Raw genomic sequence first — 113,973 nt, 5'->3', positions numbered from 1 at the left:
ATCTCGGCCTCGAACGTCTTGCCGTCGGCCAGCGTCACGCGGACACCGTCCGGGGTGTACTCGGCCTTCTCGAAGAACGTACCGAGGTTGAACTTGATGCCGCGCTTGCGGAAGGCGCGCTCCAGCAGCTTGGAGCTGTTCTCGTCCTCGACCGGGACGAGGTGCTTGAGGCCCTCGATGACCGTGACGTCCGTGCCGAACGACTTCCACGCGGAGGCGAACTCGACGCCGATGACACCGCCGCCCAGGATGATCGCGGACTGCGGCACCCGGTCCAGCGTCAGCGCGTGGTCCGAGGAGATGACGCGGTCGCCGTCGATCACCAGACCCGGCAGCGACTTCGGTACGGAACCGGTCGCGAGGAGGACGTGACGGCCCTGGACGCGCTGCCCGTTCACATCGACGGAGGTGGGGGAGGAGAGCCGGCCCGCGCCCTCGATGTAGGTCACCTTGCGGGAGGCGACCAGACCCTGCAGGCCCTTGTACAGGCCCGAGATGACCTCGTCCTTGTACTTGTGCACACCCGCGATGTCGACGCCGTCGAAGGTGGTCTTGATACCGAACTGCGCGCTCTCGCGAGCCTGGTCGGCGATCTCACCGGCGTGCAGCAGGGCCTTCGTGGGGATGCAGCCGTTGTGCAGGCAGGTGCCGCCCAGCTTGTTCTTCTCGATCAGTGCGACGTCCAGGCCCAGCTGCGCTCCGCGCAGCGCCGCGGCGTAACCGCCGCTACCGCCGCCGAGGATCACTAGGTCGAAAACGGTGCTGGCGTCGTTCGCCACGTCACGTCCTCCATGCATGTGCGCCGGGCGCGGTCCGGTGACCGGGCGGCGGCTGGTCTTCGGCCGCTATGTCTTCGGCCCTGTGGTGGGGGCCCTGTCCTGCCGAGAACCCATCTTCGCACTTGTCGAAGCAAGACGGGACGCGGGGCCCCGGAGGTGAGACGGGCCACATCGTTCTGCCCTCCTCGCCCACCTCCGGAGTCCCGGTCCCGCGGCCGGCCGGAGCCCGTCCGCCGGCCGCCGCGCGGATCCGCGGTCAGCCCAGGTCGCCCGCGGCGGTGCGCTCCGCCAGCTTCACGAGCGTACGGATCGAGGCGCCCGTGCCGCCCTTCGGCGTGTAGCCGTACGGCGCTCCCTCGTGGAAGGCCGGGCCCGCGATGTCCAGGTGTGCCCAGGTGATGCCCTCGCCGACGAACTCCTTCAGGAAGAGCCCGGCGACCAGGCCGCCGCCCATCCGCTCGCCCATGTTCGCGATGTCGGCGGTGGGGGAGTCCATGCCCTTGCGCAGGTCGGCGGGGAGCGGCATCGGCCAGGACGCCTCGCCGGCCTCCTCCGCGATCTCGTGGATCGAGGTACGGAACGCCTCGTCGTTCGCCATGATGCCGAACGTCCGGTTGCCCAGCGCCAGCACCATCGCGCCGGTCAGGGTCGCCACGTCGACGATCGCGTCCGGGTTCTCCTCGGAGGCCCGGGTCAGCGCGTCCGCCAGTACGAGCCGGCCCTCGGCGTCGGTGTTGAGCACCTCGACGGTCTTGCCGCTGTACATGCGCAGCACGTCACCCGGGCGGGTGGCCGTGCCGGACGGCATGTTCTCCGCGAGGGCGAGCCAGCCGGTGACGTTGACGGCGAGACCGAGCCGGGCGGCCGCGACGACGGTGGCGAACACCGCGGCGGCGCCGCTCATGTCGCACTTCATGGTCTCGTTGTGACCGGCCGGCTTCAGCGAGATGCCGCCCGAGTCGTACGTGATGCCCTTGCCGACGAGGGCGAGGGTCTTCTCCGCGTCGGGGTGCGTGTAGGCGAGCTTCACCAGCCGCGGCGGGTTGGCCGAGCCCTGGCCGACCCCGAGGATGCCGCCGTAGCCGCCCTTGGCGAGCGCCTTCTCGTCGAGGACCTGCACCTTGACGCCGTTCTCCTTGCCGGCGGCGGTGGCCACGGCGGCGAAGGACTCGGGGGTCAGGTCGTTCGGCGGGGTGTTCACCAGGTCGCGGGCGCGGTTGACCTCTTCGGTCAGCGCGATCGCGCGCTCGGCGGCGGCCTTGTGCGCCTTGTCGCGGGGCTTGGCGCCCAGCAGCGCGACCTCGCCGAGCGGCTGCTTCGGGCCGTCGCCCTTCTTGGCGTTCTTCTCGCCGCCCTGGTAGGCGGTGAAGGCGTACGCGCCGAGCAGCGCGCCCTCGGCGATGGCCTCGATGTCCTCGGGTGCCTCGACGGGCAGCGCGAACGCGGCCTTCTTCACGCCGGACAGAGCGCGCGCGGCGACCCCGGCGGCGCGGCGCAGCGGCTCGGCGCCGTACGTCGCGTCCTTCTTCGGGACCGGGCCGAGCCCGACGGCGAGCAGGACCGGTGCCTTCAGGCCCGACAGTACGGGCAGCTTGGTCACCTCACCCTCGGCACCCGAGGCACCGAGGGTCTCCAGGACGGAGGCGAGCTTTCCGTCGAACGCCTTGTCCACGGCCTCGGCGCCCGGCGCCACGACCGGCCCCTTGGCGCCCTTCGCGACGCCGACGACGATCGCGTCGGCGCGCAGCGACGCCGCGCCGGAAGTGCTGAGAGTGAGAGCAGTCACGGTGGTGAAATCTCGCTTTCGTTAGGTTCGTTGGCGGTCGAGGGGTGGGCCGACCGAGCCCGCCGCATCGTAAGCGGGCGCTCTGCGCGGCGGCAACGAGCCTACGCTCAGTGATATGCGACGCCGACGGGGGCGGCGGTTCCTTCGGCTGTGGGCGGCTTTCCCACCTTTGCGGCCCGCCGGAGCGTGCCCCGGACGGCGGGTCTCACCAGCCCAGCGTCAGCACGACCAGCGCCACGGTCGCGGCCGTCTCCGCCAGGGCGCCGAAGACGTCGCCGGTGACCCCGCCGAAGCGCCGTACGCAGTGCCGCAGCAGCAGCTGCGCGGCGATCAGCCCGGCCACGGCCGCCAGCGCGTGCCGCACGGCGTCGGCGGGGCCGAGCAGCGCGCCCGCCGCCGCGCAGACCGCCGTGACCAGCGGCGCGGCGACCGCGGCGGACCGTACGGACACCGTCCCCGCGACCGCCGCGCCCAGACCGTCGGGCCGGGCCGGCGGCACCCCCGTACGGCAGGCCAGGGTGAGCGCGAGCCGCGCCGTCACCGCGGCGACGACCACCGCCACCGCGCCGCGCGCCGCGCTCTCCGCGTACAGACCGGCCACCGCCGCGATCTGCCCGAGCAGCACCAGCACCAGCGTGACCACCCCGAACGGACCGATGTCCGACCGCTTCATGATCCGCAGCGCGTCCTCGGCGGGCCTGCCGCTGCCGAGCCCGTCCGCGGTGTCGGCGAGACCGTCGAGATGGAGCGCGCGGGTGAGGACGGCGGGTACGGCCACCGCCGCCACCGCCGCGAGCAGCGGCGGCGCGCCCGCGAGGAGCGGCAGCGCGCCGGCGCCCGCCGCGCCCGCGCCCACGACCAGCCCGGCGGCGGGCGCGGCCAGCATGCCGCTCCGGGCGGCGCCGCGGTCCCAGCGCGTCAGCCGGACCGGGAGCACGGTGAGGGTGCCGAAGGCGAACCGTATGCCGTCGGCCACCGGGGCGCGCGCGGCGTCCGCGCGTTCGCCGTCCATGGAGGTCATCGCGCGAGACTAGACGAGTACGCGGGAAGGGGCGTCGTCCGCCCCGAGGGCAGACGGACGGGGCGCGGCCACCGGCTTCCCGGCGCGGCGGCGGGAGCGACGTCCGGCGGGGCCGTGCCGGGACCGGCGCGGCCGCTGGCGGCCTTCGCGGCCCGCGCGGCCCGCGCGGTCAGCGACGCGTCGCGAGCCTTCTGCGGTGCAGCCATCCCGGCAGGCCGGGCGCCTCCAGGAAGCCCTCGGCGCGGCCCGCCGCGATCCCGATGCGCAGCAGATCCGCGCTCTTCTCGAAGAGCATGAAGCGCGGCTCCCAGATCGGCCGGTACTTGGCGTTGGCGCGGTACAGCGACTCGATCTGCCACCAGCGCGAGAAGAAGCTGAGCAGCGAGCGCCACACCCGGAGCACAGGACCCGCGCCCAGCTTCGCGCCCCGCTCGAAGACCGACCGGAACATCGCGAAGTTCAGCGAGACCTGCGAGATGCCGATCTCCCCCGCGCGCCGGAGGAGTTCGATGACCATGAACTCCATCAGTCCGTTCTCGCTGTCCCGGTCACGGCGCATCAGATCGAGCGAGAGCCCCTTGGGCCCCCAGGGCACGAAGCTCAGCACCGCTCTCAGTTCGCCGTTCCCGTCATGGCATTCGAGCATCACGCACCGGCCGTCGCCCGGGTCGCCCAGCCGTCCGAGCGCCATCGAGAAGCCGCGTTCGGTCGCGCCGTCGCGCCAGTCGTCGGCGCGGCGCAGCAGTTCGGCCATCTCGTCGGCGGGGATGTCCTCGTGGCGTCTGACGGTGACGCGGTAGCCGGCCCGCGCGACCCGGTTGTACGCCTGGCGCACCGTCCGCATGGCCCGCCCCTCCAGGGTGAAGTCGGCGGTCTCGACCAGCGCCTCGTCGCCCAGTTCCAGCGCGTCCAGACCGTGCCGGGCGTAGATCGTCCCGGCCTCCTCGCTCGCGCCCATCACGGCGGGCAGCCAGCCGTGCTCCCGCGCCTCGGCCAGCCACGGTTCGATCGCGCCCGGCCATGCCTCCGGATCGCCGATCGGGTCGCCGGAGGCCAGCGACACCCCGCCCACCACGCGATACGTGATGGCGGCCTTGCGGGTCGGGGACCACATCACGCTCTTCTCGCGGCGCAGCGCGAAGTAGCCGAGCGAGTCGCGCTCCCCGTACCTGTCCAGGAGCACCCGCAGCCCCGCCTCGTCGTCCTCGGTGATCGGATCGACGGCACGGCGCGAGCGGAAGGCCGCGTACAGCACGGCGAGCAGCAGCAGCGTGGACAGGACGTTGATGGTCACATTGACCCAGCCCGGCGTCATGATCCCCGGGAACCGGGAGTCGTCGGCCATCAGTGAGACGAGCCGTGCCGTGCCGTACCGCCACCGCTCGGTGAAGGACGAGGGCCCCGCGGCGGTGTTGGTGACGGTGACGAGCAGCGCGGCCAGCAGCGAGGCGGCCAGCAGCCCGCCGGCCGCCACGGCCGCCGCCAGCCGCGGGTTGGAGCGGTCGCCCTTCGCGTAGAACTCCCGCCGCCCCAGCAGCAGAGCGCAGACGAAGACGCCGGTCAGCGCCAGCGAGATCCAGTTCTGCGGATAGCGCCGGATCTCCGGAAAGACCATCACGAACGAGAACAGCAGCAGGAAGGAACCGGCGAGAACGACATTGAGGATCCAGGCGGCACGCTTGCGGCGGCGCATGGTGATCGCGAGGAAGAGCGTGAAGGCCCCGGACGCGAAGCCCGCGGTGAGCAGATACGGGGTGAAGTAATTGTCGACATTGTGCCGTCGCAGATCCTGCCCGAGCGAGACCCATACGGCGCTCAGGAAGTTGACGAAGGTGACGGCGCGCAGATACCAGACCGCGAACGCCGCGCCACGCCGCGAACGTTCGGCGGCCCGGCTCGCCCCGGTCGCCCGGCCCAATGGATGGACGGCCATGCGGACTTCTCCCATAAAACACGATCATATGGGGCATCGTGCTTCACGCAGACTGATACGCCCGCCCGTGGTAGCGAGCGCACCGGCGCCTCACTCGGTGACGTACTCCGCGGAGTCCTCCGCCGACTCCGTCGCGGCCCGCTCGGGCAGCTCCGCCGCGAGGGCGGCCGCGGCCCGCACGAGCGGGAGCGCCAGCAGCGCCCCGGTGCCCTCCCCCACGGTCACGCCCTGGTCCAGCAGCGGGTTGAGCGCCATCCTGTCCAGCGCCTTCGCCTGCGCGGGCTCCCCGCTCAACTGCCCCGCGAGCCACCAGTCGGGAGCGCGGAACGCCGCCCGCTGGCCCACCAGCGCACAGGCCGCCGAGACCACACCGTCCAGGATCACCGGCATCCGCCGTACCGCGCTCTGCAGCAGGAACCCGGTCATCGCCGCCAGATCCGCGCCCCCCACCGTCGCCAGCAGCTCCAGCTGGTCCCCCAGCACCGGCCGCGCCCGGCGCAGCGCGTCCCGCACCGCCGCGCACTTGCGCATCCACGCCAGATCATCGATCCCGGCGCCGCCGCGCCCGGTCACCACGGACGCGTCCGTACCGCACAGCGCGGCGATCAGGGTGGCCGCGGGCGTCGTGCCGCCGACGCTCAGATCGCCCAGGACCACCAGATCGGTGCCCGAGTCCGCCTCCTCGTCCGCGATCGCCATCCCGAGCCGCACGGCACGCTCGGCCTCCTCGACGGTCAGCGCGTCCTCGATGTCGATCCGCCCGCTGCCACGCCGCACCCGGTGCCGTACGACCTCGTCGGGCAGCAGGGCCGGATCGCAGTCGAGCCCGGCGTCCACGATCCGCACCGGCACCTCCGCCAGCCGGGCCAGCACGGCGACGGGGCTCTCGCCCTCCAGCACCGCGCGCACCAGCGACCCCGCGCCGCCTGCGGGCCGTCCCGAGACGTCGAGCGCGGCGACGCCGTGATCACCCGCGAACAGCACGACGCGGGGCTGCCGGACGGCCTTGACCGGTACGGACCCCTGCGCGGCGGAGAGCCACTCACCCAGCTCGTCCAGGCGCCCCAGCGCCCCGCTCGGCACGGCCAGCCGCTCACGCCGTTCCTCGGCGTCCCGCCGCGTACCGCTGTCGGGACGCTCGATCAGATCGGAGAAGTCATCGAGATTAAGCGAGCTCATTCGCCGACAGTATCGTCAGGCGGGGAGAGGTCTTTCCCTGGCCGGGACCACCGGGCGGCACCCGCCGCCCCCACCCGCCCCGTGCAAGGCCCCACCCGCCCCGCACAGGCTCAGCGCAGCGTCACCGCCTGGCCCGCCACCACCAGCAGCACATGCTCACACTCCGCCGCCACCCCCGCGTTCAGCCTCCCCAGCTCGTCCCGGAACCGCCTCCCCGACACCGTCCCCGGCACCACCCCGGCGCCCACCTCGTTCGTCACCGCCACCACCGTGCGCCGCGCCCCCCGTACCGCCGCCACCAGCGCCCCCGTCCGCTCCCGCAGCGCCTTCTCGCCCCCCGCCGCCCACGCCGCGTCGTCCCACGCGTTCACCCGGTCCATCGCGTCCGTCAGCCACAGCGACAGGCAGTCGATCAGCAGCGGCGGCCCCTCCGCCGCGAGCAGCGGTACGAGGTCGCAGGTCTCCTCCGTGCGCCAGGACCCCGGCCGTCGCTCACGGTGCGCGCGGACGCGGGCGTCCCACTCCGGGTCGCCCGCGCGGCCGCCGCCGGTCGCCACGTACAGCACCCCGGGGAACGCCGCGAGCCGCCGCTCCGCCTCCCAGGACTTGCCCGAGCGCGCCCCGCCCGTCACCAGCGTGCGCCGTGGCACCCGGGGCACGGGGTGGTACGCGCCGACCGTCAGCGTCGTCCCGTCGGGCACGGCCCGCGCGCCCGCGGCCGCCAGCCGCCGGTCCAGTTCCGCGCCGGGCGGCACGTCGTGGTCGAGGTGGACGGCGACGACATCGGTGTCGGGCCCGATGGCGCCGGCCGCCCGCAGCCGGGCCACCGCGTCGGGCCGCCCCACCACATCGGCGGCGACCATGTCGTACGGGGCCACGGCCCGGCCGTTCTCGGGCGACAGACCCGCGGGCGCACCGCCGGGCGGCAGATACAGCAGCCGCTCGCCGCCGGACGCCGTCACCTCGTACCCCGTACCCGGCGCGTCCATCGGCACCGCCCGCACCCGGTGTCCGCCGAGCAGCGTCAGCACCCGGCCGTCCGCCACCCGGCCCGCCGCCGGCAGTCCCGCGGGCAGCTCCACCGCGGGGCCGTCGTGCGGATGGCTGAGCAGGACCTGCCGTACGCCCGCGAGGGAGTGCCCGGCGCGGGCCGCGGCGAGCGCGGCCCCCGGGGTGAGATCGAGCAGCAGGACGCCGTCCACCAGCAGGGCGGTCGCGGCGCGTGCGCGCTCGCCGCGGGCGGTCGCGCAGGCGGCGCAGGCGCAGTGGGGGCGGGGGAGTCCCGCGGGGGCTCCGGTGCCGAGCAGAGTCAGTTCCACGGGGCTGATCCTCCCGTGTCACCGCTCAGGGTGCGCGCCCGGCTACGCTGCGGGCAGGAAATCGATCAGTTCCGCGGGACCCGGGAGGCGCACATGGCGTGGACGTGGCGGTTCGAGAAGGCCGACGGGACGGAGGTCCCGCCGGCTGTGGAGCCGGAGGAGTTCACGACGCAGGGGGATGCCGAGTCGTGGGTCGGCGAGGCGTGGAAGGAACTCCTCGACGGCGGCGCGGACCAGGTCACGCTCTTCGAGGACGGTGCCAAGATCTACGGTCCGATGAGCCTGCGGGCCGACGAGAGCTGACCGTACGCGCCGGGCGCCCGCGGACCGCTCCGCGGGCGGCCTGCGCCGCGTCCCGCCGCCCGTGGGTCACTGCTCGCCGGGCGTCTACATCTCGCCGAGCGTCACCTCCACGGTCTTCGTCGCGCCGTCGCGCGTGAAGGTCACCTTGATCTTCTGTCCCGGCTTGTCCGAGGCGAGTTCCTCGGTCAGCGAGGTGATCGTCGTGACCGGAGCGCCGTCGATCCTGGTGATGATGTCCCCCGGCCGGATCCCCGCCTTGGCCGCGGCGCCGCCCCTCGGGGCCGTGACGACCGCGACGCCGGACGGCTGGAAGTCGGCGCCGAGCACGGTACGGCCGCTGATGCCCAGGGCCGCCCGGCCCGAGTCGATGACCCGGCCGTTCTTGATGATCTGGTCGGCGACCGTCTTCACCATCGACGCCGGGATCGCGAAGCCGATACCGGGCGCGGCGCTGTTGCCCAGCTGCTGATCGGTGGCGGCCAGCGTCGGGATGCCGATCACCTCGCTGTTCAGATTGACCAGCGCGCCCCCGCTGTTGCCCGGGTTGATCGCCGCCGACGTCTGCACCATGTTGGCGATGGTGGCGCCCGTACCGCCGCCCGACGAGGCCTCGCTGACGGTCCGTCCGACGGCCGAGACGATGCCCTGCGTGACGCTGCCCGACAGCCCCAGCGGCGACCCCATGGCCAGCACGATCTGCCCGACCGCGACCGCGGAGGTGTCACCGAACCTGGCGGCCTTCAGCCCGGCCGGGACCTTGTCGAGCTTGATGACGGCCAGATCCTGCTGGGGGAAGCTGGAGACGAGTCTGGCCCGCAGGAGCCGCTCGCTGTTGGCCACGGTGACCGAGAAGGCCCGCTGTTTGCCGACGACATGGGCGTTGGTGACGATGTGGCCCTGCCCGTCGTAGGCGACGCCCGACCCCAGGTTGTCCCCGGCCTGGATCTGGACGACCGAGGGCAGCACATTCCTGATCGCCGTCTCGTAGGCGGTCTGCAGATCGTTGCCGGCGCGCCGCATGGCCGCCGCCTGGGTCGTGGTGTCGGGGTTCGACATGCGGGAGCCCGGGGTGGCGGCGCCGGCACAGCCACCGGCCAGCGCCGCCGCACAGATCGCGGCGGTCAGAGGCAGCAGCGGCCGGCGGGCGCGACGACGGCGAAGGGAAGCATCCATGCCCGGAGTATCCCGTTTGTCATATCGGTGTGGCCTGCGGTACACCGCCGATCAGGGGCCCCGGCCGACCGGACCCTGCTGATCAGGGCCCAGGCCGGGCAGGGGCGACCGCCGCCGGAGACTCCGGTGGCTCACGGCGACACGGGTTCACGCCGGTACGGACTCAGCGCGCCGCCGCCAGGAACTGGGTGGCGGCCAGCTCCCCGTACAGCGGATCGTTCGCCACCAGCTCCTCGTGCGTACCCACCGCCCGCACCTTGCCCGCGTCCATCACCACGATCCGGTCCGCGAGCGTCACCGTCGACAGCCGGTGCGCCACCACCAGCACCGTCACCTCCCGGGCGGCCTCCGCCACCGCGTCCCGCAGCGCCAGCTCGTTGACCGCGTCCAGCTGGGACGTCGCCTCGTCCAGGAGCAGCAGCCGGGGTCCGCGCAGCAGCGCCCGCGCGATCGCCACGCGCTGGCGCTCGCCGCCCGACAGCTTGGAGCCGCGATGACCGACCAGTGTCTCCAGACCGTCCGGCAGCCGCTCCACGAGCCCGTCCAGCCTGGCCCGTACGAGCACCTCCCGGATCCGCTCGTCGGTGGCGCCGGGGGCGGCGAAGACCAGGTTCTCGCGCAGCGTCCCGGCCAGCACCGGCGCGTCCTGCTCGACATAGCCGATCGTGGCGCGCAGTTCGGGGAGCGGCCAGTCGCGTACGTCCCTGCCGTCGACCAGGACCCGGCCGCCGGTTGCCTCGTAGAACCGTTCGATCAGTCCGAAGACGGTCGTCTTGCCGGCGCCCGAGGGGCCGACGAAGGCCGTCATCCCGGGGCCGGGGATCTCGAAGGAGACGCCGTGATGGACATACGGAAGCTCCTCGCGGTACCGGAAGGTGACGTCCTCGAAGGTCACGGTGGCCGGACGTCCGCCGGACCCCCGGGCTGTCCCCGGCCGCGCGGCCCCGGGCTCCAGGACCGCCGGGTCCAGATCCTCCGTCTCCAGCCGCTCCGCCTCCGCGATCCTGGCGACGGCCGCCGATCCCACCTGATACTGCGTCACCGCCTGCACCAGCTTCGACACCGGATCCATCAGATAGAAGAGGAACAGCAGAAACGCGATCAGCGTCGAGACGGAGATGGCCCCCGAGGCCACCCGCGCCCCGCCGATCCCCAGCACCGCCAGGAACGACACCTGGACGGCCAGTCCGACCGAGGACCCGGCCAGCGACTGCCACTTCGCGGCCCGCACGCCGTGCCGCCACGCCTCCTGGGCCGCCGCCTCCACCACGGCGGCCTCGCGCTCCTCCGCGCCGGACGCCTTGACCGTACGGAACGCGCCGAAGGCCCGCTCCAGCACGGTGGATATATGGCCGACCGCCTCCTGCGACCGTCGCGTCGCCCGCGAGATCCTGGGCATGACCAGCGCCACGGCGGCGCCGATCACCACGATCACCCCCAGCGTCACGCCGAGCAGCACCATGTCCATCACGCCCATCAGCACGATGGTCGCCAGGAACGCGAGCCCGCCGGTGCCCGCCGAGACGATCGACTGGGTCGTCACCGCGCGCAGCAGCGTGGTGTCGGAGGTGACCCGCGACATCAGATCGCCCGGCTGGGTCCGCTCCACCTCGGGCAGCCGCAGCCGCAGCAGCCGCCCGATCAGGGTGCGCCGGGCCGCGAGGACGACGGACTCCGCGGTCCGCTCCAGAAGGTACGAGGCGAGCGCCTCGATCGCCGTGCCGAACACCACCAGGCCCGTGAGCACCAGCAGAATGCCGGTGATCGAACCGTCCTCACCGAGCCGCTCGACCAGGGCCTTCGTGGCGAGCGGCTGGGCCAGCCCGCTCGCCGCGCCGATCAGCGCCAGGAACGCGCCGAGGGCGACGATCCGGCGATGCGGCCGGAAATGCCGGTACAGGGCCCGCCAGGTCTCCCCGGCGGAGAGCCGGGCCGTCTCGGGTGCGCCGGCTCCGCCGCCGCTCTCTATGCTGCTCACGACCGTGAGGACGCGCCCGGGGGCCCGTCACCTGACCGACTCCACGCCCCGGTCATATTCCGTTTCCGTCTCCGCCGGCTCTCTCAGCCGCGTACGCCGCACAGGTGCAGCAGCCCGGCGACCCCGCGGTACGGCTCGGTGCGCCCCGCCCGGTCCTCCAGGGCCAGCAGCCGTTCGAGTTCCTCCCCGGCGGACGGCGGCTCCGCGTCCCCGGCCGCGCCGTCCGTGAAGACGCGTACGCCGTACCAGGCGTGCAGCGGCGCGGCGATCCCCGCCAGCGTGGCGGTGAGCGCCCCCAGCCGGTCCGCGCGGACGAGCAGCCCCAGCCGGTTGACATAGGTGTCCGTGTCGAAGGCGTCCAGCGCTCCCGCCCAGTCCCCGGCCAGGCCGGGCCGCAGGGCCAGGGTGTCCCCGTTGCGTACGAGCAGCGACAGCAGCCCGCCCGGCGCCAGCATCCGGGCCAGCCCCGCGAGCAGCGCGTCCCGCTCGTCGGTGTACATCAGTACGCCGTGGCAGAGGACCACGTCGAAGCTGCCGGGCAGGAAGTGCACCCCGGTCTCCAGGCCGTCGCCCTCGATCAGCCTGACCCGCTCACGTATCCCCGCGGGCTCCTCGGCCAGCGCGGCACGCGCCGTGGTGAGATGCGCGGCGTCCGACTCCAGCCCGGTGACCGTGTGTCCGGCGCGCGCCAGGCGCAGGGCCTGGGTGCCCTGCCCCATGCCGACGTCCAGCACGCGCAGCCGCTGTCCCACCGGGAAGCGGCCGGCGATCTGCTCGTCGAGCTGGCGCGCGACGAGTTCCCGCCGGATGACATGGCGCAGCGCGCCGTGGCCGGCCGACCGCTCGGCCGAGCCTTCCGCGCAGCCGGAGACGTCCGTGCTCAGGGCCGCTCTCCGCGCTTGACCTGCGGCTTCGGCAGTCGCAGTCGGCGCATCTGGAGCGTACGCATCAGGCCGTAGGCCACCGCGCCACGCTTCGGGGTGTCCGGGAAGCGCTCGGCGAGCTGCTTCTTGAGCCGGAACCAGAGCCCGATCGAGTCGATGACGATCAGCACGATCACACCGAGCCAGAGCAGCAGCGCGATGTTCTGGAGGGCGCCGACCCTGACCATGCTCAGTACGAGGATCACCACCGCGAGCGGCAGGAAGAACTCGGCCATGCAGAAGCGTGAGTCGACGAAGTCGCGGACGAAGCGGCGTACCGGCCCCTTGTCACGGGCGGGCAGATAGCGCTCGTCACCACTCGCCAGCGCCTCGCGCTGCTTCGCCAGATCCGCGCGGCGTGCCTCGCGCTGGCGCTTCATGGCCGTCTTGCGGTCGGTCGGCGTCGTGGAGGCGCGACGTCGCTGCGTCTGCGCCTCACTGCGCTTGGGAGTCGGGCGGCCCTTGGGGGCCTGCGGGTCGCGGGGCTGCGTGGAGAGGCCCGGTGTCACCTGGGTGGCGGGGGCCTTCTCTTCCTTGGAACGGCTTCGGAACACAAAACCCAAGGGTACGGGGTGTCGTGGTTGGACCCCACCCCCGTGGGGAACGATCCCGCAACAGCGAGCGTCTGTATGTGGACAGAGGGGGACTTTGTCTCCCCTGTCCCTGACTTCCGTCTACTCCCTGCGCCTGACCGGGGCGCGGAGCAGTCGTCCTTGGGGAGGAGCGCATCCGCGCTCGAACAGTGCGGTAATAGAGGCAGGGCCCGTACTGTGGGTTCTGTTGGAGTGCTGGAGCTGTAGTCCGTCAGAAGGGGGCGCGCGAAGCCCATGAGCGGTGTCATGAAGCGTATGGGGATGATCTTCCGCGCGAAAGCCAACAAGGCCCTTGACCGGGCCGAGGATCCGCGCGAGACCCTCGACTACTCGTACCAGAAGCAGCTGGAGCTGCTGCAGAAGGTACGCCGCGGGGTCGCCGATGTGGCGACGTCGCGCAAGCGGCTGGAGTTGCAGCTGAACCAGCTGCAGGGCCAGTCGTCGAAGCTGGAGGACCAGGGCCGCAAGGCGCTGGCGCTCGGCCGGGAGGACCTGGCGCGCGAGGCGCTCTCGCGCCGTGCCTCGCTCCAGCAGCAGGTCACCGACCTGGAGACGCAGCACCAGACGCTGCAGGGCGAGGAGGAGAAGCTCACGCTCGCCGCGCAGCGCCTCCAGGCCAAGGTCGACGCCTTCCGTACGAAGAAGGAGACCATCAAGGCCACCTACACCGCGGCACAGGCGCAGACCCGGATCGGGGAGGCCTTCTCGGGCATCTCCGAGGAGATGGGTGACGTCGGCATGGCGATCCAGCGCGCGGAGGACAAGACCGCGCAGCTGCAGGCGCGCGCCGGCGCGATCGACGAGCTGCTGGCCTCCGGCGCCCTGGACGACCAGTCCGGGATGGCGAAGGACGACATCGCCGCCGAGCTGGACCGTATCTCCGGTGGTACGGACGTCGAGCTGGAGCTCCAGCGCATGAAGGCGGAGCTCGCGGGTGGCTCGGCCCCGAAGCAGGCGATCGAGGGCGGCACCCAGGACGCCCCGCCGACCTCGAACAAATTCGACAAGCAGTAGGGATTCGTCATGATCGTACGGATCATGGGGGAGGGTCAGGTGAAGCTGGCGGACAGCCACTTCACCGAACTCGACAAGCTGGACGACGAACTGCTGGCCGAGATCAGGAACGGCGACGAGGACGGCTTCCGCCGTACGTTCCACGCCCTCCTGGACAAGGTGCGTGAGCTCGGCGAGCCGCTGCCCGCCGACTCCCTGGAGCCGTCCGAACTGATCCTGCCCGCTCCCGGCGCGACCCTGGAAGAGGTCCGCGAGATGCTGAACGACGACGGCCTGATCCCCTCGGCCTGACCGGCTTCTCCCGCACTCCAGCACTCCCGTGTGCCCCGTGTCCCCGGCTCCGGCCGGCGGCGCGGGGCACACGTGTGTACGGCGGCGCGCGGCACGTCCGTGCGGCGGCGCGGGGCACACGTGTGTACGGCCCGCCGTGCGGCCCGCGTCCGGGGGTGCCGTCCGGGGCGCGGTCCTGGGCGCGGTGGTCACGCGCGTGAGTGCCGCCGCCCGTACCCCGTACCGTTGCAGCGTGACCCCTTCCGGATGCCCGACGTGACCTCCCTCGGAACCCCGCTCGTCCGTGCGCGGAGCTGGGTGCGCGCGCATCCGCTCGCGTCCGACGGCGTGCTGGCCGCAGCCGTCCTCGCCGGCATGGTGCTCGGATCGTTCGCCGAGAAGCACACCGGCCCCGCCGGCCCCACCTTCGGCACCCGCACCCCCGAGCCGGTCAGCGTCCTGCTCATGGTGCTCGGCGCGGGAGCGCTCGTCTTCCGGCGCCGCGCGCCCATGCCCGTGCTGCTGTGCACCGGCGGGCTGACCCTCGTCGACCTCCTCGCGGGCCACCCGCCCGCCCCCGTGGTGTTCAGCGCCGTCATCGCGCTCTACACCGTCGGCGCCCACACCGACCGGCCCACCACCTGGCGGGTCGGCCTCGTGACCATGGCCGTCCTCACCGCCGTCGCGATGCTGCTGAGCCCCGACCCCTGGTACGCCCAGCAGAATCTGTCGATATTCGCCTGGACCGGCATGGCGAGCGCCGCGGGGGACGCCGTCCGCAGCCGCCGCGGCTTCATCGACGCCATGCGCGAACGCGCGGAACGCGCCGAACGCACCCGTGAGGAGGAGGCGCGCCGCCGGGTCGCCGAGGAGCGGCTGCGCATCGCCCGCGATCTGCACGATGTGGTCGCCCACCACATCGCCCTGGTCAATGTGCAGGCCGGTGTCGCCTCGCATGTCATGGACAAGCGCCCCGACCAGGCCAAGGAGGCCCTCGCCCACGTACGGGAGGCCAGCCGCTCCGCGCTCGACGAACTGCGCGCCACCGTCGGGCTGCTGCGCCAGTCCGGCGACCCGGCGGCCCCCACGGAACCGGCCCCCGGCCTCGCCCAGATCGACAGGCTCCTCGACACCTTCCGCAACGCGGGCCTGCCCGTCGAGTTCGCGGCGAACGGAGCGGGCGCCCCGGAGAGCCCCCTCCCCGCCGCCGTCGACCTCGCCGCGTACCGGATCATCCAGGAGGCCCTGACCAACGTACGCAAACACGCGGGGCAGGCGGCGAAGGCCGAGGTCAGCGTCGTACGCGTGGGCGCCACCATCGAGATCACCGTGCTGGACGACGGCCGGGGCACGGGCGAGCCCGCGGACGGCGGAGGCCACGGCCTCATCGGCATGCGCGAGCGCGTCAACGCCCTCGGCGGCGCCCTCACCGCGGGGCCCCGCTACGGCGGCGGCTTCCGCACCCAGGCGATACTGCCGGTCATGAACCGCACGGGGGAGAACGTATGACGATCCGGGTCCTGCTGGCCGACGACCAGACGCTGCTGCGCAGCGCGTTCCGGGTACTGGTGGACTCCGAGCCGGACATGGAGGTCGTCGCGGAGGCCGCCGACGGCGCGCAGGCCGTGGCCCTCGCCCGCTCCACCCGGCCCGATGTCGTCCTGATGGACATCAGGATGCCCGGCACGGACGGTCTCGCCGCCACCCGCATGATCAGCGCGGAGCCGGATCTCGCCGCGGTGCATGTCGTCATGCTGACCACCTTCGAGGTCGACGAATACGTGGTGCAGTCGCTGCGCGCCGGCGCCTCCGGCTTCCTCGGCAAGGGCGCGGAGCCGGAGGAACTGCTCAACGCCATCCGGATCGCGGCGGCGGGCGAGGCGCTGCTGTCGCCCGCCGCGACGAAGGGCCTGATCGCCACCTTCCTCGCGCAGGGCGCGGGTTCGGGCGAGGGCGCGGACCCGGTGGTCAGTCCCGAGCGGCTGGACGCGCTCACCGTGCGCGAGCGCGAGGTGCTGGTGCTGGTCGCGGGGGGCCACTCCAATGACGAGATCGCGGAGCGCCTTCAGGTCAGTCCGCTGACGGTCAAGACCCATGTGAACCGCGCGATGGCCAAGCTAGGGGCTCGTGACAGGGCCCAATTGGTAGTAATCGCCTACGAATCGGGCCTGGTACGCCCAAGGGTGGAGTAGCACACCTCTCGCGTGTACTCCAAGCGCGGTACAAGCCGGATAAGGAACTCGACCTGCGGTCTACACATCGGCCCCCGCCGATGGCCGATCGTATAGAGGGGCCGTCGTGCCCATCCGTGGAGGCGCCGCAGGCCCTCCGTGGCAGAGCCGCCGTGTCCACCTGCCGCGCACACCACAGAAGAGAGACACCCAATGTCCTGGCTGTCAAGATTCAGCCTCGCGCAACGGGCCCTGATAGGGCTGATGTCGATCATCGCGATCGTCTTCGGAGCCATCGCGATACCGCAGCTCAAGCAGCAGCTCCTGCCCTCCATCGAACTCCCCATGGTGTCGGTGATCGCCCCCTACCAGGGTGCCTCCCCCGATGTGGTCGAGAAGCAGGTCGTCGAACCGCTCGAAAACTCCATCAAGACGGTCGACGGCATCAGCGGCGTCACCTCCACGGCCAGCGAGGGCAGCGCCGTCGTCCTGGCCAGCTTCGACTTCGGGGACGCGGGCACCAAGCAGCTCGTCGCGGACGTCCAGCAGGCCGTCAACCGCGTGCGCTCCCAGCTCCCCGCCGACGTCGACCCGCAGGTCGTGGCCGGCTCGACGGACGACCTCCCGACCGTCGTCCTCGCCGTCACCTCCGACAAGGACCAGCAGGCGCTGGCCGATCAGCTGGACCGTACGGTCGTCCCCGCCCTGGAGGACATCTCCGGCGTCGCGCAGGTCACCGTCGACGGTGTCCGCGACCTCCAGGTCGCCGTCACCCCCGACGACAAGAAGCTCGCCGCCGCGGGCCTCAACACCCTGGCGCTCTCCGAGGCGCTGAAGGCCGGCGGTGCCACCTTCCCCGCCGGTTCGTTCTCCGAGGACGGCAAGAGCCGTACGGTCCAGGTCGGCGGCGGGTTCACCTCGCTGAAGCAGATCGAGGACCTGCGGGTGCTGCCCCAGGCGGCCGCGGGCGGCGTTCCGGGCGGTTCCGCGGGAGCTCCCTCCCCGGTACGCCTCGGTGACATCGCCACCGTCGAGCAGAAGCCGGCCGCCGCGACCTCGCTGACCCGTACGGACGGCAAGCCCAGCCTCGCCGTCTCGGCCACCATGGACAAGGACGGCAGCGCCGTCGCCGTCTCGGACGCGGTCAAGGACAAGCTGCCCGACCTCCGCAAGGACCTCGGCTCCGGCTCCACCCTCACCGTCGTCAGCGACCAGGGCCCGGCCGTCTCCAAGTCGATCTCCGGACTGACCACCGAGGGCGCGCTCGGTCTCGTCTTCGCAGTGATCGTGATCCTGGTCTTCCTGGCCTCGCTCCGCTCCACCATCGTCACCGCCGTCTCCATCCCGCTCTCCATCGTCCTGGCGCTGATCGTGCTGTGGACGCGCGACCTGTCGCTCAACGTGCTCACCCTCGGCGCGCTGACCATCGCCATCGGCCGCGTCGTCGACGACTCGATCGTCGTCCTGGAGAACATCAAGCGGCACCTGGCCTACGGCGAGGAGCGCGAGGGCGCCATCCTCACCGCGGTCAAGGAGGTCGCGGGAGCGGTCACCGCCTCCACGCTCACCACCGTCGCGGTGTTCCTGCCGATCGGTCTGACCGGCGGCATGGTCGGCGAGCTGTTCGGCTCGTTCTCGCTGACGGTCACGGCGGCGCTGCTCGCGTCCCTGCTCGTCTCGCTGACCGTCGTACCGGTGCTCTCGTACTGGTTCCTGCGCGCGCCGAAGGCCGCCGCCGGGGTCAGCCCCGAGGAGGCCCGCCGCCTGGCCGAGGAGAAGGAGGACCGCAGCAGGCTCCAGCGGCTGTACGTACCGGTGCTGCGCTTCGCGACCCGCCGCCGCATCACCAGCGTGGTCATCGCGATCGTCGTCCTGCTCGGTACGTTCGGCATGGCGCCGCTGCTCAAGACCAACTTCTTCGACCAGGGCGAGCAGGAGGTCCTCTCCATCAAGCAGGAGCTGGCCCCGGGCACCAGCCTGGAGTCGGCCGACGCCTCCGCGAAGAAGGTCGAGAAGGTCCTCTCCGGCATCGAGGAGATCAAGGACTACCAGGTCACCGTCGGCTCCTCCGGCTTCATGGCGGCCTTCGGCGGCGGTACGGGCGCCAACCAGGCGACGTACCAGGTGACCCTGAAGGACTCCGCGACCTACGAGAAGACGCAGGACCGCATCGAGAAGGAGCTGGCCGGGGTCGACGGCATCGGCGAGACGACGATCGGCGCGGGGGGCGGCTTCGGCAGCCAGGACCTGAGCGTCGTGGTCAAGGCGTCCGAGGCGGACACCCTCCGCAAGGCCGCGGACCAGGTCCAGGCCGCCGTCGCGAAGCTCGACGACGTCACCGACGTACAGAGCGACCTGTCGCAGTCCGTCCCGCGCATTTCCGTCAAGGCCAACTCCAAGGCCGCCGCGGCCGGGTTCAACGACACCACACTCGGTCTCGCGGTCGGCCAGGCGGTACGCGGCACCACCTCGGGCAAGGCGGTCCTGGACGACACCGAGCGGGATGTCGTCGTCACATCGGCCAAGCCGGCCAAGACGATCTCCGAGCTGAAGAACCTGCCCCTGGGCCCGGTGAAGCTCGGTCAGATCGCGGACGTGAAGCTCGTCCCCGGCCCGGTCTCGATGACCCGCATCGACGGCTCGCGGGCCGCGACGATCACGGCCCGGCCGACCGGTGACAACACCGGCGCGGTCAGCGTCTCGCTCCAGTCGGAGATCGACGCCCTGGATCTGCCGGCGGGCGCGACCGCGACCATCGGCGGTGTCTCGCAGGACCAGGACGACGCCTTCGGACAGCTGGCTCTCGCCATGCTGGCGGCCATCGCGATCGTCTTCATGGTCCTGGTCGCGACCTTCCGCTCGCTGATCCAGCCGCTGATCCTGCTGGTCTCCGTCCCCTTCGCGGCCACCGGCGCGATCGGCCTGCTGCTCCTGACCGGTACGGCGATGGGCGTCCCGGCGATGATCGGCATGCTGATGCTGATCGGCATCGTGGTGACCAACGCGATCGTGCTGATCGACCTGATCAACCAGTACCGGTCGCAGGGTCTCGGCGTGGTGGAAGCCATCATCGAGGGTGGCCGTCACCGGCTCCGCCCGATCCTGATGACGGCGCTGGCGACGATCTTCGCGCTGCTCCCGATGGCGCTGGGTGTCACCGGCGAGGGCGGGTTCATCGGGCAGCCGCTGGCGGTCGTGGTGATCGGCGGCCTGCTGTCGTCGACCCTGCTGACGCTGCTGCTCGTGCCGACGCTGTACGCGATGGTGGAGCTGCGGAAGGAACGCCGCGCGAAGAAGAAGGCGGCGAAGCGGCACGCCAAGCGCAACGACACCCCGGCCCCGGAGTCGCAGCGCGAACCGGAACCGGCGAATGTCTGAGGTTCCGACGTACTGGCGTACTGAGGCACTGAGGTACTGACCGGGGATGCCCCGGGGTGGCCGCGAGGATCGGGCCGCCCCGGGGCATCGCTGTGTGAGCCGATGGCTCGTAGGGGAACCAGCGGACTAGGGGACTAGGGGGACTGTCGCGCGGCCGGGACCCGCGCCGCCGCCCGCCCCGCCCATCCCGCCGCCGTCACCGCCCCCGCGCCGCACACCGTCATCACCGTGAACAGCGGCACGGCCGTGTCCGCTCCGCCGAGCCCCGCCAGCGGCGCCACCACCGCCCCCAGCGCGCTCTGCGCCGTACCGAGCAGCGCCGAGCCCGTACCCGCCGCGCCCGGGACCCGGGCGAGCGCCAGGGACGTCGCGTTCGTGAGGACCAGGCCCAGGCCGCCGCACACCACCGCCATGGAGACCAGACAGCCGGCCACCGTCAGTCCCCCTGCCACGGCGGCGGCGAGGAGCGACACGGTGCCGGCGAGCACGGTGCGCACCCCCGTACGCAACAGCCGCTCCGGGGCGACCCGGCCCGCCGGCCGCGCGCTCACCGCCCCGGCCAGCGCGGTGCACACGGCGCCGCCCGCGAACGTCACGGACGAGACGCCGACGCCCAGCCCCAGCACGTTCTGCAGCAGGAACGGCGACCCGGCGATGTAGCAGAACAGCGTGCCGAAGGCGAAGGTGTACGCGAGGGTGTAGCCGGCGTACGCGCCGTCGCCCGCGACCGCCCGTACCGTACGGAGCAGCTCCCCGCCGCCGCCCGTCCGCCGCCGCGACGGCGGCAGGCTTTCCGGTACGGCCACCACCACGGCCGCCGTGACCAGCAGCGCGACCCCGGCGAGCAGCCAGAACACACCCCGCCAACCGGCCGCCCCGAGCACGGCACCGCCCGCGAGCGGCGCGAGCACGGGCGCCGTGCCGGACAGGGTCATCAGGATCCCGAACAGCCGGGCCGCCGCGGCCCCCCGGGCGACGTCCGTGACGACCGCCCGTCCGATCACGACCCCGGCGGCCCCGCTGAACCCGGCCACGAATCGCAGCACGACAAGCCACCCGAGCCCCGGCGCGACCGCGCACAACGCACTGGCCCCGGCACACACGACAGCCCCGCCGAGCAGCGGCCCCCGCCGCCCGTACCGGTCCGAGAGCGGCCCGAAGACAAGATGGCCGGCCGTCATCCCGGCCAGGAACGAGGTCAGCGTCAGCTGCACCCCGGACGCGTCGGTCCCCAGCTCGGCGGTCATCCGGGGAAAGGCGGGCAGATACATGTCGGTCGACAACGGACCGACGAAACAGAGCAGTACGAGCGCGACGGTGAGCGGGGTGCGGGGCATGGGGCGGCAACCTCTTCGTCCGGTACGGAGGAGACGGTGAATCGACCGGGAACACAAGGGGATTGCTGGAGCGGGACGAGCGGGACGGCATCCGAAGAAACGCGACGGCTCCATGAACCGCCCCTCGGGCGGAGCACGGCGCGACGGCCGTGCTCGAAACGCCTGGGCGGCTGACGAACGTAAGAGACGGTAGACGACACCAGGGACGCCCCGCAATCAAGCGGAACGCCCCTGAGCCTGGCCGGCGGGGACTGCGTCGGCCAGGCATTACGGCAGCGTCGGCAACCAGCCGGCGCGTCGCCGCGTCGCAAGACGGATCGCCTTCAAGCGCATCCTCAAGGAGATGGCGGAGGCGGCCGTCGCGGAGATTGTCGCGACGCTCACCCAGCCCGCGGTGGCCGCCATCGAGAACGTCGTCGCAGACCTGGCGATCCAGACGGCACTGAATGTCACGGGTGTACAGGACGGCTATCGCACCGATCAGACCGTCAAAGCCGGCGTGGAGGGACTGAGGCTCAACTCAGCAGACGGCCCGACCGGCCCGGTCCCTGGCGGCGACCTGGAAATCGACCATGACGCGCACGGCAGTACTGGCATGCACCTGGCCAATGTCCAGGTCTCCATGCGGGGCAAGACGAAAGCCAAGATCGGTAAAGCCAAAGGGGCCCACGGCCGGGCGAGGGGAAAGGACTCTCTCACGGCTGACGGAGGGGTACGCTCCGCACCGGATCGCGCCTCGGCGATGGGCGTGGGCGGCGCCGCATGCGTCCGAGGAGCCCCTGGGCAACGCGGTCCGCACCGCTCTGGTGGCGGTGTACGTCCTGCATCACAGGAAGGTATTCAGCGCCCGTGAGCTACGCCTGACGATCACGACGCTGCGTGGCATCGGCCAGGAGACCTTGGACCGTCTCGTTGCCCTGCCTCGTGGCTCCCTTCAGGACAGCGCCGTGCCGCTCGTGGCGCGGATGCGTGCGCTGATGGCCGCGGAGGGGGTCATCCCGCAGGGAGCCGAGCTCAAGATCACTGTGGCCGCGCCGGAGGGAACGCGATCCCCGGGGGCTTCCGTGAGCTGTGCGGTGCGCGTGGGGCACTCGGCCACCGAGCCTGCTGAAGCGGAGCTTTCGCTCTCGGCGGGCGCCGGTGCGGTGGTCGGCCGTCCATGGGCCGCCGTCCGCGGGTGCGCGGAGGACCTGGCCCGTTACGGCCGTGCCCGGGGGCGGAGCGACCAGGTGCCCGTTTTCCCTGCCTCGACGGGTCCGCCGTTCTGACTCGGAACCCTGATCATGCGACGCCCGAGTCCCCGACCGGTCGGCACCGGTCGGGGACTCACCCGAGCTGACGTCGGCCTCGCGCCGGGCCGGGCAGCGGCCCCGGCGGGGCTACGGCAGTGCCAGCATCCGTTCCAGCGCCAGCTGTGCGAAGTCCGCCGTCTCCTTGTCGACCTGGATGCGGTTGACCTCGTTGCCCTCGGCCAGTGACTCCAGCGTCCACACCAGGTGCGGCAGATCGATGCGGTTCATCGTCGAGCAGAAGCAGACCGTGCGATCGAGGAACACGATCTCCTTGTCCTCGGAGGCGAAACGGTTCGCCAGTCGCTGTACGAGATTCAGCTCCGTGCCGATCGCCCACTTCGAGCCGGGCGGGGCCGCCTCCAGCGCCTTGATGATGTACTCCGTCGAGCCGACGTAGTCCGCCGCCGCCACGACCTCGTGCTTGCACTCCGGGTGCACCAGCACGTTCACGCCCGGGATCCGCTCCCGTACGTCGCGGACGGAGTCCAGTGAGAAGCGTCCGTGCACCGAGCAGTGGCCGCGCCACAGGATCATCTTCGCGTCGCGCAGTTCCTGTTCCGTGAGGCCGCCGTTCGGCTTGTGCGGGTTGTACAGGACGCAGTCCTCCAGCGACATCCCCAGATCCCGCACCGCGGTGTTGCGTCCCAGGTGCTGGTCGGGCAGGAAGAGCACCTTGTCGCCCTGCTCGAAGGCCCAGTTCAGGGCCCGTTCGGCGTTGGAGGACGTACAGATCGTGCCGCCGTGCTTGCCGGTGAAGGCCTTGATGTCGGCCGAGGAGTTCATGTACGAGACGGGGACGACCCGCTCGGCTATGCCGGCCTCGGTCAGTACGTCCCAGCACTCCGCGACCTGTTCGGCGGTGGCCATGTCGGCCATGGAGCAGCCCGCGGCCAGGTCGGGCAGGACGACCTTCTGGTCGTCGCCGGTCAGAATGTCCGCGGACTCCGCCATGAAGTGCACGCCGCAGAAGACGATGTACTCGGCGTCGGGCCGCGCCGCCGCGTCCCTGGCCAGCTTGAAGGAGTCGCCGGTGACATCCGCGAACTGGATGACCTCGTCACGCTGGTAGTGGTGGCCGAGGACGAAGACCTTGTCCCCGAGCTTCTCCTTCGCCGCGCGGGCGCGCTCCACCAGGTCCGGGTCGGACGGGGAGGGCAGGTCGCCCGGACACTCCACGCCACGCTCGCTGCGCGGGTCGGCCTCGCGGCCGAGCAGCAGCAGGGCGAGGGGCGTCGGCTGGACGGCGAGATCCTGACGGGGTTGGGCGGTGGTCACGTCACGCACCCTTTCTTCTCTGCAGACGAGCCTTTTCGTCTAATTGACGCTATCTATCATAACCGGTTCACGTCACTTTGACGATGGCGATAGTGTCGATGTGACGCATTCCCCGGGCGGAGCCCTGCCGAGGCCCCCGAGGAACGCCCGCTGCCGCATCGCGAGCCGGTGTGCGAGCATGAAGACGGGAAACGACACGCGCCAGGGCCCGGAATGAATCCGCGGCCGAGCCGGTTGCACTGTCGGCAAGCAGTCCGTACAACCCGGGAGAGAAGCAGATGTCCGTATCGGACGAGACCACCACCGTGAGCGACGGCATCCTCCTGTCCGACGCCGCCGCGGGCAAGGTCAAGGCCCTGCTGGACCAGGAAGGCCGGGACGACCTCGCACTGCGCGTCGCCGTACAGCCCGGTGGCTGCTCCGGCCTCCGTTACCAGCTGTTCTTCGACGAGCGCTCGCTCGACGGCGATGTCGTCAAGGACTTCGACGGCGTCAAGGTCGTCACCGACCGGATGAGCGCCCCGTACCTGGGCGGCGCCTCCATCGACTTCGTCGACACCATCGAGAAGCAGGGCTTCACGATCGACAACCCGAACGCGACGGGCTCTTGCGCCTGCGGGGACTCCTTCAGCTAGACCGCGGTACAGCCCGTACGGCACGTGCGGCACGTACAGCACGCGAACGAGAGGCGGCGCCCCCGGAACCCGCCGGGGCCGCCGCCTCTCGTTCGCGCGTGTCAGCTGTCAGGGCCCGTCTCAGGACTTCAGTGGCAGCGGGCCGCCCGTCGTCGCCTCCACCACCCGCCGGTCGCCCAGCGGCCTGTCCAGCGTCACCTTCGCCGTCTGGGCCTTGGCCATCGCCACACAGACCGTCCCCGGCTCCGGGCTCGACTCGGTCAGCCTCACCTTCACCGCCGTGCCGCTCTCGTCCGCCGTCGCCGTGTACGTACCGCACACACCGCCCATGAAGTGCAGCGTCAGCGTCCGTCCCGCGGTGCTGTACGAGGTGACCCGCTCACCCGGCGTCCCCTCGTCCGGCCGCGGCCGGACGGGCGCCGGCTTCGTGCTCGGCTTCGCCAGGAACTCCGGCGCGATCGCGGGCTGCGTGACCGTGTACGGCATGGCGGCCCCGCCCGGTACCACCTCGAACAGCCAGGACGGTACGAGAGCCCCGCGCCCCTCCACGGACAGCATCGCCAGCCCGAAGACCGCCTTCTCGACCACCATCGGCTCCGGCGCGGGCGCGTTCCCCGGCGTGCACGGAGCCGACGGCTTCCCGCCCTCGGACGGCTTCCCGCCCTCCGATGTCTTCCCGCCCTCCGGCGACGTCCCGCCCTCCAGCGGCGCCGGGGTCGCGCAGCCGCCGATGCGGCCACGGCCGGTGGTGTCGCCCGACGCGTTCAGCTCCTTCAGCGCCTCGGCCGCGCTGATCACCGGATACGAGTCGCTCTGCTCGGGCGCCTTCAACTGGCCGGTGCCGCCCGTCACTTGCCCGTCGGCGCCCACCTGGATCCCGGTGGACCAGCCATAGGTGGGCAGCCCGCCGACCACCGGGTCCGCGTTCACCACCCGGATCGCGCCCATCCGCTGGCGGGCGTCCAGCGCGGCCTTGTCCTGGCCCAGCGCCTTCAGCACCGGAGCCGCCGCCCGCTTCGCCGCCGCCTCGCTCACGGCGTCACCCCCGGCCGCGTCACTCCAGGCCGTGCTCCCGGAGCCGCCGCCTCCGCTCGGGCAGCTCTTCCCTTTGAGGCAGTTGTCACCGCCCGCGGGACCGTACCGGTCGAAGGTCCAGGTGCCCGGCGCCTGCTTGGCGACACGGAGCAGCGGACCCGAACCGTCCTTCTCCGTGCCGACCTTCCAGGCCGTCCCGTCCGAGCGCGGCGCGCCCGGCACGCCCAGCGCCTCCGCCAGCCGGGCCACGTCCGCCGACGCGACCTCGCCGTTCGTACGGTAGACACGGGCCGTCGCGGGGCCGTCGGGCAGCGAGCCCTTCGCGCGGTAGGTGACCCCGCCGGGATCCGGCTCGCCCGGCGCGATGCCGGGCGGCTCGGAGGAGCCGGAGCCGGATCCCGGACCGGACGCGTTCGCCGCGTTGTCGAGGGCCAGCGGCGGCGGGCCGCCGCTCCCCGCCGTGCCGTCGCCGGAGGCGCTCGTGGCGAAGTACGCGCCACCGCCCCCGGCGATCAGTACCGCCGCCGCCACCGTGGTGACGGCGAGCGGGGAACGCCGCCGGCGCGGGCGTCCGGCGTCGCCGTCGCCCGCTGTGTTCTCCTGAGGCCGCTTCGTGCTGGTCACCGCTGCGCTCCTTCGACTGTGGGCCGTTCCCGGTTCTCCCCTGACGCCGGTGGGACGGAGCGGGGGAGCGTGCGGTTCCACGGAGTACGCCGACCGGGTGCTCAGGGCGGGCCACCCGGTTCGGCTCAACCGCACCGTATGCCCGCCCGGTTCGCGAAGAAAGCTCCGCTATGGGGTATTTCATGAGCTTAGGAACGCTGCCGCCGACCCGATAGCGTGAACTGTCAACCGTTCTCCTCATCAGGAGCGTTCACGCCGTGCGAATCGCAGTCACCGGCTCCATCGCCACCGACCATCTGATGACCTTCCCGGGCCGCTTCGCCGACCAGCTGGTCGCCGAGCAGCTCCACACGGTCTCCCTCTCCTTCCTGGTCGACAACCTCGATGTGCGCAGGGGTGGTGTCGGAGCGAACATCTGCTTCGGCATGGGCCAGCTGGGCACCGCTCCCATCCTGGTCGGCGCGGCCGGATCGGACTTCGACGAGTACCGCGCCTGGCTGGACCGCCACGGGGTCGACACCGCGTCGGTCCGTATCTCCGAGGTCCTGCACACGGCCCGCTTCGTCTGCACGACGGACGCCGACCACAACCAGATCGGCTCCTTCTACACGGGCGCGATGAGCGAGGCCCGGCTGATCGAGCTGAAGAAGGTCGCGGACCGCGTCGGCGGCCTGGACCTGGTGCTGATCGGCGCGGACGACCCCGAGGGCATGCTCCGCCACACCGAGGAGTGCCGTACGCGCGGAATCCCGTTCGCCGCGGACTTCTCGCAGCAGATCGCGCGCATGGGCTCGGACGAGATCCGCACCCTGCTCGACGGCGCCACGTACCTCTTCTCGAACGAGTACGAGAAGGGGCTCATCGAGTCCAAGACCGGCTGGTCCGACACCGAGATCCTCTCCCGGGTCGGCCACCGTGTCACGACGCTGGGCAAGAACGGCGTCCGTATCGACCGCGTGGGCGAGGAGCCGATCATCGTCGGCTGTCCCGAGGAGGAGACCAAGGCCGACCCGACGGGCGTCGGCGACGCCTTCCGCGCCGGATTCCTCTCGGGACTCTCCTGGGGCGTCGGCCTGGAGCGCGCGGCCCAGGTCGGCTGCATGCTCGCCACCCTCGTCATCGAGACCGTCGGCACCCAGGAGTACACCCTGCGCCGGACCCACTTCATGGAGCGCTTCACCAAGGCGTACGGCCATGACGCCGCCGCCGAGGTCCAGGCGCACCTGGCCGCCTGACGTACGGCCGAGAGCTACGACAGCCGGCGGACCACATACGCGACACCGTGGTCCGCCGGCCGCTCGCCCACGTACTCCTGGCCGCGCATCTCGCACCACGCCGGGATGTCCAGCCGCGCCGCCTCGTCGTCCGAGAGCACCGTCACCGTCCCGCCCACCGGCACGTCGCCGAAGACCTTCGCCAGCTCGATCACCGGGACCGGACACCGCTTGCCGAGCGCGTCCACCACGAGTGACGGCGCCGAGCCCGCGGAGCCGGCGGCCGCGTCCGGCGCGCCGAGCCGCTCGCGCACGCCGGACACCACCGAGGGCAGCACGGCAAGGAACCGGTCCACGTCCGCCTCCGGAGTGCCGAGAGGCAGCGAGATCCGGACATTCCCCTCCGACAGCACGCCCATCGCCCGCAGCACATGGCTCGGCGTGAGCGTGCTGCTCGTACAGGACGATCCGGACGAGACGGAGAATTCCGCCCGGTCCAGCTCGTGCAGCAGCGCCTCTCCGTCGACATAGAGACAGGAGAAGGTGACGAGATGGGGGAGCCGGCGATCCGGATCGCCCACCACCTCCACATCGGGCACCAGCTCAGGCACCCGCGCCCTGATCCGGTCCACCAGCGCCCGCAGCCGCACCGCCTCGTCCGCCGCCTCCGCGCGCACCGCCCGCAGGGAGGCCGCCGCGGCCACGATCGCCGGAATGTTCTGGAACCCGGGAGCGCGCCCCGACTCCCGCTCGTCGGCCGGGCCTTGCGGGGCGAACCGGACGCCCTTGCGTACGGCGAGCAGCCCGACGCCCGGCGGGCCGCCCCACTTGTGCGCGCTCCCCGTCAGCAGCGACCACGCGCCCTCCACCGGGCCCCAGCCCAGCGACTGCGCCGCGTCCACCAGCAGCGGTACGCCCCGGCTGCGGCACGCCTCGGCGACGGCCGCCACCGGCTGCTCCGTACCCACCTCGTGGTTGGCCGACTGGAGGCAGGCCAGCGCCGTGTCCTCGCGCAGCGCCCCGGCGTACGCGTCAGGCGACACCGCGCCGAGCCGGTCCACCGGCACCTCGGTCACCACGCCGCCGGTCGCCGCCTCATGGGCCGCGGCCGCGTGGAGCACCGAGGAGTGCTCCACCGCGGACACCACCGCGTGCCGCCCGATACGCCGGCGTCCCGCGAGCGCTCCCGACATTCCGGAATGCACCGCATACGTCCCCGAAGGAGTGAAAACGAGTTCGTCGGGGCGGCAGCCGACGGCCTCGGCGGCGGCCTCGCGCGCCGCGTCCAGCAGCAGTACGGCCCGCCGGCCCTCGCGGTAGAGCCGGGCGGGGTCGGCCCAGCCCTCGTCCAGGGAAGCCTGGAGAGCCTGGCGGGCGACAGGGTGCAGCGGGGCGGAGGAAGCGACGTCGAAGTAGGCCACGCCCCACGCTAACGCGCGTACCCGGACGTGCCGGTTCCGCGTACCCGGACGTCCTGGTTCCGTGCTCCGGGCGTGCCTGTTCCATGGGTCCGGAGGGGGCGTCAGAAGCGCCCCGGAAGCGGTGCTTCCAGGGTCTCGTGGCCGGTGATCCCACCCCTTCGGGGAGTCGGGCGGCGCGTTGGGCACCCTCCCCGCACGGCCCTAAATCGCGTCCAGTAGGGTTTGGTCCGCATAAACATCCAAACCCCTGCCCGCGTCAGGGTCGGCGACCGACCAGGAGACGGCCGCAGCCGGCCGCGCGGGCGAGACTCTCGGGAAGGCGCTACGTGAGTCCCAACGGCTCCGACCGCTCGTCGCGGCGCCCGATGCGGCGGAAGCTGCCGCAGGTGCTGACTGCGGGCCTGATCCTCGCGACCGCCACCGGTTGCACATACAAGGACTTCCCCCGCCTTGGAATGCCCACCCCAGTGACGGAGGAGGCTCCCCGGATCCTCTCCCTCTGGCAGGGCTCGTGGGCGGCAGCGCTCATCACGGGCATCCTGGTATGGGGTCTGATCCTGTGGAGCATCATCTTCCACCGGCGCAGCCGCACCAAGGTGGAAGTCCCTCCGCAGACCCGGTACAACATGCCCATCGAGGCGCTGTACACCGTGGTCCCGCTCATCATCGTCTCGGTGCTGTTCTACTTCACCGCCCGGGACGAGTCGAAGCTTCTCTCGCTCTCCGAGAAGCCGACCCACACGGTGAACGTGGTCGGCTACCAGTGGAGCTGGGGCTTCAACTACATCGAGAACGTGGACGGCAACGACTCCACGGGCAATGAGCTCCCCCCGGAGCTCGACGCCATCCCGAGCCGGTTCACGGAGCAGTTCCCCAAGGGTGCCGAGGGCGTCTACGACGCCGGTGTCCCAGGCCAGCGCAACCCCCAGAACGGCAACCCGGGGCCGACCCTGTGGCTGCCCAAGGGGGAGAAGGTCCGGTTCATCCTGACATCGCGTGATGTCATTCACGACTTCTGGGTGGTGCCGTTCCTGATGAAGCAGGACGTCATCCCGGGGCACACCAACGCCTTCGAGGTGACCCCGAACCAGGAGGGCACCTTCATGGGCAAGTGCGCCGAACTCTGCGGCGTCGACCACTCGCGGATGCTCTTCAACGTCAAGGTGGTCTCCCCGGAGCGCTACCAGCAGCACCTGGAAGAGCTGGCCAAGAAGGGTCAGAACGGCTACATCCCGTCGGGCATCGCGCAGACGGATCCGGCCAGGAATGCGGAGACGAACCAACTGTGAGCATCCTCAACGAACCCCAGGGTGCCGCCGCAGCAGCGGACGACTCGTATGAGAACGAGCTGCCGGTACGGCGCAAACAGCCGGGCAATGTCGTCGTGAAGTGGCTGACCACCACAGATCACAAGACGATCGGCACGATGTACCTGGTCACGTCGTTCGCGTTCTTCTGCATCGGCGGTCTGATGGCGCTCTTCATGCGCGCCGAACTGGCCCGTCCCGGTACGCAGATCATGTCGAACGAGCAGTTCAACCAGGCGTTCACGATGCACGGCACGATCATGCTGCTGATGTTCGCGACGCCGCTGTTCGCCGGATTCGCGAACTGGATCATGCCGTTGCAGATCGGCGCGCCCGATGTGGCGTTCCCGCGGCTGAACATGTTCGCGTACTGGCTCTACCTCTTCGGCTCGATCATCGCCGTGAGCGGTTTCATCACCCCCCAGGGTGCGGCCGACTTCGGCTGGTTCGCGTACTCGCCGCTGTCGGACGCGGTGCGTTCGCCGGGTATCGGCGCGGACCTGTGGATCATGGGTCTGGCCTTCTCCGGCTTCGGCACGATCCTCGGCTCGGTCAACTTCATCACCACGATCATCTGCATGCGCGCTCCCGGCATGACGATGTTCCGGATGCCGATCTTCACCTGGAACGTGCTGCTGACCGGTGTGCTGGTCCTGCTGGCCTTCCCGGTGCTGGCCGCCGCGCTCTTCGCGCTGGAGGCGGACCGCAAGTTCGGTGCGCACATCTTCGACTCCGCCAACGGTGGAGCGTTGCTGTGGCAGCACTTGTTCTGGTTCTTCGGGCATCCAGAGGTGTACATCATCGCCTTGCCGTTCTTCGGCATCGTCTCCGAAGTGATCCCGGTCTTCTCGCGCAAGCCGATGTTCGGTTACATCGGTCTGGTGGCGGCGACGATCGCGATCGCGGGCCTGTCGGTGACGGTGTGGGCGCACCATATGTACGTGACCGGCGGTGTGCTGCTGCCGTTCTTCTCGTTCATGACCTTCCTGATCGCGGTGCCCACCGGGGTGAAGTTCTTCAACTGGATCGGCACGATGTGGAAGGGCTCACTGTCCTTCGAGACGCCGATGCTGTGGACGATCGGATTCCTGATCACCTTCGTGTTCGGTGGTCTGACCGGTGTGATCCTGGCGTCCCCGCCGATGGACTTCCATGTGTCCGACTCCTACTTCGTGGTGGCGCACTTCCACTACGTGGTGTTCGGCACGGTGGTGTTCGCGATGTTCGCCGGATTCCACTTCTGGTGGCCGAAGTTCACCGGCAAGATGCTGGACGAGCGGCTCGGCAAGATCACCTTCTGGACGCTGTTCATCGGCTTCCACGGCACCTTCCTCGTGCAGCACTGGCTGGGCGCCGAGGGCATGCCGCGCCGTTACGCGGACTATCTCGCCGCCGACGGTTTCACCGCGCTGAACACCATCTCCACGATCAGCTCGTTCGTTCTCGGTCTCTCCGTCCTGCCGTTCTTCTACAACGTCTGGAAGACGGCCAAGTACGGCAAGAAGATCGAGGTCGACGACCCGTGGGGCTATGGCCGTTCACTCGAATGGGCGACTTCCTGCCCGCCGCCGCGGCACAACTTCGTCACGCTGCCGCGGATCCGTTCCGAATCGCCGGCGTTCGATCTGCACCACCCCGAGATCGCCGCGCTGGAACACCTTGAGCTCGACGGCCCGCAGGACACCGCCCTCGTGGGTGGCAAGGAGGTCGGCAAGTGAAGATCCAAGGCAGGCTGTTCATCTGGCTGAGCGTCTTCATCCTGGCCACCGCCGTCGTCTACGGCGTCTGGTCGAAGGAGCCGGTCGGTACGACGGCGCTGTTCCTCGCCTTCGGCCTGAGCGTCATGATCGGCTTCTATCTGGCCTTCACGGCTCGCCGGATGGACGCCCTGGCCCAGGACAACAAGGAAGCCGACGTCGCGGACGAGGCCGGCGAGGTGGGGTTCTTCGCCCCGCACAGCTGGCAGCCCTTCTCGCTCGCCGTCGGTGGCGCGCTGGCCTTCCTGGGTGTGGCGATCGGCTGGTGGCTGCTGTACTTCTCGCTGCCCCTGATCCTGGTCGGCCTCTGGGGCTGGGTCTTCGAGTTCTACCGGGGCGAGAGCCAGAACCAGTAGCACACTGAGTGAAACCGGGGCCCGAGCATTCCCATTCGGAGTGCTCGGGCCCCCCGTTTGCCTCTCTCGCCGTGCGGAAAAGCCGCGGGCGTTCCTATCTTGTGATCATGAACCACAAGCCACGCTTGCGCACCGTGCTGAGCTGCACCCTGCTGGTCGTGTCCCTCTGGGCGAGCGCGACCGCGTGCGGCAGCGGTGACGAGAAGCACCCGCTCTCCGCGAAGCCGGCCGACGCCACGGGCAAGGTCTCCTTCAGCATGTCCGCGGGCAAGACCAAGGCCGACCCGGACAAGCCCCTCGAAGTCACCTCGACGGGGGCCGACGGCAAGATCACCGACGTCACCGCCGTCGACAAGACGGGCCACTACCTGGCCGGCGAGCTCGCCGCCGACGGCACACGCTGGCACTCCACGGCGCCCCTGGCCGCCGGCAGCCGCTACACCGTCAAGGTGTCCACGGAGAGCAAGAAGGGCGCCCCCGGTCTGCGGACCCTCACCTTCGACACCCGCCCCGCCAAGAAGAAGCTCACCGTCGAGTTCGGACCGGACTCGGGCGAGTACGGGGTCGGCCAGCCCATCACCGCCACGCTCAGCGAGCCGGTCACCTCCAAGAAGGCCAGGGACGTCATCGAGCGCTCCCTGAAGGTCCGCTCCCAGCCCGCCGCGGAGGGCGGCGCCTGGCACTGGGTGGACGAGACCGAACTGCACTACCGCCCCAAGGACTACTGGCCCGCCAACGGGACCGTCACCGCGTCGAGCACGCTCGAAGGAGTGAAGATCAGCAACAAGCTGTACGGCGGCGCGGTCAAGCCGATCAAGATGAAGACCGGCGACCGGGTCGAGGCCATCGTCGACGCCAGCGCGCACTACATGACGGTCTACGTCAACGGGGAAGAGATCAACAGCATCCCGGTGACCACCGGAAAGCCGGGCTTCTCGACGCGCAACGGCATCAAGGTCGTCCTGGGCCAGGAGTACTTCGTCCGGATGCGCGGCACCAGCGTCGGCATCGGCGGCGGCGAGGGCTACGACCTGCCCGTCTACTGGGCCACCCGTGTCACCTGGAGCGGGGAGTACGTACACGCCGCGCCGTGGTCCGTGGGCTCGCAGGGTGTGGCGAACGTCAGCCACGGCTGCGTGGGCATGTCCACCGGCAACGCCGCCTGGTTCTTCGAGACCGTCCAGGAGGGCGACATCGTCCAGGTCATCAACAGCGCCGGGGACTACATGGAGGACTTCGGCAACGGCTACGGAGACTGGAACGTGGACTGGGAGGACTGGCGCGAGGGCAGCGTCCTCCAGGCCGGGACGAGGGAGGGCAGCAGCCCCGCCGACAAGGCGAGGCTCCGTCCCGTCGTCTGAGTCCCGGGAACGGGACGCGAACCGTGTGGGCCGAGAAGGGCCGTGGACGTCCGAGTGCGGGCGTCCACGGCCCTCAGACGTTGTCCGCGAGCGTTCCGGGCCCGGTCCGGTCGGTCCGGTCGTCCGGTCCTCCGGGGCGGCGCTCAGGCGTCCACGGAGAGCCTGGCGCGCAGCAGAGAGGCCAGGGACTCGGCGAAGCCGACCGGTTCGACCGGAAGGGTCACCGCGGCGTCCGCACGGCTCCAGGTGGCCAGCCAGGCGTCCTGCGGGCGGCCGATCAGCAGCAGCACGGGCGGGCAGTCGAAGATCTCGTCCTTGATCTGCCGGCAGACGCCCATGCCGCCCGCGGGGACCGTCTCGCCGTCCAGCACACAGACATCGATGCCGCCCCGGTCCAGATGCTTGAGCACCGCGGGGAGGGTGGCGCACTCCAGGAACTCGACCGGCGGTACGTCGGCGGCCGGCCGGCGCCCCGCTGCCAGCCGGACCTGCTCGCGGGTGTTCGCGTCGTCGCTGTAGACCAGCACCGTGGCGGTCGGCTGCATTGTTCCTCCGTGACATCAGTGTCTGCGAGGGCTTCAGGGCGTCATTGCCATGAACCGATGCCGCGGATGCTACTCCGTCGGACACCATGTCAGCACGGGTAATGACGCCCCTTCGCCGGGCCGTTCGAGCTGGGCACATCGCATGGACACACCGAACGGCACCCCCCGGGGTCAGCGCGGGATAAGCGACCGACATAATGTCGGTCGTGGCGACAGCAACGACAGTAGAAACCGGGCACGCGCACCCGTCGGTCAATCGGCCGAACCTCACCAGCGTCGGAACCATCATTTGGCTGAGTTCCGAGCTGATGTTCTTCGCGGCCCTCTTCGCGATGTACTTCACCCTGCGATCGGTGATGGGAGCGGAGTACTGGAGCGAAATGGCCCATGCCTTGAACGTCCCGTTCTCGGCTGCCAACACCACGATCCTGGTGCTCTCCTCGCTCACCTGCCAGCTCGGCGTCTTCGCCGCCGAGCGGGGCGACGTGAAGAAGCTCCGCACCTGGTTCGTGGTGACCTTCGTGATGGGTGCGATCTTCATCGGCGGTCAGGTCTTCGAGTACACCGAGCTGGTCAAGAAGGACGGCATCTCGCTGTCCTCGGACCCGTACGGCTCGGTGTTCTATCTGACCACCGGCTTCCACGGTCTGCACGTGACGGGGGGTCTGATCGCGTTCCTGTTCGTCCTGGGCAGGACGTACGCGGCCAAGAGATTCACCCACGAGCAGGCAACCGCCGCCATCGTCGTGTCCTATTACTGGCACTTCGTCGATGTCGTCTGGATCGGCCTTTTCGCCACGATCTACTTGATCAAGTAGCCGGGCACCGCGCCCGAGCGCACACAGTCCAGAAGCACCGACGCAGAAGATCCTGACACCGGGGTAATCCGTGAAAAAGCTCTCCGCACGACGACGCCATCCGCTGGCGGCGGTCGTCGTCCTACTCCTCGCGCTGGCGGCCACCGGGGGGCTGTACACCGCGTTCGCCCCCGCGGGCAAGGCGCAGGCTGACGAAACCGCCCAGTCCCTCGCCATCGAGGAGGGCAAGAAGCTCTACTCCGTCGGCTGCGCCAGCTGCCACGGAACCGGCGGTCAGGGAACCTCTGACGGCCCGAGCCTGGTCGGCGTCGGCTCCGCCGCCGTGGACTTCCAGGTCGGCACCGGCCGTATGCCGGCCATGGCGCCCGGCGCGCAGGTGCCGAAGAAGAAGGTCATCTACTCGCAGAAGGAGATCGACCAGCTCGCCGCGTATGTCGCGTCCCTCGGCGCCGGCCCGATCATCCCGAGCGCGAAGCAGTACAGCCCCTCCGGTGCGGACATCGCCAACGGTGGCGAGCTGTTCCGTACCAACTGCACCCAGTGCCACAACTTCACCGGTGAGGGTGGGGCGCTGACACACGGCAAGACCGCGCCGTCGCTTGAAGGCGTGGATCCGAAGCACATCTACGAGGCCATGCAGACCGGCCCGCAGAACATGCCGTCCTTCCCCGACTCCACGATGCCGGAGCAGGAGAAGAGGGACATCATCGCCTACGTCAAGGCGGTGAACGGGGAGGAGTCCTCAAGTCCCGGCGGTCTGAGTCTGGGCGGCCTCGGCCCCGTCAGCGAAGGGCTTTTCGCCTGGATCTTCGGTCTGGGCGCTTTGATCGCAGTTGCCGTCTGGGTCGCGGCCCACACCGCTAAGGCCAAGAAGTCATGAGTAGCCAAGAAGAGATTCCAGAGAACCTGCCGAGCGAGCAGGGGGCCGCGGGCACCGCGGTGGAGCGTACGGACGACCCGTTCGCCGACCCGGGACTGCCGGACCACCGGCCGCGGGTGCAGGACATCGACGAGCGGGCGGCCAAGCGGTCCGAGCGCGCGATCGCCTTCCTGTTCCTGCTGTCGATGATCGCGACGGTGGCCTTCATCGCCTCGTACGTGGCGTTCCCGGTCAACAAGATCGTCTACATCTTCCCGTTCGGCCACATCAGCATCCTGAACTTCTCGCTGGGCCTGACCCTGGGCATCGCGCTCTTCTGCATCGGCGCCGGCGCGGTCCACTGGGCCCGCACGCTGATGTCGGACGTGGAGATGGCCGACGAGCGCCATCCGATCGAGGCGACGCCCGAGGTCAAGGCGAAGGTCCTGGAGGACTTCGCGGTCGGCGCGGCGGAGTCCGGCTTCGGCAGGCGCAAGCTGATCCGCAACACCATGTTCGGCGCGATGGCGCTGGTGCCGCTCTCCGGCGTGGTGCTCCTGCGCGACCTGGGCCCGCTGCCCGAGAAGAAGCTCCGCTCCACGCTGTGGCGCAAGGGCAAAGAGCTCATCAACATGAACACCAATGAGCCGCTGCGCCCCGAGGACATCGTCGTGGGCTCGCTGACCTTCGCCATGCCCGAGGGTCTCGACGAGCACAGCGAGGACTTCCAGAAGCAGATCGCCAAGGCGGCTCTGATGATCGTCCGGATCCAGCCGGACGAGATCAAGGACAAGCGCGAGCTCGAATGGTCCCACCAGGGGATCGTGGCGTACTCGAAGATCTGTACCCATGTCGGCTGCCCGATCAGCCTGTACGAGCAGCAGACGCACCACGTGCTCTGCCCGTGCCACCAGTCCACCTTCGACCTCTCCGACGGCGCCCGCGTCATCTTCGGCCCGGCCGGTCACGCCCTTCCGCAGCTGCGTATCGGTGTGAACGCTGAGGGCAACCTCGAAGCGCTCGGCGACTTCGACGAGCCCGTCGGCCCTGCCTTCTGGGAGCGCGGATGAGTACCGCTGACGACAAGAACCGCAAGGCGCCCGCCGGTGAGCGGGTCGCCGACTGGGCGGACGGCAGGCTGGGCATCTACGGCCTGGCCAAGGCCAACATGCGGAAGATCTTCCCGGACCACTGGTCCTTCATGCTCGGCGAGATCTGCCTCTACAGCTTCATCATCATCATCCTCACGGGTGTGTATCTGACGCTGTTCTTCCACCCGTCGATGAACGAGGTGGAGTACCACGGCAGCTACGTCCCGCTCCAGGGCGTGATGATGTCGGAGGCGTTCGCCTCCACGATGGACATCAGCTTCGACGTCCGCGGCGGACTGCTGATCCGGCAGATCCACCACTGGGCCGCGCTGATCTTCCTCGCGGCCATGCTGGTCCACATGATGCGTGTCTTCTTCACGGGCGCGTTCCGCAAGCCGCGCGAGGTCAACTGGCTGTTCGGCTTCCTGCTGTTCGTCCTGGGCATGTTCACCGGGTTCACCGGTTACTCGCTCCCGGACGACCTGCTGTCCGGCACCGGTGTCCGGTTCATGCAGGGCGCGGTCCTGTCGGTGCCGGTCGTCGGAACGTATCTGTCGATGTTCCTGTTCGGCGGGGAGTTCCCCGGCGGCGACTTCGTGGCCCGGTTCTACTCGGTCCACATCCTGTTGCTGCCAGGCATCATGCTCGGCCTGGTGGTGGCCCACCTGATCCTGGTCTTCTACCACAAGCACACGCAGTTCGCGGGCCCCGGCCGTACGAACAAGAACGTCGTGGGCATGCCGCTGCTGCCGGTCTACATGGCGAAGGCCGGAGGCTTCTTCTTCCTGGTCTTCGGTGTGATCGCGATCGTCTCCGCGATCGCCACGATCAACCCGATCTGGGCTCTCGGTCCGTACCGTCCCGACCAGGTGTCCACCGGCGCCCAGCCCGACTGGTACATGGGCTTCTCCGAGGGACTCATCCGTGTGATGCCCGGCTGGGAGATCAACTTCGCCGGACACACCCTCGCCCTGGGTGTCTTCATCCCGCTGGTGATCTTCCCGCTGGTGCTGGTCGCGATCGCGGTCTACCCGTTCATCGAGTCCTGGGTCACCCGTGACAACCGCGAGCACCACATCCTGGACCGCCCGCGCAACGCACCGACCCGTACGGCCTTCGGTGTGGCCTGGCTGACCTGGTACTTCATCCTGCTGGTGGGTGGCGGTAACGACCTGTGGGCGACGCACTTCCATCTGTCGATCAACGCGATCACCTGGTTCGTCCGGATCGCCTTCTTCGCCGGACCGGTCATCGCCTTCATCGTCACCAAGCGGATCTGCCTGGGTCTCCAGCGGCGCGACGCCGAGAAGGTGCTGCACGGACGCGAGTCCGGTGTCATCAAGCGGCTGCCGCACGGTGAGTTCATCGAGGTCCACACCCCGCTGGAGCAGGGAGACCTGCACAAGCTCACCGCGCACGAGCAGTACAAGCCGGCCGAGATCGGCCCCACGGTCGACGAGAACGGCGTGGAGCGCAAGGTGAGCCCCGGCGAGAAGCTCCGCACGAAGCTGAGCAAGGGCTACTACGGCGAGGGCAACCAGATTCCCAAGCCCACCGCCGAGGAGTACAAGGAGATCACCAGCGGCCACGGCCACCACTGATCCCGCCCGGCCTCACCAGGTCGCCACCACCGAGGGCCCCGGCCCGGTCTTCCGCGAGGGAACCGGCCGGGGCCCTCGGCGTACGCCCTGTTCCGGAGTACGGGCATCCGCCCTGCGCGCCGGTACGCGCCGATAGGCTGGCCACAGGCCGCACACACGGCCCACGCATTGGACCCGGACACCCAGGAGCGAGCATGAGCGCTGTGACCCCCGTCGGAGGCGACACCACGGCGGCCCGCACCTGGCCCCGCGTACTGGACGCGCTGCTGAGCGGCGCCGACCAGAGCGCGGACGCCACCGCCTGGGCGATGGACCGGATCATGCGCGGCGAGGCCACCGATGCCCAGATCGCCGGCTTCGTCGTCGCGCTGCGGGCCAAGGGCGAGACGGTCGCGGAGATCAGCGGCCTCGTCCGCGCGATGTACGCGCACGCCAACCTCATCGAGGTGCCCGGCAGGACCGTCGACATCGTCGGCACCGGCGGCGACGGCGCCAAGACCGTCAATATCTCGACCATGTCCTCGATCGTGGTCGCCGGCACCGGCGCGAAGGTCGTCAAGCACGGCAACCGCGCCGCGTCCTCGGCGAGCGGAGCCTCCGACGTACTGGAGAAGCTCGGCGTCAACCTGGAACTGACCCCGCAGCGGGTCGCCGAGGTCGCCGAGGAAGCGGGCATCACCTTCTGCTTCGCCGTGAAGTTCCACCCCGCCCTGCGTCATGTGGCCGCCGCGCGAGGCGAGTTGGGCATCCGCACCACCTTCAACTTCCTGGGCCCGCTGACCAACCCGGCGAGGGTCCGCGCGCAGGCGACGGGTGTCGCCGACGCCCGGATGGCGCCGATCATCGCGGGCGTACTGGCCGAGCGCGGCTCCTCCGCGCTGGTCTTCCGCGGCGACGACGGCCTCGACGAGCTGACCACCACCGCGACATCACGGGTATGGGTCGTCCGGGACGGCAAGGTCTCCGAGGAGGCCTTCGACCCGCGGGACGTGGGCCTCGAACTGGTGCCCGTGGAGGCGCTGCGCGGCGCGGACGCCTCCTACAACGCGGACGTCGCGCGGCGGCTGCTGGCGGGGGAGACGGGGCCGGTGCGGGACGCGGTGCTGCTGAACTCGGCGGCGGCGCTGGTGGCGCTGGATCCGACGGGGGAGTCGCTGGAGGCGCAGCTGTCGGCGGGAATGGAGAAGGCGGCGGAGTCGATCGACTCGGGCGAAGCGGGCCGGGCTCTCGCCCGCTGGATCGCCGCGTCGCAGTCGTAGGACCGGTAGGTGGGGGCCGTGCGCCGGCCGCCTTCGGCGCCCCGGCAGGAAGCCCGGCCCCCATCTACCGTCCGGCACCCGTATGGCATAATCTTCGGCAAGGTCATGAGTGACAGCGATTAAGGCCCCGGCTCGCTGTCCGGCAACCCTCCGTCCGTGGCGGGGTGCCCCGGGTGAAGACCAGGCCGTGGGCAGCGAGGTCCGCGGCAAGCGCGGACCCCTGCCACCTTTGGGGTCCTGGTCCTCAAGGGAGCAGTCTCGTGAGCAAGCGAATGCGTTAGGGCGATCACGCCCCCTCTTCAACACCTCCGTACGGCGACCCGTGCGTTGAGGCACACCCCCGCGACCACCGCGGCACAGCCGCGCACCGCTGGCGCACGCCGCGCCTCGCGGGGACTTGAAGCCGTTCCGACTTGTCCCGCCGGGAGATATCGCCATGTCCGCACGCCCGAACGCCGCCGCCACGACCCTCTCCGACGACCCCGCCTGCGCCGCCCCGCTGCCCGTGCTCGGGCGTGAGGTGAGCGTCCCGCTCGTCACCGGTGGCGAGGTCACCTACGCCGCGCTCGACTACGCCGCCAGCGCCCCCGCCCTCCAGCGGGTGTGGGACGACGTCGCCGCGTACGCCCCGTACTACGGCAGTGTCCACCGGGGCGCCGGTTATCTCTCGCAGCTCTCCACGGATCTGTTCGAGAACAGCCGCCGGACGGTCGCGGAGTTCCTCGGCTGCCGCGCCGATGACCAGGTCGTCTTCACCCGCTCGACCACCGACTCGCTCAATCTGCTGGCGGCCGTGCTCCCCGCGGAGTGCGAGGTGTTCGTGTTCGAGACCGAGCACCACGCGGCCCTGCTGCCGTGGCGGGACGCGCGGGTGACGTATCTGAACGCGCCCAGGACGCCCGACGAGGCCGTCGCCACGCTGGAGCGGGCGCTCGCCGGGCGGGCCGCCGCGGGGCCCGCGCTGGTCTGTGTGACCGGTGCGTCCAATGTGACCGGCGAGCTGTGGCCCGTACGGGAGTTGGCCGCCGCCGCGCACGCGGGGGGCGCCCGGATCGTGCTGGACGCCGCTCAGCTCGCGCCGCACCACCCCGTGGACATCGCCGAGCTGGACGTCGACTGGGTGGCCTTCTCCGGGCACAAGCTGTACGCGCCGTTCGGATCCGGGGTGCTCGCGGGGCGGGCCGACTGGCTCCGGGACGCGGAGCCGTATCTCGCCGGGGGCGGCGCCAGCCGAAAGGTGGCGCGCCGGGCCGACGGCGGGGTGGATGTCGACTGGCACACCACGGCGGCCCGTCATGAGGCCGGTTCGCCCAATGTCATCGGGGTGTACGCGATCGCGTCGGCCTGCAAGGCGCTCACCGACGCCGGGTTCGACGCGCTGGTGGCGCGCGAGCAGCGGCTCGTGGCCCGGGTGCGGGAGGGGCTGGCCGGGGTGCCCGAGGTGAGGGTGCTCTCGCTGTTCGGTGACGACGCGCCGCGGGTCGGGGTGCTCTCGTTCGTGGTCGAGGGGTGGAACAGCTCGCACTTCGCCGCCGCGCTCTCCGCGGAGTACGGCATCGGCGTACGGGACGGGCTCTTCTGCGCCCACCCGCTGGTACGGACGCTGCTGGACAGCGACCCGCAGGACCCGGGGGAGTGCGGCGCCCCGGAGGCCGAGCCGGGCGAGCGGTCGCTCAACGCGATCCGGGTCAGCTTCGGCGCCGGGACACCGGACGAGCATGTGGACCGGTTCGTCCGGGCCGTGCGGGAGCTGGTGACCGACGGCGCGCGGTGGAACTACCGTACGGAGGACGGCCGCTGCGTTCCCGACCGCGGCTGACTCAGGCCGCGACGGGCGCGAGGCGGGTGCCCAGCAGGACCATCCGCAGGGCGCGTTCGGCCGCGTCGGCGAGGAACTCACCGCCGCGGTCGAGGGCTTCTGGCAGTGCCACCGGCGCGGGAATGATCGAGCTGTACGCGTCGACCCCCAGGGCCCGCACCTCGTGGGCGCCCTGGCCGATGGTGCCGGCCAGCACCAGGACCGGCACTCCGGACGCGTGGGCGCGACGGGCCACTTCGGCCGGGATCTTGCCGCGTACGGTCTGGTGGTCGAGCGCGCCCTCGGCGGTGATCACCAGATCGGCGCGGGCCAGCCGGGCGTCGAGGTCGAGCCGGTCGAGCAGGACGTCGAAGCGGGGCAGCAGGCGCGCGCCGAGCGCGGCGAGACCGGCTCCGAGACCGCCGGAGGCGCCCGTGCCGGGTGCGGCGCGCAGGTCGGTTCCGGGGGACAGGTCCCGGGTGAGGACGGCCGCCCAGTGATCGAGCGCCAGGGACAGTTCCTCCACCCGGGCCGGGGTGGCGCCCTTCTGCGGGCCGAACACCCGCGCCACCCCGCGCGGGCCGCACAGGACATTGAACGGGTTGCAGGCGACCAGCAGTTCGGTGCCGGGCAGCCGCGGGTCGAGTCCGCTCGTATCGATACGGTCGAGCGCGCGCAGCGCCGCGCCGCCCGGGGGCAGCTCCCGGCCCCGGTGGTCCAGGAGCCGGGCGCCCAGTGCGCGCAGCGCCCCCGCGCCGCCGTCGGACGTGCCGGAGTCGCCGCAGCCGACGAGGACGCGCCGCACGCCCAGGTCGAGTGCGGCGCCGATGAGCTGGCCGACGCCGTATGTCGTGGTGGTACCCGGGTCGCGCCGGCCGGCCGGGACGAGCGAGAGGCCCGCGACGGCGGCCATTTCGACGACGGCGGTCGCCGCACCGGGCGCGGTGTCCCCGAGGAGCGCGAAGTGGCTGCCGACGGGGTCACCGACCGGGCCGGTCGCGGTGTACGGGACCAGCCGGCCGCCGGTCGCGGCGGCCAGCGCCTCGGCGGTGCCCTCGCCGCCGTCCACCAGCGGAATCAGATCGACCTCCGCGTCGGGCACCACCCTGAGCAGGCCCTCGGCGATGGACTCGGCGACCTGGCGGGCGGACAGGGATTCCTTGAAGCCGCTGGGGGCGATGGCGATGCGGTAGCTCATGGCTGGGTCTCCAGACGAACGGGCACGCCGAGCAGTGGCCAGACGGCGAGGGCGAAGAGCAGGACGAGGGCTGCTGTGAGCGGTGCGAGTACGGCGGAGAGCCGGAGCAGATCACGCGGGGTGTAGGTGGGGGTGCCGGGCAGGTCGGCGAAGAGCGCGACGGGTTTCGCGGAGGCGGGCAGGGTGTGGCAGAACCCGGCCGAACTCGCGCTGCGCGGCGAACGCCCGCTCCAGCCGGTCGAGCATCCCGTTGAAGGTCTCGGCGAGCGCCGCGATGTCGTCCCGGCCCTTCACGGGGATGCGGCGGGTGAGGTCCTGCTCGGTGAGTTGCGCCGCGGTCATCCGGACGACCCGTACCGGCGCGAGTATGCGGCCCGCGACGGCCCAGCCGATGCCGGTCGTCATCAGCAGCGCCACCCCCGAGATGGCCAGCAGCGTGCGGAACGTCTCGTCCGCGATGGCCCGTTCCTGGTCGGCGTGGAAAGCGACGACGAAGGCGCCGGGCGCCGTGTCGCCGGCGGGGTCTATCCGCACTTTCGCCCAGCGCAGCTCGCCCTGCGGGCGGTGCAGGGTGCCGGAGGCCGCCTCGGAGGCGAAGATCCGGGTCAGCGCGTCGTCGTCGCGCCACAGCGCGGTCCGGTCGGGGAGGTCACGGCGCTGGCGGATCACATGCGGCTTGGGTCCGGCGGCCCGGGTCAGGCCGAGCAGTTCCTCGTCCGGGTCGGAGTACTGGCGCTGCAGAAAGACCCGGAGCAGTCCGCGCGGGTCGCCGAACCGCTCGCCGGTCTGCGGATCGACACCGTGGTCGACGAAGTTCGCGAACTCGCCGGTCTCCTGGGTGAGCAGCTGGCTGATCCGCTGGTCGGCGTCCCGCAGCAGGATCGAGCGGGTGGTGGTGGCCACGGCGGCCAGCGCGGCCGTCATCACGACCAGCAGCCAGAGGAGGATCCGTACCCGGGCGGAGATACGGCGCGAGTCAGCCGTCTTCACCGGTGTCGTCACCGCGGTCGTCATCGTCATCACCGTCGGTGGCCGAGGGGCCCGGTACGACGGCGTCGCCCGGGGTGGCACCGGGACCGCCGCTCTTCGAGGGGGCCGGCGTGGTGCCGGGCAGCACGCCGGGCGAGCGCGACGGCGTGGAGTCCAGCTCCACCTTGGGCGGCACCCTGGGCGCGTCGGGACTGTCCGTCATGGCGTAGCTGGTGGCGGCGATACCGAGCGGGATGGCGACGACCGCCGCCAGGGCCGCCAGACGAGGAGAGAAAGCCATGTCCGTCACGGTGCCGGGCGCGGGAGAGACGGGGATGAGGGCCGGATGAGGATTCCTTCATCCTCCGCCGCCGGCATCCCGAGCGGCGCGGCCCGCGCGGACGGGCTCTACGCGTCGAGTCCGATGGCGAAGGCGGCTTCGAGGTCGTGCTGGGAGTACGTACGGAACGCCACATGCGTGTCCGTGGCCTCGACGCCCTCGATCTTGCTGATCCGGCCGGGGATCACATCCGCCAGATCGTCATGCTTGGGGACCCGGACCATGGCGATCAGGTCGTACGTACCGGTGACCGAGAAGACCTCGCTGACACTGTCGAGGGCGGCGATCGACTCCGCGATCTCGGGGATCCGGTCGACGCTGGTCTTGATGAGCACGATCGCGGTGATCACGGTTGGCGTTCTCCCTCGGTGGCCGCGGACAGGTCCTTCACTCTATCGGTACGCCAGTACCGCACCCAGGCGTAGAGGAAGCCCGTGCCGAACCCCACCACATGCGCGAGATAGGCGACGCCGGGGCCGGCGTCCGCGCCGTGCGCCGCCACCCACTGGAGCACGAACCAGAAGATCAGCACGATCCAGGCGGGGAAGCGCAGCGGCAGGAAGAGCAGAAACGGGAAGAGGCTGGTGACCCGGGCCCTGGGGAAGAGGTAGAGGAACGCGCCGAGTACCCCGGAGATCGCGCCCGAGGCCCCCACCAGCGTCTGGTCCGAGTCGGCGTTGGCCGCCGCGTACACGAACAGCGCGAAGTAGCCGACGGCGAGATAGAAGAGCACGAACTGCGCCCGGCCCATCCGCTCCTCGGCCATCGCCCCGAAGACATACAGGAAGAGCATGTTCCCCAGCAGATGCAGCCAGCTGCCGTGGACGAAGAGCGCGGTCAGCGGGGTGAGCAGGGCGTGCGGGGTGCCGCGCAGCAGATTCACGGGGACGACGCCCCACCGTTCGAAATACGCGCTCTGGGTCGCGAGGAGTGTGTCCCCCTTCCCGTATCCCGGATTGAACCCCGACAGCGGACTGATCAGGAAGACCAGACAGCAGAGGCCGATCAGTCCATAGGTCACCACTGGGCCGTCGGCCGCCGTCCGCCACTTGATCATGGACAGAGCATTGCGTACCGGGACCCACCGGTACAGAGCGCCTCGCCGCCCCCTGGAGTGGCCGCCAGGCCGTAGGGTTGCTGGCATCACATGCGTGTTTCGGGATATCAGCGTTTCGACGCGTACCCCGTGGCACCGCACGAGGGACGACGAAAAGAGGACGGCGACGATGACGACGGTTCCGCAGCCGACGGCCGCGACCCGGTGGCGCTGCACGCTGTGCGGCAATCTCACGCGCTTCGATGTGACCCGCTCCGCGAAGACCGTCGAGTACGTCCATCTGGACCTGGCCGGGGAGCCGAAGGTCGAGGAGCGCGAGGTGGTCAGTGAGACCATCGAGTCGGTGCGGTGCCGCTGGTGCAACGCCGTGGACCAGATCGAGCTGGTGGACAGGCCGGGGACCGGTTCCTGAGGGAGCCGCCCGAAAGGGGTAGATGGGGTGACGGATCGTGGAGCAGCCCGCGAGCGGTGCTGAGCCGGCCGGTGCGGCCGGCGGTGACGCCGCGGAGGCGCTCGACCGCCCGCTCCCGGACGGGGTACGGCGCCGGGTCGTCGCCCTGGTCTCCGACGCCTTCGGCGGGCTGACCGTCACCGAACTCCCCACGCAATTGCGGCAGTACGCCCGGTTCGCCCCCAACAGACGGGCGAAGTTCGCGGGCAACGCGATGGCCGCCGCCCTGGAGAGCGACCCGGTGTTCCGGCAGCGGATCGGGGAGCGGATCGGCCAGTCCCAGCCCGAGCTGGCCGCGGCCCTGGAGGCGGGCTCGCCGCCCGCCGCCGCCGATCCCGTGGATGTCGCCGCCGCCGCGTATGTCCTCAGGCCCCCCGGCTGGGTGAAGCTGGTGGCCGCCGCGGGCGAGGAGGCCCAGCGGGCGGACGCCGAGCGGGCCGGTGCGGAGACCCGGCGCGAGCTGGAACGGCTCCGTGAGGAACTGGCCGTCGCCAGGGCCCAGACGAAGAGCGAGACCGAACGGCTCCGTACGGAGCTGGAGGCGGCCCGCAAGGAGGCCGAATCGCTCCATCGCAAGCTGCGCAGCGCCCACAGCGATGTGAAGCGGGGCGAGGCGGCGCTGCGCCGGGCGAACGCGGAGTCCGAGGCGTTCCGCGCCGAGTCGGCGGCGCAGCTCTCCGCGGCGGAGAGCGAGACGCGCCGGATCAGGGCGCGTCTCGGTGAGGCGGAGGCGGCCGTCGAGGCGAGCCGCAGGGCCGCCCGTGAGGGCCGCTCGGTGGAGGACATGCGGCTGCGGCTGCTGCTGGACACGGTGCTGGAGTCGGCGCAGGGGCTGCGGCGCGAGCTGGCGCTGCCGCCCGCCGCCGCCCGCCCCGCGGACACGGTCGACGCGGTCGAGCCCGGCCGTATGTCGCCCAAGGACGTGGCGGCCCGCGCGCTCTCCGAGACCGATCCCGCGCTGCTCGACCAGTTGCTCGCGCTGCCGCAGGCGCATCTGATCGTGGACGGCTACAACGTCACCAAGACCGGCTATCCGACGATGCCGCTGGAGAAGCAGCGGCTGCGGCTGCTGGGCGGGCTCGCCATGCTCGCGGCGCAGACCGGCGCGGAGATGACGTGTGTCTTCGACGGCGCCGAACTGGCGGCGCCGGTACTGCTCGCGCCGCCGCGCGGGGTGCGGGTGCTGTTCTCCAAACCGGGCGTGACGGCGGACGAGTTGATCCGTCAGCTCGTCAGGGCCGAGCCGCCCGGCCGGCCCGTGGTGGTGGTCTCCACCGACCGTGAGGTCGCGGACGGGGTCGCCAGGGCCGGTGCCAGGCCGGTCGCGTCCGCCTTGCTGCTGAAGCGGCTTTCGCGCGTCTGATCCCTCTTGCGACGCTGGTCAACTCGTGCGAACAATGACCGAATTGATCGCTCCTTGTCGCAGCGCAGTGTCAAATGTCCATGACTGCCTGTGCGATGTCTGTAAATTATGTGCGTCCTGACTGAGTTTTTCCTTGGAAGGATTTGAACTGATCACGAGGAGGTCACTAAGGTCAGGCCTCGAACCTTCGCACGGTTGATCATCCATCCGGGGTGGCAGCGAAGGAACCGCCGATTTCGTGCAGTTCGGCCCCGTTCGTTCCAGTTCGCTGGCGGGGTGGACGCAGGAAGCCGGGGCCTTACGTCCCCCATGGCCCGGTAGGCGGCTGAGGAAGAAGGAGCTCGCCTCCGTGGCGTCCCACCGTCGACCCAAGCAGCCGAGCCGTGCCCGTGTGACCGTGCTCACCGCGACCGCCGCCGCTGCCGTCGCTCTCAGCGCCCAGGCCGCGCACGCGGAGCCGAAGCCGAGCAAGGAAGACGTCAAGGAGAAGGTCGACAAGCTCTACGAGGACGCGGAGAAGGCCACCGAGAAGTACAACGGGGCCAAGGAGGCGCAGGGCAAGCTCGAAAAGCAGGTCGACGCCCTCCAGGACAAGGTCGCCCGCGGCCAGGACGAGCTCAACGACCTGCGCGACGGCCTCGGCGCGATGGCCAGCGCCCAGTACCGCACCGGCGGCATCGACCCCGCCGTCCAGCTCTTCCTCTCCTCGGACCCGGACAGCTACCTGGAGAAGGCGTCCACGCTCGACCAGGTCAGCGCCAAGCAGGCCGACACGCTCCAGCAGATCCAGTCCAAGCAGCGGACCCTCGCGCAGCAGCGCCAGGAGGCCCAGGGCAAGGTCAAGGACCTCGCGGACACCCGCAAGCAGCTCGGCGCGAAGAAGGACGAGGTCCGGGCCAAGCTCGCCGAGGCGCAGAAGCTGCTCAACACGCTCACCGCGCAGGAGCGCGCCGCGCTCGCCCAGGAGGACGAGTCCCGCGCCAGCCGCGACGGCGGCGGCACCTCCTCGCGCGCCGACCTCGGCAACTCCGTGCCCTCCTCGCAGCTGGCCGCCGCCGCGTTCGCCGCCGCCCAGGGCAAGATCGGCACCCCGTACGTCTACGGCGCCAGCGGCCCCAGCTCGTTCGACTGCTCCGGACTGACCTCCTGGGCGTACGCGCAGGCCGGCGCCGCGATACCCCGCACCTCCGAGGCCCAGGCCAACGCCGGTACGCGCCTCGGGATGAGCCAGCTCAAGCAGGGCGACCTGGTCATCTTCTACGGCGACCTGCACCACGTCGGCTTCTACGCGGGCAACGGACAGGTGCTGCACGCCCCCAAGCCCGGTGCCAGCGTGCGCTACGAGTCCATCAACAACATGCCGTTCCAGTTCGGCGTCCGGATCGGCTGACGGCCCGCTGACACCCGCCCATTCGGGCGAATTCCCGCTCCGCACGCTGACGCCGCGCCCCGCCGATGACCTTGTGGTCTCCGGTGGGGCGCCACTTTGTGTGCCCGGGGCGGTCGTTGGCCGCTCCGTGGTCGCACGGCTACTGTCTGCTGCGCGCAGCTCCGGCCAGCGGTCCGCCCGTCGGGCGGCAGGGGCTGCGTCAGTGCGTACAGCGGAAGGAAGTGCGGCTTCCTGTGGTGTCCCATCGCCGCCCCTCACAACCCGGACTGGGCCTCGGCGCCCGTGGCAGCGTCCTCGCGGTGTCCGCCGCGGCCGCCACGGCCGCGGCGGCGCTCGGAGCCGCCCCCGCGGGTGCCGACCCGCAGCAGACGCCGGAGGCCACCCGTGCCAAGGTCGACCGGCTGTACGAACAGGCCGAGAAGGCAACCGAGTTGTACAACAAGGCCACGGAACAGGCGGGACGGCTGCGCGGCCTGGTCGACCAGGCGCAGGACAGCGCGGCCCGCGGCCAGGAGCGCGTCAACAAGATGCGCGGAGCGCTCGGTTCACTCGCCGGCGCCCAGTACCGCTCGGGCGGCGTCGATCCGGCCCTCGCCCTGCTGCTCTCCTCCGACCCCGACAGCTATCTCGACAAGGCCTCCGTCCTGGACCGGGTCGGCGCCCGCCAGTCCGGCACCCTGAGAGAACTCCAGCAGGCCCAGCGGAGGCTGGGACAGGTGCGTATGGAAGCCGCCCACGACCTCACCGAGCTGGAGCGCAGCAGAGCCGCCGTGGCCCGGCACAAGCGCACCGTCGAACGCAAACTCGCCGAGGCGCGGCGGCTGCTCGACTCGCTGCCCACCGCCGACCTCGACTCCTACGACCGGGCCTCACGCTCCGACCGCGGCGAGGGCGCCACGCTCTCCGGTGGCGCGCCCGCCTCGGCGCGCGCCGCCGCGGCCGTACGCGCCGCCCAGAACGCGGTGGGCCGGCCCTACGTCTGGGGCGCCAACGGGCCCTCCGGCTTCGACTGTTCCGGGCTCACGCAGTGGTCGTACGCGCAGGCGGGCGTCGGACTGCCGCGCACCTCCCAGGCGCAGCGGTACGCGGGCCGGCAGGTCCCGCTCTCCGCCGCGCGCCCCGGTGACCTCGTGGCGTACCGCGACGACGCCAGCCACATCGGCATGTACGTGGGCAACGGACAGGTGATCCACGCCCCGTATCCCGGAGCCGCGGTGCGCTACGACCCGGTCGGCATGATGCCGGTCTCGTCGGTCACGCGCGTCTGATCCGGACGGGAGCCGTGGGCCACCCCGTACGATCGGCGGGGTGGCAGGTCGGGCGCGTACCGCGGCAGGACGGCACGGCGCGTGGGGACGCACGGCCGTGCCGTGGCTCGTCGCGCTGCTGCTGGCGGGGGGCTGCACGGCCCCGGGGAAGGCCCCCGACACCTCCACCGAAGCGATCGGGCGGACCCTGGAGCGCCGGGCCGCGGCCGTGATGGACCGGGACGAGGACGCGTATCTCGCCGTCCTCGCCCCCTCCGCGCGGACCCTGCGCGCCACCGCGCGCGAGGAGTTCGAGAACCTCGCGGACGTGCCGCTCGGCTCCTGGACGTACCGGCTCACCGGCGTCGAACGCTCCGGCGACCGGGCCACCGTCCAGGCCGAACTGCGCTACCGCGTCGCCGGCTACGACACCGCCCCGGTCTCGACCCCCCGCACGCTGGCGCTGGAGGAGAGCGGGGGCCGCTGGTACGTGACCGGGGACCGGCCGGGCGCGGGCGGCACCGCACAGCTCTGGGAGCAGGGCGAGGTACGGGCCGTACGCGGCGCCCACAGCCTCGTCCTCGGTGTCGGGGCCGGTGCGGCGGCCGACGCGCGACTGAGCGGTATCGCGGCCGCCGCCGACCGGGCCGTGCCCGCCGTGGCCGACGCCTGGCCTGGCCCCTGGGCGCGCCGGGTGGTGCTGCTCGTGCCGGACTCCCTGGAGTCCATGGCGGGGCTGCTGGGGGCGCCCGCGGCCGGATACCGGGGCATCGCGGCCGTCACCACGGGCGAGGTCGGCTCCCCTGACGCGGCGCCCGCCGACCGGATCGTGGTGAACCCCGAGGCGTACGCCGCCCTCAGCGCCTACGGCCAACGGATCGTCCTCACCCACGAGACCACCCATGTCGCGACCCGCGCCGCCACCTCGGCCGCCACCCCGGCCTGGCTCTCGGAGGGCTTCGCCGACTGGGTCGCGTACCGGGGCACGGACCGGACGGCGGGCGAGATCGCGCCCGAACTCCAGCGCGCCGTCCGCCGCGGGGAGGCACCCGCACAGCTGCCGTCCGACGAGGACTTCGCCTTCGGCGGCGACCCCGGCCGGCTGGCCCGCTCCTACGAGGCCGGCTGGCTGGCCTGCGAGCTGATCGCCCGGGACCGGGGCGAGCGGCGGCTGACCGGCTTCTACCGCGCGGTCGGCGCGCACCCCGGGCGCGAGGGGGCGGTGGAGAAGGCGGCCCACGACGTGCTCTCCACCACGCCGGAGGAGCTCACGGCACGTTGGCGCGACTTTGTGCGCCGGCGTCTGGCCTGACCGCGAGCGCGTCCCCGTCGCGGGGCCCGGAGACCGTGTCACGCCACAGGCGCGCACAGGCCGTCAGGGTCGCCGCGACCAGCAGCCCGTTCCGTACGGCCAGCAGCAGGATGCCCGTCGCGTCACCGGCCACCACATGCGAGAACAGCAGCGGGAATTCGAGCAGTGTGACGGCGGTCGCCGCCACCACCAGCCACGCGGGCAGGGCCATCCGGCTCGCCCGCGGCGTCAGACAGACAGCCGCGAGACCGACCAGCCAGAGCATGTACTGCGGACTGATCACCCGGCTCGTGGTGGTGAACAGCAGCACGGCCGTGAACGCCGCGTCGTACGGCGTGCCCGCGCCGAACCCACGCGCCCTCAGCCGCCACACCAGCAGCCAGCCGAAGGACAGGACGGTCAGCACCAGCGCGGCGTTGCTGACCAGCGGGACATACGGCCCCACGAACTCCACGGAACCGTAGTTGAGCAGCACACTCCCGCTCCAGCCGAAGTGCCTTGCCACCTGGAAGACCAGCGCGCCCAGGGACTCGATCTCGGTGCCCCGGTCGCGCTGGAAGGTCAGGAACGCCAGTGCCCCGGGCATCGCGGCGGAACAGACCGCGACCAGCACGGCCGCCACCACCGCGGCCGTCGCCCAGGACCACCGGGTGACCCGGCCGCGCGGGGTACCCACCAGCAGCAGCACCGGCCACACCTTCAGCAGCGCGCCGAACCCGGCGAGCGCCCCCATCAGCCGCGGCCGGCGTGCCCCGGCGAGCAGGGCGGCGACCGCCACCGCCGTCACCATCAGGTCGTACCGCGCGTACGCCGTCGGACCCAGCAGCGGCACCCCCGCCACCCACACCCACGCGCCCCTCAGGGACCGGCCGGTCCGCCTCCCCGCGTACAGCAGCAGCCCGAAGGCCATCGCGTCGCAGACCAGCGCCAGCACGAAGAAGGCGGAGGCGTAGCCGAGGAACGGCAGCAGCGCGGGCGACACGATCGCCAGCGCCGCGGCCGGCGGATACTGCCAGGTCACATCATCCAGCGGATACGTGCCGGTCTTCAGCACCTCGTACCAGCCCTGGTAGATCACCGCGACATCGCCGGTGACGTCGGGCCCCGGGAGCGTGACGACCTTGAAGACGCAGAGCAGCAGCGCCGCCCTGGTGAGGGCCCACACCGCGACCGGGAACCGTGTGCCGTGCGCGCCCGCCATGACCGCCTCATCCTCGTCCGACTCGTACGTGACCGCGGGTGTCATGATGCAGGGCGGGGCTGTGCGGGAGCCACGAGGCAGGGCCGCCGCCGGGTTGGGTACTGTCTGCGGCGATGCACAAGACATTGATCGTGACCAATGACTTTCCGCCCAGGCCGGGCGGCATCCAGGCGTTCCTGCACAACATGGCGCTGCGTCTGGACCCCGAGCGGCTCGTCGTCTACGCCTCCACCTGGAAGCGAGGGCGCGAGGGCGCGGAGGCGACGGCGGCGTTCGACGCGGAGCAGCCGTTCACCGTCGTACGCGACCGTACGACCATGCTGCTGCCGACCCCGCGTGTCACCCGCAGGGCCACCCGGCTGCTGCGCGAGCACGGCTGCGAGTCGGTCTGGTTCGGCGCGGCGGCCCCGCTCGGCCTGATGGCCCCGGCCCTGCGCGCGGCGGGCGCCCGGCGCCTGGTCGCCACCACGCACGGCCACGAGGCCGGCTGGGCCCAGCTGCCCGCGTCCCGGCAGCTGCTGCGGCGCATCGGCGAGGGCACGGACACGATCACCTACCTCGGTGAGTACACGCGCTCCCGCATCGCCCCGGCGCTCACCCCGGAGGCCGCCGGGCGCATGGTCCAGCTGCCGCCCGGCGTCGACGAGAAGACCTTCCACCCGGGCTCGGGCGGTCAGGCAGTCCGCGAACGGCTCGGCCTCGCGGACCGGCCCGTCGTGGTCTGCGTCTCCCGGCTGGTCCCGCGCAAGGGCCAGGACACGCTGATCCACGCGCTGCCCGCGATCCTGGCGCGGGTGCCGGACGCCGTGCTGCTGATCGTGGGCGGCGGACCGTACGAGGGGGCGCTGCGGAAGCTGGCGGCCGACACGGGTGTGGCCGGCTCCGTACGCTTCACCGGCGCCGTCCCCTGGCCGGAACTCCCCGCCCACTTCGGCGCGGGCGACGTCTTCGCGATGCCCTGCCGCACCCGGCGCGGCGGTCTCGACGTCGAAGGCCTGGGCATCGTCTACCTGGAGGCGTCGGCGACGGGGCTCCCGGTGATCGCGGGCGACTCGGGCGGGGCGCCGGACGCGGTGCTGGAGGGTGAGACGGGCTGGGTGGTGCGCGGGGGACCGCGAGAGGTGGCGTCGGCGGAAACGGCGGAGCGGGTGGTGGCGCTGCTCGGGGACGCGGAGCTGAGGCGGCGGATGGGGGAGCGGGGGCGGGAGTGGGTGGAGGAGAAGTGGCGCTGGGACCTGCTGGCGTCGCGCCTCAAGGCGCTGCTTTAGCGGTACGCCGTCCGGCGGGGGTTGCGGGCCGGGGCGGTGTGCCCGCCCTCGCGCGCACGCGTGGCTTGTGCGGGTGGTGAAGGGGGGCGCGCAGGGGTCCGTGTCCGGGACGTAGAGGGTGATGTGTGGCGCGCGGACGCCCGAACCATCGACTGGGCAGATCCGCGCCGTACACCATGCGGTCCCGGGCGCGAGGCCCGGAGCGCACCCCGGCGACAACCCGCACCGCACCACCGGCCTCCGCCAAAGACAAGCGCACCGCACCGCGCCGCACCGCACCCAAACGGACCCGCACCCGAAATCCGGCCGCGACCGGAACGAACCCCCTCAGCCCTGATAAATCGCCTCGATTTCGTCGGCGAAGTCCTTGGCCACCACATTGCGCTTCAGCTTCATCGACGGCGTGATGTGTCCCGCCTCCTCCGTGAACTGCCTTGTCAGCACCCGGAACTTCCGTACCGACTCCGCCTTCGACACCGCCGCGTTCCCCTCGTCCACCGCCCGCTGCACCTCCGCCAGCAGCTCCGGGTCCAGCCGCAGCGCCGCCGCCGTCGCGTCCGCGGGTTTGCCGTGGTCCGTGGCCCAGCGGGTCAGGAACTCCTCGTCCAGGGTGATCAGCGCGCCCACGAACGGGCGGCCGTCGCCGACGACCATGCACTCCGCGATCAGCGCGTGCGCCCGGATGCGGTCCTCGATCACGGCCGGGGCGACGTTCTTGCCGCCGGCGGTGACCAGGATCTCCTTCTTGCGGCCGGTGATCGAGAGATAGCCGTCCTCGTCGAGCGTGCCGATGTCGCCGGTGTGGAACCAGCCGTCGGCGAGGGCCTCGGCCGTCGCCTCGGGGTTGTTCCAGTAGCCGGTGAACAGGTGCTCGCCGTGGAGCAGGACCTCGCCGTCGTCGGCGATCCGGACGACCGAGCCCGGCAGGGGCTGGCCGACCGTGCCGATCTTCTGGCGGTCCCACGGGTTGAAGGCGGTGGCCGCGCAGGACTCGGTGAGGCCGTAGCCCTCCAGCACCGTGAAGCCGATGCCCCGGTAGAAGTGGCCCAGCCGCTCGCCCAGCGGGGCGCCGCCGGAGATCGCGTACTCGCCGCGTCCGCCGAGGACGGCGCGGAGTTTGCCGTAGACGAGCTTGTCGAAGATCTTGTGCCGGATCCGCAGGCCGAGTGACGGGCCCCGCGGGGTGGACAGCGCGCGGCTGTACGCGATCGCCGTGTGCGCGGCCTTGTCGAAGATCCGGCCCTTGCCGTCCGCCTGTGCCTTGGCACGGGCGGAGTTGTAGACCTTCTCGAAGACGCGGGGGACGCCGAGGATCAGCGTCGGCCGGAAGGACGCCAGGTCGTCGGTGAGGTTCTTGATGTCCGGCAGGCAGCCGAGCTTGATCGGTGCCATCACGGCCGCCACCTCGACGAGCCGTCCGAAGACATGCGCGGCGGGGAGGAAGAGCAGCACGGAGCACTCGCCCGTGCGGAAAAGGGGGTTGAGGCGCTCCACCGCGTTGCCGCACTCCGCGAAGAAACTGCGGTGCGTCAGCACACAGCCCTTGGGGCGGCCCGTGGTGCCCGAGGTGTAGACGATGGTCGCCGGGTCGTCGGCCTTCGCGGTCGCGGCGCGTTCGTCGACGGCCGCGTCCGTGATCCCGGCGCCGGTCGAGGTCAGCTCCGCGATCGCGCCGCCGTCGATCCGCCAGACGTCGCGCAGGCCGGGGAGACCGCTCCGTACCGACTCCACCGCCGCGGCGTGCTCCGCGGTCTCCACGATCGCCGCGACCGCGCCCGAGTCGCCGAGGATCCACTGCACCTGCTCGGCCGAGCTGGTCTCGTACACCGGGACGGTGACCGCGCCGGCGCTCCAGATCGCGAAGTCGAGCTGTACCCATTCGAAGCGGGTACGGGACATCAGTGCGACCCGGTCGCCGGGCTGGATGCCCGCCGCGATCAGGCCCTTGGCGGCGGCCCGTACCTCGGCGAGGAACTGCGTGGCGGTCACGTCCGTCCAGGCACCGGCCACCTTGCGGCCCAGGACCGCGACATCCGGGTGCTGCGCGGCATTGCGGCGGATGAGATCCGTCAGATTGCCGTCCGAAGGGACCTCGTACAGGGCCGGAAGGCTGAACTCGCGCAAGACTGCTGCTCCTCATCGGGCGCCGGCGCCACGGCTTCGCACACGCCGGCTGCGGTCCAAGATCGGGCAGGTGCTCGGCGGGGCGAGCACGACTGGACTGCCCGGACGTTACCCATCGGTACGGACGTACCGATAGAGGGTCCCGGCCAGATGTTCCGTGCGTCACACGTACTGTGCGGTACTTCGCGCAGAGTAGTCCACACCTCCGCCACCACGGAAGGAACCGCAGGTCCGGACCCTCTACCGAGGGCGGAATCGGAGTTCTAGGGTGATCGTCATGCGAGGTATGCGAGTCAATGTGATCAGTGATGTCCATGGGAACGCACGGGATCTCGCGAAGGCGGGTGACGGCGCGGACGCCCTGATCTGCCTCGGTGACCTCGTGCTCTTCCTGGACTACGCGGACCATTCGCGCGGTATCTTCCCCGACCTCTTCGGCGTCGAGAACGCCGACAGGATCGTGGCGCTGCGCACCGCCCGCCGCTTCGACGAGGCCCGGGAGCTGGGCCGGGAGCTGTGGGCCGGGCTCGGGCTCGACCCGGGCGCCGCGATCGAGCAGGGCGTGCGCCGCCAGTACGCCGAACTGTTCGCGGCGTTCCCCGCCCCGACGTACGCGACATACGGCAATGTCGACATCCCGGACCTCTGGCGGGAGTACGCGCTGCCGGGCACCACCGTGCTGGACGGCGAGCGCGTCGAGCTGGGCGGCCGGGTCTTCGGATTCGTCGGCGGCGGGCTGCGTACCCCCATGAGCACCCCGTACGAGATCTCCGACGAGGACTACGCGGCCAAGGTCGAGGCGCTCGGCGAGGTGGATGTGCTGTGCTCGCACATCCCGCCCGACGTGCCCGAGCTGACGTACGACACGGTCGCCCGCCGCTTCGAACGCGGGAGCACCGCGCTGCTGGACGCCATCCGCCGTACGAGGCCGCGGTACGCGCTGTTCGGACATGTCCACCAGCCGCTGGCCCGCCGGATGCGCGTCGGCGCCACGGAGTGCGTGAACGTGGGGCACTTCGCGGCGACCGGGCGGCCGTGGGCCATGGAATGGTGACCGGCGCACTCGCGATAGCCTGCACCACACATATCCAGAAGCCGGGACAGCCCCAGCACCGGAGGAGCACGGCGATGGCGGAACACACCAGTTCGAGCATCACGATCGAGGCGGCACCGGCCGACGTCATGGGCGTGATCGCCGACTTCGACCGCTACCCCGAGTGGACCGGCGAGGTGAAGGAGGCCGCGGTGCTGGCCACCGACAACCGGGGCCGCGCCGAGCAGGTCAGGCTGGTGCTGGACGCCGGAGCGATCAAGGACGACCACACCCTCGCCTACACCTGGACCGGCGACAACGAGGTCAGCTGGACGCTGGTGAAGTCCCAGATGCTGCGCGCCCTCGACGGCTCGTACCTGCTGGCGCCGGCCGGCTCGGGCACCGAGGTCACCTACCGGCTGACCGTCGACGTCAAGATCCCGATGCTCGGCATGATCAAGCGCAAGGCCGAGAAGGTCATCATCGACCGGGCACTCGCGGGCCTCAAGAAGCGCGTCGAATCCGTCCCCGGAGCCTGACGCCGATGCGTACGGTCCTCGTCACCGGCCCCGGCGGGGCGGGCCGTACGACCATCGCCGCCGCCACCGCGCTCGCCGCCGCCCGGCCCGGCGGACGGGTCCTGCTGCTCTCCGCCGGCCCGCTCGGCGATCTTCTCGGAGCGCCGGCCGGAACGCCGGACGACCCCGCACCGGTACGGGACGGCCTGTGGGCCGCGCGCGTCGACTCCGGCGCGCACTTCCGTACCGAGACGCTCGCCTTCCAGGAGCGGGCCGCCACCGCGCTCGAACTGCTCGGCGCCCGCAAGCTGGCCGGTGAGGAACTCACCGAACTGCCCGGCAGCGAACAGTCCGCCCTGCTGCACGCCCTGCGCCGGGCCGCGGCCGGCGACTGGGACGTCCTCGTCGTCGACCTGCCGCCGCTGCGCGACGCCCTGGCCCTGCTCGCCCTGCCCGAACAACTGCGCCGCTATCTGCGCCGGCTGCTGCCACGGGAACGGCAGGCCGCCCGCGCGCTGCGCCCGATGATGGCCCAGCTCGCCGGGATACCCATGCCCGCGCAGTGGCTGTACGAGACGGCCGCCCGGTGGGACGCCGAGCTGGCCGCCGTCCAGTCGCTCGTCGAGGACCCCGCCACGACCCTGCGGCTGGTCGCCGAGCCGGGGCCCGCCGCGGCCGAGGCCCTGCGCGCCGCCCGCGCCGGGATCGCGCTGTACGGACTGCGCGTCGACGCGCTCGTGGCCAACCGGATACTGCCCGCCGACGCCGCCGGCCCCTGGCTAGCGACGCTCGTCGCCCAGCAGCGCAAGTGCCTGGACGAGTGGCACGAGGAATGGCCGTCCGAGGCGCCCGTGCGCGTGGTGGGGCATCTGGGCCGGGACCCGCGCGGTCTCGACGACCTCGCGCTTCTCGACCTCGGCCCTCTCGGCCCCGCCCTTCCCGGCAGCACGCCGGAGGGCGCCGCCGGGAGCCCCGCCGAGGACCCCTGGCCCGTGGAGGACCGGCTCGCCGCAGAGGATCTGCTCGTCTGGTGCCTGCCACTGCCCGGAGCGGTCAAGAGCGAACTGGGGCTGGTACGCAGGGACGACGAACTGCTGCTCACCGTCGGCCCGTTCCGCCGAATCGTTCCGCTGCCGTCCGCGCTGCGCCGCTGCACGGTCACCGGCGCGGCCCTCACGGACGGCGTGCTGCGGGTGAGATTCACCCCCGACCCCGACCTGTGGCCGCGCGCGCACTGAACGACGTACCTCCGTTCGGGTACCGTCGAAGGTACGAACCCTTCCGCTGCCCGTGGCGGGAGACCCTGTCTCTGACGCAGGAGTGCCGCATGAGCGATGCCACCGAGCGCCCCGCCGCCGACTCGGACGCCTGGGCCACGGCATGCGCCGAGGATCTGGAGGCCGAGAAGGAGCGCCGCCGCGCGGCCTACGGCCCGCAGCCAGGCTCCGCCACCGAGGAACTGCGCAAGCTGGTCGAAGCCGTCGCCGACAAGGTCTCCGCGCTGCCGGGCCCGCTGTTCGGCGTGGCCGCGCAGGGCGCCGTCCAGCAGTTCATCAACCAGGCCAAGGCGGCCGTCGAGCCGGTCATCGAGCGCAACCCCGGAGTCTTCGACCATCTCGCCGCCGCGGGCAACGAACTGCTCGCCGCGTACCGCTCCGCCGTCGAGTCCCAGGAGTCCCGCTGGACCCAGGGAACACCTCCGTCGACCGGCGCCGTACGGGACACGGAGAAGGCCGGCGACCCCACCGACCCGAGGGACGAAGGGCCAGGTCCGGACGGCCGGATCGACCTGGACTGACCGCCGGGGGGACCGCGTCGCGCAGGGCAGGACCGGCCGGGCCGGCGCCCGCCCTCGGGTACGGTTGAGGCTTAGCGGGGCTCGACCGAAAACTGAGGGACACATGGGACTCACCATCGGCGTCGACATCGGCGGCACGAAGATCGCGGCCGGCGTGGTCGACGAAGAGGGCACCATCCTGGAAACGCACAAGGTTCCCACTCCGCCGACCGCCGAAGGCATCGTGGACGCGATCTGCGCCGCGGTCTCCGGTGCCGGCGAGGGGCACCAGATCGAGGCCGTCGGCATCGGCGCCGCCGGCTACGTGGACGACAAGCGCGCGACCGTCCTCTTCGCGCCGAACATCAACTGGCGTCACGAACCGCTCAAGGACAAGGTCGAGCAGCGGGTCGGACTGCCGGTCGTCGTGGAGAACGACGCCAACGCCGCCGCCTGGGGCGAGTACAGGTTCGGCGCCGGGCAGGGCCATGACGACGTCATCTGCATCACGCTCGGCACGGGCCTCGGCGGCGGCATCATCATCGGCAACAAGCTGCGCCGCGGACGCTTCGGTGTGGCCGCCGAGTTCGGGCACATCCGGGTCGTGCCCGACGGGCTGCTGTGCGGTTGCGGAAGCCAGGGCTGCTGGGAGCAGTACGCGTCAGGGCGTGCTCTCGTCCGGTACGCCAGGCAGCGCGCCAACGCGACGCCGGAGAACGCCGGGACGCTGCTCGGTCTCGGCGACGGCACCCCGGAGGGCATCGAGGGCAGGCACATCAGCGCGGCGGCCCGCGCCGGTGACGCCGTCGCCATCGACTCCTTCCGTGAGCTGGCCCGTTGGGCGGGTGCCGGTCTCGCCGATCTGGCCTCGCTCTTCGACCCGTCCGCGTTCATCGTCGGCGGAGGGGTGTCGGACGAGGGCGAGCTGGTCCTCGACCCGATCCGCAAGTCCTTCCGGCGCTGGCTGATCGGTGGCGAGTGGCGCCCGCACGCCCAGGTGCTCGCGGCCCAACTGGGCGGCGAGGCAGGGCTGGTGGGAGCCGCGGACCTGGCCCGCCAGGGCTGACCAGGACCCGACCGCGCCCGCCGTCACCGCGTCCTCGGTGCGGCGGGCGCCGTCATGTCAGGGGCCGCTCGTGGCGGGCGCGTACGGCTCATGTCCAGGGCCGCTTGTGGCGGACGCGTACGGCCGCTCCCGGGCGGGTGGTGCCGGCGCGTACGGCCGCGCCTGGGCCGCTCGTGTCGCGCGTACGGCCGCTTCCGGGCCGCTGGTGTCGGCGCGTACGGCCGCCTCGCCTGCCGATATCTTGGCGGCATGGCGATGCCCACGCTGCCCGACTCCCGTACCGAGCCGGATGGTTCCGCGGTGATCCGGGTGCTCAGCTACAACATCCGGTCGATGCGCGACGACACCGAGGCGCTGGCCCGGGTGATCAGCGCCTGCGCGCCCGATCTGGTCTTCGTCCAGGAGGCACCGCGGTTCTTCCGCTGGCGCAGACGCGCGGCCTGGCTGGCGGCGCACACCGGTCTCGTGGTGCTCGGCGGCGGCGCCACCGCGGCGGGGCCGCTGCTGCTCTGCTCGCCGCGCACCACGGTCGAGCGGACCGAGGACATCCTGCTGCCGCTCACCCCGGGCCTCCACCGGCGGGGTTTCGCCACGGCGGTGGTACGGATCGCGGGCGCCCGGATCGGGCTGCTCAGCTGCCATCTCAGCCTCAGCGCCGACGAGCGCCACGCGCAGGCGGGGATGGTGCTCGACCGGCTCAAGGCCATGGACGTACCGCACTCGATCGTCGCCGGGGACCTCAACGACCGCCCCACCGGCCGCGGTTTCCAGCTGCTGGCCGGGGAACTCCAGGACTGCTGGGCCCTCGCTCCCTGGGGCGGGGAGTACACCTCGCCCGCCGCGCACCCGCGCCAGCGCATCGACGCGATCTTCGCCACGCACGGCGTCGAGGTGCTCGGCTGCGGGGTGCCGCACGGTCTGCCGGGCCTCGACGAGGCCGACCTCAGGGCGGCGACGGATCACCTTCCGGTGCTCGCCGCCCTCCGCGTACCGGCCTTCTGAACGACCGCCCCCGTCGGGTCCCGTCAGACCACCGCGCCGCTCCCCGGGTCGTCGTTCTCGTCGTCGTCATGCTTCATCCGCGCCACCAACGTGACGAAACCGCCCAGGAAGCCGCCGATGCAGAGCGTGCTCAGCCACCACGTCATGTCCCACCGCAGCAGCACGGCGACCAGCATCAGCACCGGGCCGCCGATCACCGCGAGCCAGGCGAACCGGGCCGTCGCGTCGGATTCCGGCAGCGGCGGCGGCTCCGGCGGGACGAAATGGCCCTCGTCGCTCTCGTCGAGGTCCTCCTCCCGCGGCTCGTCCAGCTGGTAGTCGCGCGGCCCGCCGACACCGGGCGCAAAGACGACGGAACCGCCGAGCACGGGCTTTCCGTCCCCGGCGTCCGGCTCCGGATCCTTCCCGGCCTTCGGCTCCGGCTTCTCGGGGGGCTTGCCCAGTGTCTTGTCCGGAGCCGCGGACTCCGGCCCGGCCCCCGGGTCCGTGCTGTTCCGCTCGCTCTCCAGCAGGGCCTGATCGTCCACCGACTTGAACGGCTTGGCGCCCGGCGGATCCGCCGGCTCCTCGCCGTACCCGGCCACGATCGCCGCCCAGGCCGCGTCCTCGTCGATCGGCTGCGGCTCGCGGTCCGCGTCATGCTCAGCCACCGGTGGTGCTCCCCTTCTTCCCGACAGTCGGAGCGAGCCGGCCGATGAACGCGTGACTCTCCTCGAAAATCCGCTCCGCGTCATGGTCCAACGTCGCCACGTGGTAGCTCTGTTCCAACAGGACCTCACGGACATCCACCGACGAGACCCGGGACAGGATCCTGGCGGAGTCGGCCGGCGGCACCACATGGTCCTCGGGGCTGTGCAGCAGCAGCAACGGCTGGGTGACCTGCGGCAGCGCCGTGTCCACCAGCCGGAAGAAATTCCGCAGTGAGTACGCCGCGTGCAGCGGCACCCGGTCGTAACCCAGCTCCCGCGCACCCTCCTTGGCGATGTCGCTCGTCAGGCCCTTGGTCGTCGGGACCAGATGACGGAGCACGGGCAGCGCGTACGCCGCCGCTCCGTGCACCTTGATCCCGGGGTTGACCACCACGACCCCGCTGATCTCCCGGCCGTGCTTGGCCGCCAGCCGCAGCGCGAGCGCCCCGCCCATCGACAGCCCGACGACGAAGACCCGCGTACACCGCTCCAGCAGCTCCCGCAGCGCCCGGTCCACCTCCGCGTACCAGTCCTGCCAGCCGGTGACCCGCATGTCCTGCCAGCGCGTGCCGTGCCCGGGGAGCAGAGGCAGCGACACCGTCAGCCCCCGCTCGGCCAGATACCCGGCCCAGGGGCGCAACGACTGCGGGGAACCGGTGAATCCGTGACAGAGAAGGACGCCGACCTCGCCACCTTCGTGGCGGTACGGCTCGGCTCCGGGAAGGACCGGCACCGGGGTCTCCTGTTCGTGAGGATCGGACGATGTACTTCACCGTACGCGACCGGACCGACACCGACCAGATCCGTCGGGCACCCATGAAGGAGAGCGCGGGAGCCCCAAGCGTTAAGGTCAGTGCGACAGCACACAGGAGGCAATCGAGTTGATCTACGGCGCCATGAAATTCTCCATCGGAGGGTCGCTGAAGCTCGCCTTCAGGCCCTGGGTGGAGGGCCTGGAGAACATTCCCGCCGACGGTCCGGCGATCCTCGCGAGCAACCATCTCTCGTTCTCCGACTCGTTCTTCCTCCCGGCCGTGCTCGACCGCAAGGTCACCTTCATCGCCAAGGCCGAGTACTTCACCTCGCCCGGAGTGAAGGGCAAGCTCACCGCCGCGTTCTTCAAGGGCGTGGGACAGCTGCCGGTGGACCGCTCGGGCGCGCGCGGCGCGGGCGAGGCCGCGATCCAGAGCGGCATCAAGGTCCTGGCGAACGGTGAACTCTTCGGTATCTACCCGGAAGGCACCCGCTCGCCCGACGGCCGTCTCTACCGCGGCAAGCCCGGCGGCCTCGCCCGTGTGGCGCTCGCCTCCGGTGCGCCGGTCATCCCGGTCGCCATGATCGACACCGAGAAGATCCAGCCGCCGGGCAAGGTCGTCCCGAAGCTGATGCGCCCGGGGATCAGGATCGGGGAGCCGCTGGACTTCAGCCGCTACCAGGGCATGGAGAGCGACCGGTTCATCCTGCGATCGGTCACCGACCAGGTGATGTACGAGATCATGAAGCTCTCGGGCCAGGAGTATGTCGACATCTACGCGACGGCGGCCAAACGCCGGCTCGCGGAAGCGGCGAAGGCGGCGGGCACCGGCGGGGAGTGAGCCGGAGGCGAACGGGCCGCACAGGAACGAGGGGGGCGAGTGGCCAGGCGCGAGCGCGTCGTAAGGATGTCCGTGGAGCAGCCGCTGTGGCGGGCGCTGACCGCGTACCGCGCGCTGACCATGGTCTACGCGGTCCTGATGTTCTTCTACGAGCGTGAACGGTTCGAACGCCCCTGGGTCGCCGCCTGTTTCCTCGCGTTCCTGGCGATATGGACCCTGGCCACGCTCCCCAGAGTGGCGAACGCCGTCAGCTGCACCAAGCGCTTCCTGGTCGCCGATCTGACCGTCGCGGTCACCGGCATCCTGCTCACGCCGCTCGCCGACACCCACGCCCAGCAGATCGACGGCCCCACACTGCCGTCGATATGGGCCGCGGGATCGGTCCTCGCCTTCGCCATCAAGGGCGGCTGGCGCTGGGCCGCGGTCGCCTCCTCCGTCGTCGCCGTCGCCAACCTCATCGAGCGCGCGCACCCCAGCCGGGACACCCTCCACAACGTCCTGCTCGTCTGGGTCGCCTCCATCGCCATCGGATACGTCGTCGAGGTCGCCCGCGCCTCCGAACGCACCCTGGCCCGCGCCCTGGAGATCGAGGCCGCGACGCGGGAGCGCGAGCGGCTGGCCCGTGACATCCACGACAGCGTGCTCCAGGTGCTCGCGATGGTGCAGCGGCGCGGTACGGCGCTGGGCGGAGAGGCCGCCGAACTGGGCCGGCTGGCGGGGGAGCAGGAGATCGCCCTGCGCACGCTGGTCTCCAGCGGACTGGTGCCCGCCACCCGCGCGTCCGAGCACACGGCGGCGGTCCCGGCCGGCCAGGACGACGAACCGTGCGACCTGCGCACGCTCCTCGCGCCGTACGCCGGTTCGCGCGTCACCTTCTCGGAACCAGGCGCTCCGGTACTGCTGCCGCCGGCCGCCGCCCAGGAGCTGACAGCCGCTGTCGGTGCCGCCCTGGACAATGTCCGCGGACACGCGGGCGCCGAGGCCCACGCCTGGATCCTGGTCGAGGAGTGGCCGGACGAAGTGATCGTGACCGTACGGGACGACGGGCCGGGCATCCCGGAAGGCCGGCTCGCCCAGGCCGAGGGGGAGGGCCGGCTCGGCGTCGCCCTCTCGATCCGCGGCCGGCTGCGGGACCTGGGCGGCACGGCCGAGCTGATCTCGGTGCCGGGCCAGGGCACGGAAGTCGAGTTGAAGGTTCCACGGGGAGAGACACAGCGATGAGCGAACAGACGGACCCGATCAGGGTGATGGTGGTCGACGACCACCCGATGTGGCGCGACGCCGTCGCCCGCGATCTGGACGCGGCCGGCTTCGAGGTGGTCGCGACCGCCGAGGACGGCCCGCAGGCGGTGCGCCGCGCGAAGGCCACCACCCCGCGCGTGCTCGTCCTCGACCTCAATCTGCCCGGTATGCCCGGCGTCCAGGTCTGCAAGGAGCTGGTCGGCGCCCATCCCGGACTCCGCGTGCTGGTGCTCTCCGCCAGCGGCGAGCACGCCGACGTCCTGGAAGCGGTGAAGTCCGGCGCCACCGGCTATCTGCTCAAGTCGGCCCGTACGGAAGACCTGATCGACGCCGTACGCCGCACCGCCGCCGGCGACCCGGTCTTCACCCCCGGCCTCGCGGGCCTCGTGCTCGGTGAGTACCGCAGACTCGCCTCCGAGCCCGCGCCCGTCGCCCCCGACGAGCCCAAGGCGCCGGAACTGACCGAGCGGGAGACCGAAGTGCTGCGGCTGGTCGCCAAGGGCCTCTCGTACAAGCAGATCGCCGAACGCCTGGTCATCTCGCACCGCACCGTGCAGAACCATGTGCAGAACACCCTCGGCAAGCTCCAGCTCCACAACCGCGTGGAGCTGGTGCGGTACGCCATCGAACGCGGCCTCGACGACATCTGAGCCGGGCCCGCCCCGGAGAATCCCCGCACAAGCCTTCATCCGCCCTCTGGTGCAACGCAATTGACCCTGCGCACCATGCCGGAGTGACCTGAGTCACCCTTCCTGTGGCCCGGGTACCCGATCGATGGCGAAGGGGAGTGTTTTCCATGCGCGTCGGAGTACTGACCGGGGGCGGCGACTGTCCCGGGCTCAACGCGGTGATCCGCGGCATCGTACGCAAGGGTGTCCAGGAATACGGCTACGCGTTCACCGGGTTCAGGGACGGCTGGCGAGGGCCGCTGGACGACGACACCCTACGGCTCGACATCCCCGCGGTACGCGGCATCCTGCCCCGCGGCGGCACCATCCTCGGCTCCTCGCGCACCAACCCCCTCAAGGCCGAGGACGGCGTCCGCCGCATCAGGGAGACCCTCGCCGCGCACGGCGTCGAGGCGCTGATCGTGATCGGCGGCGAGGACACCCTCGGGGTGGCGGCGCGGCTCTCCGACAGCCACGGCATCCCCTGCGTCGGCGTGCCCAAGACCATCGACAACGACCTCTCGGCCACGGACTACACCTTCGGCTTCGACACCGCGGTCGGCATCGCCACCGAGGCGATCGACCGGCTGCACACCACCGCCGAATCCCATATGCGCGTCCTGGTCTGCGAGGTGATGGGCCGTCACGCGGGCTGGATAGCCCTGCACTCCGGCCTGGCGGGCGGCGCGAACGTCATCCTCATACCGGAGCAGCGCTTCGACGTCGACCAGGTCTGCGCCTGGGTGACCTCCCGGTTCAAGGCGTCGTACGCCCCGATCGTCGTCGTCGCGGAGGGCGCGATGCCGAAGGACGGCGACCTGGTCCTCAAGGACGGCACACTGGACTCCTTCGGCCATGTCCGGCTGTCGGGCGTCGGCGAATGGCTGGCCAAGGAGATCGAGCGCCGCACGGGCAAGGAGGCCAGGACGACGGTACTCGGCCACGTCCAGCGGGGCGGCACCCCCAGCGCCTTCGACCGCTGGCTGGCCACGCGCTTCGGCCTGCACGCGATCGAGGCGGTACGCGACGGCGACTGGGGCAAGATGGTCGCCCTGCGGGGTACGGACATCGTCCGCGTCCCGATCTCCGAGGCCACGGCCCAGCTCAAGACGGTCCAGCCGGAGCTGTACGACGAGGTGGGGGTCTTCTTCGGCTAGGCCCGCCCACCCTTTTTTTGGGGCTCGGTTCGCCTCCGGGCGCTTTGAGCCCCTGTCGACGGTCGACCGTGCTCGATTCCCTCGTACCTCGGGAACCTCCGCGCGCTCTCCCTTTCGACAGCGGCGCGCCCTTCGGCTCACTCGCCGCCGGAAAGACGGCACCCGGAACGAAATCGGCACCCCACCCCCGACCCCCAGCCGGGCGGCGGGGCAGGCGACCACCGGGGGGAGGGGGTCGGGGGCGGAGGAGGTGCGCGTCCGGACGTAAAGCGTCGCAGCTCGCGCGAAGCGCGGTGAGGAAAGCAGTCCGGACACGGACCTCCGGAGGCCCCGGCCCCCGGCACCACGCCGCACCCCCCGCCGGAGGCGTACCGCCCCCCGCCGGAGGCGTACCGCCCCCCGCCGGAGGCGTACCGCCCCCCGCCGGAGGCGTACCGCCCCCCGCCGGAGGCGTACCGCACCCCCCCGCCGGAGGCGCACCGCCACCACTCAGCCCGCGTCCACGGCCCCCCGCCGGAAGGCCATCGCTCCCGCCAGCAGCTCCGCCACGATCTCCCGCCCGTTCAGCGTCAGCACCGACTCCGGATGGAACTGCACGGACGCGAACCCGTCGCCCCTCAGCGCGTACACCTCACCGCTGTCCGCGTCCCGGCTCACCTCCACCCCGCGCGCCGCCAGTTCCCCCGCCGTCGCGTCGTCGCACCGCGCCGTGAAGCTGTTGTAGAAGCCGGCCGTCTCCGCCCGGCCGAACAGGTCGATCCGGGTCTGCGCGCCCTGGTACGGCACCCGCTTGCGTACCGTCTCCAGCGCCAGTTCCGCCGCGATCAGCTCATGCCCGAGACAGACCCCGAGCAGCCCTCCGCGCCGGTCGCGGACCAGTTCCCCCGCCAGCCCGCGCAGCATCCGCATCCTCGGGGCGGTGGTGTCCGTCGGGTCGCCGGGACCGGGGCCCAGCACCACAGGACCCTCGTGCCCGCGCACGGCGGCGCGCAGATCCGGCTCGTCGAAGCGCCGTACCGTCACCTCAAGACCCGACGACCGCAGCACATGCGCCAGCATCGCGGTGAAGGTGTCCTCGCCGTCGACGACCAGGGCGTGCCCGGTGAGCGTCGCGGACGCGGTCCGCATCCTCAGCCAGAACGGCGCGAGGTCCGCGCGCCGCGCGTCGAGCGCGGCCCTGACCCCCGGGTCGTCGGCGAGCCGCGGGCGCGCGGACTCCTCGCGCGGGCGGCCGGGCCGTACGCCCAGCGCCGCCAGCACCCCCGCCGCCTTGGCGTGGGTCTCGGCGACCTCGCTCTCCGGGCGCGAATGACGTACGAGCGTCGCCCCGACCGGCACCCGCAGCCCGCCGTCGCGGTCGATGTCGGCGGTACGGATCAGGATGGGCGAGTCGAGGGTCTGCGCGCCGCCCGCGTCCCGCCCGATGAGCGCGAGCGCGCCCCCGTAGTAGCCGCGCCCGCCGGCCTCGTGGCGCTCGATGACCCGGCAGGCGTTCCGCACCGGTGAGCCGGTGACCGTCGCCGCGAACATCGTCTCCTTCAGCACCTCGCGCACATCGAGCGACGAACGGCCGCGCAACTCGTACTCGGTGTGCGCGAGATGGGCCATCTCCTTGAGCCGGGGGCCGATCACCACCCCGCCCCGGTCGCCGACGGTGCACATCATCTTCAGCTCCTCGTCGACGACCATGGAGAGCTCCTCCGTCTCCTTGCGGTCGCCCAGGAACTCCAGCAGCGCTGCCGCGGACGGGCCCTCCGGCGGATAGCGGAAGGTCCCGCTGATCGGGTTCATCACGACGGTGCCGCCGCTCATCCGGACATGGACCTCGGGGCTCGCGCCGACCAGGGTGCGGTCACCGGTGTGGACGAGGAACGTCCAGTACGCGCCGCGCTCACCGGTGAGCAGCCGCCGGAAGAAGGCGAGGGCGTCGGCACGCCCGAAGCCGGGGACACGGCCCTGGAAGGTCCGCCGGATGACGAAGTTCGCGCCCTCGCCCCGGCCGATCTCGTCCTCGATCACCCGCCGGACGATCTCCGCGTACCGCTCGTCGTCGATGTCGAACGCGCCGTCCTCGACCCGTACGTCATGGGCGGGCAGCCGGGCGAGGAGTTCCGCGAGCGGCAGTTCGTACGTCTCGTCCGCGACCAGCACGGCCAGCGGCGTCCCGTCGTCCCGTACGTCGAAGCCGCGCTCCCTGATCTGCCGGAACGGCACCAGCGCGAGCGAGGGACCGGCGCCGTCCGGCAGTTCCGCCAGCCGGTCCGCCTCGTGCACGGATCCGATGAGCAGCTCCACGACGTCGTGGTCCCGGCCGGGGGTGCGGCGGCGGAGCAGGGCGAAGGGCGGGCAGTCGTCGTCCAGGAGCCGTGCGACGAGCGTCCGGGGTGTTCTGTCGGGCATCTGCGGTGTTCCTTCCGGATGGAGGGGGAGGAACGGCCGCTTCCGGTCCGACGCCTGGACCTGGAAACACGGAAGGCCGCCCCTCGGGCGGCCTTCGCGATTCGTGGTGCGCGCGTGAATCAGTGGGCCGCCGAGCGAGCGGTCCACCACCAGGTCTGCTGCGAATGCGCGAACATGGGCGGCACCCTAGCACTGCTCCCGGCGAACCTTGCCGGTCGCGGCACGGGCACCGCGCGTTCCACACTGTGAGCGCTGCCTGTACCACAGCGCGCGACCACGTAACCTGGAGCGCGTGACAGTGAATGCTGAGAACCCCGCGGCCCATGTGCCCTCCTGGCAAGATCTTCCCGCTGCCCAGCAGCCGGAGTATCCGGACCAGGGAGCCCTGCGCGAGGTCGTGGCCGAGCTGGAGAGCTATCCTCCGCTCGTCTTCGCGGGTGAGTGCGACCAGCTGCGCGCCCGGCTCGGGGCCGTCGCCAAGGGCGAGGCGTTCCTGCTCCAGGGCGGCGACTGCGCCGAGGCGTTCGACGCCGTCTCCGCGGACCAGATCCGCAACAAGCTGAAGACGCTTCTCCAGATGGGCGCCGTCCTCACCTACGCGGCGTCCGTGCCGGTGGTGAAGGTCGGCCGGATCGCCGGGCAGTACTCGAAGCCGCGCTCCAAGGGCACCGAGACGCGCGACGGCGTGACGCTGCCGACGTACCGGGGCGACTCCGTCAACGGCTTCGACTTCAACGAGAAGGCCCGGATCCCGGACCCCGAGCGGCTCAAGCGGATGTACCACGCGTCCGCCGCCACGCTCAATCTGGTCCGCGCCTTCACCACCGGCGGCTACGCCGATCTGCGCCAGGTGCACGCCTGGAACCAGGACTTCGTGAAGTCGTCCCCGTCGGGCCAGCGTTACGAGCAGCTCGCCCGCGAGATCGACAACGCGCTGAACTTCATGAAGGCCGCGGGCACCGACCCGGCGGAGTTCCGTACCGTCGAGTTCTACTCCTCGCACGAGGCGCTGCTGCTGGCCTACGAGTCGGCGCTGACCCGGGTCGACTCCCGCACCGGCCGGCTCTACGACGTCTCCGGCCACATGGTCTGGATCGGTGAGCGCACCCGCCAGCTCGACGGCGCGCACATCGAGTTCGCCTCGAAGATCAACAACCCGATCGGGATCAAGCTCGGCCCGACGACGACGGTCGACGAGGCGCTCACCTACATCGACCGGCTCGACCCCGACCGCGAGCCCGGCCGGCTGACCTTCATCGTCCGGATGGGCGCCGACAAGGTCAGGGACAAGCTCCCCGAGCTGGTCGAGAAGGTCACGGCGTCCGGCGCCACGGTGGCATGGGTGACCGACCCGATGCACGGCAACACCTTCGAGGCGGCCTCCGGTCACAAGACGCGCCGCTTCGACGATGTGCTCGACGAGGTCAAGGGCTTCTTCGAGGTCCACAAGGGCCTCGGCACGCACCCGGGCGGCATCCATGTGGAGCTGACCGGCGACGACGTCACCGAGTGCGTGGGCGGCGGCGACGAGATCTTCGTCGACGATCTGCACCAGCGCTACGAGACGGCCTGCGACCCGCGGCTCAACCGCAGCCAGTCGCTCGACCTGGCGTTCCTGGTCGCCGAGATGTACCGCGACCAGTAGGGACACGGGGCGAGGGCCCGCATACCACGATGGGGTACGGATCGATGTGATCCGTACCCCATCGGTGTTTCCCCGGCTTTTGTCCGGCGGGGACGGCAGGTAAGGTTAGGTTGGCCTCACCGGGATCCCGGGGTGGCCCGACCAGCGACCCCTCCGGGAGGTGACCCGCGTGTACGTCTGCTCGTGCTTCGGCATCACCGAGACACAGGTGAGGGAACACGCGGCCGCCGGGGCGTGCACCCCCCGCCAGATAGCGTCGGCCAGCAAGGCCGGCACCGACTGCGGTTCGTGCGTACGCCGTATCCAGTCCCTTCTCGGCCGAGGCGGCTGCCCGCGCCGTGAGCTGCTCGACCAGGGCGCCCCCGCGCTCGCGGGGCTCGACGCACCGGAGGGCATGGCCCCGCCCGCGCTCCGGGAAGCCGCTTAGGCCCCGTCGGCAGCCGTTGACTCCGGCGGCCCTCAGCTGTCGGGCTGCTCGATCTGCTGGGAGATATAGAGCGGCTCGCCGAGCTTCTCGATCAGCTCCAGCTGGGTTTCGAGATAGTCGATGTGATGTTCCTCGTCCTTGAGGATCGATTCGAAGATCCCCTTCGACGTGTGGTCGGCCTTGTTCCGCATGACTTCGATTCCGCGCTTCAGCCGGTCGATGGCCTCGACCTCGACCTCCCGGTCCGCCTCGAACATCTCGGTGACGGTCTGCCCGACCCGTACATGGAAGAGCCGCTGGTAGTTCGGCAGCCCCTCCAGAAAGAGCAGCCGGTCGGTGAGCAGCTCGGCGTGCCTCATCTCGTCGAACGACTCGGCCCGGGTGTATTTCGCGAGCTTGGTCCACCCGTTGTTCTCCTGCATTTTGCTGTGCAGGAAGTATTGATTGATGGCGGTCAGTTCGGCGGTCAGCTGCTCATTGAGGAATTCGATGACCTCGGGGTCGCCCTGCATCGCAGAGGCTCCTTCCAGGGGTGTGACGGTGCGCGCATCCTCGCACCGTCACCGGGGACCGTCCAGTAAGTACATGCTTAGTATGGATTGCCCGATTGTGATCGGGCCTGGTCATGACCACCCTTCGCGGTCTGTCACCATGGAAGGCATGGGTCAGCCGGAAAGCCGGGAACGTCAGGAGCCGGAACAGTCCGCGCTACCACCGGGGCAGCGTCTGCAGCGCGGCTGGCCGGTGACCCACTACGGGCCCGTACCGAAATTCCGGCAGGAACGCTGGGAGTTCCGGGTCTTCGGAGCCACCGCCGACGGCGACAAGCACTGCTGGAATCATGAGGAGTTCTCGGCGCTTCCGTTCTCCACGGTCGTGGGTGATCTGCACTGCGTCACGAAGTTCAGCATGGTGGGGGCCGAATGGGGCGGCGTCCCCGCCCGTACGATCGCGGAACTGGCACCGCCCGCGCCGAACGCCACGCATGTCATGGTCTGGGCCGAGTACGGCTTCAGCTCCAATCTGCGGCTCGCCGACTTTCTCTCGGACCGCACGATATTCGCCACCCATAAGGACGGTGAATTGCTCACCGCCGAGCACGGTTTCCCCGTACGGCTCGTCGTACCGCAGCTGTACGCCTGGAAAGGGCCCAAGTGGGTCCGGGGCGTGGAGTACATGACCGCCGACCGCCGCGGCTTCTGGGAGGAGCGCGGCTATCACAATGTCGGCGATCCCTGGACCGAGCAGCGCTACTCCTATCAGGAAGTCCCCGGGGACGGCCCCGAGCTGTAGGGCGTGTTCCGGAGGTCCCGCTTGGCGACGCCGCTTCGCGGGCACGGCCCGGCGGTCAGCCGTCGCGCAGCTTCTTCAGCCGTGCCACGTCCGCCGCGTGCCCCTCCTTGCCGCCCGGTGTCTCGATCACCAGCGGAACGTTCTCGGTCGCCGGATGCGCGAACAGCTCACGGAACGGTTCCTCGCCGATATGTCCCGCGCCGATGTTCTCGTGACGGTCCTTGTGCGCACCCGCCACATCCTTGGAGTCATTGGCGTGGATCAGCTTGAGCCGCCCCTCGCCCACCGTGTCCACCAGCAGGTCCAGCGTCTGCCGCATCCCGTGCGGTCCCGCGAGATCGTGCCCGGCCGCGAAGATATGGCAGGTGTCCAGACAGACGCCCAGCTTGGGGTGGGCGTCGAGCGCCTCGAAGTACGGGCCGAAGTCCCACGTCCTGGAACAGAGCGAGAAACCCTGCCCCGCAGTCGACTCCAGCAGCAGAAACGGATCGTCGTCATGGGTCAGCTCGTCGAGGAGCGGCAGCATCCGCTCCCGTACCTGCGCGAGCGCCACCTCGCGGGGCCGTCCGCCGGTCGCCGAGCCTGTGTGCACGACCACGCCCAGCGCACCGATCTCCCGGCCCCGGCGCAGGCTGTGCCGCAGCGACTCCACCGACTTCTCGGCGGTCGCCTCCGTGTGCGAACCGAAGTTGATCAGATAGGGCGCGTGCACATACGCCGGGATCCCCTCCTCCGCGCACAGCGCGCGGAACCGCTCGTCCTGCGCCGGATTGCCCGGGGGAGTCGCCCAGCCGCGCGGATTGGCCACGAACACCTGGACGGTCTCGGCGTCCAGCTCACGCGCGTAGGCCAGGCCGGCCGAGGCGAGGCCGCCGGCCACGGGAACATGGCCGCCGACGGGATTGCGCAGCACTCCTAGAGCCCCTTGGTCGTGATGGTGATGGTGCTGCCCTCGGGGGCCTTCTGGCCGCCCTCGACCGACTGGCTTCCCACGGTCTTGCCCAGGAAGGGGAAGCCCCGGTCCACGGAGACCTCGAAACCCGCCTCCTCCAGCAGCTTCGTGGCCTCGTCGGTCGTCCTGCCGGTCACATCGGGTACGGAGATCATCCGGGGCCCCTGGGAGACCGTCAGCGTGACCGTATCGCCCCGGGCCAGCTGGGCACCCTCGGCCGCGGACTGCCGGGCGACCGACCCCGCGTCCTCGGGGGAGTTCACCCGCCCGGCCGCGACCTTCACCTTGAGTCCCTGGTCCGCCAGCTCCTCGGTGGCGTCCTGAACCGACTCGCCGGTCACATCGGGGACGTCGACCGGGCTGCCCTTGCTCACCACGAGCGCGACCCCGGAATCGGGCCGTACCTCGCTCCCGGACGCCGGGGCCGAACTGATCACGGTGCCCTGCTGGATGTTGTCGTCGAACTCCCGGGTGACGACCCCGGCCGCCAGCCCCACCTTCTTCAGCGCCCGCCGCGCCTCGCCCAGCGGCATGCTCTCCAGGTCCGGGACCTTCACGATCTCCGGGCCGCGCGAGATCACGACGGTCACCGCGCCGTTGCCGCGGATACGCGCGCGGGGCGCGGGATCGCTGCCCATGACCGTGCCGCGGCCGAAGGAGTCGCTGAAGTCCTTGGTGACCTTCACCTCAAGGCCCGCGTCCGAGAGCCGCTTCCTGGCCTCCTGCTCGCTCTGGCCGAGCAGCGAGGGGACCCGCGTGAACTGTCCGGAATTGATGTACCAGACGCCGGTACCGATACCGAGCACCAGCAGGACGGCGACCACCGCCGCGACGACACCCCGGCGGGGCATGGCCAGGCGGCGGCCCGGCGCGTCCGACGGGGGCGCCATCTCCAGCCGGCTCGTACGGTTCGGCGTCTCGTCCTCCGCGGGCTCGACGGGCCGGATGCGCGGGATCACCGCCGTACGGTTGTCGGCACCGGCCCCGCCCTCCGGCTCGGGCCTGGCACGCGGCGGTACGGCGTCCAGCTGCGCGTCGGTCAGCGCGGCCCGCGCCTCCCGCGTCAGCGCGAGCAGCGCCACCGCGTCGGCGGGCCGCGCCTCGGGGTTGCGGGCGGTCGCCGCCGCGACCAGCTCGTCCAGCTCCACGGCCAGCCCCGGCACGGCGGCCGACGGCGCGGGCACGTCCTCGTTCAGATGCCGGTAGAGCACCTGCGCGGGGGTGTCGCCGCCGTGCGGCTTCGCACCGGTCAGCATCTCGTGGAGGACGACCCCGCAGGCGTACACATCGACGCGGGTGTCGGACGCGCCGTGCTCGATCTGCTCCGGCGCCAGATACGACACCGTGCCGAGGACGCTCCCGGTGGTGTTCGTGACATCGCCCACGGCCCGCACGAGCCCGAAGTCGGCGACCTTGACCCGGCCGTCGTCCCCTATCAGCACGTTCTCCGGCTTCATGTCCCGGTGCACGAACCCCGCCCGGTGCGCGGCCCCCAGCGCGGCGAGCACCGGCTCCAGGATGTCCAGCGCGGCCCGGGGGCGCAGCGCCCCGCGCTCCCTTACGACATCGCGCAGCGTGCACCCCGCGACGTACTCCATCGCCAGATAGACGTAGGCGCCCTCGGCGCCCTGGTCGAAGACCGCGACGACATTGGGATGCGACAGCCGGGCCACCGACTTGGCCTCGCGGATGAAGCGCTCCACGAAGGTGACGTCGGCGGCGAGGGCGGGATGCATCACCTTGAGCGCGAGGACCCGGTCGAGCCGGATGTCGACGGCCCGGTAGACCGTGGCCATACCGCCGACGGCGATCCGCGCGTCCACGCGGTAGCGGCCGTCGAGCACGTGCCCGACGATGGGGTCCTTGAGGGTCGTATCCACGCCCCCGAGTCTACGAGCCGCGGTGCGGGGCCGGCGGGGGCCTTGTCCGGGGTGCCGTCGTCCTTGGCTGGGGCCGGTGGCCGGGTGCGTTTCGGCCGGGGCCGGTTTCCGGTGCGGGTTGTCGCCAGGTGGCCTACGAGAACATCGGCCTCTCCGGGTCCAGCGCCGCCACCCCCTCCACCGGCGAGGACGCCCACGCGATCCGCCGCCTCGGCATCCGTCCCGCCCGCCACGCCAGCCGGCCCGCCGACACCGCGTGCCGCATCGCCTCCGCCATCAGCACCGGCTCCCGCGCCCGCGTCACCGCCGACGCCAGCATCACCGCCGCGCACCCCAGCTCCATCGCCAGCGCCGCGTCCGACGCCGTCCCCGCGCCCGCGTCCAGGATCACCGGCACCCCCGCCCGCTCCACGATCAGCTCGAAGTTGTGCGGATTGCGGATACCGAGGCCCGAGCCGATCGGTGAGCCGAGCGGCATGATCGCCGCGCACCCCACGTCCTCCAGCTTCGCCGCGAGCACCGGATCGTCGTTGGTGTACGGCAGGACCGTGAAGCCGTCGTCGACCAGCGTCTCCGCCGCGTCGAGCAGCTCGATGGGGTCGGGCAGCAGCGTGCGCTCGTCCGCGACCACCTCCAGCTTGATCCAGTCCGTGCCGAGCGCCTCGCGGGCCAGACGCGCCGTGAGCACCGCCTCCCCCGCGGTGAAGCAGCCCGCAGTGTTGGGCAGCGCGCGGATGCCGAGCGAGTCGAGTACGGACAGGACCGAGCCGTGCACGGTGGGGTCGAGGCGGCGCATCGCGACCGTGGTGAGTTCGGTGCCCGAGGCGGCCAGGGACCGTTCCAGCACGTCCAGGCTGGGCGCGCCGCCCGTGCCCATGATCAGCCGGGAGGCGAACGTGGTGGAGCCGATGGTCAGCGGGTCGTCGGCCATGGTTCAGCCTCCCTGGACCGCGGTGAGGACCTCGACGCGGTCGCCGTCGTTGAGCGGTGTGCCGGACCAGCGGGTGCGCGGGATCACCGTCTCGTTGACGGCCGCGGCGACCCCCGAGGGCGCGGGCGTGAGCGTGGCGACCACGACGTCGAGGGTGGTGGCGGGCGCGAGCTCGCGGGGCTCGCCGTTCACGGAGATGTTCATACGGTCTGCTCCTGACGGACGGACACGACGGGCGAGGGGCGCGAGGCGAACCGCGACGGGGAGAAGGCACGGGCCTCCGGGGGCAGTTCGCCGGTCGTCAGCACCGTGGCCATCACATCGCCCGTGACGGGTGTGAGCAGAACCCCGTTGCGGTAGTGGCCGGTGGCCAGGGACAGCCCCGGCAGCGCGGTGGGCCCGAGCAGCGGCGCGTTGTCCGGTGAGCCGGGGCGCAGCCCGGCGAGGGCTTCGGTGAGCGGCAGTTCCGTGATGCCGGGGACGAGTTCGTGCGCGTCCCGCAGCAGTTGGTACACCCCGCCCGCCGTGACCGTGGTGTCCCAGCCCAGTTCCTCGCTGGTGGCGCCGACGACCAGTTCGCCGTTCTCGCGCGGCACCAGATAGACCTGGCTGCCGCGCACCGAGGCCCGCAGCGTCCTGGAGAGGAAGGGCGCGTACGTACGGGGCACGGTCAGCCGCAGGACCTGGCCCTTGACGGGCCGTACCGGCGGCAGGACATCGGCCGGTACGCCCCCGAGCCGGCCGCTGAGGCTGCCGCCCGCCAGCACCACCTGGTCCGCGGTGAGCGCGCTGCCGTCGGCCAGGACGGCGCCGGCGGCCCGGTCGCGTACGACGGAGAGCCGGTCGGCGTGGGCGCGGTGGACGACCACTCCGGCCCGTTCGCACGCGGTCAGCAGGGCCGCCGCCAGCCGGCGGGGATCGATCTGGTGGTCGTCGTCGACGCGCAGACCGCCGCGTACGCCCGGTGCGAGCATCGGCTCCAGGCGCCGGCACTCACGGCCCGTGAGCCACTGGGACGTCAGCCCCGAACGGCGCTGGAAGGCGTGCAGTTCGCGCAGCTGGGCGCGGTCGTCGGTGTCGAGGGCGACGGCGAGGGTGCCGCACGTCCGGTAGCCGGTGTCCTGCCCGCTCGCCGCCTCCAGTTCGGCGACGAAGCCCGGGTAGCGCGCGGCGGAGGCGAGGTTGAGGCCGAGCAACGTCTCCTCGCCGTAGTGGAGTTCGGTGACGGCCGCGAGCATCCCCGCCGCGACCCGCGCCGCGCCGCCGCCGGGATCGGGGTCGGTGACGGCGGTACGCAACCCGCGCTGCGCCGCCCGCCAGGCGGTGACCAGGCCGATGATCCCGCCCCCGATGACGAGGACGTCGGAGCCCGTACCTGCTTCTTCACGGGGTGACTGCATGGGCGTCCAGCCCCTCCCTTCGCCGGCATGACCCGGATCAGGTTCGTACGGTCGGAGGCCGCCTCAGCCTCCCTCTCAGCCCGGTGCGTCCGGACTCCCGCGAGGTAGTGTCGGCTGCCAGCCTAACGCCCCGGCCTCCGCGCGGTAAGGGAGCGATGACCATGACGGGGTTGCCGGGGACGGGCTGTCTAAGGTGATCGAGTGAGCGAGAGACAGCAGGAGACAGAACCGGCCGGAGGGCCGAGGGTGGTCGTCGTCGGCGCGGGCATGGCGGGCGTGCAGACCGCGGTGGCCCTGCGGGAGAAGGGCTTCGGCGGCCCGGTCACGGTCCTCGGCGCCGAGCCGCATCCGCCGTACGACCGGCCCCCGCTCTCCAAGGCGGTCCTGCTGGGCAAGGCGGAGAGCCCGGCCTTCGACATCGACTTCGCGGCGCTGTCCGTCCGGCTCAGGCTCGGCCTCGATGTGACCGGACTGCGCCCCGGCGCACGCGAACTGGACACTGCGCGCGGCCCCGTCCCGTACGACGTGCTGGTCATCGCGACCGGCGCGGAACCGATCACCCTGCCGGGCACCGAGTCGCTGCCCGGGGTCCATCTGCTGCGCACGCTGGACGACGCGGAGCGGCTGCGTCCGGTGCTCGGCCGCAGACAGCGGGTCGTGGTCGTCGGCGCGGGCTGGATCGGCGCGGAGTTCACCACGGCCGCCCGGGAGGCGGGCTGCGCCGTGACGGTCGTCGAGGCGGCCGGCCGGCCGCTCGCGGGCGTCCTGCCCGCCGACGTCGCCGCCCCGATGACCGGCTGGTACGCGGAGAGCGGGGCCGAACTGCTGACGGACGCCCGGGTGGCCGGTGTCGAACCGGGCGCGGTGCTCCTCGCGGACGGCCGGCGGCTGGACGCGGACGCGGTGGTCGTGGGCATCGGCGCGCGGCCCGCGACGGGCTGGCTGGCCGGATCGGGGATGGAGCTGGGCCCGGACGGCGCCATCGTGGCGGACGAGCGGCTGCGGACCTCGCTGCCGGGGGTGTACGCGGTGGGTGACTGCGCCTCGTTCCCCTCGGCCCGTTACGGAGAGCGACTGCTCGTCCACCACTGGGACAACGCGCTCCAGGGGCCGCGCACGGTCGCCGCGCAGGTGGCCGGCGAGAGCGACGCGGTCTACGACCCCGTGCCGTACTTCTGGTCCGAGCAGTTCGGCCGCTTCGTGCAGTACGCGGGCCACCACGCGGACGGCGACACCCTGGTCGCGCGCGGCGATCCCGCCGGGAGCGCCTGGTCGGTGGTGTGGCTGCGGGACGGGGCGCCGACCGCGCTGCTGGCCGTCGGCAGGCCCCGGGATCTGGCCCAGGGCCGCAAGCTCATCGAGGCGGGCGCGCGGCTGGACCCGGAGCGGACCGCGGACCCGTCCGTACCGCTGCGCAAGGCCGTGCTCTGAGCCCGCGCGGGGTCCCGGCACCGCGGGGGCGGCGGCCCGATTGGGGCTTCTCGGCTACCGTCTGTCAGTCCGGGATGGCACGCTTGTCCTTGTGACCGAGATTGACGCAAAGATCGATGCTCTCGTCCCCGCCTGGCTTCACCTGCCCGACATCGCGGAAAAGCTCGACGTCGAGGTGACGCGCGTGCGGCAGTTGGTGAAGGAAGGCCAGCTGATCGCGGTGCGCCGCGGCGAGAACAGGACGCTCCAGGTGCCCGCCGCCTTCATCGACGGCAACAAGGTGGTCAAGGGCCTCGCCGGCACCCTGACGCTTCTGAGGGACGACAGTTTCACCGACGAAGAGATGCTTGAGTGGCTCTTCACCCCCGACCCCAGCCTGCCGGGTACGCCCGCGCAGGCGCTCAGTGAGAATCGCGGCACGGAGGTGAAGCGCCGGGCCCAGGCGCTCGCCGTCTGACGACATCGCCATCCGCGGTGCGCGGCGGCCCCGTGCGACCGTCCGCCGGTCGTACGTCGGCCGCCGCGCACCGCCGACCCAACATCCACGGGGGGATCTTCCATGTCCACGGCTTCCGCGTCCACGGCTTCCGCGTCCGCGGCTTCCCGGTGCGCGCCTTCCGCCTCCGCGCCTTCCGCGTCGCTGTCCGACGCCCGGCTCTATCTGTGCACGGACGCCCGTAAGCGGCAGGGGGATCTCGCCGAGTTCCTCGACGCCGTGCTCGCGTCGGGCGTGGACATCGTGCAGCTGCGCGACAAGGACATGGAGGCGGCCGAGGAGCTGGAGCACCTCCAGGTCTTCGCGGACGCCTGCCGCAGGCACGGCCGGCTGCTCGCCGTGAACGACCGCGCCGATGTGGCCCATGCCATCGGGTCCGACGTGCTCCATCTGGGACAGGGCGATCTGCCCGTCCCGGCCGCGCGCGCGATCCTCGGGGACAGGCCGCTGATCGGCCGTTCCACCCACGCGGAGGCCGAGGTGGACGCGGCGGTCGCCGAGCCCGGCGTGGACTACTTCTGTACGGGCCCCTGCTGGCCCACTCCCACCAAGCCGGGCCGCCACGCGCCGGGGCTCGATCTGGTGCGGTACGCCGCGTCCCGCGCCACGGACCGTCCGTGGTTCGCGATCGGCGGGATCGACGCGGCCCGGCTCGACGAGGTGCTGGACGCCGGTGCGCGCAGGGTCGTCGTCGTACGGGCGATCACCGAGGCCGACGACCCGGCGGCGGCGGCCGCGGCCCTGGCGAAGCGCGTGCGGGACCGTGCCGTATGACGGGCATGAACGCGTATGGCGGGGGTGGCGGGCATGGCGGCGGCGCGGTGCCCGGGTGACGGGAGCGCGTCGTACGGATGACGGGAGTGCGGCCCGTGGGAGCGTGCCGTACGGGAGTGCGGCCACTTAACCGGCAAACCGGGCAAAAATCCCTCGTCCGGTTGGGGGACCGCCCCACCCTCGATAGCCTGCACATATGGCCCTAGGCACAGCTTCGACCAGATCGGATCACGCGCTGACCGTGCGTGATCTGCTCGCGACCGGCAAGACTTCGTACTCGTTCGAGTTCTGGGCGCCCAAAACGGAGAAGGGCGAGCGGAACCTCTGGAACGCGTTGCGCCGGATCGAAGCGGTCGCCCCGAGCTTCGTCTCCGTCACCTATGGCGCGGGTGGCTCCACCCGCGCGGGCACGGTCAGGGCCACGGAGCGGATCGCCGCCGACAGCACGCTCACGCCGGTCGCGCACCTCACGGCCGTCGGCCAGTCCGTCGCCGAACTGCGCAACATGGTCGGGCAGTACGCCGACGCCGGGATCCGCAACATCCTCGCCGTACGCGGCGATCCGCCCGGCGACCCCATGGGCGAGTGGATCAAGCACCCGGACGGGGTGCGCTACGCCGCCGAACTGGTCGCGCTGATCAAGGAGTCCGGGGACTTCTGCGTCGGCGTGGCGGCCTTCCCCGAGATGCATCCGCGGTCCACCGACTGGAACACGGACATCAAGCACTTCGTGGACAAGTGCCGCGCGGGCGCCGATTACGCGATCACACAGATGTTCTTCGACCCCGAGGGCTATCTGCGGCTGCGCGACCACGCCGCCGCGGCCGGTTGCGAGACACCGATCATTCCGGAAATCATGCCCGTCACCAGTGTGAAGATGCTGGAGCGATTGCCGCGGCTCTCCACCGCGGTCTTCCCGCCCGCGCTGAAAGAGCGGATCCTCTCGGTCAGGGAGGATCCCGCCGCTGTACGCTCCATTGGCATCGAGTTCGCGACGGAGTTCTGCGCCGAGCTGCTCTCCGAGGGTGTCCCCGGCTTGCACTTCATCACGCTCAACAACTCCACGGCGACGCTCGAAATCTACGAGAATCTCGGACTGCACGAGCAGTCGTGACCGGCCGTACCCGCCCTGTCCCCGGGCGGTGGGCCCAGGAGAGGGGCGGGCATGGGCTGGACGGTCCTCTACATCGCATTCGGCATCGTGGCCCTGTGGCTGCTCGGTGAGGTGCTGCTCCAGTACAAGGCGCGGCTGCGCTGGCGCGTGCTCGCCTTCACCGGGTTCATGGGCGTGGTCCTCGGTGTACTGATCCCTTCCATATTCGTCATCGCGCTGGGCGCGATCGCGTTCGCGGTCGGCCAGACGTATGTGACGCTGTCCTTCCGCCGCGGCTTCTCGACGGGCTGGGCGATAGGCGGCAGTCCGGGCGCCAGCCGCCGCCGCAAGGCCGGGAGCCGGCAGGCGCAGGAGCGCGAGCCCGCTCTTGAGGTCTCCGACCTGGAGTACGAACCGGCGGAGTACGGAACGGCCGCGTACGAGCCGCCCGCGTACGAGCCGGCGGAGCCCCCCGCGCCGGCCGCCGCGGTCTACGAACCGGAGCCGCTGCCCGACGACACCGGGCAGTACGGGATATACGACGACGCGACCCGCGAGGCGCGTCAGCAGCCGCACGCGGGCGCGGGTATGGGCGCGGGCACGGCGGACGGCGCCGGCGCGCACGGGTACGGCGACGGCGGCGGATATGACGCGTATCCGGGGTACGGGCAGCAGCAGCACGCGGGCCAGGACGGCTACGTCCCCCAGGACGCGTACCACTCCGGCCAGGACATGTACCCCGGCCAGGACGCGTACGCGCAGCAGCAGTACGGCTACGACGCCGGGCAGCAGCAGTACGCCGGGTACACCGACCCGTACCCCGGCTCGGCCGACAGCGGCCGGCAGTACGGCTCGTACGACAGCTTCGGCAACCAGCAGCACTACGCCGACCCGTACGCCGACCAGCAGCAGTACGGCGGCGACACCCCGCCCGGCGGCGTGTGGGTCCCGCAGCAGCGCGACCGCGACGGCGAGCAGTTCCCGCCGATACCCCAGGACGAGCCGCACCGGCCGGGCTACCCGGATCCCGACTACAACGAGCAGCGCTACCGCTACTGACGGGCGTACCGCGCGCACCGGCCGCACCGGCCGCGATGGCCCACGAGCATGGGCGGCCCGTCAGGAACGTTCGACGGCACGCCCGTTGACCGGGCGGGCGCGGTGGCGGCGGGCGCCGCGGCGGCCCACGTCGCTCACCGCGAGCCGCGGAAGTCCGCCCCTTCGACGATCAGTCCGGCGACCAGCGCCCCCGACATCCCGGCGTGCGCGAGCCCGCCGCCCGGATGCGCCCAGCCTCCCGCCCGGTACAGCCCGGACAGCCGCGTGGGGTTTCCCGGAAGCAGCAGCCGGCCCCCGGCCCCGGCCAGCGCGGGCGCCGGTACGGAACCGCCCGCGGCCCCCGTCAGCGCCGCCGTATCGGCCGGGGTGCGCACCTCGCGCCACAGGAGCCGCTCCGCGAGCCCCGGCACGGCGGCCCCGGCGGCCGCCACCAGCACCTCGGCGTACCGCTCGCGCAGCGCGGCGTCCGACCAGTCGACCGGGCCGTCCGGGGCCACCGTCGCGGTGAGCGTGACCGCCTCGTGGCCGTCGTCGGGGCGCGTCGCCGCGTCGTCGGGCCGCAGCACCGTGACCGTGGGCCGCGCCGCGGTCCGCCCCGCGAACACCTCGGCCGCCTCGGCGCTTCCGTCGGGGGAGTGCACCACCGTCCGGTGCGCGGCGCCGGGTTCGCGGGCGCCGCGCAGCGCCAGCAGCACCGTGAACCGGCCCGGCCGCACGGCACCAGCCGCGTCCGTGACCGGCGGCCGTACGTCACCGTCCGCGTCGAGCCGCCCCTCCACGAGAGGGCCGGGGGCGATCCCCGCCACCACGTGGTCGGCTTCCGCGACCGTGCCGTCCGCCAGCTCGATGCCCGTCGCCGCGCCGTCCTTCTCGACGATCCGGGTCACCTCGGCGCCGAAGACGAACTCCACCCGGCGGGCCAGGCACCGTTCGTACACCGCGCGCGCCAACTCCCGCATGCCGCCCCCGACATACCAGCTGCCGAAGGTCTGCTCCAGATACGGCAGCAGGGCGGCGCCCGCCGGGGCGTGCCGCGGGTCGAGCCCGTACGACAGGGCGTAGCCGTCCAGCAGCGCCGCCAGCCGCGGATCGGCCAGCTCCCAGGCGCCGACCTCCGCGACCGTCGTGGCCTGCCGGACGCCGCGGAGCAGCCGTCGCCGCCGTACGGCCGGATACGGATCCCGGCCCAGCACCCGCCAGTCCGCCCACAGCGGCTCCTCCAGCAGCGGACGCCGCGAGCGGTCCCAGGCGTCCCGGGCCCGGCCGAGGAACTCACCCCAGCGCTCCCCGGCGCCCGCGCCCAGCGCCGCGTCCAGGGCGGCGACCACGCCGCCGCGCGACGCGTTGGGCAGCCGTACGTCGGTGCCGTCGGCGAAGACATGCCGGCTCGCCGGATCCACCTGACCGAGACGGACGCGGCTCTCCAGCGGCTCCTTGCCGGTCTTGACGAAGAGATCACGGTAGACGGCCGGCAGATGCAGCAGACCGGGCCCGGTGTCGAAGACGAAGCCGTCCCGCTCGAACCGGCCCACCGATCCGCCGTACGTCGCCGCGCGTTCGTACACCGTCACCCGCTGACCCGCCACCGCGAGCCGGGCTGCCGCCGCCATGGCGCCCATCCCGGCGCCGATCACCGCAATCCGTGCCATGGCAGCGATTTTAGAGCGCCGGGGGAGCGCCGGTCTCCGGCCGAGCCCCGCGCGACGCCGCGCCCGCGCTGGGCGGGAGTACGCAGGACTGAGTACCGGTACCTAGAGGGGGAGATGAGTAGGCACGCGGATGGGCTCCGACCTGCGTGGACGGAAGAGTGGGGACCACGGAAGGGGCGCGGCGCCGGCACCGCCGGCACGGGGCGGCGGAACGGCGCGGCTCCCCCGACGTAACGGGGGTGCGGACGGGGAGCCCAGCGACCACGGTGGATCACGAGGATCGCGAGATCACGTGGATCACGGGGAAGCGGGCTCTCCGGCATCCCGGAGAACGAGGTACGGGGTAGGGGGATACGGGGGTACCGGGGGAGTACGGGGTACGGGGGAACGCGCCGGTCCGGTGAGGCTCAGGGGGATGGAGCCTCACCGGACCGGCGCACGTACGTACGCGGTGTGCGTGCGTACGGCGTCAGCGTCCGCCGACCCGTCCGTGCAGCAGCCGCGAGAGCGCCGCGTGCACGTCGTCCATCGACCGCTCCGGCTGGAACGCCTGCCAGTCGAGCGCCGCCACGAGCACCATCCCGACCAGCGCCGCCGCCGTCAGCGGCACATCGATCTCGTCGCTCAGCTCACCGCCCTCGACGGCCTCCCCGAGCACCCTCTCGACGACCGCGACGGCCTCCTGGCGCACCACCAACAGCGTCGACTGCCAGGCCCGGTTGGTCCGCCACAGCTCGGCGACGTACAACTGCGTGAAGGCGGGATAGCGGTCGATGAAGACCAGACCGGCCCCGATCATCGCGTCCAGCGCCTCGATCTTGCTGCCGCCGCGCTCCGCCGTGGTGTCGGCCGCCGTCCGCAGGGACGAGGCCAGCAGCCCGACGCCGTGCCGCAGCAGCTCCTCGAAAAGCTCCGTCTTGCTCTTGAAGTTGTAGTAGACCGTGCCCTTGGCGACCCCGGCGCGTTCGGCGATCTCGTCCACCGTCGTCGCCGAGAAGCCCTGTTCGGCGATGAGGGTCACCGCGGCCTCGTAGAGCTTCTGCCGGGTGGCCTGGCGGCGGGCGCTGCTGCTGTCCATGGCGACGATTGTCACAGGTCCGCCGCTGTCACAAGTCCTCCGTTGTCACAGGTCCTCCGTTGTCACAGCTCTCGCGCGCCCGGCGCGGTCCCCCCGCGCTCACAGGCTCAGCTCGGGGTGGAGCCGGTCGAGTGTCCACACCTGCTTGCGCCGTGCGGACAGTGCGGTCAGCGCCAGCGCGCCGACGGTGAAGGCGGCGAGCACGGCACAGCCCTGCCACACGGGGCCCAGTCCGCCGCCCGAGATGAGTCTGCGCAGCGCCTCGACCACGTAACTCATCGGCAGGAAGGGGTGAATGGCGCCGAAGAAGCCCGGACTGGTCTGGACGGGATAGGTGCCGCCCGCCGAGGTCAGCTGGAGCATCAGCAGCGCCAGCACGAGGATCCGGCCCGCCGGTCCGAAGCGGGCGTTGAGCCACTGGACGATCGCGGTGAAGCAGCAGGTGACCAGCGCCAGGAAGCCGACCGTTCCGGCGGCGCGCGCCATCTCCAGGCCGATGGCCCAGTGCAGCACGGAGATCAGCGCGCCGGCCTGGAGCAGCCCGATCGCGGCGACGGGCAGCCAGCCCGCGAGGGCGATGCGCCAGGCGGAGGCGCCGGCGGCCAGCGCGCGCCGGTTCAGCGGCTGGATCAGCATGTACGCCACCATCGCGCCGACCCAGAGGGAGAGCGGGATGAAGTACGGGGCGAAGCCGGTGCCGTAGTTGGGCGCGGCGTGCAGCGAGCGCGAGGCGAGCTGGACGGGGTCGGCCATCACCTCCGTCCGCCGGTCACGGTCGGTCTTGTCGTAGTCGGGGATCTTCCCGACGCCGTCGTTGAGCCCTCCGGCCAGCTCGGCCGATCCGTCGGCGAGCTTGAAGAGCCCGCCGTCGAGGGTGTCCGCGCCGGTACTGAGCTTGCCGACACCGGTGTTGAGCGTGGCGGAGCCCTTCTTGGCGTCGGTGAGCCCGGTGTGCAGCCTGCCCGCCCCTTCGGCGACCTTCCGCGCGCCGGTGTTGAGAGCGTTGATCTTCGTGACGGCGGTCTCCAGGTCGTCGTCCAGCTGCGGCGCGTGCTCGGCGAGTGCCTTCGCCTGCTTCTGGAGCGTGGCGAGCCGGCCGTCCAGCGCCTTCAGACCGCCGTTGTTGTTCTGCACCAGGGTGTTGACGTCATCGGCGACGGCGGCCACGTCCGCGGCGGCGGTCCTGGCGCGCTTGAGGGGCGGGCAGACGCTGGGGTCGGGACCGGCGGCGGCGGTGCCGGTGCCGGGGGTGCGATCGGGCGAGGCGGTGGCGCCGGGGGCGTTCTCGCAGCGTTCCCTGTAGAGGGAGTTCAGCTCGTCGGAGGCCAGGCGGGCCTTCGTCGCGGCGCCGGGCGCGGCCTTCACGAGCAGTCCGAGGTTGTCCCGTATCGACTGGGAGGAGTCCGCCACGAGCCGCGCGGAATCGCCGATCGCCTTCCCGTTGTCCTTGAGGTACGGACGTACATTCCCGGCCATTGAGTTGATCTTGTCGGCGAGCGACTGGGTGCCGGTGGCGACCTGTTGGGCGCCGGTGTCCAGATCGCTCGCGCCCGTGCCGAGCTTCTTCAGCCCGCCCGCCAGGTCCCCGCTGCCCTCCTTCGCGGTCTTCAGCCCGTCCACGAGGTCCTTCGAACCCTTCTGGGCCTTTCCGATACCGCCCTTGAGCTGGTCGGCGCCCTTGGCGGCCTTCGCGGTGGCGTCGTGGATGTCCGAGAAGGAGATGAAGATCCGGTCGAGGAAGGAGCGGGAGGCGTTGGTCGAGGCGGCGGTCCTCACCTCGGAGAACACGGTCCTGGAGATCTGCCCGACGATGTAGTTGTTGGCGTCGTTCGTCCGGACCTGGAGCGCGCCGGTCTCGGGCGCGTCGCCGGAACTGGACGCGATCCGCTCGCTGAGGTCGGCCGGCATGGTCAGGGAGAGGTAGTACGAACCGTCCTCCACGCCCTCGCGCGCCTCCGCCGCGCTCACCTCGTGCCAGGCGAAGACCTTGCTCTCGCGCAGGCCCCGGGTGATCTCGTCACCGGCGGCGACCTTCCGGCCCGCCGCGGTGGCGCCCTGGTCGTCGTTGACGAGAGCGACGGGGATCTTGTCGAGCCGCCCGTACGGATCCCAGAACGACCACAGGTAGAGCGCGCCGTACAGCAGCGGCAGCAGCAGGATCGCGACGAGCGCGGCGCGCGGGAGCTTTCCCCTGCCGAAGCGCCTCAGCTCAAGCGCGGCCAGTTTCGGCGAGCGCATCGGCCGTCCCCTCCTCGTTGTCCGTACGGATGATGACCATGTCCGTGCCCGCGTCCGCGGCCTCGGGGGCCTGGCCGCACACGGCGAGTACGGTCGTGCCGGCCTCGGCGACGGAGCGCAGCAGCCGCCAGGCCGCGGCGCGGTCGGCGTCGGAGAGCTTGAGGTCCAGATCGTCCACGGCCAGCAGCCGGGGCCCGCCGATCAGCGCGAGGGCGACCGAGAGGCGCAGCGCCTCCAGCCGCTCCAGGTCACGCACGGACGTGCGCTCGCCCTTGGGCAGGGCGGCCGTGTCGAGCCCGGCGGCGGTCAGCGCGGCGTCGATACGGCCCCGGGCCTCGGCCGCCCGCTGGGCGCGTGGCCGCAGCAGGGCGCGCGGGGATCCGCCGAACCGGCGTCGCAGCAGCGCGCGTTCGCGCAGATGCTCGGCGACGGTGAGCGCCGGATCGAGATCGCTGACGCCCGGCACAGGGCCGAGGCCGCTGATCCGTCGTACGGCCGCCATGGCGCGGGGCAGGGGCAGTCCGGCGATCTCGGCACGGCCCTCGGTGGGGCGCATACGGCCGGTGAGAGCGAGCAGCAGACAGGTGCGCCCCGAGCCCGAGGGGCCCTCGATGACGACGACCGTGCCGGGCGCGGCGTCGACGCGGACATGGCGGAACGCCCAGCCGCGCGCGCCCTTGAGCCCGAAGTCCTCGGCGAGGACGGCCGCGCCGTCCGGCCCGGCCCGCCGGCTGTCCGGTTGCTCCTGGCTGACCGCGTGCTCCTGGTTGTCGGCGTGCTCCTGACCGGCCGGGTGCTCCTGGCTGTCCACGGGGCGCCTCGATTTCTTTGTACTGACTGGTCAGTTCAAAAGTTACTCCGAACCGGTGTGCGAGGCAAAGTCGCAGGTCAGGGCCGATTGTCAGTGGTGCCCCTCACCATGGACACATACGGCTACAGCACCGTCACACGACGACAGGAGGTTCCGTCATGGCCAGCTCCTACGCCGGTGCCGCACGTCGGCGCCGTACAGACGGCCCTGCCCCCGCCCTGACCGGTCCCCCGAGCGATGTCCACCCCGTCCTGCGCAGGGCCACGGCCCCGCCCGCGGCCCTCGATCTCCTCGCCCAGGCGCACGCGGGCCTGGACGAGGCCGCCACGCTGGACACTCCGAACGAGCGCTACGCCACCGCCCATCTCGCCGCCCTGCGCACCGCCGCCGCGGTGCTCGCCGCCCGTGGCCGCCCGGAGACCACCCCGCAGCGGCGGCGGCGGATCAGGAGCGCCTGGGAGGTCCTCACCGAAATCGCGCCCGAGCTGTCCGAATGGAGCGCTCTCTTCGCCTCGGGTGCCCCGCGCAGGGCGCGTGCCGAGGCGGGCATACCGGGCGCGGCCACCGGCCGTGACGCGGACGATCTGCTGCGTGACGCGGGCATGTTCCTGCGCCTGGTGGAGCGGCTGCTCGTACTCGAACCGGTGCTGCCCCGGCCCCGCGCCGAACACCCCCGGCAGGGCGATGCCGCTGGGTGACCGGGACGCCCCGTGCCGGAGCGTGTCGTCGAAGCGGCGCCGTCCGCCCGTGGGGCGGGCCGGGCCGGGCGGGACTTCGACGACGCGCCCCAGGCAATAGGGTGGGCGGAGCCTGCACCGTTCACGCCCCGCCACCAGGGGCGGCACCGCGCCGAGGAGTCAACTGCCGTGTCGGACCGTTCCCCTGTTACCGGTGGGGAGACGCCCTCCCGCCCCCGCGGCTCCCTGCGTACCGCCGTGGTCTGGGAGGTCCTCAAGGACGCCCTCGGCCGCCGCGCCAAGGTGGCGGGCACCGACGTTCTGGACGTGCTCGACACCGGAGGGGGTACGGGCAACTTCGCGGTGCCCGTCGCCCGTCTGGGTCATCGCGTGACCGTGGTGGACCCCAGTCCGAACGCGCTCTTCGCGCTGGAGCGCCGGGCGGCCGAGGCCGGAGTGGCCGAGCGCGTGCGCGGGGTCCAGGGGGACATCCACGGCCTCTTCGACGTGGTCGAGCGCGGCGGCTTCGACGCGGTGCTCTGCCACGGCGTCCTGGAGTACGTGGACGATCCGGCCGAGGACGTACGGAACGCCGTGGACGCGCTGCGCCCGGCCGGGGCGCTCAGCCTGCTCGCCGCGGGGCTGGGCGGCGCCGTGCTCGCCAGGGCGCTCGCCGGGCATTTCGTCGAGGCCCGGCAGGCGCTCACCGACCCGGCGGGCCGCTGGGGCGACGGCGATCCGGTGCCCCGGCGCTTCACCGCCGGGCAGCTCACGGAGCTGGCCGCGGGAGCCGGTCTCCGGATCAGCGCCGTGCACGGCGTGCGGGTCTTCGCGGACCTGGTCCCGGGCGGGCTGGTGGACACCCAGCCGGGCGCCCTGGACGCGCTGCTCCAGCTGGAAGCGGCGGCCGCCGAGCTGCCCGCCTTCCACTCCATCGCCACCCAGCTGCACGTCCTGGGCGAGAAGCGGGACTGACGCGGATCTCCCGGTTGCCGGAGCCCTTCCACGGCCGGTTCCGGCACGGCCCCGCAGCAGTCCTGGAGCCGCCGCGGAGCCGTCCTGGAGCCGCGGCGGAGCCGTCCTGGGCCGTCCGGAGTCCGCCCGGAGTCCGTCCGGAGCCGGTCCGGGACGCCGATGGCGTGGCTGATCAGCCACGCAGCCGTACATGGAGTACGCCACAGGCCCCCCAGTGGGGCCCCGGGCGCCGTATGATCGGTGTACACCATCCGGCATGACGGATCGATGGTTGGGGAATCAACGCCTCAGCGGCCGAGCCGACATGGCGGCCCGGAATGGCGAATTGGCGTTGAGGGCGGGTTTCACGGGGGCGATTCCCTGCCTATCCTTGAAGGAGCCGCATACCGGTCGCCCCCCGCGACCGACGACTAGGAGGACTCCGTGCCGCTCTCGGAGCACGAGCAGCGAATGCTCGAGCAAATGGAGCGAGCGCTGTACGCCGAAGATCCCAAGTTCGCGACAGCGCTTGAGGGAAGCGGGCTGCGTACGTACACCCGGCGACGGGTCTACCAGGCGGTCGCAGGCTTCCTGGTGGGTATCGCGCTCCTCATGGCCGGAATGGTCGCCCAGCAGATCTGGATCAGCGTGGTGGGATTCCTCGTCATGCTGGGCTGCGCGGTCCTGGCGGTCACCGGCTGGCGCAAAGCGCCCAAACCAGGTCAGCAGCAGGCGGCGGGCGGCCCATCCGGCGGCCCCGCGCCCGCACAAGCGAGACAGCGCCGCTCGATGATGAACCGCATCGAGCAGCGATGGCAGCGCCGCCGCGACGAACAGGGCCAGTAAGACGAGCAGGGCCAGTAAGACGAACAGAGCCAGTGGACAGTACGACTGAGGGGCGAACGCGTCAGGCGTTCGCCCCTCAGTCGTTTCCGGCTTCCGGCTTCGGGTTTCCGACCTCCGGCTGAGCGGCCCGCACGGGCGCGCGCCGCTCAGGCCGGGGCGTGCGGGCCGCTCAGCCGCGCTGACGCGAGGGGCGCCGGCGCATGGTGGCCGCCCTGGCGGCCTCTGAGAGCCGCTGAGGGCTCCAGCGGGCCGTGAGGGACGCCCAGCGCTCCGAGGCGGCCCAGGCCACCCGTACGGACGAGCGGGGCGCCAGGAGTGCGCGCAGCCGGGTCCAGCGGCCGGCCAGGGCGCCGAGCCCCTCCCGGACCCGCCGGACGTCGTCTGCGAGGCCCGTGCCCGGCCGTGGCTCGGGCGCGTACAGCACCTGTTCCACCGAACCGGCCACCCGGTGCACCGCCTGGGCCGCCTCACCCTCCAGCCGGCCCAGCCGTACGATGCGCTCCGCCGCCTTGCGCGGCGTCCGTGATTCGTCGGGCGGGACCCCGTGGTCCCAGGCCGTGTCGGTGATCTCCCGCCAGGCCGCCAGCGTCCGCGCCGTCGCGTCGGCCGGGGTGCGTCCCCCGGATCCCAGCCGCCTGGCCCGGATCCTGGTCCGCCAGAGCAGGGGCAGCAGTGTCAGCGCCACCACCGCGAGCCCGCCCAGGACGGTCCACAGCACGGTCGCCAGCGGGAAACCGGAATCCGTCGGCGGCAGGGCGGCGCCGGGAGCGGCCGCGCCGCACTCGCCCAGCCGTCGCGACTGCGCCGGGCAGCTGTCCGAGGCGGACGGCTCCGTGGACGGCGCGGCCGAGGCGCTGGTATCGGGGCTGGGCACATCGCTCGGCCCGTCGGACGGCACGTCCTGCCGGGTGTAGTCGGGCGCGCTGCCCCGGCTCGGCGTCGGCTCGAACCGGGTCCACCCGACGCCCTCGAAGTACAGCTCCGGCCAGGCGTGCGCGTCACGCAGCCCGACGGACATGCTGCCGTCCGGCTGCGGCGTGCCCGGCGTGAAGCCCACCGCGACGCGCGCCGGGATACCGAGCGTCCTGGCCATCGCGGCCATCGAGAAGGAGAAGTGGACGCAGAAGCCTTCCTTGTTCCTGAGGAACCGCGTGATCGCCGTGACGCCGGTGCCCGAGTCCACCTCGGTGTTGTACGTGAAGCCGCCGTCCAGCGCGAACCAGTCCTGGAGCCTGACGGCCTTCTCGTAGTCGTTGGCCGCGCCCCTGGTGACATCGAGCGCCGTCGACTTCACCACGTCCGGCAGGACCGCCGGGACCTCGGTGTACTCACGGCGCAGCGCCGAGGGGGCCGGGGGCGCCGCGGCGAGCTGTTCCCGGGTCGGGTTCACCAGCAGGCTGCCGACCTCGTACTGTGCGCCGCGCGTCGACTGGCCGCGGTCGCCCACCAGCGTCCTGCCCTCCGGCTCGAAGCGCCAGCGCCCCTCGATGTCCACCTGGGTCGCCGGATAGGGCATCGGCAGATAGTTCTGCCGGTACCAGCCGGCGGCCGAGATATTGGTCCTGACCTCGGTCGTGCTGACCTCGGGGTTCAGCCCGGGGGCACCGGGCAGCCGGTCCGGTACGTCCTCGACCCCGCGCTGCGAGAACCGCCAGGACGTGCCGTCGAACTTGTCCAGCGCCATGATCCGCAGATACATGTCCTGGGTGTCCGGCGCGTTCGTCTTGTAGCGCAGCGCCTCGCGGTCCTCCGGCTGGTTCAGATTGTCCTGGAGCGAGATCAGCGGGTTGACCGCGGAGATCGTGCCCCCGCCGCCCGTCCCCGAGCCGTTCCCGCCACCGGCGCCGGCCAGCAGTCCGCCGTCCAGCGCGGGCAGGGCGGCCGGGACCACCAGCGCGACACCCAGCGCCACCACACCGATACGGCGTCCGGTACGGACCGGGGCGCGCCCGCCCGAGGCGTCCGCGCCGGACGGGAACCGGCCCGGCGTACGCGGCGCGCCGCCGAACACCCGGCCCCACTGGGACAGCCGGTCCCGGCCCTCCGCCAGGAGCAGCAGCAGATAGCCCGCGGCCGCGAGGAGGAACCACAGCCAGCCCCCGGCGCCGCCGGAGAGCCCCGCGGCGACCGAGTAGAGCGCGAGCAGCGGCAGTCCGGCCGGGGCCGCGTTCCGGAAGGTCACCGCGATCGCGTCCACGGCGAGCCCGATGACCAGGACGCCGCCGATCAGCATCAGCCTGATGCCGTCGGTCGCGGGCGCCGGTATCGCGTACCGGCCGACGTCATCGCCGCCCTCGGTGAGCAGCCGGCCGAAGTGCGCGAAGACCTCGGGGGTCGGCACGATGCCGATCAGCGCCTCGTCCGAGGCGAAGACCAGCGTGAGCATCAGCAGGGCGGCGAGGCCCTGGAGCGCCACGGTCAGCGTCCGGGCCAGCGGCACCCGCCGGGCCAGCGCGCCCACCGCGCCGACGACCGCCAGCATGATCGCCGCGTGCAGCAGCCAGAGGGCCGGTTCGACCAGCGGCAGCAGGGCGCCCGCCGCCATCAGCGTGGCGGCGAAAGCGCACAGCGCCAGCCTTCCGCTACCGCTCATGACCATCCTCCGGAGAAGCCTGTCGTACCGCCGGTGACGGCCGATTCCGATCGCTGCCGCGCGGCCAGCCGCCACAGCTCGGGCAGCGCGGCCCCCGAGGGCACGGCGAGCGCGGTCCACCCGGCCTCGCGCAGCTGCCGCAGCCGGTCCTCGACAGGCCCGGCGGGCCCGGCGCCCTGCGTCCAGCCGGTGCTGTCCAGTACGAAGGCGACGGCCACGGCGCTGCGCTGCCGCATCCGGGCGGCCACCGCCGTCTGCTCCTCGTCCAGATCGCCGAAGAACGCGACCAGCAGCCCTTCGGTGCCGCCGCGCAGGACGGAGTACGCGGGGGAGAGGGCCGTGCCGTCGGAGTGCTCGACGACCGCGAGGGTGTCCATCATCAGTCCGGCCGAGTCGGCGGCCTCCTGGGTCGCTCCCGCGAAGCCGTCGCCGCCCTCGCCCGGCATCGAGCTGCCGGTGTCCGTCAACAGCCGGACCGCGAAGCCGCGTTCCAGCAGATGCACCAGAGCGGAGGCCGTGCCCGACACCGCCCATTCGAAGGCGGAGTCGGGGCCCGAACCCTGGTAGGCGCTGCGCCGGGTGTCCAGCAGCACCGTGCATCTGGCCCGCTGCGGCTGCTCCTCGCGGCGCACCATCAGCTCGCCGTAGCGGGCCGTGGAGCGCCAGTGCACGCGGCGCAGATCGTCGCCGTGCCGGTAGCCGCGGGGGATCACGTCGTCCTCACCGGCCAGTGACAGCGAGCGCTGCCGCCCCTCGCCGTACCCCGACGCCTCGCCGCCGAGCCGTACCGGCGGCAGCGGTTCGGTACGCGGGACGACGGTCAGGGTGTCGTACGCGCTGAACGAGCGCGTCAGCTCGCACATCCCGAAGGGGTCGCTCAGCCGCAGCTGGAGCGGTCCGAGCGGATACCGCCCGCGCAGATCCGAGCGCACCCGGTAGGACACCTCGCGCCGCCCGCCCGGCTCGACCCGGTCCAGCACGAACCGGGGGCGCGGGCCGAGTACGTACGGCACATGGTCCTGGAGCATCAGCAGCCCGGTGGGCAGCCGCGTCACGTTGTCCATCCGCAGCTGCACCCGCGCCTCGGAGCCCGCGGGGACCCGGGAGGGCGACAGCCGGCGGCTGCCCGCGACCCGGTAGCGGGTGCGGTGGAGGACCGCCACACAGATCAGCGGCAGCACGGCGAGCAGGATTCCCACCCGCAGCAGGTCCGACTGGCCCAGGACATAGGCGCAGACGCCCGCCGCGACCCCGGCCGCGAGGAACGACCGGCCGCGCGTGGTCAGCCCGGACAGCGCGGCCCGCAGCCCGCCCTTCTCCTCGCCGCCCTCGGCCACCGGCCCCCCGGGCGCCATCACAGCCGCCGTACGCCGGGCTGCTGACCGTAGAGCGGTCCGGCGCCCGGTGCCTGGCGACCGGGGCCCTGGCCGCCGCCCGCCGTCGGGACCGGGACGCGCTGGAGGATCTCCAGCACGACCTGCTCGGCGGTACGGCGGTTCAGCTGTGCCTGGGCCGTGGGCAGCAGCCGGTGCGCGAGCACCGCCGTCGCCAGGGACTGCACGTCGTCCGGCAGCGCGTAGTCCCGTCCGCTCAGCGCCGCCGCGGCCTTCGCGGCCCGCAGCAGATGGAGCGTCGCGCGCGGCGAGGCGCCGAGTCTGAGGTCGGGGTGGTTACGGGTCGCCCCGACCAGCTCGACCGCGTACCGCCTTACGGACTCGGCGACATGGACCGTGCGCACCGCGTCGATCAGCTTCACGATGTCGTGCGCGTGCGCCACCGGCTGGAGGTCGTCCAGGGGGGATATGCCGCCGTGCACGTCCAGCATCTGCAACTCGGCCTCCGCGCTGGGGTAGCCGATCGAGACCCTGGCCATGAAGCGGTCGCGCTGCGCCTCGGGCAGCGGGTACGTCCCCTCCATCTCCACCGGGTTCTGCGTGGCCACCACCATGAAGGGGCTGGGCAGTTCATACGTCTGCCCGTCGATGGTGACCTGACGCTCCTCCATGGACTCCAGCAGCGCCGACTGGGTCTTGGGCGAGGCGCGGTTGATCTCGTCGCCGATCACGATCTGAGCGAAGATCGCGCCCGGCTTGAACTCGAAGTCCCGCCGCTGCTGGTCGTAGATCGACACCCCGGTGATGTCGGAAGGCAGCAGGTCGGGGGTGAACTGAATGCGCTGCACCGAACAGTCGATGGAGCGCGCGAGCGCTTTGGCCAGCATGGTCTTGCCCACGCCGGGGACATCCTCGATCAGAAGATGCCCCTCGGCGAGCAGCACGGTCAGCGAAAGCCGTACGACCTCTGGCTTGCCCTCGATCACAGCCTCCACCGACGCGCGCACCCGCTCCGCTGTGGTGGTCAGATCTGTAAGGCTCGCTCGATCGTCATAGGTCGTCACCCGGCCCTCCTCGGCCCTTTCCTCGGGCCGATGCTCATCAGACGGCCCGGCCCTCCCCGAAACACGGACACCGTCCCCGGATGGTTCCGGAGCGGTGCCACACACGCATTCTTGTTGCCGTTACCGCTTCGTGTCATCCGCCTGTGGATAAGTGGGTGTGATATGTCGGCTTTGCTGTTTATCTCGGGGAGGTGTGTCCGGTGACGGCGCTCAGGCGCCGGTGCTCAGGCGCCGGCGTCGATCTCCCGCAGCAGCCCCGTCTTCACGTCGAAGACGAAACCGCGGACGTCGTCGGTGTGCGGGAGGAAGGGCGAGGTCCGCACGCGGCGCATGGACTGCCGTACGTCCTGGTCGACATCGCGGAACGCCTCCACGGCCCAGGCGGGCCGCTGTCCGACCTCCATCTCCAGCTCGTGCCGGAACTCCTCGGTCAGGCTTTCCAGGCCGCAGCCGGTGTGGTGGATGAGGACGACGCTGCGCGTGCCCAGCGCCCGCTGGCTGATGGTGAGGGAGCGGATGACGTCGTCGGTGACGACACCGCCCGCGTTGCGGATGGTGTGGCAGTCGCCCAGGGAGAGCCCGAGGGCGCCGTGCAGGTCGAGCCTGGCGTCCATGCAGGCGACCACGGCGACCTGGAGCACGGGGCGCGCGTCCATGCCGGGGTCGCCGAACCCGGCGGCGTAGAGGAGGTTGGCGTCGATGAGCCGGTCGGTGACCGTCCCGCCGGTGCGGGCCGCGCCGGCGGGAGTCTGGACGGACTCTGCGGGAATGTGTGCGGAAGTCGACATACCTATGACGGTAGTCGTCACGAGGCGGTCAAGCCTGCTGTGGGAGGGGACAAAGAACGTCAACGTGGCCTGGTGTGAGCTAACCCACATAGGTGAGTCCAGCGGGGCCGGGCGAGTGAATTATGCCGTTTGTGGTCTTGTGTTGAGTGACCCTCGCGACGCGCTGACCGGTTGATTGACCGGAAGAGCGAGTGGACTAAAGTGACGCGAAGTTCACGGACACATCCCGGACACATACCGAACCCACCACAATATTCCCGCATGTCGCGGCGTACGTGCGGCTCGGCCTCCTCCCGCTCGGCGGTCGGCCGACGCCTCTTCCGGCGCCGGCGGACCACCTCCCCTTCTGAGCGGGCGGGGACCCGGCGGTACGTACGGCCGCGCCGGATCTGAGAGGGCGCATGAGCGAGCGCAGCGAGCGAATCATGGAGAGCCGCGCGCCCGCGGAACGCCGTACGGACACCCTCCGCCCACCAGCGGCCGGCCCCCGTCCCGAAGGGCGCGCAGGCCGCGAGGGGCGCGCATGAATCAGGTCCGGCACGTTCCCGTGATGCTCCAGCGGTGCCTCGATCTGCTGGCCCCCGCCCTCGCCGAGCCCGGCGCGGTCGTGGTCGACTGCACCCTCGGTCTCGGCGGACACAGCGAGGCCCTGCTCTCCACGTTCCCCGCCGCCCGGCTGGTCGCGCTCGACCGCGACCAGGAGGCGCTGCGGCTCTCCGGCGAGCGGCTCGCCCCGTTCGGCGACCGCGCCACCCTCGTCCACGCCGTCTACGACGAACTGCCCGAGGTGCTCGCCCGGCTGGGAATCCCCCGCGTCCAGGGCGTGCTCTTCGACCTCGGTGTCTCCTCGATGCAGCTGGACGAGGCGGAGCGCGGCTTCGCCTACGCCCAGGACGCCCCGCTCGACATGCGCATGGACCAGTCGTCCGGTGTCAGCGCCGCCGAGGTCCTCAACACCTACCCGCCCGGCGAACTGGTGCGGATCCTGCGCGCGTACGGCGAGGAGAAGCAGGCCAAGCGGATCGTCTCCGCGGTCGTCAGGGAGCGCGAGAAGGCGCCCTTCTCGCACAGCGCCCGGCTGGTCGAGCTGATCCGCGACGCCCTCCCGCAGGCCGCCAAGCGCACCGGCGGCAACCCCGCCAAGCGCACCTTCCAGGCCCTGCGCATCGAGGTCAACGGCGAACTGTCCGTCCTGGAGCAGGCCATTCCGGCCGCCGTGGGGTCCCTGGCCGTCGGCGGCCGGATCGCCGTCCTCTCGTACCACTCACTGGAGGACCGCCTCGTCAAGCAGGTCCTCGCGGCCGGGGCCGCCAACACCGCGCCGCCCGGCCTGCCCGTCGTCCCCGAGCGCTATCAGCCCCGGCTGAAACTGCTCACCCGCGGCGCCGAACTCCCCACCGAGGAAGAGATCGCGGAGAACCGCCGCGCGGCCCCGGCGCGGCTGCGGGGGGCGGAGCGGATCCGGGAGGACGCTCTGTGAGCGGACCGGCCAAGCAGTTGAGGGGGCGGGCCGCGCGGCTCGCCCAGCTGATGCCCTCCGGAAACAGTTCGGCGGCGCGCACCCCCTTCGTCCTGCTGGTCGTGCTGCTCCTCGGCGGCGGTCTGATCACCCTGCTGCTGCTGAACTCCTCCCTCAACGAGGGCTCGTTCCAGCTGAGCGAGCTCAAGAAGCGGACGACCGACCTCACCGACGAGGAGCAGGCCCTGCAACGGGACGTGGACGAACGCTCCGCGCCGTACGCCCTGGAGCGGCGGGCCCGTGAGCTCGGCATGGTGCCCGGCGGCAGCCCCGCCTTCCTCAACCCGGACGGTACGGTCCGCGGCGTGCCCGGCGCCGGCGCGTCGCCCTCCGCGCAGCCGTCGGCCCAGTCCGAGGGCCGGCCCTCTCCCATGGAGGAGACCCCGCCGTCGGCGGTCTCGCCGCCGTCTCCCGCGCTCTCCGCCCCGGCGTCCCCCTCCCCCCTCGCGTCCCCCTCCCGCTCCGCCGACCCCGCCCGCGAGACCCCCGGGCAGGCCCCCGCACCGGCCTTCGGCACGCCGGCCCCGACGACCCCCGGCAGGTGACCCAGTGCCCTCCCAGGAACCCCCGCGCCGCCGGGTGCCCAAGCCCGCGCGCTCCGGGAACGACGGACGGTCCCGCCCCGCGCCCCGGCCCGCCGCCCGCCGCCCGCGCCCCGCGTCCCGTGCCCCGCGCCGGATCAGGCTCGGCAGCCCCCGCCCCCGCCTGCGGCTTGTCAGCCTCGGACTGACCCTCGTCATGCTGGCGTTCGTCGTCCGGCTCCTCCAGGTACAGGCGGTCGACGCCAGCGCGTACGCCGCCAAGGCGGAGAAGAGCCGCTACCTCAGCCACACCATCGCGGCCGAGCGCGGGGAGATCACCGACCGCTCCGGGATCGCCCTCGCCACCAGCGTCGACGCGTACGACATCACCGCCGACCCGTCGATGTTCACCGCCGACTTCACCAAGATCCCGGACGCCCCGGAACAGGCCGCCGCGCTGCTCGCCCCGATCCTGGGCGCGGAGAGCGCCGACATCGTGAAGAAGCTCAGGACCCCCGACTCCCCCCGTTACACCGTGCTGGCACGCCGCCAGACCCCGCAGGTCTGGAACCAGATCAAGGACCTCAAGCGCGTCCTCGCCGAGAAGGCGAGCAAGGCGAGCAGGACCGCCAAGGGGAAGGCCGCCGGCACGGCCGCCGTCAGCGTGCTGTCGGGCGTCCTCCAGGAGGCCAGCAGCAAGCGCGTGTACCCCAACGGCGATCTCGCCGCCGGGATACTGGGGTACGTCAACGCCGCGGGCCGCGGCGCGGGCGGTGTCGAATCCATGCTGGACAAGCGGCTGGCGGGCGAGGACGGAAAGGTCACCTACGCCCAGTCGGGAGGCCGCCGCGTCCCCACCGCCAGCTCCCACGAGACCCCCGCCGTGCCCGGCTCCGACATCGAGCTGACCATCGACCGGGACATCCAGTGGGCCGCCCAGCAGGCCATCAGCGACCAGGTGAAGGAGTCCAGGGCGGACCGCGGCTATGTGGTGGTCCAGAACACCAGGACGGGCGAGGTGCTCGCCATGGCCAACGCCCCGGGCTTCGACCCCAACGACGTCTCCGCGGCCAACGCCGCCGCCATGGGCAACGCGGCCCTCCAGGACGTGTACGAGCCCGGCTCCACCAGCAAGGTCATGTCGATGGCCGCTGTACTGGAGGAGAAGGCGGCCACCCCCGCCACCCATGTCGTCGTCCCGAACCGGCTGCACCGAGGGGACCGGCTCTTCAAGGACGACATCGACCACCCCACCTGGAACCTGACCCTCAACGGTGTCCTCGCCAAGTCCAGCAACATCGGCACCATCCTGGCGACCGGCCAGCTCGGCAGGACACAGCCCGAGGCCAACAAGGTCCTCCACTCCTATCTCAGCAAGTTCGGCATCGGCCGGCCCACCGGGCTCGGCTATCCCGGCGAGACCCAGGGCATCCTGGCCCAGCCGCAGGACTGGTCCACCTCGCAGCAGTACACGATCCCCTTCGGCCAGGGCCTCTCCCTCAACGCGATGCAGGCCGCCTCGGTCTACTCGACCATCGCCAACGGCGGCGTACGGATCGAACCCACCCTGATCCGCGGCGCGCGGGGCCCAGACGGCCGGTTCACGCCCGCCCCCGCGCCCAAGAAGACCCGCGTGGTGAGCGACGAGACCGCCAGGACGGTCGCCACCATGCTGGAGTCGGTCGTCGGCAACGAGGAGGGGACGGGCACCAAGGCCGCCATCCCCGGCTACCGCGTCGCGGGCAAGACGGGTACGGCCAACCGGGTCGACCCGAAGCTCGGCGTCTACAAGGGCTACACCGCGTCCTTCGCCGGCTTCGCGCCCGCCGACGACCCGCAGATCACCGTCTACTGCGCCATCCAGAACCCCACCAAGGGCAGCTACTTCGGCGGACAGATCTGCGGCCCCATCTACAAGAAGGTCATGGAGTTCGCTCTCAAGACCCTGCAGGTCGAACCGACCGGCAGTAAACCCGCCCGGCTGCCGGTCACCTTCAAACCCGGCGAGTGACCCCAGGGAACACCCCAGTGACAACCATCACCCCCGGTTCCGGGAACCACCCGGAACCCCCCGCGCACCAGTCCCCCTCACGTGGCTCGCGGCCCGCGGAGCCCGGTACGCTCACCGCCGTGCCACAAGCTGATCAGTACCGAACCACCCCGAAGGACGCCCCTGTGAACCATCCGGGGACGCCCCGTCCGGACCGGGTACGCCCGACCTCCCTCGCGGAGCTGGCGGCCCGGCTGGGCGCCGAGGCACCGGACCCGGGGGAGGTGAAGGGCCCTGGGGAAGCGACCGGCATCACCCACGACTCGCGCGCCGTACGCCCCGGGGACGTCTACGCGGCCCTCCCCGGCGCCCGCTTCCACGGCGCCGACTTCGCCGCCCAGGCCGCCGACCTCGGAGCCGCCGCGATCCTGACGGACCCGGCGGGCACCGAGCGCGCCGCGGCCACCGGCCTGCCGGTTCTGACCGTCCCGGACCCACGGGCCCGCATGGGGCAGCTCGCCGCCGAGATCTACGGACACCCCGGCAGGGATCTGCTCCAGATCGGGATCACCGGCACCTCGGGCAAGACCACCACCGCGTATCTCATCGAGGGCGGACTGCGCGGCGCGGGCCACCGCACCGGTCTCATCGGCACCGTCGAGATGCGTATCGACGACGAGCGCATCAAGTCGGAGCGCACCACCCCCGAGGCCACCGACCTCCAGGCCCTCTTCGCCGTCATGCGCGAGCGGGGCGTCGAATCCGTCGCCATGGAGGTCTCCAGCCACGCGCTGGTCCTCGGCCGGGTCGACGGCTGTGTGTTCGACGTCGCCGTGTTCAACAACCTCAGCCCGGAGCACATGGAGTTCCACTCCGGCATGGAGGACTACTTCCAGGCGAAGGCACGGCTCTTCACCCCGGAGCGCAGCAAGACCGGCGTCGTGAACTTCGACGACGAGTACGGCCGCCGGCTCGTCGCGGAGGCGACCGTCCCGGTCACCACCTTCTCCGCGGAGGGCCACCCGGACGCCGACTGGCGCGCCGAGGACGTCGTGGTCGGCTCGGGCGCCTCCACCTTCACCGCGATCGGCCCCAAGGGGGAGCGGGTCCGCGCCGAGGCCCCGCTGCCGGGACCGTTCAATGTCGCCAACACCCTGGCCGCGGTCGTCACCCTCGCCGTCGCCGGGATCGACCCGCACACCGCCGCCGACGGCATCGCCGCGGTCCCCGGCGTGCCGGGCCGGCTGGAGCGGGTGGAGGCCGGCCAGCCGTATCTCGCCGTCGTCGACTACGCCCACAAGACGGACGCCGTCGAATCGGTCCTGCGCTCCCTGCGCAAGGTCACCAAGGGCAAGGTGCACATCGTCCTCGGCTGCGGCGGCGACCGCGACAAGACCAAGCGCGGCCCGATGGGCGCCGCGGCGGCGCGGCTCGCCGACACCGCCGTACTGACCTCCGACAACCCGCGCGGCGAGGACCCGCTCGCGATCCTCGCCACGATGCTCGCCGGCGCCGCCGAGGTGCCGATCCATGAGCGCGGGGACGTCCTGGTCGACGCCGACCGGGCCTCCGCCATCGCCGCCGCGGTGGGCCTGGCAGGGGACGACGACACCGTACTGGTCGCGGGCAAGGGCCATGAGCAGGGCCAGGACATCGCCGGGGTGGTACGCGCCTTCGACGACCGTCAGGTCCTGCGCGAGGCCATCGAGCGCTCCCGCCGCCACGAGCCGGGCCGTGAGCCAGGCCACGAGCACCGTCACGAGAACAACAGTCAGGGATGACCCAGTGATCGCCCTCTCTCTCGCCGAGATCGCCGCCATCGTCGGCGGGCAGCCGCACGACATACCGGATCCGGCCGTCCGTGTCACCGGATCCGTCGTCTACGACTCCCGCGCGGTGGAGACCGGCAGCCTGTTCGCCGCCTTCGCCGGAGAGCGCGTCGACGGCCACGACTACGCGCGGCGTGCCATCGAGGCGGGCGCGGTGGCCGTACTGGCCACCCGCCCCGTCGGTGTGCCCGCGATCGTCGTGGACGACGTCGTACGCGCCCTCGGCGCGCTCGCGCGCGATGTCGTGGAGCGCCTCGGCGCCACCACCGTCGCGCTGACCGGCTCGGCCGGCAAGACCAGCACCAAGGACCTCATCGCCCAACTGCTCCAGCGCCTCGCGCCCACGGTCTGGCCCGAGGGCAATCTCAACAACGAGATCGGCCTGCCGGTGACCGCCCTGCGGGCTGTCGAGGACACCCGCTATCTCGTCCTCGAAATGGGCGCGCGCTACATCGGCGACATCCGCTACCTCACCGGACTCGTCCCGCCCCGGATCGGCCTCGTACTGAACGTCGGCACCGCCCACATCGGCGAGTTCGGCGGCCGGGAGCAGATCGCCCAGGCCAAGGGGGAGATGGTCGAGTCCCTGCCGTCCGCGGCCGACGGCGGGGTGGCGGTGCTCAACGCCGACGACCCGCTCGTCCGCGCGATGGTGACCCGCACCAAGGCCCGTACCGTGCTGTTCGGAGAGTCAGACGAAGCAGACGTACGGGCAGAGAACGTCCGCCTCACCGGGACCGGACAGCCCGCTTTCCGGCTTCGAACACCCTCCGGGTGCAGCGACGTGACGCTGCGGCTGTACGGTGAGCACCACGTGTCGAACGCGCTCGCCGCGGCCGCCGTCGCCCATGAGTTGGGCATGTCCGTCGACGAGATCGCCGTGGCGCTCTCCGAGGCGGGAACCCTCTCCCGCTGGCGTATGGAGGTCACCGAGCGCTCGGACGGCGTGACGATCGTCAACGACGCCTACAACGCGAACCCTGAATCCATGAGAGCGGCGCTCCGCGCGCTGGTCGCCATGGGTGGTGCCTCACGGGCCACGGGGGGCCGTACGTGGGCGGTGCTCGGCCTGATGGCCGAGCTGGGTGACGAATCGCTCGCCGAGCACGACGCGGTCGGACGGCTCGCCGTCCGGCTCAACGTCAGCAAGCTCGTGGCAGTCGGGGGCAGGGAAGCGTCCTGGCTGCAACTGGGCGCTTACAACGAGGGTTCGTGGGGTGAGGAGTCGGTGCACGTGTCCGACGCGCAGGCGGCGGTCGACCTGTTGCGCAGTGAACTGCGTCCGGGAGACGTCGTGCTGGTGAAGGCTTCGAGGTCGGTCGGTCTTGAGCGAGTCGCCATGGCACTGCTTGAGAACGCCACCGAGGGCGAGGTCGCCGGCCGATGAGGCAGATCCTCTTCGCGGGAGCCATCGGGCTCTTCCTGACACTGATCGGCACCCCGCTGCTGATCAAGCTCCTGGCCCGCAAGGGATACGGGCAGTTCATCCGGGACGACGGCCCGCGCACGCACGGCAGCAAGAAGGGCACGCCCACCATGGGCGGCATCGCCTTCATCCTGGCGACGCTCATCGCGTACGCCCTGGCGAAGGTGATCACCGGCGAGGACCCGACCTTCTCGGGTGTGCTGGTGCTGTTCCTGATGGCCGGGATGGGGCTCGTCGGGTTCCTCGACGACTACATCAAGATCGTGAAGCAGCGGTCGCTGGGCCTGCGGGCCAAGGCGAAGATGGCCGGCCAGCTGATCGTCGGTATCGCCTTCGCGGTGCTGTCGCTCCAGTTCGCCGACTACCGCGGCAACACCCCCGCCTCCACCAGGCTGTCGTTCGTCACGGACTTCGGCTGGTCGATCGGCCCGGTGCTGTTCGTGGTCTGGGCGCTGTTCATGATTCTCGCGATGTCCAACGGTGTGAACCTGACGGACGGTCTGGACGGCCTCGCCACCGGCGCCTCGGTGATGGTCTTCGGCGCCTACACCTTCATCGGTCTGTGGCAGTTCCAGGAGTCCTGCGCCAACGCGACGACCCTGACCAACCCCAACGCCTGTTTCGAGGTACGAGATCCGCTGGACCTCGCGGTCGTCGCCTCGGCGCTGATGGGCTCCTGCTTCGGCTTCCTGTGGTGGAACACCTCACCGGCCAAGATCTTCATGGGGGACACCGGTTCGCTCGCGCTCGGCGGCGCGCTCGCCGGTCTGGCGATCTGCTCCCGTACGGAGTTCCTGATGGCCATCCTCGGCGGCCTCTTCGTGATGATCACCATGTCCGTGGTCATCCAGGTCGGTTCGTTCAAGATGACCGGGAAGCGGGTCTTCCGGATGGCGCCGCTCCAGCACCACTTCGAACTCAAGGGGTGGTCCGAAGTCCTTGTGGTGGTCCGCTTCTGGATCATCCAGGGCATGTGCGTCATCGTGGGTCTGGGGCTCTTCTACGCGGGCTGGGCGGCCGAGAAGTGAACTGGCAGGGCAAGCGGGTCACCGTCGCGGGTCTCGGGGTCTCCGGGATCCCGGCGGCCCGGGTACTGCGCGGACTGGGCGCGGAGGTCACCGTCGTCGACGACGGCGACGACGAGCGGGCCCGCGCCCAGGCCGCCGAGCTGGAAAAGCTGGGCGTCACCGTCCGCCTCGGCGACGGGGCGACGCTGCCCGACGGCACCGAACTCGTCGTCACGGCCCCCGGCTGGAAGCCCGACAAGCCGCTCTTCCTGGCCGCCGAGGCGGCCGGGGTGGAGATCTGGGGCGATGTCGAGCTGGCCTGGCGGCTGCGCGGCCCCGGCGCGGCCCCCTGGCTCGCCGTCACCGGCACCAACGGCAAGACGACGACCGTCAGGATGCTCGCCTCGATCCTGGCCGCCGCGGGGCTGCGTACGGCCGCCGTCGGCAATATCGGCGTCTCGCTGCTGGACGCCGTCACCGGCGAGGAGACGTACGACGTACTCGCCGTCGAGCTGTCCAGCTACCAGCTGCACTGGGCGCCGAGCCCGCGCGCCCACTCCGGCGCGGTGCTCAACCTCGCGCCCGACCATCTGGACTGGCACGGCTCCATGGCCGCGTACGCCGCCGACAAGGGCCGGATCTACGAGGGCAACAGCGTCGCCTGCGTCTACAACGTGGCCGACCCGGCCACCGAGGACCTGGTGCGCGCGGCCGACGTCGAGGAGGGCTGCCGCGCGATCGGCTTCACCCTCGGCACTCCCGGACCGTCCCAACTCGGTGTCGTGGACGGCATCCTGGTCGACCGCGCCTTCGTCGAGAACCGGCGCGAGCAGGCCCAGGAGCTGGCCCATGTCTCCGACGTCGACCCGCCCGTCCCGCACAACATCGCCAACGCGCTGGCCGCCGCGGCCCTGGCGCGCGCGTACGGTGTCGAGCCGGCCGCCGTACGTGACGGACTGCGCGCCTTCCGCCCCGACCCGCACCGGATCGAGCGCGTCGCGGACGTCGCGGGCGTCACGTACATCGACGACTCCAAGGCCACCAACACGCATGCCGCGGAGGCGTCGCTCGCGGCGTACGACCCGATCGTCTGGATCGCGGGCGGCCTCGCCAAGGGCGCGACCTTCGACGAACTCGTCGGGACGTCCGCGAAGCGGCTGCGCGGCGTGGTGCTGATCGGCAGGGACCGCGCGCTCATCCGGGAAGCCCTCGCGCGACACGCCCCCGAAGTCCCGGTCGTGGACCTCGACCGGACCGACACTGGGGCGATGTCGGCCGCGGTCCGCGAAGCGGCACGGCTCGCGCAGCCGGGGGACACGGTACTGATGGCCCCGGCCTGTGCCTCGATGGACATGTTCGTCAACTACAACAAGCGGGGCGAGGCGTTCGCGGACGCGGTACACGCCCTCGCCGCCGAGCACGCCTGACCCGGTGTCGCAGCAGCAGGCCGCCGCAGCCCACTGACCACCCGCGCCAGCCGCGCCAGGCACGACTGGAGGGGACAGCGACGATGCCGGCCGACGACACCGCGGACCGAGATCCGCGGCCCGCGCCGGGGCCCGTCCGGCGCGGCTGGGGCTTCCTGGACGCGATTCCCGGCGCTCCCGCTCTCGCGGGGGCGCCAGGTGGCGTGGACACCCCGGAGGAGCGCGCGCACGCCGGTGCGGACGCCCGCGCGGGGCGCCCGGCCGGGCTCGCGCTGCGCGGCCGGGCCGCCGGAGCCGCCGTACGCCGTCCGGCCGCCACCCGGCGCGGGGGCGGCAAGGGCGGCAGGGGCGGCGCCTCCCGGCGGCAGCGCGGCGGCGGACCCCGGCGCTTCTACGAGCGGATGAGGCGCGCCTGGGACCGGCCGCTCACCGCGTACTACCTGATCCTCGGCAGCGGTCTGCTGATCACCGTGCTCGGTCTGGTGATGGTGTACTCCGCGTCGATGATCTACGCGCTCCAGCTGTCGCTGCCCGCCACGTACTTCTTCCGCAAGCAGTTCCTCGCGGTGGTCCTCGGCACCGGCCTGCTGCTGCTCGCCTCCCGGATGCCGATCAAGCTCAACCGCGCGCTCTCGTACCCGCTGCTGGTCGGTACGGTCTTCCTGATGGTGCTCGTCCAGGTCCCGGGGATAGGGCGGTCGGTCAACGGCAACCAGAACTGGATCTATCTGGGCGGCCCGTTCCAGCTCCAGCCCAGCGAGTTCGGCAAACTGGCGCTGATCCTCTGGGGCGCCGATCTGCTCGCCCGTAAACAGGACAAGCGGCTGCTGACCCAGTGGAAACACTTGCTGGTGCCGTTCGTCCCGGTCGCCCTGATGCTGCTCGGACTGATCATGCTCGGCGGCGACATGGGGACCGCGATCATCCTCTCGGCGATCCTCTTCGGACTGCTCTGGCTGGCCGGCGCCCCCACCCGGCTCTTCGCCGGTGTGCTGGCCGTCGCCGGGCTGATCGGCTTCGCGCTGATCAAGACCAGCGAGAACCGGCTCTCGCGGTTCGCCTGCATCGGCGCGATCGATCTGGGCCCGGAAGGGGAGTGCTGGCAGGCGGTCCACGGGATCTACGCGCTGGCCTCCGGCGGATGGTTCGGTTCCGGCCTCGGCGCGAGTGTGGAAAAGTGGGGCCAACTGCCCGAACCGCACACCGACTTCATTTTCGCCATCACCGGGGAGGAACTGGGTCTGGCGGGGACGCTGTCGGTACTCGCACTGTTCGCGGCTCTAGGCTATGCGGGTATCCGCGTGGCCGGACGCACGGAGGATCCCTTCGTGAGGTACGCCGCGGGAGGTGTGACCACCTGGGTCACGGTGCAGGCCGTGATCAACATCGGTGCGGTGCTCGGCCTGCTGCCGATCGCCGGAGTCCCGCTCCCGCTGTTCTCCTACGGAGGGTCGGCCCTGCTGCCGACCATGTTCGCTATCGGGCTGCTGATCGCGTTCGCGCGAGAGGATCCCGCCGCGAAAGCGGCCCTGGCCATGCGACGGCCCGGGGTGAGATGGAAGACGATGAGACGGCGCGTCAAGAAGCGTCCGTCCGGAGAGCGGTGAATTTCGGTGCATGTCGTACTCGCCGGTGGGGGGACCGCCGGCCACATCGAGCCCGCGCTCGCCCTCGCGGACGCCCTGCGCAGGCAGGACCCCACCGTGGGGATCACGGCCCTCGGCACGGAGCGCGGACTGGAGACCAGGCTCGTACCGGAGCGGGGATACGAGCTGGGACTGATCCCCGCCGTACCGCTGCCGCGCAAACCCACGCCCGAACTGATCACCGTCCCCGGGCGGCTGCGCGGCACGATCAAGGCCGCCGAGCAGATCCTGGAACGCACCAAGGCGGACTGCGTGGTGGGCTTCGGCGGCTATGTCGCGCTGCCCGGTTATCTGGCCGCAAAACGGCTCGGGGTGCCGATCATCGTCCACGAGGCCAACGCCAGGCCGGGACTGGCCAACAAGATCGGCTCGCGGTACGCCGCCGGTGTGGCCGTCTCCACCCCGGACAGCAAGCTGCGCGGCGCCCGCTACATCGGCATCCCGCTGCGCCGCACCATCGCCACCCTCGACCGGGCGCGCGTACGCCCCGAGGCGCGCGCGGCGTTCGGCCTCGACCCCAATCTGCCGACGCTGCTCGTCTCGGGAGGCTCGCAGGGCGCGCGCCGGCTCAACGAGGTGATCCAGCAGATCGCTCCGGTGCTCCAGCGCTCCGGAATCCAGATCCTGCACGCGGTCGGCCCGAAGAATGAAATGCCGCGCGTGGACAACATGCCCGGAATGCCGCCCTACATCCCGGTACCGTATGTGGACCGGATGGACCTCGCGTACGCCGCTGCCGACATGATGCTCTGCCGCGCGGGCGCGATGACCGTCGCCGAACTCTCCGCCGTCGGACTGCCGGCCGCCTACGTACCGCTGCCGATCGGCAACGGCGAACAGCGGCTCAACGCCCAGCCGGTGGTGAAGGCCGGCGGCGGACTGCTGGTCGACGACGCCGAACTGACCCCCGAGTGGGTCCAGAGCCATGTGCTCCCGGTGCTCGCCGATCCGCACCGGCTGTACGAGATGTCCCGCGCGGCCTCCGAGTTCGGCCGCCGGGACGCCGATGATCTGCTCGTAGGAATGGTGTACGAGGCGATCGCCGCACGCCGCCAGGCGTAGCGGCGCAGGGAGGCAGGGGAGCGTGGCCGGACCGACGACCGCAGAGCGTGGTGCCCGACCGCGGACGGAGTCCGGCCGCCCCGACGAGGGGCCGCCGGGCCGCCGGTTCGGACTCCCCCGCTTCCGGCTCTCTCCCCGTGTGCTGATCGCATTTATCGCCGCGGTCGCGCTGGTCGCCGGCGGGATCTGGGTGCTGTACGGCTCGGCGTGGCTGCGGGTCGAGACGGTGCGCACCTCGGGCACGGACGTGCTCACCCATGCCGAGGTCGAGGCCGCCGCCGCGGCTCCGGTCGGGGCCCCGCTGATTTCCGTCGACACGGACGGGATTGAGGCGCGGCTGCGCCGGAAGCTGCCGCGTATCGATTCGGTCGAGGTGGTCCGTTCATGGCCGAATGGGATCGGGCTGAAAGTGATCGAACGAAAGCCCGCGCTGCTTCTCGAAAAGGGAGCAAAGTTCATCGAAGTGGACGCCGGGGGTGTGCGTTTCGCCACGGTCGAGAAGGCGCCCAAGGGTGTGCCCCTCCTCGAATTGACGGTGGATCAGTCCGCCGGAACACAACGCTTCGGAACGGAGCGGCTGATGCGGCAAGCGGTACGGGTCCGCGCCGAACTGCCGGAGAAAGTGGCCGGGGACATCAGGGTCGTACGGGTCCGTTCGTACGACTCGATCTCCCTGGAGCTGACCGGCGGCCGTACGGTGATGTGGGGAAGCGGAGAGGACGGTACGGCCAAGGCGCGTGCGCTCACCGCTCTCATGAAAGCGGTCCCCAAGGCGGTGCACTTCGATGTGAGCGCACCCACCGCGCCTGCGGCGTCGGGGAGTTGACGGGCAAATGTGCTGGCCAGCACCCTGGTTGGTCAGCGCTATGGGTGATCACATAGGGTGAAAAGAAAAACGGGAGGTTCGGCGTGTTCGTTGAACGTGCGCCACTTGTCGACTTAGTGTCCTGTTCGGAAGAGTCCAAGAAGCGGACACACTGGTAACCCTGAACTTCAACGTGAGGGTTTGGGTCGGCGTTTCGGACCGTCCCATCGGCATCAGTCGTCGCGGCGCCACATCAGCGAAGCGACGACACGTAACTCGAGGCGAGAGGCCTTCGACGTGGCAGCACCGCAGAACTACCTCGCAGTCATCAAGGTCATCGGTGTCGGCGGCGGTGGTGTCAATGCCATCAACCGAATGATCGAGGTCGGCCTCAAGGGCGTCGAGTTCATCGCGATCAACACCGACGCACAAGCCCTGTTGATGAGCGACGCCGACGTCAAGCTCGACGTCGGCCGTGAACTCACCCGCGGCCTCGGCGCCGGAGCCAACCCGGCAGTCGGCCGCAAGGCGGCGGAGGACCACCGCGAGGAGATCGAGGAGGTCCTCAAGGGGGCCGACATGGTCTTCGTCACCGCGGGCGAGGGCGGCGGCACCGGCACCGGCGGCGCGCCCGTCGTCGCCAACATCGCCCGCTCGCTCGGCGCCCTCACGATCGGTGTGGTCACCCGCCCGTTCACCTTCGAGGGCCGTCGGCGCGCGAACCAGGCGGAGGACGGCATCGCCGAACTCCGCGAAGAGGTCGACACCCTCATCGTCATCCCCAACGACCGCCTGCTGTCCATCTCGGACCGCCAGGTCAGCGTCCTCGACGCGTTCAAGTCCGCGGACCAGGTGCTGCTGTCGGGTGTCCAGGGCATCACCGACCTCATCACCACCCCCGGCCTGATCAACCTCGACTTCGCCGACGTCAAGTCGGTGATGTCCGAGGCGGGCTCCGCGCTCATGGGCATCGGCTCGGCCCGCGGCGACGACCGCGCGGTGGCCGCCGCCGAGATGGCGATCTCCTCGCCGCTCCTCGAAGCGTCCATCGACGGCGCCCGCGGTGTCCTGCTCTCCATCTCCGGCGGTTCCGACCTCGGTCTCTTCGAGATCAACGAGGCGGCGCAGCTGGTCAGCGAGGCCGCCCACCCCGAGGCCAACATCATCTTCGGCGCCGTCATCGACGACGCCCTGGGCGACGAGGTACGGGTCACCGTGATCGCGGCCGGCTTCGACGGCGGACAGCCGCCGACCCGGCGCGAGACCGTACTCGGCGCGGGCTCGAAGCGCGACGAGCAGCCGGCGCCCTCCCGGTCCTCGGACACCGGCCGCTCCTCGGGCGGACTGGGCACCGTACCGCCGCGCGAGGACATCCCGGTCAAGTCCGAGCCCATTCCCGCGGTCAACGAGAAGCCGCTCTCCCCGATGAACCAGCCGCAGGTTCCCCCGGCCCGTCCCTACCAGGACAGCCAGGCCGAGGAGCTGGACGTTCCGGACTTCTTGAAGTGATACGACAGCACGAAACACGGAGCGGCGCGCACTTCGCCTTCACCGACCGGTGGGGCGGGGTGAGCGCCGCTCCGTACGATCAGCTCAATCTCGGCGGCGCGGTCGGCGACGACCCGGGCGCCGTACGCGCCAACCGTGAACTCGCCGCGAAGTCCCTGGCGCTCGATCCCGCGCGGGTCGTCTGGATGAACCAGGTGCACGGCCGCGACGTGGCCGTCGTCGAAGGGCCGTGGACGAGCGCGGACATCCCGGCCGTCGACGCGATCGTCACGCTGAGCAGCGGACTGGCACTCGCCGTGCTCACCGCGGACTGCGTTCCGCTGCTGCTGGCCGACCCGGTCGCCGGGATCGCGGCCGCCGCCCACGCCGGCCGTCCCGGTCTGGTCGCCGGGATCGTACCGGCCGCCGTCGAGGCGATGATCACACTCGGCGCGGAGCCGTCCCGGATCACCGCCCGTACCGGACCGGCCGTCTGCGGCCGCTGCTACGAAGTCCCGGCGCGGATGCGGGACGAGGTCGCGGCCGTCGTACCGGAGGCCTGCTCCGAGACCAGCTGGTCGACCCCGGCCGTGGACGTCGTCGCCGGGGTCCACGCACAGCTCGACGCGCTCGGGGTGCGGGACCGGCAGCGCTCGGCCGTCTGCACACTGGAGTCGGACGACCACTATTCGTACCGCCGCGACCGCACCACCGGACGGCTCGCCGGCTATGTCTGGCTGGACTGATAAGCACATGAAGGACCGGAAGACTGAACTCGCCGCGAATCTGGCGATGGTGGAGGAACGTATCTCCGCCGCCTGCGCCGCCGCCGGGCGCGCGCGGGACGAGGTGACCCTGATCGTGGTCACCAAGACCTATCCCGCGAGCGATGTCCGGCTGCTCCATGAACTCGGCGTACGGCATGTCGCCGAGAACCGTGACCAGGATGCCGCGCCCAAGGCGGCCGCGTGTGCGGATTTGTCGCTGACCTGGCACTTTGTTGGTCAATTGCAGACGAACAAGGTCCGTTCCGTAGCCAGTTACGCCGAAGTCGTGCAGTCTGTCGACCGGCTCAAGCTCGTTTCCGCTCTCTCCGCCGCGGCGGTGCGCGCGGAGCGTGAGCTGACCTGTCTGATTCAGGTCGCCCTCGACGCGGAGTCCGGTGAACGCGGTGCGCGGGGCGGCACGGCGCCCGACGGAATTGAGGAGTTGGCCACAGCGGTGGCCGGTTCACCAGGACTGCGGCTCGGCGGTCTGATGACCGTGGCGCCGCTCGCCGGACCGTACGCGGGACGGCAACAGGCGGCGTTCGAGCGGCTGCTGGAATTCTCATCCCGCCTACGCGCGGACCATCCGGCTGCGAACATGGTCTCAGCAGGGATGAGTGCGGACCTTGAGGACGCTGTGCGGGCCGGTGCGACACATGTACGCGTCGGTACGGCGGTACTCGGAGTCCGACCCAGCCTCGGGTAACGTCGCGAAGAAAGTCGGACCACGGCAGAAAATATGGTCATTTCGCCAAAAAGCGGACAGGCCTAGTGGATCGCGGGCACTTGGTGACGAGGCCGATCCACCACAGAGCGGAGGACTCAGAGCATGGCCGGCGCGATGCGCAAGATGGCGGTCTACCTCGGCCTCGTGGAGGACGATGGGTACGACGGCCGGGGCTTCGACCCCGACGACGATTTCGAACCCGAGCCGGAGCCCGAGCGGGAGCACCGGCGCCACCAGCCCGTGCGCCAGCCGGAGCGGGAAGAGCCGGTACGGGTGCCCCACCCACCCGCGCAGCGCGAGCGCGAGCCGGTGTCGCTAGCGGCAGAAAGCGGACGTCCCGCACGAATCGCCCCCGTGGCGTCCATCACACCTGAACGTCCGAGCCTGGAGAAGAACGCACCGGTGATCATGCCCAAGGTTGTGTCCGAGCGGGAGCCCTACCGCATCACCACGCTGCACCCGAGGACCTACAACGAGGCCCGTACTATCGGGGAACACTTCCGCGAGGGCACTCCGGTGATCATGAATCTGACCGAGATGGACGACACCGATGCGAAGCGACTTGTCGACTTTGCCGCGGGACTTGTCTTCGGTCTCCATGGCAGCATTGAGCGAGTGACCCAGAAGGTGTTCCTGCTGTCTCCTGCTAACGTCGATGTCACGGCGGAGGACAAGGCCCGCATCGCAGAGGGCGGGTTCTTCAACCAGAGCTAGGAAGCAGCACCGGGAACGACCCGGTCGCACGGCGGAAAAACCCCGGCGGGCGGCCGGACCAGAGTGAGCCAGGGGAGAGGGAAGCAGCGGGATGGGCGTCGCACTACAGGTGGTTTACATCGCGCTGATGTGCTTCCTCATCGTGCTTATTTTCCGGTTGGTCATGGACTACGTCTTCCAGTTCGCCCGCTCATGGCAGCCCGGCAAGGCGATGGTGGTCGTTCTGGAGGCCACCTACACTGTCACCGATCCACCGCTCAAGCTTCTGCGGCGGTTCATCCCGCCGTTGCGTCTCGGGGGCGTGGCACTCGACCTGTCCTTCTTCGTTCTGATGATCATCGTTTACCTCCTGATCTCGCTTGTGAGCAACCTGGCGAGGGGAATGTGAACGATACGGTCTTGCCGACTGCCGACGACTACGTAGAGGTGAAGTAGAGATGCCGTTGACCCCTGAGGACGTGCGGAACAAGCAGTTCACGACCGTCCGCCTCCGAGAAGGCTACGACGAGGACGAGGTCGATGCCTTTCTCGACGAGGTCGAGGCCGAACTGACCCGCCTGCTCCGCGAGAACGAGGACCTGCGCGCCAAGCTGGCCGCCGCCACGCGTGCCGCCGCGCAGAACCAACAGCAGCAGGGTATGCGGAAGCCTCCCGAACAGCAGGAACGGCCGGGTGCCCCGGTACCCGCCGCCATATCCGGACCGCCGCAGCAGCAGCAGCCCCCGCAGATGGGTCCCCCCCAGCTGCCCGGTGGAGCTCCGCAGCTGCCCGCGGGTCCGAGCGCGCACGGCCACGGCCCCGGTCCGCAGGGTCACGACCCGCGGGGTCAGCACGGTCCCGGACCGATGGGCCAGGGCGGCCCCATGCAGCAGGGTGGCCCGATGCAGGGCGGCCCCATGCAGCAGGGTGGCCCCATGGGCCAGGGCGGTCCGATGCAGGGCGGTCCCATGCAGCAGGGCGGTCCCATGGGTGGACCGATGGGCGGTCCCATGGGCGGCCACGCTCCGCAGATGCAGCAGCCCGGTCAGGGCCCCGGCGGCGACAGCGCCGCGCGGGTCCTCTCGCTCGCCCAGCAGACCGCCGACCAGGCGATCGCCGAGGCGCGCTCCGAGGCCAACAAGATCGTCGGCGAGGCGCGCAGCCGTGCCGAGGGTCTGGAG

Annotated in this window: 100 protein-coding genes, 2 pseudogenes and 2 riboswitches (2 of these 104 only partly in view); of the genes and pseudogenes, 62 read left to right on the top strand and 40 right to left on the bottom strand. The window is 71.5% G+C overall.

The genetic code is table 11. The features are described from left to right. The 6 genes from lpdA to ACZ7LS_RS01195 form a co-directional block, all read right to left on the bottom strand. Window positions 1-779: the 5' portion of a dihydrolipoyl dehydrogenase gene (gene lpdA, locus ACZ7LS_RS01220; protein WP_382518735.1), read on the bottom strand. 610 nt of this gene lie to the left of the window's left edge; only the first 779 of its 1,389 coding nucleotides appear in the window; the start codon lies at window positions 777-779; the stop codon falls past the left edge of the window. Window positions 780-1,035: 256 nt separating this feature from the next. After that, window positions 1,036-2,565: a leucyl aminopeptidase gene (locus tag ACZ7LS_RS01215; RefSeq protein ID WP_385135068.1), complete on the bottom strand. Its 1,530-nt coding sequence runs from the start codon at window positions 2,563-2,565 to the stop codon at window positions 1,036-1,038. Window positions 2,566-2,770: 205 nt separating this feature from the next. Further along, the gene (locus tag ACZ7LS_RS01210; protein ID WP_382664073.1) at window positions 2,771-3,586 is read right to left on the bottom strand and encodes an adenosylcobinamide-GDP ribazoletransferase; all 816 of its coding nucleotides are present in this window, start codon (window positions 3,584-3,586) and stop codon (window positions 2,771-2,773) included. A 169-nt stretch (window positions 3,587-3,755) separates the two neighbouring features. Then, on the bottom strand, window positions 3,756-5,534 hold the full coding sequence (locus ACZ7LS_RS01205) for a phosphatidylglycerol lysyltransferase domain-containing protein (protein WP_382518743.1): 1,779 nt from the start codon (window positions 5,532-5,534) through the stop codon (window positions 3,756-3,758). A 75-nt stretch (window positions 5,535-5,609) separates the two neighbouring features. Then, window positions 5,610-6,698: a nicotinate-nucleotide--dimethylbenzimidazole phosphoribosyltransferase gene (cobT, locus tag ACZ7LS_RS01200; protein ID WP_385135070.1), complete on the bottom strand. Its 1,089-nt coding sequence runs from the start codon at window positions 6,696-6,698 to the stop codon at window positions 5,610-5,612. A 110-nt stretch (window positions 6,699-6,808) separates the two neighbouring features. Next, window positions 6,809-8,017, bottom strand: coding sequence for a bifunctional adenosylcobinamide kinase/adenosylcobinamide-phosphate guanylyltransferase (locus ACZ7LS_RS01195; protein ID WP_382664066.1), 1,209 nt, complete (start codon window positions 8,015-8,017; stop codon window positions 6,809-6,811). 93 nt (window positions 8,018-8,110) lie between these two features. Here ACZ7LS_RS01195 and ACZ7LS_RS01190 point away from each other — a divergent pair, with 93 nt between their 5' ends. Then, window positions 8,111-8,320 (top strand): hypothetical protein, encoded by a 210-nt coding sequence (locus ACZ7LS_RS01190; RefSeq protein WP_382518750.1) that lies wholly within the window; start codon window positions 8,111-8,113, stop codon window positions 8,318-8,320. Window positions 8,321-8,404: 84 nt separating this feature from the next. Here ACZ7LS_RS01190 and ACZ7LS_RS01185 read toward each other — a convergent pair whose 3' ends face one another. From ACZ7LS_RS01185 to ACZ7LS_RS01170, 4 genes are all read right to left on the bottom strand, one after another. Further along, complete coding sequence (locus ACZ7LS_RS01185) at window positions 8,405-9,493, bottom strand: S1C family serine protease (RefSeq protein ID WP_382528677.1); 1,089 nt, start codon at window positions 9,491-9,493, stop codon at window positions 8,405-8,407. A gap of 163 nt (window positions 9,494-9,656) precedes the next feature. Beyond that, window positions 9,657-11,471, bottom strand: a complete 1,815-nt coding sequence (locus ACZ7LS_RS01180) for an ABC transporter ATP-binding protein (RefSeq protein WP_382664059.1) — start codon at window positions 11,469-11,471, stop codon at window positions 9,657-9,659. Between the two features lie 83 nt (window positions 11,472-11,554). Next, the gene (locus tag ACZ7LS_RS01175) at window positions 11,555-12,280 is read right to left on the bottom strand and encodes a class I SAM-dependent methyltransferase (protein ID WP_382528688.1); all 726 of its coding nucleotides are present in this window, start codon (window positions 12,278-12,280) and stop codon (window positions 11,555-11,557) included. 71 nt (window positions 12,281-12,351) lie between these two features. Beyond that, on the bottom strand, window positions 12,352-12,948 hold the full coding sequence (locus ACZ7LS_RS01170; protein WP_129769807.1) for a DUF3043 domain-containing protein: 597 nt from the start codon (window positions 12,946-12,948) through the stop codon (window positions 12,352-12,354). Between the two features lie 285 nt (window positions 12,949-13,233). Here ACZ7LS_RS01170 and ACZ7LS_RS01165 point away from each other — a divergent pair, with 285 nt between their 5' ends. The 5 genes from ACZ7LS_RS01165 (at window position 13,234) to ACZ7LS_RS01145 (ending at window position 19,820) form a co-directional block, all read left to right on the top strand. Then, window positions 13,234-14,001, top strand: coding sequence for a PspA/IM30 family protein (locus ACZ7LS_RS01165; protein ID WP_129769806.1), 768 nt, complete (start codon window positions 13,234-13,236; stop codon window positions 13,999-14,001). 9 nt (window positions 14,002-14,010) lie between these two features. Then, the gene (gene pspAA / locus ACZ7LS_RS01160) at window positions 14,011-14,292 is read left to right on the top strand and encodes a PspA-associated protein PspAA (RefSeq protein ID WP_382528670.1); all 282 of its coding nucleotides are present in this window, start codon (window positions 14,011-14,013) and stop codon (window positions 14,290-14,292) included. A gap of 246 nt (window positions 14,293-14,538) precedes the next feature. Beyond that, entirely contained in the window at window positions 14,539-15,780 is a 1,242-nt protein-coding gene (locus tag ACZ7LS_RS01155) for a sensor histidine kinase (RefSeq protein ID WP_382528667.1), read from the top strand. Next, window positions 15,777-16,463 carry a response regulator gene (locus ACZ7LS_RS01150; RefSeq protein WP_382528664.1) on the top strand — a complete coding sequence of 229 codons (687 nt, stop codon included), beginning with the start codon at window positions 15,777-15,779 and terminating at the stop codon, window positions 16,461-16,463. The genes ACZ7LS_RS01155 and ACZ7LS_RS01150 overlap by 4 nt, the downstream gene beginning before the upstream one ends. 192 nt (window positions 16,464-16,655) lie before the next feature. Continuing rightward, window positions 16,656-19,820: an efflux RND transporter permease subunit gene (locus ACZ7LS_RS01145; protein ID WP_385135074.1), complete on the top strand. Its 3,165-nt coding sequence runs from the start codon at window positions 16,656-16,658 to the stop codon at window positions 19,818-19,820. Window positions 19,821-19,954: 134 nt separating this feature from the next. On the opposite strand, the gene ACZ7LS_RS01140 is transcribed toward ACZ7LS_RS01145, so the two are convergent. Next, window positions 19,955-21,157: a multidrug effflux MFS transporter gene (locus ACZ7LS_RS01140; protein WP_385135075.1), complete on the bottom strand. Its 1,203-nt coding sequence runs from the start codon at window positions 21,155-21,157 to the stop codon at window positions 19,955-19,957. A gap of 343 nt (window positions 21,158-21,500) precedes the next feature. On the opposite strand from ACZ7LS_RS01140, the gene ACZ7LS_RS01135 reads away from it, so the two are divergent. Beyond that, on the top strand, window positions 21,501-22,010 hold the full coding sequence (locus ACZ7LS_RS01135; RefSeq protein ID WP_385135077.1) for a hypothetical protein: 510 nt from the start codon (window positions 21,501-21,503) through the stop codon (window positions 22,008-22,010). Between the two features lie 526 nt (window positions 22,011-22,536). On the opposite strand, the gene nadA is transcribed toward ACZ7LS_RS01135, so the two are convergent. Then, window positions 22,537-23,724 (bottom strand): quinolinate synthase NadA, encoded by a 1,188-nt coding sequence (gene nadA, locus ACZ7LS_RS01130; RefSeq protein WP_382664040.1) that lies wholly within the window; start codon window positions 23,722-23,724, stop codon window positions 22,537-22,539. A 278-nt stretch (window positions 23,725-24,002) separates the two neighbouring features. Between nadA and ACZ7LS_RS01125 the strand changes: the two genes are divergently transcribed. After that, the gene (locus ACZ7LS_RS01125) at window positions 24,003-24,359 is read left to right on the top strand and encodes a HesB/IscA family protein (RefSeq protein ID WP_329826308.1); all 357 of its coding nucleotides are present in this window, start codon (window positions 24,003-24,005) and stop codon (window positions 24,357-24,359) included. Window positions 24,360-24,479: 120 nt separating this feature from the next. On the opposite strand, the gene ACZ7LS_RS01120 is transcribed toward ACZ7LS_RS01125, so the two are convergent. Then, a complete protein-coding gene (locus tag ACZ7LS_RS01120; protein ID WP_385135079.1) occupies window positions 24,480-26,018 on the bottom strand; it encodes a flagellar basal body-associated FliL family protein in 1,539 nt (512 codons plus the stop codon). Window positions 26,019-26,275: 257 nt separating this feature from the next. Between ACZ7LS_RS01120 and ACZ7LS_RS01115 the strand changes: the two genes are divergently transcribed. Beyond that, window positions 26,276-27,253: a carbohydrate kinase family protein gene (locus ACZ7LS_RS01115; protein ID WP_385135081.1), complete on the top strand. Its 978-nt coding sequence runs from the start codon at window positions 26,276-26,278 to the stop codon at window positions 27,251-27,253. Between the two features lie 14 nt (window positions 27,254-27,267). Here ACZ7LS_RS01115 and ACZ7LS_RS01110 read toward each other — a convergent pair whose 3' ends face one another. Beyond that, window positions 27,268-28,653, bottom strand: a complete 1,386-nt coding sequence (locus tag ACZ7LS_RS01110; RefSeq protein WP_385135083.1) for a cysteine desulfurase/sulfurtransferase TusA family protein — start codon at window positions 28,651-28,653, stop codon at window positions 27,268-27,270. 326 nt (window positions 28,654-28,979) lie between these two features. Between ACZ7LS_RS01110 and ctaC the strand changes: the two genes are divergently transcribed. The 4 genes from ctaC to ACZ7LS_RS01090 all read left to right on the top strand — a co-directional run bounded on the left by ctaC (window position 28,980) and on the right by ACZ7LS_RS01090 (window position 33,434). Then, window positions 28,980-29,942 carry an aa3-type cytochrome oxidase subunit II gene (gene ctaC, locus ACZ7LS_RS01105; RefSeq protein ID WP_382879340.1) on the top strand — a complete coding sequence of 321 codons (963 nt, stop codon included), beginning with the start codon at window positions 28,980-28,982 and terminating at the stop codon, window positions 29,940-29,942. After that, on the top strand, window positions 29,939-31,678 hold the full coding sequence (gene ctaD / locus ACZ7LS_RS01100; RefSeq protein WP_382528635.1) for an aa3-type cytochrome oxidase subunit I: 1,740 nt from the start codon (window positions 29,939-29,941) through the stop codon (window positions 31,676-31,678). Before ctaC ends, ctaD begins: the two co-directional genes overlap by 4 nt. After that, window positions 31,675-32,073 carry a cytochrome c oxidase subunit 4 gene (locus ACZ7LS_RS01095; protein WP_382528633.1) on the top strand — a complete coding sequence of 133 codons (399 nt, stop codon included), beginning with the start codon at window positions 31,675-31,677 and terminating at the stop codon, window positions 32,071-32,073. Before ctaD ends, ACZ7LS_RS01095 begins: the two co-directional genes overlap by 4 nt. A 107-nt stretch (window positions 32,074-32,180) precedes the next feature. Beyond that, a complete protein-coding gene (locus tag ACZ7LS_RS01090; RefSeq protein WP_382528630.1) occupies window positions 32,181-33,434 on the top strand; it encodes a L,D-transpeptidase in 1,254 nt (417 codons plus the stop codon). Window positions 33,435-33,577: 143 nt separating this feature from the next. Here ACZ7LS_RS01090 and ACZ7LS_RS01085 read toward each other — a convergent pair whose 3' ends face one another. Continuing rightward, window positions 33,578-33,979, bottom strand: coding sequence for a hypothetical protein (locus ACZ7LS_RS01085; RefSeq protein WP_382528627.1), 402 nt, complete (start codon window positions 33,977-33,979; stop codon window positions 33,578-33,580). Window positions 33,980-34,176: 197 nt separating this feature from the next. Between ACZ7LS_RS01085 and ctaE the strand changes: the two genes are divergently transcribed. The 6 genes from ctaE (at window position 34,177) to ACZ7LS_RS01055 (ending at window position 41,426) form a co-directional block, all read left to right on the top strand. Then, window positions 34,177-34,797: an aa3-type cytochrome oxidase subunit III gene (ctaE, locus tag ACZ7LS_RS01080; protein WP_129769788.1), complete on the top strand. Its 621-nt coding sequence runs from the start codon at window positions 34,177-34,179 to the stop codon at window positions 34,795-34,797. Window positions 34,798-34,867: 70 nt separating this feature from the next. Then, window positions 34,868-35,677, top strand: a complete 810-nt coding sequence (qcrC, locus tag ACZ7LS_RS01075) for a cytochrome bc1 complex diheme cytochrome c subunit (protein WP_382528624.1) — start codon at window positions 34,868-34,870, stop codon at window positions 35,675-35,677. Continuing rightward, window positions 35,674-36,726: a cytochrome bc1 complex Rieske iron-sulfur subunit gene (gene qcrA / locus ACZ7LS_RS01070; RefSeq protein ID WP_382664014.1), complete on the top strand. Its 1,053-nt coding sequence runs from the start codon at window positions 35,674-35,676 to the stop codon at window positions 36,724-36,726. The genes qcrC and qcrA overlap by 4 nt, the downstream gene beginning before the upstream one ends. Next, window positions 36,723-38,348, top strand: a complete 1,626-nt coding sequence (gene qcrB, locus ACZ7LS_RS01065) for a cytochrome bc1 complex cytochrome b subunit (RefSeq protein WP_382528618.1) — start codon at window positions 36,723-36,725, stop codon at window positions 38,346-38,348. Before qcrA ends, qcrB begins: the two co-directional genes overlap by 4 nt. A 194-nt stretch (window positions 38,349-38,542) precedes the next feature. After that, entirely contained in the window at window positions 38,543-39,607 is a 1,065-nt protein-coding gene (gene trpD / locus ACZ7LS_RS01060; RefSeq protein ID WP_382528616.1) for an anthranilate phosphoribosyltransferase, read from the top strand. A gap of 101 nt (window positions 39,608-39,708) precedes the next feature. Continuing rightward, window positions 39,709-39,826: riboswitch (SAM riboswitch) on the top strand. Between the two features lie 217 nt (window positions 39,827-40,043). After that, window positions 40,044-41,426 (top strand): aminotransferase class V-fold PLP-dependent enzyme, encoded by a 1,383-nt coding sequence (locus ACZ7LS_RS01055; RefSeq protein ID WP_385135087.1) that lies wholly within the window; start codon window positions 40,044-40,046, stop codon window positions 41,424-41,426. A gap of 1 nt (window position 41,427) precedes the next feature. Here the strand turns inward: ACZ7LS_RS01055 and ACZ7LS_RS01050 are convergent, their stop codons facing one another. The 6 genes and pseudogenes from ACZ7LS_RS01050 to ACZ7LS_RS01025 form a co-directional block, all read right to left on the bottom strand. Then, complete coding sequence (locus tag ACZ7LS_RS01050; RefSeq protein WP_385135089.1) at window positions 41,428-42,603, bottom strand: glycerate kinase family protein; 1,176 nt, start codon at window positions 42,601-42,603, stop codon at window positions 41,428-41,430. After that, window positions 42,600-42,815 (bottom strand): annotated as a pseudogene (locus ACZ7LS_RS01045) (SLC13 family permease); the annotation flags it as partial. The pseudogene ACZ7LS_RS01045 and the gene ACZ7LS_RS01050, both read right to left, overlap by 4 nt. Continuing rightward, window positions 42,805-43,623 (bottom strand): annotated as a pseudogene (locus ACZ7LS_RS01040) (HAMP domain-containing protein); the annotation flags it as partial. The pseudogenes ACZ7LS_RS01045 and ACZ7LS_RS01040, both read right to left, overlap by 11 nt. Beyond that, window positions 43,580-43,873 carry a small hydrophilic protein gene (locus ACZ7LS_RS01035; RefSeq protein ID WP_385135091.1) on the bottom strand — a complete coding sequence of 98 codons (294 nt, stop codon included), beginning with the start codon at window positions 43,871-43,873 and terminating at the stop codon, window positions 43,580-43,582. The pseudogene ACZ7LS_RS01040 and the gene ACZ7LS_RS01035, both read right to left, overlap by 44 nt. Window positions 43,874-43,980: 107 nt before the next feature. Beyond that, a complete protein-coding gene (locus ACZ7LS_RS01030) occupies window positions 43,981-44,262 on the bottom strand; it encodes an Lrp/AsnC family transcriptional regulator (protein WP_030355412.1) in 282 nt (93 codons plus the stop codon). Further along, a complete protein-coding gene (locus ACZ7LS_RS01025; protein ID WP_382528603.1) occupies window positions 44,259-44,969 on the bottom strand; it encodes a rhomboid family intramembrane serine protease in 711 nt (236 codons plus the stop codon). The genes ACZ7LS_RS01030 and ACZ7LS_RS01025 overlap by 4 nt, the downstream gene beginning before the upstream one ends. A 169-nt stretch (window positions 44,970-45,138) precedes the next feature. Here ACZ7LS_RS01025 and ACZ7LS_RS01020 point away from each other — a divergent pair, with 169 nt between their 5' ends. From ACZ7LS_RS01020 to ACZ7LS_RS01000, 5 genes are all read left to right on the top strand, one after another. Further along, entirely contained in the window at window positions 45,139-45,381 is a 243-nt protein-coding gene (locus ACZ7LS_RS01020) for a hypothetical protein (RefSeq protein WP_382528600.1), read from the top strand. A 37-nt stretch (window positions 45,382-45,418) separates the two neighbouring features. Next, window positions 45,419-46,783, top strand: coding sequence for an NYN domain-containing protein (locus tag ACZ7LS_RS01015; RefSeq protein ID WP_382528597.1), 1,365 nt, complete (start codon window positions 45,419-45,421; stop codon window positions 46,781-46,783). Window positions 46,784-47,132: 349 nt separating this feature from the next. After that, window positions 47,133-48,173 (top strand): C40 family peptidase, encoded by a 1,041-nt coding sequence (locus tag ACZ7LS_RS01010; protein WP_382528594.1) that lies wholly within the window; start codon window positions 47,133-47,135, stop codon window positions 48,171-48,173. Window positions 48,174-48,406: 233 nt separating this feature from the next. Further along, on the top strand, window positions 48,407-49,441 hold the full coding sequence (locus ACZ7LS_RS01005) for a C40 family peptidase (RefSeq protein ID WP_385135094.1): 1,035 nt from the start codon (window positions 48,407-48,409) through the stop codon (window positions 49,439-49,441). Window positions 49,442-49,481: 40 nt separating this feature from the next. After that, window positions 49,482-50,732 carry a hypothetical protein gene (locus ACZ7LS_RS01000; RefSeq protein WP_385135095.1) on the top strand — a complete coding sequence of 417 codons (1,251 nt, stop codon included), beginning with the start codon at window positions 49,482-49,484 and terminating at the stop codon, window positions 50,730-50,732. Here the strand turns inward: ACZ7LS_RS01000 and ACZ7LS_RS00995 are convergent. Next, complete coding sequence (locus tag ACZ7LS_RS00995) at window positions 50,689-51,933, bottom strand: glycosyltransferase 87 family protein (protein WP_382528685.1); 1,245 nt, start codon at window positions 51,931-51,933, stop codon at window positions 50,689-50,691. The genes ACZ7LS_RS01000 and ACZ7LS_RS00995 overlap by 44 nt on opposite strands. A 113-nt stretch (window positions 51,934-52,046) precedes the next feature. Here ACZ7LS_RS00995 and ACZ7LS_RS00990 point away from each other — a divergent pair, with 113 nt between their 5' ends. After that, on the top strand, window positions 52,047-53,201 hold the full coding sequence (locus tag ACZ7LS_RS00990; protein ID WP_382663995.1) for a glycosyltransferase family 4 protein: 1,155 nt from the start codon (window positions 52,047-52,049) through the stop codon (window positions 53,199-53,201). 327 nt (window positions 53,202-53,528) lie between these two features. Here the strand turns inward: ACZ7LS_RS00990 and ACZ7LS_RS00985 are convergent, their stop codons facing one another. Further along, the gene (locus ACZ7LS_RS00985) at window positions 53,529-55,325 is read right to left on the bottom strand and encodes an AMP-dependent synthetase/ligase (protein ID WP_382528582.1); all 1,797 of its coding nucleotides are present in this window, start codon (window positions 55,323-55,325) and stop codon (window positions 53,529-53,531) included. Window positions 55,326-55,623: 298 nt separating this feature from the next. On the opposite strand from ACZ7LS_RS00985, the gene ACZ7LS_RS00980 reads away from it, so the two are divergent. The 6 genes from ACZ7LS_RS00980 (at window position 55,624) to ACZ7LS_RS00955 (ending at window position 60,721) form a co-directional block, all read left to right on the top strand. Next, entirely contained in the window at window positions 55,624-56,379 is a 756-nt protein-coding gene (locus ACZ7LS_RS00980) for a metallophosphoesterase family protein (RefSeq protein ID WP_382528683.1), read from the top strand. 74 nt (window positions 56,380-56,453) lie between these two features. Further along, window positions 56,454-56,897, top strand: coding sequence for an SRPBCC family protein (locus tag ACZ7LS_RS00975; protein ID WP_385135097.1), 444 nt, complete (start codon window positions 56,454-56,456; stop codon window positions 56,895-56,897). Between the two features lie 5 nt (window positions 56,898-56,902). Further along, window positions 56,903-58,114: an ArsA family ATPase gene (locus ACZ7LS_RS00970; RefSeq protein WP_385135099.1), complete on the top strand. Its 1,212-nt coding sequence runs from the start codon at window positions 56,903-56,905 to the stop codon at window positions 58,112-58,114. An 89-nt stretch (window positions 58,115-58,203) separates the two neighbouring features. Continuing rightward, on the top strand, window positions 58,204-58,674 hold the full coding sequence (locus tag ACZ7LS_RS00965; protein WP_382872943.1) for a DUF5304 domain-containing protein: 471 nt from the start codon (window positions 58,204-58,206) through the stop codon (window positions 58,672-58,674). 103 nt (window positions 58,675-58,777) lie between these two features. After that, entirely contained in the window at window positions 58,778-59,719 is a 942-nt protein-coding gene (locus ACZ7LS_RS00960; RefSeq protein ID WP_382528570.1) for an ROK family glucokinase, read from the top strand. 249 nt (window positions 59,720-59,968) lie between these two features. Continuing rightward, window positions 59,969-60,721 carry an endonuclease/exonuclease/phosphatase family protein gene (locus ACZ7LS_RS00955; protein WP_385135101.1) on the top strand — a complete coding sequence of 251 codons (753 nt, stop codon included), beginning with the start codon at window positions 59,969-59,971 and terminating at the stop codon, window positions 60,719-60,721. 23 nt (window positions 60,722-60,744) lie between these two features. On the opposite strand, the gene ACZ7LS_RS00950 is transcribed toward ACZ7LS_RS00955, so the two are convergent. Both ACZ7LS_RS00950 and ACZ7LS_RS00945 read right to left on the bottom strand, forming a co-directional pair. Beyond that, window positions 60,745-61,455, bottom strand: coding sequence for a hypothetical protein (locus tag ACZ7LS_RS00950; protein ID WP_385135103.1), 711 nt, complete (start codon window positions 61,453-61,455; stop codon window positions 60,745-60,747). Beyond that, complete coding sequence (locus ACZ7LS_RS00945) at window positions 61,364-62,143, bottom strand: alpha/beta hydrolase (protein ID WP_382528562.1); 780 nt, start codon at window positions 62,141-62,143, stop codon at window positions 61,364-61,366. Before ACZ7LS_RS00945 ends, ACZ7LS_RS00950 begins: the two co-directional genes overlap by 92 nt. A gap of 148 nt (window positions 62,144-62,291) precedes the next feature. On the opposite strand from ACZ7LS_RS00945, the gene ACZ7LS_RS00940 reads away from it, so the two are divergent. From ACZ7LS_RS00940 to ACZ7LS_RS00925, 4 genes are all read left to right on the top strand, one after another. Then, a complete protein-coding gene (locus ACZ7LS_RS00940; RefSeq protein WP_382528559.1) occupies window positions 62,292-63,005 on the top strand; it encodes a lysophospholipid acyltransferase family protein in 714 nt (237 codons plus the stop codon). 39 nt (window positions 63,006-63,044) lie between these two features. Then, a complete protein-coding gene (macS, locus tag ACZ7LS_RS00935) occupies window positions 63,045-64,226 on the top strand; it encodes a MacS family sensor histidine kinase (protein WP_385135105.1) in 1,182 nt (393 codons plus the stop codon). Beyond that, the gene (locus tag ACZ7LS_RS00930; protein ID WP_385135107.1) at window positions 64,223-64,897 is read left to right on the top strand and encodes a response regulator; all 675 of its coding nucleotides are present in this window, start codon (window positions 64,223-64,225) and stop codon (window positions 64,895-64,897) included. The genes macS and ACZ7LS_RS00930 overlap by 4 nt, the downstream gene beginning before the upstream one ends. A 146-nt stretch (window positions 64,898-65,043) precedes the next feature. Further along, window positions 65,044-66,072: a 6-phosphofructokinase gene (locus ACZ7LS_RS00925; protein WP_382528552.1), complete on the top strand. Its 1,029-nt coding sequence runs from the start codon at window positions 65,044-65,046 to the stop codon at window positions 66,070-66,072. A 489-nt stretch (window positions 66,073-66,561) separates the two neighbouring features. On the opposite strand, the gene ACZ7LS_RS00920 is transcribed toward ACZ7LS_RS00925, so the two are convergent. Beyond that, window positions 66,562-68,472, bottom strand: coding sequence for an anthranilate synthase family protein (locus ACZ7LS_RS00920; RefSeq protein WP_385135109.1), 1,911 nt, complete (start codon window positions 68,470-68,472; stop codon window positions 66,562-66,564). A gap of 292 nt (window positions 68,473-68,764) precedes the next feature. Between ACZ7LS_RS00920 and ACZ7LS_RS00915 the strand changes: the two genes are divergently transcribed. After that, window positions 68,765-70,117, top strand: a complete 1,353-nt coding sequence (locus ACZ7LS_RS00915; protein WP_382528548.1) for a class II 3-deoxy-7-phosphoheptulonate synthase — start codon at window positions 68,765-68,767, stop codon at window positions 70,115-70,117. Window positions 70,118-70,277: 160 nt separating this feature from the next. Next, entirely contained in the window at window positions 70,278-70,544 is a 267-nt protein-coding gene (locus ACZ7LS_RS00910; RefSeq protein ID WP_382528545.1) for a (2Fe-2S)-binding protein, read from the top strand. 32 nt (window positions 70,545-70,576) lie between these two features. On the opposite strand, the gene bfr is transcribed toward ACZ7LS_RS00910, so the two are convergent. Next, complete coding sequence (gene bfr / locus ACZ7LS_RS00905; protein ID WP_356507196.1) at window positions 70,577-71,056, bottom strand: bacterioferritin; 480 nt, start codon at window positions 71,054-71,056, stop codon at window positions 70,577-70,579. A gap of 148 nt (window positions 71,057-71,204) precedes the next feature. On the opposite strand from bfr, the gene ACZ7LS_RS00900 reads away from it, so the two are divergent. After that, window positions 71,205-71,837, top strand: a complete 633-nt coding sequence (locus ACZ7LS_RS00900) for a sulfite oxidase-like oxidoreductase (protein WP_382663962.1) — start codon at window positions 71,205-71,207, stop codon at window positions 71,835-71,837. A 55-nt stretch (window positions 71,838-71,892) separates the two neighbouring features. Here the strand turns inward: ACZ7LS_RS00900 and ACZ7LS_RS00895 are convergent, their stop codons facing one another. From ACZ7LS_RS00895 to thiO, 5 genes are all read right to left on the bottom strand, one after another. Continuing rightward, window positions 71,893-72,747: a deoxyribonuclease IV gene (locus ACZ7LS_RS00895; RefSeq protein ID WP_382528680.1), complete on the bottom strand. Its 855-nt coding sequence runs from the start codon at window positions 72,745-72,747 to the stop codon at window positions 71,893-71,895. A gap of 5 nt (window positions 72,748-72,752) precedes the next feature. After that, entirely contained in the window at window positions 72,753-74,669 is a 1,917-nt protein-coding gene (gene pknB, locus ACZ7LS_RS00890; RefSeq protein WP_382528539.1) for a Stk1 family PASTA domain-containing Ser/Thr kinase, read from the bottom strand. A gap of 133 nt (window positions 74,670-74,802) precedes the next feature. Beyond that, window positions 74,803-75,600 carry a thiazole synthase gene (locus ACZ7LS_RS00885; protein ID WP_382528536.1) on the bottom strand — a complete coding sequence of 266 codons (798 nt, stop codon included), beginning with the start codon at window positions 75,598-75,600 and terminating at the stop codon, window positions 74,803-74,805. 3 nt (window positions 75,601-75,603) lie between these two features. Further along, the gene (thiS, locus tag ACZ7LS_RS00880; protein ID WP_382528533.1) at window positions 75,604-75,804 is read right to left on the bottom strand and encodes a sulfur carrier protein ThiS; all 201 of its coding nucleotides are present in this window, start codon (window positions 75,802-75,804) and stop codon (window positions 75,604-75,606) included. After that, entirely contained in the window at window positions 75,801-77,000 is a 1,200-nt protein-coding gene (gene thiO / locus ACZ7LS_RS00875) for a glycine oxidase ThiO (RefSeq protein ID WP_382663953.1), read from the bottom strand. The genes thiS and thiO overlap by 4 nt, the downstream gene beginning before the upstream one ends. Continuing rightward, window positions 76,998-77,111, bottom strand: a riboswitch (TPP riboswitch). Its footprint overlaps the gene before it by 3 nt. 90 nt (window positions 77,112-77,201) lie before the next feature. Between thiO and ACZ7LS_RS00870 the strand changes: the two genes are divergently transcribed. From ACZ7LS_RS00870 to ACZ7LS_RS00850, 5 genes are all read left to right on the top strand, one after another. After that, a complete protein-coding gene (locus ACZ7LS_RS00870) occupies window positions 77,202-78,431 on the top strand; it encodes an NAD(P)/FAD-dependent oxidoreductase (RefSeq protein WP_385135112.1) in 1,230 nt (409 codons plus the stop codon). A gap of 91 nt (window positions 78,432-78,522) precedes the next feature. Continuing rightward, window positions 78,523-78,888 carry an Rv2175c family DNA-binding protein gene (locus ACZ7LS_RS00865; RefSeq protein WP_129769749.1) on the top strand — a complete coding sequence of 122 codons (366 nt, stop codon included), beginning with the start codon at window positions 78,523-78,525 and terminating at the stop codon, window positions 78,886-78,888. A 102-nt stretch (window positions 78,889-78,990) separates the two neighbouring features. Then, complete coding sequence (gene thiE, locus ACZ7LS_RS00860; protein WP_385135114.1) at window positions 78,991-79,701, top strand: thiamine phosphate synthase; 711 nt, start codon at window positions 78,991-78,993, stop codon at window positions 79,699-79,701. Window positions 79,702-79,897: 196 nt separating this feature from the next. Then, window positions 79,898-80,815: a methylenetetrahydrofolate reductase [NAD(P)H] gene (metF, locus tag ACZ7LS_RS00855; protein WP_385135116.1), complete on the top strand. Its 918-nt coding sequence runs from the start codon at window positions 79,898-79,900 to the stop codon at window positions 80,813-80,815. Between the two features lie 51 nt (window positions 80,816-80,866). Further along, window positions 80,867-81,853 (top strand): hypothetical protein, encoded by a 987-nt coding sequence (locus ACZ7LS_RS00850; protein WP_382663944.1) that lies wholly within the window; start codon window positions 80,867-80,869, stop codon window positions 81,851-81,853. 134 nt (window positions 81,854-81,987) lie between these two features. Here the strand turns inward: ACZ7LS_RS00850 and ACZ7LS_RS00845 are convergent, their stop codons facing one another. From ACZ7LS_RS00845 to ACZ7LS_RS00830, 4 genes are all read right to left on the bottom strand, one after another. After that, window positions 81,988-83,502 (bottom strand): phytoene desaturase family protein, encoded by a 1,515-nt coding sequence (locus ACZ7LS_RS00845; protein ID WP_382663941.1) that lies wholly within the window; start codon window positions 83,500-83,502, stop codon window positions 81,988-81,990. Between the two features lie 469 nt (window positions 83,503-83,971). Next, window positions 83,972-84,580 carry a TetR/AcrR family transcriptional regulator gene (locus ACZ7LS_RS00840; RefSeq protein WP_382528512.1) on the bottom strand — a complete coding sequence of 203 codons (609 nt, stop codon included), beginning with the start codon at window positions 84,578-84,580 and terminating at the stop codon, window positions 83,972-83,974. A gap of 99 nt (window positions 84,581-84,679) precedes the next feature. After that, entirely contained in the window at window positions 84,680-86,818 is a 2,139-nt protein-coding gene (locus ACZ7LS_RS00835; RefSeq protein WP_385132391.1) for a YhgE/Pip family protein, read from the bottom strand. Continuing rightward, entirely contained in the window at window positions 86,790-87,629 is an 840-nt protein-coding gene (locus tag ACZ7LS_RS00830) for an ATP-binding cassette domain-containing protein (RefSeq protein WP_385132388.1), read from the bottom strand. Before ACZ7LS_RS00830 ends, ACZ7LS_RS00835 begins: the two co-directional genes overlap by 29 nt. Before the next feature lie 158 nt (window positions 87,630-87,787). On the opposite strand from ACZ7LS_RS00830, the gene ACZ7LS_RS00825 reads away from it, so the two are divergent. The 3 genes from ACZ7LS_RS00825 to ACZ7LS_RS00815 all read left to right on the top strand — a co-directional run bounded on the left by ACZ7LS_RS00825 (window position 87,788) and on the right by ACZ7LS_RS00815 (window position 90,106). Next, window positions 87,788-88,327: an SAV_6107 family HEPN domain-containing protein gene (locus ACZ7LS_RS00825; RefSeq protein WP_385132385.1), complete on the top strand. Its 540-nt coding sequence runs from the start codon at window positions 87,788-87,790 to the stop codon at window positions 88,325-88,327. A 168-nt stretch (window positions 88,328-88,495) separates the two neighbouring features. After that, a complete protein-coding gene (locus tag ACZ7LS_RS00820) occupies window positions 88,496-89,281 on the top strand; it encodes a methyltransferase (protein WP_382663934.1) in 786 nt (261 codons plus the stop codon). A 423-nt stretch (window positions 89,282-89,704) separates the two neighbouring features. Next, on the top strand, window positions 89,705-90,106 hold the full coding sequence (locus ACZ7LS_RS00815; RefSeq protein WP_382528498.1) for a DUF3040 domain-containing protein: 402 nt from the start codon (window positions 89,705-89,707) through the stop codon (window positions 90,104-90,106). 169 nt (window positions 90,107-90,275) lie between these two features. On the opposite strand, the gene ACZ7LS_RS00810 is transcribed toward ACZ7LS_RS00815, so the two are convergent. The 4 genes from ACZ7LS_RS00810 to ACZ7LS_RS00795 all read right to left on the bottom strand — a co-directional run bounded on the left by ACZ7LS_RS00810 (window position 90,276) and on the right by ACZ7LS_RS00795 (window position 95,948). Further along, window positions 90,276-92,699, bottom strand: coding sequence for a transglutaminase TgpA family protein (locus ACZ7LS_RS00810; protein ID WP_385132382.1), 2,424 nt, complete (start codon window positions 92,697-92,699; stop codon window positions 90,276-90,278). After that, window positions 92,696-94,054: a DUF58 domain-containing protein gene (locus ACZ7LS_RS00805; protein WP_385132380.1), complete on the bottom strand. Its 1,359-nt coding sequence runs from the start codon at window positions 94,052-94,054 to the stop codon at window positions 92,696-92,698. The genes ACZ7LS_RS00810 and ACZ7LS_RS00805 overlap by 4 nt, the downstream gene beginning before the upstream one ends. Next, window positions 94,054-95,097 carry an AAA family ATPase gene (locus tag ACZ7LS_RS00800; RefSeq protein WP_382530843.1) on the bottom strand — a complete coding sequence of 348 codons (1,044 nt, stop codon included), beginning with the start codon at window positions 95,095-95,097 and terminating at the stop codon, window positions 94,054-94,056. The genes ACZ7LS_RS00805 and ACZ7LS_RS00800 overlap by 1 nt, the downstream gene beginning before the upstream one ends. 224 nt (window positions 95,098-95,321) lie before the next feature. Continuing rightward, the gene (locus ACZ7LS_RS00795; protein WP_382530844.1) at window positions 95,322-95,948 is read right to left on the bottom strand and encodes a beta-class carbonic anhydrase; all 627 of its coding nucleotides are present in this window, start codon (window positions 95,946-95,948) and stop codon (window positions 95,322-95,324) included. 460 nt (window positions 95,949-96,408) lie between these two features. Between ACZ7LS_RS00795 and rsmH the strand changes: the two genes are divergently transcribed. The 16 genes from rsmH to ACZ7LS_RS00715 all read left to right on the top strand — a co-directional run. Beyond that, the gene (rsmH, locus tag ACZ7LS_RS00790; RefSeq protein WP_382530846.1) at window positions 96,409-97,365 is read left to right on the top strand and encodes a 16S rRNA (cytosine(1402)-N(4))-methyltransferase RsmH; all 957 of its coding nucleotides are present in this window, start codon (window positions 96,409-96,411) and stop codon (window positions 97,363-97,365) included. Then, window positions 97,362-97,949 (top strand): cell division protein FtsL, encoded by a 588-nt coding sequence (ftsL, locus tag ACZ7LS_RS00785; RefSeq protein ID WP_385132376.1) that lies wholly within the window; start codon window positions 97,362-97,364, stop codon window positions 97,947-97,949. Before rsmH ends, ftsL begins: the two co-directional genes overlap by 4 nt. 4 nt (window positions 97,950-97,953) lie before the next feature. Further along, window positions 97,954-99,936, top strand: coding sequence for a peptidoglycan D,D-transpeptidase FtsI family protein (locus ACZ7LS_RS00780; RefSeq protein ID WP_382530850.1), 1,983 nt, complete (start codon window positions 97,954-97,956; stop codon window positions 99,934-99,936). A gap of 17 nt (window positions 99,937-99,953) precedes the next feature. Next, window positions 99,954-101,696: a UDP-N-acetylmuramoyl-L-alanyl-D-glutamate--2,6-diaminopimelate ligase gene (locus tag ACZ7LS_RS00775; protein ID WP_385132373.1), complete on the top strand. Its 1,743-nt coding sequence runs from the start codon at window positions 99,954-99,956 to the stop codon at window positions 101,694-101,696. A gap of 4 nt (window positions 101,697-101,700) precedes the next feature. Continuing rightward, entirely contained in the window at window positions 101,701-103,131 is a 1,431-nt protein-coding gene (locus ACZ7LS_RS00770; protein ID WP_382530854.1) for a UDP-N-acetylmuramoyl-tripeptide--D-alanyl-D-alanine ligase, read from the top strand. Then, on the top strand, window positions 103,128-104,198 hold the full coding sequence (gene mraY, locus ACZ7LS_RS00765) for a phospho-N-acetylmuramoyl-pentapeptide-transferase (RefSeq protein WP_129766852.1): 1,071 nt from the start codon (window positions 103,128-103,130) through the stop codon (window positions 104,196-104,198). The genes ACZ7LS_RS00770 and mraY overlap by 4 nt, the downstream gene beginning before the upstream one ends. Continuing rightward, window positions 104,195-105,604 carry a UDP-N-acetylmuramoyl-L-alanine--D-glutamate ligase gene (gene murD / locus ACZ7LS_RS00760; RefSeq protein ID WP_385132370.1) on the top strand — a complete coding sequence of 470 codons (1,410 nt, stop codon included), beginning with the start codon at window positions 104,195-104,197 and terminating at the stop codon, window positions 105,602-105,604. The genes mraY and murD overlap by 4 nt, the downstream gene beginning before the upstream one ends. Before the next feature lie 83 nt (window positions 105,605-105,687). Then, a complete protein-coding gene (gene ftsW / locus ACZ7LS_RS00755; RefSeq protein WP_382663913.1) occupies window positions 105,688-107,211 on the top strand; it encodes a putative lipid II flippase FtsW in 1,524 nt (507 codons plus the stop codon). Between the two features lie 6 nt (window positions 107,212-107,217). Then, on the top strand, window positions 107,218-108,312 hold the full coding sequence (murG, locus tag ACZ7LS_RS00750) for an undecaprenyldiphospho-muramoylpentapeptide beta-N-acetylglucosaminyltransferase (protein ID WP_030353511.1): 1,095 nt from the start codon (window positions 107,218-107,220) through the stop codon (window positions 108,310-108,312). 22 nt (window positions 108,313-108,334) lie between these two features. Then, window positions 108,335-109,138, top strand: coding sequence for a cell division protein FtsQ/DivIB (locus ACZ7LS_RS00745; RefSeq protein WP_382663909.1), 804 nt, complete (start codon window positions 108,335-108,337; stop codon window positions 109,136-109,138). A 276-nt stretch (window positions 109,139-109,414) separates the two neighbouring features. Continuing rightward, a complete protein-coding gene (gene ftsZ, locus ACZ7LS_RS00740; RefSeq protein WP_382525544.1) occupies window positions 109,415-110,626 on the top strand; it encodes a cell division protein FtsZ in 1,212 nt (403 codons plus the stop codon). Beyond that, the gene (gene pgeF, locus ACZ7LS_RS00735) at window positions 110,623-111,351 is read left to right on the top strand and encodes a peptidoglycan editing factor PgeF (protein WP_382525542.1); all 729 of its coding nucleotides are present in this window, start codon (window positions 110,623-110,625) and stop codon (window positions 111,349-111,351) included. The genes ftsZ and pgeF overlap by 4 nt, the downstream gene beginning before the upstream one ends. Before the next feature lie 7 nt (window positions 111,352-111,358). Next, complete coding sequence (locus ACZ7LS_RS00730) at window positions 111,359-112,078, top strand: YggS family pyridoxal phosphate-dependent enzyme (RefSeq protein ID WP_382525540.1); 720 nt, start codon at window positions 111,359-111,361, stop codon at window positions 112,076-112,078. Between the two features lie 123 nt (window positions 112,079-112,201). Next, window positions 112,202-112,813 carry a cell division protein SepF gene (locus ACZ7LS_RS00725; protein ID WP_382525538.1) on the top strand — a complete coding sequence of 204 codons (612 nt, stop codon included), beginning with the start codon at window positions 112,202-112,204 and terminating at the stop codon, window positions 112,811-112,813. A 91-nt stretch (window positions 112,814-112,904) separates the two neighbouring features. Next, window positions 112,905-113,201: a YggT family protein gene (locus tag ACZ7LS_RS00720; RefSeq protein ID WP_382525537.1), complete on the top strand. Its 297-nt coding sequence runs from the start codon at window positions 112,905-112,907 to the stop codon at window positions 113,199-113,201. 49 nt (window positions 113,202-113,250) lie between these two features. After that, window positions 113,251-113,973: the 5' portion of a DivIVA domain-containing protein gene (locus ACZ7LS_RS00715; protein WP_382967957.1), read on the top strand. The gene runs 510 nt beyond the window's last position; only the first 723 of its 1,233 coding nucleotides appear in the window; its start codon is at window positions 113,251-113,253; its stop codon lies beyond the right edge, outside the window.

It is taken from the genome of Streptomyces sp. NPDC039430, from assembly GCF_055639435.1.
This window is presented reverse-complemented; position numbering and strand designations above follow the sequence as displayed.

What these genes read in the sequence shown, in the direction of transcription:
- ACZ7LS_RS01020 (WP_382528600.1), top strand. Translation starts at nt 45,139, where the DNA reads ATGACGACGGTTCCGCAGCCGACGGCCGCGACCCGGTGGCGCTGCACG.
- ACZ7LS_RS01165 (WP_129769806.1), top strand. Translation starts at nt 13,234, where the DNA reads ATGAAGCGTATGGGGATGATCTTCCGCGCGAAAGCCAACAAGGCCCTT.
- thiE (WP_385135114.1), top strand. Translation starts at nt 78,991, where the DNA reads ATGTCCACGGCTTCCGCGTCCACGGCTTCCGCGTCCGCGGCTTCCCGG.
- ACZ7LS_RS00965 (WP_382872943.1), top strand. Translation starts at nt 58,204, where the DNA reads ATGAGCGATGCCACCGAGCGCCCCGCCGCCGACTCGGACGCCTGGGCC.
- ACZ7LS_RS01155 (WP_382528667.1), top strand. Translation starts at nt 14,539, where the DNA reads ATGCCCGACGTGACCTCCCTCGGAACCCCGCTCGTCCGTGCGCGGAGC.
- ACZ7LS_RS00850 (WP_382663944.1), top strand. Translation starts at nt 80,867, where the DNA reads ATGGGCTGGACGGTCCTCTACATCGCATTCGGCATCGTGGCCCTGTGG.
- ACZ7LS_RS00990 (WP_382663995.1), top strand. Translation starts at nt 52,047, where the DNA reads ATGCACAAGACATTGATCGTGACCAATGACTTTCCGCCCAGGCCGGGC.
- ACZ7LS_RS01145 (WP_385135074.1), top strand. Translation starts at nt 16,656, where the DNA reads ATGTCCTGGCTGTCAAGATTCAGCCTCGCGCAACGGGCCCTGATAGGG.
- qcrA (WP_382664014.1), top strand. Translation starts at nt 35,674, where the DNA reads ATGAGTAGCCAAGAAGAGATTCCAGAGAACCTGCCGAGCGAGCAGGGG.
- ACZ7LS_RS00975 (WP_385135097.1), top strand. Translation starts at nt 56,454, where the DNA reads ATGGCGGAACACACCAGTTCGAGCATCACGATCGAGGCGGCACCGGCC.
- ACZ7LS_RS00960 (WP_382528570.1), top strand. Translation starts at nt 58,778, where the DNA reads ATGGGACTCACCATCGGCGTCGACATCGGCGGCACGAAGATCGCGGCC.
- trpD (WP_382528616.1), top strand. Translation starts at nt 38,543, where the DNA reads ATGAGCGCTGTGACCCCCGTCGGAGGCGACACCACGGCGGCCCGCACC.
- ACZ7LS_RS00920 (WP_385135109.1), bottom strand. Translation starts at nt 68,472, where the DNA reads ATGCCCGACAGAACACCCCGGACGCTCGTCGCACGGCTCCTGGACGAC.
- ACZ7LS_RS00825 (WP_385132385.1), top strand. Translation starts at nt 87,788, where the DNA reads ATGGCCAGCTCCTACGCCGGTGCCGCACGTCGGCGCCGTACAGACGGC.
- ACZ7LS_RS00840 (WP_382528512.1), bottom strand. Translation starts at nt 84,580, where the DNA reads ATGGACAGCAGCAGCGCCCGCCGCCAGGCCACCCGGCAGAAGCTCTAC.
- ACZ7LS_RS01140 (WP_385135075.1), bottom strand. Translation starts at nt 21,157, where the DNA reads ATGCCCCGCACCCCGCTCACCGTCGCGCTCGTACTGCTCTGTTTCGTC.
- rsmH (WP_382530846.1), top strand. Translation starts at nt 96,409, where the DNA reads ATGAATCAGGTCCGGCACGTTCCCGTGATGCTCCAGCGGTGCCTCGAT.
- ACZ7LS_RS01035 (WP_385135091.1), bottom strand. Translation starts at nt 43,873, where the DNA reads ATGGCTTTCTCTCCTCGTCTGGCGGCCCTGGCGGCGGTCGTCGCCATC.
- cobT (WP_385135070.1), bottom strand. Translation starts at nt 6,698, where the DNA reads ATGAGCTCGCTTAATCTCGATGACTTCTCCGATCTGATCGAGCGTCCC.
- qcrB (WP_382528618.1), top strand. Translation starts at nt 36,723, where the DNA reads ATGAGTACCGCTGACGACAAGAACCGCAAGGCGCCCGCCGGTGAGCGG.
- ACZ7LS_RS01210 (WP_382664073.1), bottom strand. Translation starts at nt 3,586, where the DNA reads ATGACCTCCATGGACGGCGAACGCGCGGACGCCGCGCGCGCCCCGGTG.
- bfr (WP_356507196.1), bottom strand. Translation starts at nt 71,056, where the DNA reads ATGCAGGGCGACCCCGAGGTCATCGAATTCCTCAATGAGCAGCTGACC.
- pspAA (WP_382528670.1), top strand. Translation starts at nt 14,011, where the DNA reads ATGATCGTACGGATCATGGGGGAGGGTCAGGTGAAGCTGGCGGACAGC.
- thiS (WP_382528533.1), bottom strand. Translation starts at nt 75,804, where the DNA reads ATGAACATCTCCGTGAACGGCGAGCCCCGCGAGCTCGCGCCCGCCACC.
- mraY (WP_129766852.1), top strand. Translation starts at nt 103,128, where the DNA reads ATGAGGCAGATCCTCTTCGCGGGAGCCATCGGGCTCTTCCTGACACTG.
- ACZ7LS_RS01135 (WP_385135077.1), top strand. Translation starts at nt 21,501, where the DNA reads ATGGCGGAGGCGGCCGTCGCGGAGATTGTCGCGACGCTCACCCAGCCC.
- ftsW (WP_382663913.1), top strand. Translation starts at nt 105,688, where the DNA reads ATGCCGGCCGACGACACCGCGGACCGAGATCCGCGGCCCGCGCCGGGG.
- ctaE (WP_129769788.1), top strand. Translation starts at nt 34,177, where the DNA reads ATGTCGGTCGTGGCGACAGCAACGACAGTAGAAACCGGGCACGCGCAC.
- metF (WP_385135116.1), top strand. Translation starts at nt 79,898, where the DNA reads ATGGCCCTAGGCACAGCTTCGACCAGATCGGATCACGCGCTGACCGTG.
- ACZ7LS_RS01050 (WP_385135089.1), bottom strand. Translation starts at nt 42,603, where the DNA reads ATGAGCTACCGCATCGCCATCGCCCCCAGCGGCTTCAAGGAATCCCTG.
- ACZ7LS_RS01085 (WP_382528627.1), bottom strand. Translation starts at nt 33,979, where the DNA reads ATGCAGCCGACCGCCACGGTGCTGGTCTACAGCGACGACGCGAACACC.
- ACZ7LS_RS00970 (WP_385135099.1), top strand. Translation starts at nt 56,903, where the DNA reads ATGCGTACGGTCCTCGTCACCGGCCCCGGCGGGGCGGGCCGTACGACC.
- ACZ7LS_RS00950 (WP_385135103.1), bottom strand. Translation starts at nt 61,455, where the DNA reads ATGACGCGGAGCGGATTTTCGAGGAGAGTCACGCGTTCATCGGCCGGC.
- ACZ7LS_RS01125 (WP_329826308.1), top strand. Translation starts at nt 24,003, where the DNA reads ATGTCCGTATCGGACGAGACCACCACCGTGAGCGACGGCATCCTCCTG.
- ACZ7LS_RS00885 (WP_382528536.1), bottom strand. Translation starts at nt 75,600, where the DNA reads ATGGCCGACGACCCGCTGACCATCGGCTCCACCACGTTCGCCTCCCGG.
- ACZ7LS_RS01205 (WP_382518743.1), bottom strand. Translation starts at nt 5,534, where the DNA reads ATGGGAGAAGTCCGCATGGCCGTCCATCCATTGGGCCGGGCGACCGGG.
- ACZ7LS_RS00900 (WP_382663962.1), top strand. Translation starts at nt 71,205, where the DNA reads ATGGGTCAGCCGGAAAGCCGGGAACGTCAGGAGCCGGAACAGTCCGCG.
- ACZ7LS_RS00810 (WP_385132382.1), bottom strand. Translation starts at nt 92,699, where the DNA reads ATGAGCGGTAGCGGAAGGCTGGCGCTGTGCGCTTTCGCCGCCACGCTG.
- ACZ7LS_RS00725 (WP_382525538.1), top strand. Translation starts at nt 112,202, where the DNA reads ATGGCCGGCGCGATGCGCAAGATGGCGGTCTACCTCGGCCTCGTGGAG.
- ACZ7LS_RS00730 (WP_382525540.1), top strand. Translation starts at nt 111,359, where the DNA reads ATGAAGGACCGGAAGACTGAACTCGCCGCGAATCTGGCGATGGTGGAG.
- thiO (WP_382663953.1), bottom strand. Translation starts at nt 77,000, where the DNA reads ATGCAGTCACCCCGTGAAGAAGCAGGTACGGGCTCCGACGTCCTCGTC.
- ACZ7LS_RS01055 (WP_385135087.1), top strand. Translation starts at nt 40,044, where the DNA reads ATGTCCGCACGCCCGAACGCCGCCGCCACGACCCTCTCCGACGACCCC.
- ACZ7LS_RS00995 (WP_382528685.1), bottom strand. Translation starts at nt 51,933, where the DNA reads ATGGCGGGCGCGCACGGCACACGGTTCCCGGTCGCGGTGTGGGCCCTC.
- ACZ7LS_RS00930 (WP_385135107.1), top strand. Translation starts at nt 64,223, where the DNA reads ATGAGCGAACAGACGGACCCGATCAGGGTGATGGTGGTCGACGACCAC.
- ACZ7LS_RS00845 (WP_382663941.1), bottom strand. Translation starts at nt 83,502, where the DNA reads ATGGCACGGATTGCGGTGATCGGCGCCGGGATGGGCGCCATGGCGGCG.
- ACZ7LS_RS00955 (WP_385135101.1), top strand. Translation starts at nt 59,969, where the DNA reads ATGGCGATGCCCACGCTGCCCGACTCCCGTACCGAGCCGGATGGTTCC.
- ACZ7LS_RS00835 (WP_385132391.1), bottom strand. Translation starts at nt 86,818, where the DNA reads ATGCGCTCGCCGAAACTGGCCGCGCTTGAGCTGAGGCGCTTCGGCAGG.
- ACZ7LS_RS01150 (WP_382528664.1), top strand. Translation starts at nt 15,777, where the DNA reads ATGACGATCCGGGTCCTGCTGGCCGACGACCAGACGCTGCTGCGCAGC.
- ACZ7LS_RS01025 (WP_382528603.1), bottom strand. Translation starts at nt 44,969, where the DNA reads ATGATCAAGTGGCGGACGGCGGCCGACGGCCCAGTGGTGACCTATGGA.
- ACZ7LS_RS01190 (WP_382518750.1), top strand. Translation starts at nt 8,111, where the DNA reads ATGGCGTGGACGTGGCGGTTCGAGAAGGCCGACGGGACGGAGGTCCCG.
- ACZ7LS_RS00805 (WP_385132380.1), bottom strand. Translation starts at nt 94,054, where the DNA reads ATGGCGCCCGGGGGGCCGGTGGCCGAGGGCGGCGAGGAGAAGGGCGGG.
- ACZ7LS_RS00925 (WP_382528552.1), top strand. Translation starts at nt 65,044, where the DNA reads ATGCGCGTCGGAGTACTGACCGGGGGCGGCGACTGTCCCGGGCTCAAC.
- ACZ7LS_RS01090 (WP_382528630.1), top strand. Translation starts at nt 32,181, where the DNA reads ATGAACCACAAGCCACGCTTGCGCACCGTGCTGAGCTGCACCCTGCTG.
- ACZ7LS_RS00720 (WP_382525537.1), top strand. Translation starts at nt 112,905, where the DNA reads ATGGGCGTCGCACTACAGGTGGTTTACATCGCGCTGATGTGCTTCCTC.
- ACZ7LS_RS01185 (WP_382528677.1), bottom strand. Translation starts at nt 9,493, where the DNA reads ATGGATGCTTCCCTTCGCCGTCGTCGCGCCCGCCGGCCGCTGCTGCCT.